Annotated in this window: 75 protein-coding genes, 2 tRNA genes and 2 pseudogenes (1 of these 79 running past the window's edge); 44 read left to right on the top strand and 35 right to left on the bottom strand. The window is 71.4% G+C overall.

Annotation, left to right across the window (positions count from 1 at the left end; genetic code table 11):
* Both ACIQPT_RS24205 and ACIQPT_RS24200 read left to right on the top strand, forming a co-directional pair.
* Positions 1-540, top strand: the final stretch of a protein-coding gene (locus tag ACIQPT_RS24205) for an ATP-binding protein (protein WP_234309067.1). The gene continues 1,653 nt to the left of window position 1, outside the view; only the last 540 of its 2,193 coding nucleotides appear in the window; the start codon falls outside the window, past its left edge; the stop codon is at positions 538-540.
* A complete protein-coding gene (locus tag ACIQPT_RS24200; protein WP_164202410.1) occupies positions 537-1,772 on the top strand; it encodes a hypothetical protein in 1,236 nt (411 codons plus the stop codon). The genes ACIQPT_RS24205 and ACIQPT_RS24200 overlap by 4 nt, the downstream gene beginning before the upstream one ends.
* A 150-nt stretch (positions 1,773-1,922) precedes the next feature.
* Here the strand turns inward: ACIQPT_RS24200 and ACIQPT_RS24195 are convergent, their stop codons facing one another.
* The 4 genes and pseudogenes from ACIQPT_RS24195 to ACIQPT_RS24180 all read right to left on the bottom strand — a co-directional run bounded on the left by ACIQPT_RS24195 (position 1,923) and on the right by ACIQPT_RS24180 (position 4,512).
* A complete protein-coding gene (locus ACIQPT_RS24195; RefSeq protein ID WP_234309068.1) occupies positions 1,923-2,078 on the bottom strand; it encodes a hypothetical protein in 156 nt (51 codons plus the stop codon).
* A 52-nt stretch (positions 2,079-2,130) separates the two neighbouring features.
* Positions 2,131-2,184: pseudogene (locus ACIQPT_RS24190) on the bottom strand (hypothetical protein); the annotation flags it as partial.
* A 58-nt stretch (positions 2,185-2,242) separates the two neighbouring features.
* A complete protein-coding gene (locus ACIQPT_RS24185) occupies positions 2,243-3,199 on the bottom strand; it encodes an NAD-dependent epimerase/dehydratase family protein (RefSeq protein WP_401158357.1) in 957 nt (318 codons plus the stop codon).
* An 11-nt stretch (positions 3,200-3,210) separates the two neighbouring features.
* Positions 3,211-4,512 (bottom strand): nucleotide sugar dehydrogenase, encoded by a 1,302-nt coding sequence (locus tag ACIQPT_RS24180; protein ID WP_401158355.1) that lies wholly within the window; start codon positions 4,510-4,512, stop codon positions 3,211-3,213.
* A 352-nt stretch (positions 4,513-4,864) separates the two neighbouring features.
* On the opposite strand from ACIQPT_RS24180, the gene metG reads away from it, so the two are divergent.
* Entirely contained in the window at positions 4,865-6,586 is a 1,722-nt protein-coding gene (gene metG / locus ACIQPT_RS24175; RefSeq protein WP_401158353.1) for a methionine--tRNA ligase, read from the top strand.
* 32 nt (positions 6,587-6,618) lie between these two features.
* Here the strand turns inward: metG and ACIQPT_RS24170 are convergent, their stop codons facing one another.
* Genes ACIQPT_RS24170 through ACIQPT_RS24145 form a run of 6 tightly spaced genes read right to left on the bottom strand, consistent with a single transcriptional unit; the run spans position 6,619 to position 12,550 of the window.
* A complete protein-coding gene (locus tag ACIQPT_RS24170; RefSeq protein ID WP_401158351.1) occupies positions 6,619-7,257 on the bottom strand; it encodes a histidine phosphatase family protein in 639 nt (212 codons plus the stop codon).
* Between the two features lie 23 nt (positions 7,258-7,280).
* Positions 7,281-7,835 (bottom strand): FkbM family methyltransferase, encoded by a 555-nt coding sequence (locus tag ACIQPT_RS24165; protein ID WP_367443934.1) that lies wholly within the window; start codon positions 7,833-7,835, stop codon positions 7,281-7,283.
* On the bottom strand, positions 7,787-9,382 hold the full coding sequence (locus ACIQPT_RS24160) for a hypothetical protein (protein WP_401158348.1): 1,596 nt from the start codon (positions 9,380-9,382) through the stop codon (positions 7,787-7,789). The genes ACIQPT_RS24165 and ACIQPT_RS24160 overlap by 49 nt, the downstream gene beginning before the upstream one ends.
* Before the next feature lie 6 nt (positions 9,383-9,388).
* On the bottom strand, positions 9,389-10,531 hold the full coding sequence (locus tag ACIQPT_RS24155) for a glycosyltransferase family protein (protein WP_401158346.1): 1,143 nt from the start codon (positions 10,529-10,531) through the stop codon (positions 9,389-9,391).
* A gap of 13 nt (positions 10,532-10,544) precedes the next feature.
* Positions 10,545-11,861 carry a N,N-dimethylformamidase beta subunit family domain-containing protein gene (locus ACIQPT_RS24150; protein ID WP_401158345.1) on the bottom strand — a complete coding sequence of 439 codons (1,317 nt, stop codon included), beginning with the start codon at positions 11,859-11,861 and terminating at the stop codon, positions 10,545-10,547.
* Complete coding sequence (locus ACIQPT_RS24145) at positions 11,858-12,550, bottom strand: class I SAM-dependent methyltransferase (RefSeq protein ID WP_401158499.1); 693 nt, start codon at positions 12,548-12,550, stop codon at positions 11,858-11,860. Before ACIQPT_RS24145 ends, ACIQPT_RS24150 begins: the two co-directional genes overlap by 4 nt.
* 179 nt (positions 12,551-12,729) lie before the next feature.
* On the opposite strand from ACIQPT_RS24145, the gene ACIQPT_RS24140 reads away from it, so the two are divergent.
* Both ACIQPT_RS24140 and ACIQPT_RS24135 read left to right on the top strand, forming a co-directional pair.
* Positions 12,730-13,767 (top strand): AAA family ATPase, encoded by a 1,038-nt coding sequence (locus ACIQPT_RS24140; RefSeq protein WP_179894485.1) that lies wholly within the window; start codon positions 12,730-12,732, stop codon positions 13,765-13,767.
* Entirely contained in the window at positions 13,767-14,318 is a 552-nt protein-coding gene (locus tag ACIQPT_RS24135; RefSeq protein WP_401158341.1) for a guanylate kinase, read from the top strand. The genes ACIQPT_RS24140 and ACIQPT_RS24135 overlap by 1 nt, the downstream gene beginning before the upstream one ends.
* On the opposite strand, the gene ACIQPT_RS24130 is transcribed toward ACIQPT_RS24135, so the two are convergent.
* Positions 14,294-15,166, bottom strand: coding sequence for a DUF1932 domain-containing protein (locus ACIQPT_RS24130; protein ID WP_401158339.1), 873 nt, complete (start codon positions 15,164-15,166; stop codon positions 14,294-14,296). The two genes, ACIQPT_RS24135 and ACIQPT_RS24130, sit on opposite strands and share 25 nt — an antisense overlap.
* Positions 15,163-15,831 carry an HAD family hydrolase gene (locus tag ACIQPT_RS24125; RefSeq protein ID WP_401158337.1) on the bottom strand — a complete coding sequence of 223 codons (669 nt, stop codon included), beginning with the start codon at positions 15,829-15,831 and terminating at the stop codon, positions 15,163-15,165. Before ACIQPT_RS24125 ends, ACIQPT_RS24130 begins: the two co-directional genes overlap by 4 nt.
* A 464-nt stretch (positions 15,832-16,295) precedes the next feature.
* Between ACIQPT_RS24125 and ACIQPT_RS24120 the strand changes: the two genes are divergently transcribed.
* The 3 genes from ACIQPT_RS24120 (at position 16,296) to ACIQPT_RS24110 (ending at position 18,320) form a co-directional block, all read left to right on the top strand.
* Positions 16,296-16,982 (top strand): DUF317 domain-containing protein, encoded by a 687-nt coding sequence (locus ACIQPT_RS24120; RefSeq protein WP_401158498.1) that lies wholly within the window; start codon positions 16,296-16,298, stop codon positions 16,980-16,982.
* A 98-nt stretch (positions 16,983-17,080) separates the two neighbouring features.
* A complete protein-coding gene (locus ACIQPT_RS24115) occupies positions 17,081-17,530 on the top strand; it encodes a hypothetical protein (protein WP_161196385.1) in 450 nt (149 codons plus the stop codon).
* 97 nt (positions 17,531-17,627) lie between these two features.
* On the top strand, positions 17,628-18,320 hold the full coding sequence (locus ACIQPT_RS24110) for a hypothetical protein (protein ID WP_401158334.1): 693 nt from the start codon (positions 17,628-17,630) through the stop codon (positions 18,318-18,320).
* A 149-nt stretch (positions 18,321-18,469) separates the two neighbouring features.
* On the opposite strand, the gene ACIQPT_RS24105 is transcribed toward ACIQPT_RS24110, so the two are convergent.
* The 7 genes from ACIQPT_RS24105 to ACIQPT_RS24075 all read right to left on the bottom strand — a co-directional run bounded on the left by ACIQPT_RS24105 (position 18,470) and on the right by ACIQPT_RS24075 (position 24,801).
* Positions 18,470-18,859 (bottom strand): hypothetical protein, encoded by a 390-nt coding sequence (locus ACIQPT_RS24105; protein WP_401158333.1) that lies wholly within the window; start codon positions 18,857-18,859, stop codon positions 18,470-18,472.
* Positions 18,860-18,958: 99 nt separating this feature from the next.
* Positions 18,959-20,659 (bottom strand): mobilization protein, encoded by a 1,701-nt coding sequence (locus ACIQPT_RS24100; protein WP_401158330.1) that lies wholly within the window; start codon positions 20,657-20,659, stop codon positions 18,959-18,961.
* A 4-nt stretch (positions 20,660-20,663) separates the two neighbouring features.
* Entirely contained in the window at positions 20,664-20,942 is a 279-nt protein-coding gene (gene mobC, locus ACIQPT_RS24095; protein WP_401158329.1) for a plasmid mobilization relaxosome protein MobC, read from the bottom strand.
* Between the two features lie 366 nt (positions 20,943-21,308).
* The gene (locus tag ACIQPT_RS24090; protein ID WP_275536275.1) at positions 21,309-21,755 is read right to left on the bottom strand and encodes a hypothetical protein; all 447 of its coding nucleotides are present in this window, start codon (positions 21,753-21,755) and stop codon (positions 21,309-21,311) included.
* 48 nt (positions 21,756-21,803) lie between these two features.
* Positions 21,804-23,105: a hypothetical protein gene (locus ACIQPT_RS24085; RefSeq protein WP_401158326.1), complete on the bottom strand. Its 1,302-nt coding sequence runs from the start codon at positions 23,103-23,105 to the stop codon at positions 21,804-21,806.
* Between the two features lie 80 nt (positions 23,106-23,185).
* Positions 23,186-23,881: an ATP-binding protein gene (locus tag ACIQPT_RS24080; RefSeq protein ID WP_401158496.1), complete on the bottom strand. Its 696-nt coding sequence runs from the start codon at positions 23,879-23,881 to the stop codon at positions 23,186-23,188.
* Complete coding sequence (locus ACIQPT_RS24075) at positions 23,878-24,801, bottom strand: hypothetical protein (protein ID WP_401158325.1); 924 nt, start codon at positions 24,799-24,801, stop codon at positions 23,878-23,880. Before ACIQPT_RS24075 ends, ACIQPT_RS24080 begins: the two co-directional genes overlap by 4 nt.
* A gap of 482 nt (positions 24,802-25,283) precedes the next feature.
* Between ACIQPT_RS24075 and ACIQPT_RS24070 the strand changes: the two genes are divergently transcribed.
* The 4 genes from ACIQPT_RS24070 to ACIQPT_RS24055 all read left to right on the top strand — a co-directional run bounded on the left by ACIQPT_RS24070 (position 25,284) and on the right by ACIQPT_RS24055 (position 28,569).
* Complete coding sequence (locus tag ACIQPT_RS24070; RefSeq protein WP_401158323.1) at positions 25,284-25,541, top strand: helix-turn-helix domain-containing protein; 258 nt, start codon at positions 25,284-25,286, stop codon at positions 25,539-25,541.
* A 74-nt stretch (positions 25,542-25,615) separates the two neighbouring features.
* Positions 25,616-25,993, top strand: a complete 378-nt coding sequence (locus tag ACIQPT_RS24065) for a helix-turn-helix domain-containing protein (RefSeq protein ID WP_398811329.1) — start codon at positions 25,616-25,618, stop codon at positions 25,991-25,993.
* A 45-nt stretch (positions 25,994-26,038) separates the two neighbouring features.
* Complete coding sequence (locus ACIQPT_RS24060; protein WP_401158321.1) at positions 26,039-27,568, top strand: LacI family DNA-binding transcriptional regulator; 1,530 nt, start codon at positions 26,039-26,041, stop codon at positions 27,566-27,568.
* Positions 27,569-27,726: 158 nt separating this feature from the next.
* Positions 27,727-28,569 carry a PE-PGRS family protein gene (locus tag ACIQPT_RS24055; protein WP_401158319.1) on the top strand — a complete coding sequence of 281 codons (843 nt, stop codon included), beginning with the start codon at positions 27,727-27,729 and terminating at the stop codon, positions 28,567-28,569.
* On the opposite strand, the gene ACIQPT_RS24050 is transcribed toward ACIQPT_RS24055, so the two are convergent.
* The 4 genes from ACIQPT_RS24050 to ACIQPT_RS24035 all read right to left on the bottom strand — a co-directional run bounded on the left by ACIQPT_RS24050 (position 28,499) and on the right by ACIQPT_RS24035 (position 32,265).
* Positions 28,499-30,121, bottom strand: a complete 1,623-nt coding sequence (locus ACIQPT_RS24050; protein ID WP_401158317.1) for a PE-PGRS family protein — start codon at positions 30,119-30,121, stop codon at positions 28,499-28,501. The genes ACIQPT_RS24055 and ACIQPT_RS24050 overlap by 71 nt on opposite strands.
* 257 nt (positions 30,122-30,378) lie before the next feature.
* A tRNA-Pro gene (locus ACIQPT_RS24045) sits at positions 30,379-30,452 on the bottom strand.
* Positions 30,453-30,480: 28 nt separating this feature from the next.
* Positions 30,481-31,212, bottom strand: a complete 732-nt coding sequence (locus ACIQPT_RS24040; protein WP_401158316.1) for a Pr6Pr family membrane protein — start codon at positions 31,210-31,212, stop codon at positions 30,481-30,483.
* A gap of 114 nt (positions 31,213-31,326) precedes the next feature.
* Entirely contained in the window at positions 31,327-32,265 is a 939-nt protein-coding gene (locus ACIQPT_RS24035) for a metallophosphoesterase (protein WP_401158313.1), read from the bottom strand.
* Between the two features lie 79 nt (positions 32,266-32,344).
* Between ACIQPT_RS24035 and ACIQPT_RS24030 the strand changes: the two genes are divergently transcribed.
* Complete coding sequence (locus ACIQPT_RS24030; RefSeq protein ID WP_401158310.1) at positions 32,345-32,809, top strand: GatB/YqeY domain-containing protein; 465 nt, start codon at positions 32,345-32,347, stop codon at positions 32,807-32,809.
* Positions 32,810-32,899: 90 nt separating this feature from the next.
* Here ACIQPT_RS24030 and ACIQPT_RS24025 read toward each other — a convergent pair whose 3' ends face one another.
* Complete coding sequence (locus tag ACIQPT_RS24025; protein WP_401158308.1) at positions 32,900-35,158, bottom strand: transglycosylase domain-containing protein; 2,259 nt, start codon at positions 35,156-35,158, stop codon at positions 32,900-32,902.
* Positions 35,159-35,706: 548 nt separating this feature from the next.
* Between ACIQPT_RS24025 and ACIQPT_RS24020 the strand changes: the two genes are divergently transcribed.
* Complete coding sequence (locus ACIQPT_RS24020; RefSeq protein WP_006126397.1) at positions 35,707-36,057, top strand: WhiB family transcriptional regulator; 351 nt, start codon at positions 35,707-35,709, stop codon at positions 36,055-36,057.
* Between the two features lie 105 nt (positions 36,058-36,162).
* Here ACIQPT_RS24020 and ACIQPT_RS24015 read toward each other — a convergent pair whose 3' ends face one another.
* Together ACIQPT_RS24015 and ACIQPT_RS24010 are read right to left on the bottom strand one after the other, a co-directional pair.
* A complete protein-coding gene (locus ACIQPT_RS24015; RefSeq protein ID WP_401158306.1) occupies positions 36,163-37,683 on the bottom strand; it encodes an ArsA family ATPase in 1,521 nt (506 codons plus the stop codon).
* Entirely contained in the window at positions 37,680-38,657 is a 978-nt protein-coding gene (locus tag ACIQPT_RS24010) for an ArsA family ATPase (protein WP_401158303.1), read from the bottom strand. Before ACIQPT_RS24010 ends, ACIQPT_RS24015 begins: the two co-directional genes overlap by 4 nt.
* A 72-nt stretch (positions 38,658-38,729) precedes the next feature.
* Here ACIQPT_RS24010 and ACIQPT_RS24005 point away from each other — a divergent pair, with 72 nt between their 5' ends.
* The 4 genes from ACIQPT_RS24005 (at position 38,730) to ACIQPT_RS23990 (ending at position 41,294) form a co-directional block, all read left to right on the top strand.
* Entirely contained in the window at positions 38,730-38,888 is a 159-nt protein-coding gene (locus ACIQPT_RS24005; RefSeq protein ID WP_019992579.1) for a DUF4177 domain-containing protein, read from the top strand.
* Entirely contained in the window at positions 38,888-39,361 is a 474-nt protein-coding gene (locus tag ACIQPT_RS24000) for a RidA family protein (RefSeq protein ID WP_401158300.1), read from the top strand. The genes ACIQPT_RS24005 and ACIQPT_RS24000 overlap by 1 nt, the downstream gene beginning before the upstream one ends.
* A gap of 209 nt (positions 39,362-39,570) precedes the next feature.
* Positions 39,571-40,467, top strand: a complete 897-nt coding sequence (locus tag ACIQPT_RS23995) for an NUDIX hydrolase (protein ID WP_401158298.1) — start codon at positions 39,571-39,573, stop codon at positions 40,465-40,467.
* A complete protein-coding gene (locus ACIQPT_RS23990; protein ID WP_401158296.1) occupies positions 40,464-41,294 on the top strand; it encodes an MBL fold metallo-hydrolase in 831 nt (276 codons plus the stop codon). The genes ACIQPT_RS23995 and ACIQPT_RS23990 overlap by 4 nt, the downstream gene beginning before the upstream one ends.
* 120 nt (positions 41,295-41,414) lie before the next feature.
* Here ACIQPT_RS23990 and ACIQPT_RS23985 read toward each other — a convergent pair whose 3' ends face one another.
* Complete coding sequence (locus tag ACIQPT_RS23985; protein WP_003967450.1) at positions 41,415-42,089, bottom strand: Crp/Fnr family transcriptional regulator; 675 nt, start codon at positions 42,087-42,089, stop codon at positions 41,415-41,417.
* A 520-nt stretch (positions 42,090-42,609) separates the two neighbouring features.
* Between ACIQPT_RS23985 and nth the strand changes: the two genes are divergently transcribed.
* The 3 genes from nth to ACIQPT_RS23970 all read left to right on the top strand — a co-directional run bounded on the left by nth (position 42,610) and on the right by ACIQPT_RS23970 (position 45,527).
* Positions 42,610-43,356, top strand: a complete 747-nt coding sequence (nth, locus tag ACIQPT_RS23980) for an endonuclease III (RefSeq protein WP_401158494.1) — start codon at positions 42,610-42,612, stop codon at positions 43,354-43,356.
* 73 nt (positions 43,357-43,429) lie between these two features.
* Complete coding sequence (locus ACIQPT_RS23975) at positions 43,430-44,230, top strand: NUDIX hydrolase (protein WP_401158294.1); 801 nt, start codon at positions 43,430-43,432, stop codon at positions 44,228-44,230.
* A 91-nt stretch (positions 44,231-44,321) separates the two neighbouring features.
* On the top strand, positions 44,322-45,527 hold the full coding sequence (locus ACIQPT_RS23970) for a MarP family serine protease (protein ID WP_401158292.1): 1,206 nt from the start codon (positions 44,322-44,324) through the stop codon (positions 45,525-45,527).
* A gap of 26 nt (positions 45,528-45,553) precedes the next feature.
* Here the strand turns inward: ACIQPT_RS23970 and ACIQPT_RS23965 are convergent, their stop codons facing one another.
* From ACIQPT_RS23965 to acs, 5 genes are all read right to left on the bottom strand, one after another.
* Complete coding sequence (locus tag ACIQPT_RS23965) at positions 45,554-45,757, bottom strand: hypothetical protein (protein ID WP_401158290.1); 204 nt, start codon at positions 45,755-45,757, stop codon at positions 45,554-45,556.
* 115 nt (positions 45,758-45,872) lie between these two features.
* Complete coding sequence (locus ACIQPT_RS23960) at positions 45,873-46,910, bottom strand: alpha/beta fold hydrolase (RefSeq protein WP_401158287.1); 1,038 nt, start codon at positions 46,908-46,910, stop codon at positions 45,873-45,875.
* Positions 46,907-47,482, bottom strand: a complete 576-nt coding sequence (locus tag ACIQPT_RS23955) for a phage holin family protein (RefSeq protein WP_401158285.1) — start codon at positions 47,480-47,482, stop codon at positions 46,907-46,909. The genes ACIQPT_RS23960 and ACIQPT_RS23955 overlap by 4 nt, the downstream gene beginning before the upstream one ends.
* A 40-nt stretch (positions 47,483-47,522) precedes the next feature.
* Positions 47,523-48,935: a Na+/H+ antiporter NhaA gene (gene nhaA / locus ACIQPT_RS23950; RefSeq protein ID WP_401158283.1), complete on the bottom strand. Its 1,413-nt coding sequence runs from the start codon at positions 48,933-48,935 to the stop codon at positions 47,523-47,525.
* A 227-nt stretch (positions 48,936-49,162) separates the two neighbouring features.
* Entirely contained in the window at positions 49,163-51,169 is a 2,007-nt protein-coding gene (acs, locus tag ACIQPT_RS23945; protein ID WP_401158281.1) for an acetate--CoA ligase, read from the bottom strand.
* Between the two features lie 348 nt (positions 51,170-51,517).
* Here acs and ACIQPT_RS23940 point away from each other — a divergent pair, with 348 nt between their 5' ends.
* Positions 51,518-52,834: a hypothetical protein gene (locus tag ACIQPT_RS23940; protein ID WP_401158279.1), complete on the top strand. Its 1,317-nt coding sequence runs from the start codon at positions 51,518-51,520 to the stop codon at positions 52,832-52,834.
* A 136-nt stretch (positions 52,835-52,970) separates the two neighbouring features.
* Here ACIQPT_RS23940 and ACIQPT_RS23935 read toward each other — a convergent pair whose 3' ends face one another.
* Complete coding sequence (locus ACIQPT_RS23935) at positions 52,971-53,966, bottom strand: ATP-binding protein (protein WP_401158277.1); 996 nt, start codon at positions 53,964-53,966, stop codon at positions 52,971-52,973.
* 102 nt (positions 53,967-54,068) lie between these two features.
* Between ACIQPT_RS23935 and ACIQPT_RS23930 the strand changes: the two genes are divergently transcribed.
* Positions 54,069-54,893, top strand: a complete 825-nt coding sequence (locus ACIQPT_RS23930) for an oxidoreductase (RefSeq protein WP_401158275.1) — start codon at positions 54,069-54,071, stop codon at positions 54,891-54,893.
* 499 nt (positions 54,894-55,392) lie between these two features.
* Here ACIQPT_RS23930 and ACIQPT_RS23925 read toward each other — a convergent pair whose 3' ends face one another.
* The gene (locus tag ACIQPT_RS23925) at positions 55,393-56,238 is read right to left on the bottom strand and encodes an HAD family hydrolase (protein ID WP_401158273.1); all 846 of its coding nucleotides are present in this window, start codon (positions 56,236-56,238) and stop codon (positions 55,393-55,395) included.
* A gap of 499 nt (positions 56,239-56,737) precedes the next feature.
* Here ACIQPT_RS23925 and ssd point away from each other — a divergent pair, with 499 nt between their 5' ends.
* The 8 genes and pseudogenes from ssd to ACIQPT_RS23885 all read left to right on the top strand — a co-directional run bounded on the left by ssd (position 56,738) and on the right by ACIQPT_RS23885 (position 63,152).
* The gene (ssd, locus tag ACIQPT_RS23920; RefSeq protein ID WP_401158270.1) at positions 56,738-57,874 is read left to right on the top strand and encodes a septum site-determining protein Ssd; all 1,137 of its coding nucleotides are present in this window, start codon (positions 56,738-56,740) and stop codon (positions 57,872-57,874) included.
* On the top strand, positions 57,871-59,019 hold the full coding sequence (locus ACIQPT_RS23915; protein WP_401158268.1) for a TadA family conjugal transfer-associated ATPase: 1,149 nt from the start codon (positions 57,871-57,873) through the stop codon (positions 59,017-59,019). Before ssd ends, ACIQPT_RS23915 begins: the two co-directional genes overlap by 4 nt.
* Positions 59,016-59,936, top strand: coding sequence for a type II secretion system F family protein (locus tag ACIQPT_RS23910; RefSeq protein WP_401158266.1), 921 nt, complete (start codon positions 59,016-59,018; stop codon positions 59,934-59,936). Before ACIQPT_RS23915 ends, ACIQPT_RS23910 begins: the two co-directional genes overlap by 4 nt.
* The gene (locus ACIQPT_RS23905; RefSeq protein ID WP_401158264.1) at positions 59,933-60,775 is read left to right on the top strand and encodes a type II secretion system F family protein; all 843 of its coding nucleotides are present in this window, start codon (positions 59,933-59,935) and stop codon (positions 60,773-60,775) included. The genes ACIQPT_RS23910 and ACIQPT_RS23905 overlap by 4 nt, the downstream gene beginning before the upstream one ends.
* Positions 60,776-60,893: 118 nt before the next feature.
* Positions 60,894-61,160: a DUF4244 domain-containing protein gene (locus tag ACIQPT_RS23900; protein ID WP_401158262.1), complete on the top strand. Its 267-nt coding sequence runs from the start codon at positions 60,894-60,896 to the stop codon at positions 61,158-61,160.
* A 109-nt stretch (positions 61,161-61,269) separates the two neighbouring features.
* Positions 61,270-61,650, top strand: a complete 381-nt coding sequence (locus ACIQPT_RS23895; protein ID WP_401158492.1) for a TadE family type IV pilus minor pilin — start codon at positions 61,270-61,272, stop codon at positions 61,648-61,650.
* A pseudogene (locus ACIQPT_RS23890) lies at positions 61,634-62,353 on the top strand (Rv3654c family TadE-like protein); the annotation flags it as partial. The gene ACIQPT_RS23895 and the pseudogene ACIQPT_RS23890, both read left to right, overlap by 17 nt.
* Positions 62,354-62,591: 238 nt before the next feature.
* Positions 62,592-63,152 (top strand): TlpA family protein disulfide reductase, encoded by a 561-nt coding sequence (locus tag ACIQPT_RS23885; protein WP_401158260.1) that lies wholly within the window; start codon positions 62,592-62,594, stop codon positions 63,150-63,152.
* A 29-nt stretch (positions 63,153-63,181) separates the two neighbouring features.
* On the opposite strand, the gene ACIQPT_RS23880 is transcribed toward ACIQPT_RS23885, so the two are convergent.
* Entirely contained in the window at positions 63,182-65,683 is a 2,502-nt protein-coding gene (locus ACIQPT_RS23880; protein ID WP_401158258.1) for a DEAD/DEAH box helicase, read from the bottom strand.
* 79 nt (positions 65,684-65,762) lie between these two features.
* Here ACIQPT_RS23880 and ACIQPT_RS23875 point away from each other — a divergent pair, with 79 nt between their 5' ends.
* The 13 genes from ACIQPT_RS23875 to ACIQPT_RS23815 form a co-directional block, all read left to right on the top strand.
* Positions 65,763-66,116, top strand: coding sequence for an STAS domain-containing protein (locus ACIQPT_RS23875; protein ID WP_003967428.1), 354 nt, complete (start codon positions 65,763-65,765; stop codon positions 66,114-66,116).
* A 199-nt stretch (positions 66,117-66,315) separates the two neighbouring features.
* Positions 66,316-66,786, top strand: a complete 471-nt coding sequence (locus ACIQPT_RS23870) for an ATP-binding protein (RefSeq protein WP_401158255.1) — start codon at positions 66,316-66,318, stop codon at positions 66,784-66,786.
* A 309-nt stretch (positions 66,787-67,095) separates the two neighbouring features.
* Complete coding sequence (locus ACIQPT_RS23865) at positions 67,096-69,525, top strand: sodium-translocating pyrophosphatase (protein WP_401158253.1); 2,430 nt, start codon at positions 67,096-67,098, stop codon at positions 69,523-69,525.
* 297 nt (positions 69,526-69,822) lie between these two features.
* Positions 69,823-70,515 (top strand): small secreted protein, encoded by a 693-nt coding sequence (locus ACIQPT_RS23860; protein WP_401158251.1) that lies wholly within the window; start codon positions 69,823-69,825, stop codon positions 70,513-70,515.
* Between the two features lie 78 nt (positions 70,516-70,593).
* Positions 70,594-72,126, top strand: a complete 1,533-nt coding sequence (locus tag ACIQPT_RS23855; RefSeq protein ID WP_401158249.1) for a methyltransferase — start codon at positions 70,594-70,596, stop codon at positions 72,124-72,126.
* 591 nt (positions 72,127-72,717) lie between these two features.
* Complete coding sequence (locus tag ACIQPT_RS23850) at positions 72,718-72,915, top strand: hypothetical protein (RefSeq protein ID WP_401158247.1); 198 nt, start codon at positions 72,718-72,720, stop codon at positions 72,913-72,915.
* 281 nt (positions 72,916-73,196) lie between these two features.
* Complete coding sequence (topA, locus tag ACIQPT_RS23845) at positions 73,197-76,079, top strand: type I DNA topoisomerase (RefSeq protein ID WP_401158245.1); 2,883 nt, start codon at positions 73,197-73,199, stop codon at positions 76,077-76,079.
* A 170-nt stretch (positions 76,080-76,249) separates the two neighbouring features.
* Positions 76,250-79,531: a dTMP kinase gene (gene tmk / locus ACIQPT_RS23840; protein WP_401158243.1), complete on the top strand. Its 3,282-nt coding sequence runs from the start codon at positions 76,250-76,252 to the stop codon at positions 79,529-79,531.
* Positions 79,532-79,689: 158 nt separating this feature from the next.
* Positions 79,690-80,895: a DNA polymerase III subunit delta' gene (locus ACIQPT_RS23835; RefSeq protein ID WP_401158241.1), complete on the top strand. Its 1,206-nt coding sequence runs from the start codon at positions 79,690-79,692 to the stop codon at positions 80,893-80,895.
* An 80-nt stretch (positions 80,896-80,975) separates the two neighbouring features.
* Positions 80,976-82,505 carry an alpha/beta hydrolase gene (locus ACIQPT_RS23830; RefSeq protein WP_401158239.1) on the top strand — a complete coding sequence of 510 codons (1,530 nt, stop codon included), beginning with the start codon at positions 80,976-80,978 and terminating at the stop codon, positions 82,503-82,505.
* 141 nt (positions 82,506-82,646) lie between these two features.
* A tRNA-Thr gene (locus ACIQPT_RS23825) sits at positions 82,647-82,720 on the top strand.
* A gap of 425 nt (positions 82,721-83,145) precedes the next feature.
* The gene (locus ACIQPT_RS23820) at positions 83,146-103,866 is read left to right on the top strand and encodes a non-ribosomal peptide synthase/polyketide synthase (RefSeq protein ID WP_401158237.1); all 20,721 of its coding nucleotides are present in this window, start codon (positions 83,146-83,148) and stop codon (positions 103,864-103,866) included.
* Between the two features lies 1 nt (position 103,867).
* The coding region (locus ACIQPT_RS23815; RefSeq protein WP_401158235.1) for an amino acid adenylation domain-containing protein at positions 103,868-115,343 on the top strand (11,476 nt) is incomplete at its 3' end.

The following is a 115,343-nucleotide window of genomic DNA, read 5'->3' as shown; positions in this document are numbered from 1 at the left end:
CAGGAGAGGGCTATCGACCGGCTCTTCACTCGCATCGAACCTCTCAGCGGTCGGCAGCGTGGGCGGCCACGACAACTCTCGCTTCACCAGAGCATCTCTGCAGCTGTCTCCGTACTGGAATCTGAGATCGCCAAGTACGGTGTGACCGTCACAATCGGCGGAGAGGACGTAACGGTCACGGCCGAGCCGGGTGATATTAGGACACTCGTGCTAAATCTCGTCAATAACGCGGTCTACTGGTTGTCAACGATGCCCAGCGAGGCAGACCGCGAGATCTTGATCGAAACTGAGCGCAACCAAGAGGGCGAAGCCGACGTGGTGGATATCACGGTCAGTGACAGTGGGCCCGGAGTGCGTGTGGAGATCAAAGATCTGATCTTCGACACCTATTTCAGTGACAAGCCGGACGGCATCGGCCTCGGCCTCAGTATCGCAGGCAGCGTCGTGAAGGACTTCTACGATGGTGACCTGTCGCTGGTAAGCCCCGGCGCCCTCTCCGGCGCGAGTTTCCGGGCACGACTGCGAAGGAGAGTTGGATGACGACGGCGGACGCCGCGTATCGCGTGCTCATCGTTGACGACGACGCCAAGATGACCGAGGACCTTCGTGGACTCCTAACGGAAGAGCTCGCGGATCTGGGAGTCATCCAGTTCGAAGTCGAGCAGGACTTTGCCACCGCCGAGGAGCGGCTGAACCAAGAAGACTTCGACTTGGTCATCCTCGATGTCCGGGATGTTACTGAAGGTAGCCCGTCCGCAGACGCCGAGGGGCGCGGACGTGAGTTGTACAAGAAGATCGCCAGCGTCAGGTGGGTGCCAGTGGTCTTCTTCACGGGCGTCCCCCAGCAGGTACGCGGCTTGGAGGAGCCTCCCCTCATTCGAGTGGTGACGAAGAATGCTTTGGACGATATCGCCCCTGCGGTCAGGGAGGGGTTGCTCTCAGGAGTGCCGGCGTTGACACGTCGCATCTCCGGTCTCGTGGAGCGCCAGGTCCGCGACTTTATGCGCGACGTGGTTGCTCCGCACTGGACCGAAATGGCAGCTGCCGACCCGAACGAGATCGCTCCTGTCATCGTCAATCGCCTCGCAGCCTGGCTCAAGGAGAACGGTCTCCATGAGCTGGATCGCGTCGTGGAGGGTGACCTCGTCGCAACAGCACGGCGGTCCGAGGCGGCACGGGTCTATCTGATGCCCCCTGTGACCCATCACCTCACGGCGACAGACCTCCTTATCGACCCGCAAGGCGGCTGGTGGCTGGTCCTTACGCCGGCTTGCGACCTCTACGAGGACCGTCCTGAATCAAGGGTTTCGAAGCCTCGTGTGGCGAAGGTCCAGTACGTGCACCTGGCCAAAGCAGACCGGGTGTTCACCGATGAGGGGAACAGCTCCGAGTCCCCGCCCATCATTTTGTGGCAGTCGAGCGCCAAGAGTAATAGGGACAAGGGCCCAGCGCAGCGCGCGTTCAGAGTCGATGACAATCGGTACCGTGCTCTCCCTCGTTATCTGGATGTTCCGGATCTAGTGATCGATTTCGAGAACGTAAGCTCCGTCGCGCTCGATGAGGCACGGGGTTGGAAGCGGGTTGCCACCCTCGATAGCCCCTTCTCCGAAGCAATGCTGATTGCATATAGCCGATCCGTCGGCCGTATCGGCACGCCGGACCTCAGCTTCGACGAGGTGCAGATGCGGCTGGGGCTCACGAAGCCGAAATCCGGGAGCTTCCCAGAGCAGCTGTCCTCCGCCCCGCAGAACGGTGCGGTGATCAGCCCCTGAGTTCTGCACTGTTGGTGTCGACGGGCCCATACCTGTCGCCGGCCTTCCGCCCGGGCCCGAAGCCGACAGTTCAGTAGTGCTGTGCCTGGGATGGGACCAAACTGCTCACGAGGCATCCCTTCAGGGAGCGTTGGTGTGGGTGCTGGATAGTCAGCGGCAGTCGAGGACGTACGAGGTGTGGGTGGTGATCGCGGCGTAGTCGGCCAGGAGAACGTCGGCGTCGGCTGCGGCGAGGTGCTCCGTGGGGGCATCGACACGCTGGAGGTTCTCCAGAGCGGCAGCATGGGGGTGGGCATCCTCGATCACATGAGGGTCCGTGGGCTTGGACCTTGGCACCCATCTGCGTCAGTAGTTCCGCGAGGCGAGCTGTCGGGGATTTTCTGGCGTCGCCGGTCCTGGCCTTGTAGGCCAAGCCCAGCAGCAGGATGGGCCGAGAGATCCATGCCGTTCTGTCAGAGGTGAGGTGGCCATCATGCGCAGTTCGCGCCCGTTACTCCGATCGCGGAACGGAACCATCCCACCGTTGCCGCGACCCCCTCCTGGATAGGCAGCGGCGTCACCGCGGGGAACAGAGCTCGCATGCGTGCACTGTCCGCCTGCGAGTGAGGGACGTCACCGGTCCGCAGGGCCTTGTGCTCTCGGCCGATGAGCTGCCCGGTCGCGGATTCGATCTCCGTGAGCAGGTCCAGCAGCGAAGTACGGCTCCCGAAAGCCAGGTTCACCGGGCGGGGGTCCACCACGCGGCGGAGGAGAGCGTCGGTGAGGACGCGGCAGACCGTGCCCACGTAGGTGAAGTCCCGCGTCTGGGTGCCGTCGCCGTGGATCGTGACGGGCTCGCCGGCGAGTGTGGCACTGATCCACTTCGGGATGACGGCGGCGTAGGCGTGGTCGGCGCGCTGGCCAGGGCCGTAGACGTTGAAGAAGCGGAAGGGGAGGACCGGCAGGCCGAAGCTGTGGTGGTAGGCGCTCAGGTACGCCTCCGTCGTGAGCTTGGTGACCGCGTACGGGCTCATCGGGGCGGTAGCGAGGTCCTCGTGCTTCGGCAGGTGGGGGTTGGAGCCGTAGACGGAGGACGAGGAGGCGGCGATCACGTGCGGGCCGCCGGCGCGGCGGGCGGCTTCGAGGACCTGGAGGGTGCCGGTCGCGTTGGCGTGGTGGCTGGCCAAGGGGTCCTGTAAGGAGCGCGGCACGGAGGGAAGCGCGGCCAGGTGGACGACTGCGTCGACGCCGTGGAACGCCTGGTCGAGCAGAGCGGCGTCCTGGACGTCTCCCTCGAAGAAGTCGACGTCGAGGCCGGCGAGATTCGCCTTGTCCCCGGTGGAGAGGTTGTCGACGACTCGGAGTCGGGTGACCTGAGGCTGCCCAGTCAGGGCACGGACAAGGTTGCCGCCGATGAACCCGGCACCGCCGGTGATGACGATCTGCATGGGGTTGCCTTTCAGAGAGAGTCGACGTGGGCGCCGGCGCCGGCGAGCCGACGGCGGCAGTCGAGGATGTACGGGGCGCGCGCGCTGATCAGGGGGTAGTCGAAGGCGTCGTGGTCGGCGAGGAGGACGACGGCGTCGGCTGCCGCGAGGCGGGCTGGGGTCACGTCGACCTGCTGGAGGCTCGCCAAGCCGACGGCGCGGGGGTGGGCGTCGTCCAGGACGTGGGGGTCGGCGGCCTGGACCTCGGCGCCCATGCCGGTGAGGAGTTCGGCGATGCGAGTGGCCGGTGTCTCCCGGGCGTCCCCGGTGTTGGCCTTGTATGCCAGGCCGAGCAGCAGGATCCGGGAGCCCTTGAGCGGCTTGCCTCGTTCGTTGAGGCCCGCGACGAGACGCCGAACCACGTAGTCGGGCATGTGGTTGTTGACGTCGTTGGCCAGCTCGACGAAGCGGAAGTTCTGCCCCAGGGTCCGTTCGACCCGCCACGACAGGTACGAGGGATCGACGGGCAGGCAGTGACCTCCGACCCCGGGGCCGGGGGTGAAGCGCATGAACCCGAACGGCTTGGTGGACGCCGCGTCGATGGCCGCCCAGACGTCGATGCCCAGGTCGTGGGCGAAGATCGCCAACTCGTTGGCGAGCGCGATGTTCACGTGCCGGAAGGTGTTCTCAAGGAGCTTGGTCAGCTCCGCCTCCTTGCAACTGGCCACGGGCACGACCGTGTCGACGAGCGACGCGTAGAAGGCGCGGACCGCCTCCATAGAGGACGGGTCGATGCCCGAGACGACCTTCGGGGTGTTCTCCAGCCTCCAGGTGGGATTTCCGGGGTCGATGCGCTCCGGGCTGTAGCCGAGGTGGAAGTCGCGGCCGGCGGTCAGCCCGGAGCCGCCTTCGAGGAGTGGTCGGAACACCTCCTCGGTCGTCCCGGGGTACGTGGTCGACTCCAGGACCACGGTCGCTCCGCGGGTGAGGTGGTGGCCGAGCGTCCGCGCCGCCTCCTCGACGTGCGACAGGTCCGGAGCGCCGTCGCGCAGCGGCGTCGGGACGGTGACGACCGCCACGTCGAACCCGGCGCAGTCGGACGTGTCGACGGTCGGCCGGTAGACGTCGGCGGCGAGAAGGGGCGCCAGCCGCCTGTCCGAGATGTCCTCGACGTACGACTCACCGATCACGAGCCGCTTGATCCGCCCGGCGTCCACGTCGAGGCCGACGACGTGGTGCCCGACCTCGGCGGCTCGCACCGCTAACGGGAGCCCGACGTATCCCTGCCCCACGACGACGACGCGGAGCCCGCGGGGCTTGTGCTTCCTGGTCATGCGATCCACCTCACTGAAATTGGGGGCTGGGGAGCGGGGACGTATACGTGGCGCGGGACCCGCGGTGGGTGGTGGCCGTAAGATGGGGCGCGCCTCGGCCGTACGGGACTCGCTTGGCCGCCTGTCTCGGACGGCCGAGTGCTTTTCGGGTGCGGCATGGGGAGCCGGGAAAACCCGCAGGCTGGCCCAACCCCCGGTTCGATACGATGACGATGGCCTGCAGCCTCGTTCCGTCACCGTGTGTGACGTGTGCGTGCGATCGGAGTGATCGCATCGACTGCGGCCTCCCGACCTGGGCCCGCCGTGGCAGTGGCACCGGCGCCGCAATGCGTACGAAATGGAGCATCCAAGGATGGCTCGACACCTGGTAACCAGCGCGCTTCCCTACATCAACGGGATCAAGCACCTGGGCAACATGGTCGGGTCGATGCTGCCGGCGGATGTGTACTCCCGGTACCTCCGCCAGCGTGGTCACGACGTCCTCTACATCTGTGCCACCGACGAGCACGGCACGCCGGCCGAGTTGGCCGCCAAAGAAGCCGGACTCTCGGTCGCCGAGTTCTGCGCGCAGGCCCACGACGCGCAGAAGGCCGTGTACGACGGGTTCGAGCTGGCCTTCGACTACTTCGGCCGCAGCTCTTCGCAGCAGAACGTCGAGATCACCCAGCACTTCGCGCGCAAGCTGCACGAGAACGGTTTCATCGAGGAGCGTGCGATCCGGCAGGTGTACTCGCCGGTCGACGGCCGTTTCCTTCCGGACCGGTACGTCGAGGGCACCTGCCCGCACTGTGGCTACGACAAGGCTCGCGGCGACCAGTGCGAGAACTGCACCCGCGTCCTCGACCCGACCGACCTGATCGACCCGCGCTCGGCGATCAGCGGTTCCACGGACCTGGAAGTCCGCGAGACCAAGCACCTCTTCCTGCTGCAGTCCAAGCTCCAGCACGAGGTCGAGGAGTGGATCGCGACCGTCAGCGCCGAGTGGCCGCACCTGTCCACGTCCATCGCGCGCAAGTGGCTGACCGAGGGCCTGAACGACCGGGCCATCACGCGGGACCTGGACTGGGGCGTGCCCGTCCCGGCGGACACCTGGCCGGAGCTCGCGGCCGAGGGCAAGGTCTTCTACGTCTGGTTCGACGCCCCGATCGAGTACATCGGCGCGACGAAGGAGTGGGCGGACGCGTCCGCCGACGGCGAGAGCCGCGACTGGAAGTCGTGGTGGTACGAGGCCGACGACACCGTCCGCTACACGCAGTTCATGGCCAAGGACAACGTCCCCTTCCACACGGTGATGTTCCCCGCCACCGAGCTCGGCGTGCGCGAGCCGTGGAAAAAGGTCGACGTCGTCAAGGGCTTCAACTGGCTGACCTTCTACGGCGGTAAGTTCTCCACTTCTCAGAAGCGAGGCGTCTTCACCGACGCGGCCCTGGAGATCCTGCCCGGCGACTACTGGCGCTACTTCCTGATTGCCAACGCCCCCGAGTCGGATGACTCCTCCTTCACTTGGGAGCACTTCACCGCCACGGTCAACAAGGACCTGGCCGACACCCTCGGCAACTTCGTCAACCGCGTGCTGTCCTTCTCCCGCAAGCGGTTCGGCGACGAGGTCCCGGCCGGTCGTGCCGCCGGCGAGGCGGAGGCGAAGCTGGGCGAGGAGATCGCACGGCTGCTCGGCGAGTACGAGGAGCAGATGGAGGCGCTCCAGTTCCGCAAGGCCGCCGCTGCCCTGCGCGCCCTGTGGTCCGCGGGCAACTCCTACCTGGAGGAGAAGGCCCCCTGGCTGGAGATCAAGACCGACACCGACGGCGCCGCACTGACGCTGCGCACGGCGATGAACCTGATCCACCTGTACGCGGTCGTCTCCGAACCCTTCATCCCGGCCTCGGCCGCCGCCATGCGCAGTGCCTTCGCTCTGGAGAACGACACCGCGACCTGGGTGACCGCCGACCAGGCCAAGTCCCTGGATGCTGTCCCGGCCGGTACAGCCTTCACTGTGCCGCCAGTGCTCTTCGCGAAGATCTCGGAGGAGGACCTGGAGTCCTACCGGGCCCGCTTCGGCGGAGCCGACGCCTGACAGTGCCTCTCGTGCCCGTACCGATCCCGGCTTCATCGGGCGGTACGGGCGGCGAGGTGCCCGGCCAGTTCAGCTGGCGGCACGTTCATCAGCCGAATCCGAGGGGCCTCGTCGTCGATCTCGACCCAGGTCACGCATCCGGAGCCGGGCACGTGCTCGAGGTAGTGCTCGAACCCGTGCTGCGTGAGCTTCAGCAGCAGGCAGGCGATTCCGCCGCCGTGGCCGACCAGGACGGTCGTGTCGTGCGGTCCGGTGCAGACCTCGCTCCACAGGCGCATGTAACGGGCCTGGACGTCTTCGGAGGATTCGCCGCCCGGCGTTCGGAGCTGGTGGATGGGGACACCCTGACGGGCCGCCTCCGCCGCCGCGTAGTCTCTGGGCCGGCCGCCGAGATGGCCGCTGTTCTTCGCCGCCAGTCGGGTGTCCACACGGGCGTCGGCCGGTGTGAGCGCGGCCGTCAGGAGTGCGGCCGACTCACGGCATCGGGACATCGGGCTGACGAGCATCTGGTCGACCGCGAGTCCGGCTGCGGCGAGGGTGCGACCAGCAGTGCGGATGTCGTCGCGTCCACGTTTGCTCAGTGTGCCGCCGACGGCCCTGCCTTGGTGGATACCGCGGGCGTTTTCCTGGGTCTCACCGTGCTTGACCAGGTAGATGTGTTTGGTGCTCATGGTGGTCCGTCCCCCTTCTCGGGTCAGTCCCAGTCGCGGACGTCGACGAAAGCGGATACGGCGGCGACGAGTTGGTCGTGGTCGGCTCGGCTCATGGTGGGGAAGCGGTCGTAGTGCCACTCGATGTAGAGGACCGAGATGAGGCCGATCGTCCCGTCGGCGATCAGTTTCGTGAGCACGGGGTATTCGGCACCCTCGATGTCCATCTTCACGACGACGTGATCGTTCGGGGTGACGGTCTGGCGCAGCCAGGCGCTGAAGTCGACGGCAGGTACCGGGACCGGCGATCCGTAGTCGATCTGCTGGTCATACACCGGTGGGACCCGCTTGTCGGGCATCACAGTGGAGCTCTCGTGGTGGCCGAGGAAGAGGTTGATCACCCCGTCGTGCGTCCATACGGCGCTGTGAGAGACCTCGACGCGAGGTGAGTGAGTAGCCTGTTCGACTTCGTAGCGGATGGCCGGCAGCAGCTCCGTGTTGGGCTCGAAGGCATAGAAGTCGTGGTCAGGGAGCTCGTCTATGAAGCGGCTCAGCACGATTCCGAGGTTGGTCCCGCAGTCGATGAAAACTTTGCGCATGAAGGACTCCCGTGGTTGGTCGTTGTGGCGGGTAGGTGGATTTCCTGCACGACCTCGTCGGCGAGCAGGACAAAGTCGCCGGTTTCCGGCCGGTAGCAGCGTTCCTGGTAGCGGATGGTGATGCGGCGCACCGGTTCCTCACCGCGGTAGGGAGGAAGGTCGCCCCACTGGTAGAGCTGGCCGCCGGGGGCCTTGAGCCGGCGCAGCCGCCGGGGCAGCGGGCCCTTCGGCGTACCGGAGTTGAGGCGGACGAACATCGTGGTCAGGAAGGCGATGTGCTCGCGTGCCTGTTCCGCGTTCGTTTGTGCTCGGCCGTAGATCTGCTTGAGGTGGTGGAGCTCGGCCGGGTCACCTGCTGCGCGAACGAGGCGGTCGCGCAGTCCTGGGTCCCAGACGATGCCGAGGTGGCCGTGGAGGATGGGTTCGCTGGTGAGGAAGTAGCCCAGGACTCGGCCGAATTCGCGCTCATACGGGCACATGAAGTCGTTGTAGAGCCCGAGTGTTGCGCCGGAGGCTGTCTCCACCTGCCAGTTGACGCGTGCCGTGAATGGTGAGTCCCACCAGCCGAGGTGCCATGGCTGCCACAGCAGGTCAGCCGTGCTGAGGATGAAGATCAGGAGTGCGATGACGACGGCCGGCCAGCCGAACGCTGCGTCGTACTCCTGATCAGGGAGCAGTGCGACGGTCAGCGCGAGTGCGGCGTTGGTGCAGATGTTCTCCCAGAAGAAGATGCCGGAGGCGAGGACGACGGCGAGGTTGAAGACGGCCGTCGCGACCAAGACAGCGACGAGGAGGCTCCGGTCGTGGAACGCCACAAGGCCGGCGGTTTCGACCAGCACCGTCAGGATGTTGAGGGGGCGGTCCACGGCGCGTGCGCGGCGCAGGATGCCGGTCACGGTTTCAGCGAGCAGGAAGCGTGCCCATCCCCAGGAGTAGGCGGAGGCTGTGAGGTAGTGGGTGCGGTTGTGCCAGGCCCACGACCAGGGGCGCGGCCCGAGCCGGGCTTTGCTCCACGCCGGTTTGACGTAGTGGGAGAGCGAGACGCATCCGAGTACCAGTACGAGCCCGGTTGAGGGTTCTGGCGTGCTGAGAGCCGTCCCCACGAAGAACCAAGCGAGGTACGCCTTGAGCAGCCTCAGCGGCATCATCGCGTGGTGCTTCCACCCGCGCAGCCGACCGCAGTAGACAGCGAGCCACGGCAGCAGGGCCGGTGCCCAGAAGCAGGAGGCCACTGCGAGGAGAAGCAGCGCCACTTTGGCCGAGCGCTGCGGGCCGATGGGTTGGGTCACGTCGTAGTCGCTCGTGGTGCCCTGCCAAGTCAACAGGGCGGTCACGAAGACGATGAACCAGCGGAAGGGGCCGGGGTCGGGCGCGGGGAGGAAGGCGAGCAGGGCGGAGGCAACGGCAGTCGCGAACGTCGCTCGCGAGAACGTCGGCCGAGAGGACAGCGTCCGTACCGTCGGAGAGACGGCGAAGCGGTAGCAGAACACGACGGCCGCCACGATCACGACGGTGGTCACGTACGCGGGCAGTGAAGGCAGCTCCATGGCCGCCTACCGGACGGACGGGGAGGGGACCCGCCCACAGGCTGCGGGCAGGGTCTCCAGGTAGGAGGCGATTCGTTCCCGGGGGTCTTGGACGAGGTGCAGGTCCCGATGGCGTTCGACGTTGGCGCGAAGCTCCCGCGCCCGGTTGAGAAAGTCGAGTACCGCCCCGCGCTCGATCCGTGGAGTGCTGGTGCCGAGTTCCGCCTCGTGGACCACCTTGGCGCACCAGTGCTGGTCATACGTCGGCAGCGGCACAAGGTGGACCGGTTTACCGAGAACGAATGCCTCGCTGATGAGGTTGAAGCCGGCATTGGAGAAGACGGCCTCGGAGCGCGCCAGGTCGGAGATGAATGCCTGGCGGTCGAACGGGCAGATTTCGATGTTGCCGTCGGCGTACGGGCGCAGGTTCTCGATCTCGTCCGAGTGCGCGTAGATCCGCAGAGTTCGATCGGGGACGTACTGGCGGAACACGTCGGCGAGGGCGCGGACGGAGTCCTCAGGGCCGTGATCGAAGTACCGGGAGAAGTAGGCCGTGGACACAGGTTCGCTCGTGACCCGGACGGAGCGGACGAAGTCCGGAACGACAGGGGCGATGAACTCCAGCTTCCGGTCGTCGGCCTCCAAGGGGACGTAGGAGCAGATGAAGGACCGGTCGGCCCGAGGGGCGAAGTAACGCAGGCGCTGTTCGTCGGCGGTGCGTGCGTACCGACCGACCGGCGGCAGGTCGAGGTGCCGGTACTTGCTCTGCTGGTCCACCGAGATGAGGGGCCTGCCGAAGTGGTAGGCCAGGCGGGGTGTGTTGGGCTCGTAGTCCGTGATGAACATGTCCGGGGCGCCGGTTTCCCTGATGGCCCGGCGTAGCCGCAGGTGCCGACTGATGCCGGCGGGAGTCTGCCGGATGTTGGTGCGTAAGGCATCGGCCGCGTGGATGCGGTCGTCACGGGCAAGGAGCGTCGGCATCCACCCGTCCCACGCGGGGAATCCGAGGTCGCGGAAGTACTCGACTCGAGTGCTCCCGTTGGTGATGATCCGTACATGATGGCCGCGGTCGCGAAGGTACTGGGCGATCACGCTCTGCCTGACGGAATGCCCCATGCCGATGCCGTTGACGCCGATGATCACGCTGAGCGGCTGTGTGAGTGTGGACACGACGATCCCTTCGTCAGGCGAGCCGGGTGATGACGTTGTGGGTGATGGCCGCGACCTGGGGGTCGGTGGGGAGTAGCCGGGCCCAGTCAGTGGTGGCAGCGGTGAAGACGGTGCCGGTCGCCGTGTAGAGGCCGAGGGTGGCCGCGCGGGGACTGGGCATCGGCTCTCGAGCTGCGAAGTTCCAGGCGGAGGGAAGTGGGGCGATGCCGAGGATCTCGAAGTCCTTGGGCGTTCCGTCCTGGCCGGTGGGCCGCGGGCGTCGCTGCTCGTCGATCTCGTATGCGGCTCCGTCGCATTCGTAGCCGACGAGCGCTCGGTCGTGGCCGAAGGTGTCACCGGTCCTGAGCCCCGTTCCGGAGAACACCCAGTGGTCCGCGTCGGTGACGGTGAACCCGAGAGGCGTGCGCGGGCCGTCCCAGTGCCCGCCGCCGTTCCGGTAGCTCACGCCCAGAAGGGCGTTTTCGGGGTCCGACTCCCACCAGTGGTCGGGGCAGCCGTACGAGCTGTCAGGGTCCGTTCCAGCGGGGGCGCCGGGAGGGAACTTCGCGCACTCCAGGGCCGAGCGATCCTCGTCGAGACGCACTCGCCACCAGCAGCTGTTGGCACCGAAGTTGGCGATATTGCCACCTGCGTCGCGGAAGGCGGTCGTGTTTCGACGGGTCTGGGCAGTCCAGTACTCGTCGTGCCCGGAAGAGACCAGGAGGCGATACCCGTCGCCAAGGAGCCGGCCTTCGTCGAGGTCGAGGTCCGTGCAGTAGTCGCTCTGGATCCCGTTCTCCTCCATCCAGGAGATGAAGGGAGCATCCCAGTGCGCGAACGTCTGACGAGGCGACGTGGCGTCGTACGGGTCGGGCAGGCCCTTGACCGGACCGCCGACACCTCCTCCCGGTCGGCGCAGCGTCACCCGGGAGGCGCTGTAGAGGCTTCCACCTCCTGCCGTGTTGTACGCGTGGTAGGTGGAAACAGGGACCTTGTAGAGGACCTTGCGGCCCGAGGGAACTGCGGGCGTGACGACCAGCAGGAATCTGGCCTCGCGAGCGTCCATGGCCGGCCGGATCGGACAGTCGTCCGTGCTCAGGACTCCGATGTAGACACCGGACCGCCAGTCTCGCGGTACGAGGAAGTCGTAGCCCGGCCACTGCCAGTCCTGGTCATACCGTCCGAGTGCGGCGTCCCGTCCGGGCCACTCGACGTGCCCCGTGTGCTCGGGTTTCGAGCCCCAGCGGTAGAAGCCGAGCCGGAAGCGATCCGCGGAGGTGGCGATGTGCAGTCGGATGCTGCGGCCGGCACGGACCGTGGGGGACGCCGGGTATCCGTTGATGCCGGTCATGAGTGCGCCTGGGGCCGCGCGACTCCCATGTAGTGATAGCGATCGACCTGCTCGACGTGAGACTCCCAGCCCAGGGCGTCCAGCCGCTTCGCGAGTCCGTCGGCGTCGTACAGCACCTTGACGGTCAGGTGCTGGCTCCCGTCGGAGAGCCTCCGGCGAACCGTAGGTACCGCCCGTCCCTCGATCGTCTCCTCGATCTCCGCCTTCGCGCGGGAGTCGTCGAGGAAGACCACACAGCCACCGGGCTTCAGAGCCCCCCGGAGGGCCTTCCAGAAGGGTTCCAGGTACGCGGGCGGCACGTGGCTGAGCCAGAAAGCGAAGAACACGGTGTCGTACTGGCGATCAGGAACCTGGCTGAAGATGTCCGCCTGGATGAAACGAGTGGTCGAACCCTCCAGGCGGCGTCGCGCGACGGTAAGCATCTCGGGCGCGGCGTCCACCGCGGTCAGGGTCCGGGCGCGCCCGGAGAGCAGATGGGTCCACTGGCCCGTGCCACACGCCAGTTCCAGGACGTCTCCGCTGATGGGCAGCCGATCGAGCGCGTGCGAAAGCTGAGGCATCCCCATGCGCTCCGCGTATGCGGTGTCGTACTCGTCGGCCCTTGCGCGGTAGTAGGCGATCTGCTGCTCGGACCACTCAGCCGATGTGCTGTGCTGCTCTCCGAAGTCGAGCATCCTCAGCTCCTTCATGAACTTGTTGTGTTCGACCGCGAGTTGTGAACTCGGCGGGCTGACAAGGTCCATGACAGCGGGGCGCAGGTCATCCGTGTATCACGGCGAGCTAGTGAGGCCGTTCAACGTCGAGCACCCCGACTTTTCAACATCCGCTTACACACGACTTCGCACAGGGCAGACTTACAGTCCCGATCATGTTGACCGATGGGCAGGCGGTAACTGACGTGGCGAGGAGCCGTGCGGGATGGCGCCCGGACAAGCTCCGTGAGGTGCGCGAGGCACACGGATTGACCCTCGAGCGTGCCGGCGAGCGATTGCGGGAAGTGGCGACGCGGGCTGCCATCGCGGTGCCCGCTGCCAACTTCCAGACACTCTGGCAGCACGAGCAGGGCGAGGTGTACCCGGGGCCGCACTACCGACGTGCGTACTGCCTTCTGTACCGCGGTACGGAACCCGAGCTCGGGTTCCGCCACCCCTTGCCCGACGAGGCCACGCACCTGGACCTCACGCCGTCGGCGGAGTCTCGCAACGGGGCCCACGTCCTCGCTGTCGAGCGGGCACTTTCTCAGATCACGCCAGGAACGGATGTCTCCGGAGAGCTCGACGTTCAGCAGCGGATCATCGACGCGTGGAAGCGTCGGCACACGGGCGGAGATCCTCATCGCCCGTCTCTGTTCATCGTCGGCGGCTTCGCAGGCAGCGGGAAGTCGGAGTTCTCGCGCTTCATCTCCCAGCTCACGGGATGGCCCGTCCTCGACAAGGACCCGATCACGCGTCCCTTGGTCGAGCGACTTCTGGTGGAGATGGGCAGCGAGCCCAACGACCGGCATTCCGAGATCTACCGTGAGCAGGTGCGGCCTCTCGAGTACCAGTGCCTGCTGGAGACCGCCTACGCCAACATCGACTGTTCCATCAGCACGGTGCTGACAGCACCGTTCATCTCAGAGGTGATGGATGCCCGGTGGATCCAGCGGCTGACCAATCGGTGCGAGGCCCGAGGAGTCAGCGTCTCCATAGTCTGGATCAAGTGCGATGTGGAGACGATGCGCGAGTACATCGGCTTCCGGTCTGCCGCCCGCGACAGCTGGAAGCTTCAGCACTGGGACGAGTACGTGAAGACCGTGGACGTCGAACTACGTCCTGTCGTCGATCACTTGGTGGTGGACAACCGCCTCGGTGCGGCGATATCCCTCACTGACCAGGTGCGACAGGTACTGGGGACGGTGTTCTGATGAACCAGGGAATCCTGCTGTACGGACCGCCTGCCGCCGGCAAGGACACCGTGACGGCGGCTCTCGTCCAGCTCGACTCACGCTACGCCCTCTTCAGCCGGCTCAAAATCGGCAGCGGGAAGTCGGAGGGCTACCGAATGGGCACGCCCGCCCAGTTGGCGGAGCTGGACGGACGAGGTGACGTTATCTACCGCAACGACCGTTATGGGAACACCTACGTTGTCGACCGTCCGGGACTCGGGCTGGCCATGGAAGGCGGGCGCATTCCAGTCCTCCATCTCGGCCAGGTCGCGGGCATCGAAGCGGTGACCGCCAACTATCCTGCCGCTTGGTCGACGGTGCTGGTGTCGTGCTCTCGGGAGGCCACGGCTGTCCGCTCGAAGGGGCGAGGTGATCGCGATACGGAGGCTCGACTGGCTGCCTGGGACGCGACGGAGCAGGACCTCGCCATCAATGGTCATCTTCCCTGGGATCTCCGCGTGGACACCGAAGTCTCCTCGCCTGCGGACGGGGCTGCCCTGATTGATCAGCTTGTACGCGCGTCTGTGTGACGATCGTCCGCTGAACACAGCAGTTCGAGAGCACGGGAGACGGTGACGGACCCGTCGTGGACCTCATCCCAACGGTGAAGGACAGCGGCAATCTCCCGCATGAAGTGGTCCGGCAGCCCCGACTCGGCGAGCAGGTCTGCGGCGTCTTCCAGTTCCGGCGCCCACCGCCAGGCGCGGGCGGCAGTCTTGGGGATGTAGTCCGTCTCCGTCAGATAGCTGCCGGTCCGCTTGGCGGCGATCTGCAGGAGTTCGTCCGCGACGCCGTTCGCGTCGGCCACCCCGTACGCCACGGCGGCCAGGACGCGGGACGCCTTCTGGTAGCTGGAGTACGCGAGCTTCAGAGCGGAAGCCTGCCCGATCTCATTCCCCAGGGAGCGTGTTTGCACATCGGTCCCCTCGAAGAGGTCGGCAACCAGCGCGACGTGCCGCGGGGGGCCGGAAAGGTAGAGCGTCGGCTGCTTTCCCCCGACCGGAGGAGACCCGACGACAGAACCGTCGAGAACAGCTGCGTCAGGCAGGCAGGCGGCCACAGCCCGGACCCTCTGCGGAGTGATCGCGTTGGCCTCGACGTACGTCCTGTCGCGGAAACCGTGCTTGGCCACCTCAGCTGCGACCTCCTCGGCCGCTGCCGGCGGGCACAAGGAGATGACCAGGCCGACGCGCCGTAGAAGCTGTCCGAGATCGTCGACTGCTTCCATACCCGCGAGTTCCGCACGCTGCCGGGACGCGTCGCTGCGGCCGACAGGACACCAGAGGACGGTCGTGCCTTGGGCGCGGAGCTGAGCTGCGAAGGCCGCACCCATGCTGCCCGGATGCAGCAGCCCCACCGCAGCGATATCGGACTTCACGTAGTCACACTCCTCGAACAGTCATTGGCCAGCAGCAGCGCGATGGCCGTCTCCGCGTCGGGTACGCAATGATCAGGTGCGGCGAGCCGGCTGGGCCAGGCCCGCCCGTTGGGGATCCAGATCGTGCGTAGGCCCGCTCGACGGCCTCCGTCGATGTCGGTCTCCGGGTTGTCGCCCACCATCCAGCCACCTTGGGAAGTAAGGGAGCCGCACGCTACGGCTGCCGCCTCGAAGACGGCGGGTGCGGGCTTTTGTGCCCCGACGGACTCCGAGACGCAGACGCCATCGATGCGATCGATCAGACCGGTTGCCTGGAGTTTGGCGTTCTGAATGTCGGTGGCTCCGTTGGTGGCGACACCCACTCGCCAGCCGGTGGCTCGTAGGGCATCCAGGCCCGCGAGTACCCTCTTAGGACACCTGACCGCTGCCGCGATGCCGGAGCAGTACTGCCTCCACAGCGTCTTCGCGGAGGGCTGGAGACGGTACTGCGCCCGTATGGTTTCGAAGGTGACTGGGAACGCTCGTTCCTGGACCAACTCGACCAACTGCGTAGCGGCGTCGTCAGCGAGGGAGTGCCGAGCGGCGAACTGAACAGCCCAATCGTGGATGGCGCCGTTCCTGTCGATCAGGGTGTTGTCGAGATCGAAGAGCACCAGCCGCTGCATAGGTGACGACCTTAGCCGGAACGGATGCGCGGCTACTGATGAGGGGACTTCACGGTGGTGATTCTGAGGTTGCGCATCCGGAGGGTCCATTGGTGCGCTTCAGCGCGCGCACCCGCGAAGACCGAACCGCCCGGGGGACACGACTGGGCGTCTTTGTGCGAGACGGTGAGGCCGAGCTGCACGTGCGCGATGCGCAAGCACTCCAACGCGGGCCCGCCGTCCTACGTGGAACCGACACCGACCAGCCCGGGGCGCGGTGGAGGCGGACCACCTAGCGGGGCAAATCTGTTCACTTTTCACCATTTCGCCAGGGGCAGACATGAATTCCACCGAAATGACTGGTGCGCTACGGCAAGGCATGTCAACGTACGACACCCAGCCGAGCATTCTTCCCCGAGTACACGGAGGCGCCCCTGTACCCGCACCACTTCAACGATCTCTTCCGCCCCGGCGCGTCGGACCCGGTGTACTGGGTCACTCCGCGCCACCTGGCCGGTGATGACGGCGCTCTGGCCGAGCAGATCGGCGACACCTTGGTGGGCCTCGGTTGGCGTACGTGGCCGACCTCTCGTAACACCCTGCTGTTTGTGAGCCCGGACGGGCTGTGCGGCGCCGAGTGGATCCTCGCGGCCTACCCGTTCTCCTTGGGCGGACTGCCCGTTGCCTGGCAGTTGTCTGCCCGCCCTCATGCCGCCTCCGCGATGACGGAGTGGAATGCGTACTTCACCGCGGGCGTCCCATACGAGGCGCTCGCCGATCTCCTTGTCGTGATCGACGCCCGCGAGGCGCCTGATGGCGTGGGCGAGGGGCCCGAGACGGTCCTGAACGCACTCGCCGCACGGGGCTGGTACAGGGATGCGGACCGGCCCGGGACTACCGCCATGGCCCCCGGCTTTTCCTGCAGCATGTCCCTGGAGGTGTTGCCGCCGCTCATCGAGGATGCCGACCCGCGCCCCGACCTGGTCGGCTGGCAGGCGTGGGCGGAACCCGCTCCGGGGGAGCCGTATCTGTGGTGCGCCAGTTTCAGCGCCAGCGTCCCCCATGACTTGGTGGCCTCGTTTGCTGCCTCGCTCGCCTCCCAGGTCCCGGTGGCTCGCCGCACTTTTCCCGAGAGCGCCGTGGACCGGCTCAGCGTCATCCGCCACAGCTGACGACCCACGCTCCTGGAGCGGCTGTGGTGCCGCTCGACGCCCATTTCCCAAGTGGCGCCGTTCCCCCTTGCCTGCCAGTTGGCAGAGATGGAGAGTTCATGTTCCGACGCCGTGCTCGCGCCGACCGTGCCTTCCGCGAAGCCCAGCACGCATCCCAGGCGATGCTGGCCATGCCCGCCCAGCAGCCGTGGCCCACCGATCCCGGCCTGGTCGCCGCTGCGGTCCCAGCCACACCGGACACGGCGGTGGAGCTCGACTTCCTGCCGCCGGACTTTCGGGCGCCATCCCGCAAGGACGTCGAGGGGTTCATGATGCGCTGGGACTCCCCGCTCGTCATCGACGGCGAGGTCCGTCAGTGCCCCGCGTGTGGCGCGTACCGCAACTGGATCATCTTCAACCTGCGTGACGACTCGGTATGGCTGCGCTGCCGGGCCGGCCACGAGACGAAGGAGACCGGCCTGGACACCGCCTGGTACAACCGCAACTCCGGTCCGGCCGACCGCTGGCACCCCACCCTGGAGGACGGCCTGCGCCACCTCGGCCACTGACCTCCGCGAAACCCCTCGCCCCACTTCTCCGTATCACCGGTGCCCGGAGGACCGGCCTGGTCAGACCGTCCATTCCGCAGCAACTCTGGGGTATCGCATGCGCCTTCACAACACCACCCTGGGCCTGAGCGCCCTCACCGTCCTGGCCCTGGCCGGCTGTTCCAGCGGCAGCACCTCCGCTGACTCCCCGACCGCTTCCGCCCCTGTGCGCCCAGAGGGCAAGGATGCCTCTGTGCCCAGGCCGCTGTCCTCGGCCGCGCTGAGCAAGCGCCTCCTCGACGAGGGCGACCTGGGCGAGGGCTACATCCGTAAGCCGGAACAGCCCAAGCGGCACGACGCCGTCACGGTGACCGGCTGCCCGGCGCTGGAGAAGCTCGGCGACCAGGCCGCGGTCGGTGGCAGCCTCGACTTCCCACGCAGGGCGAAGGCGTCCTTCACCTACACGGGCGGCAGCGACTCCGAGGTGGCCGAGGAGCTGTACAGCGACACCGAGCAGAGGCTCTCCGACGGCGTGGGCCGGATCTTCGAGGCGATGACTTCGTGCCGCACGTACCAGGTGCGCCTCGGCAGTTCCTCCGTCACGATTACGACCCGGAAGGTGCTTGCCGAGGTCCGGCTGGGCGAGGAGCGGTGGAGTCAGCAGCTCACCTTCACCGCCGGCGGACGGAGCAGCGTCGTCAAGCAGACAGCCGTTCGTGTGGGCAGGGTGGTTGCGGTGGTCTCGGGCTCCTCCGCGCTCGTCGATGCCCACGTGGAGAGGGCGGTGTCGAAAGCCCGCGGGGCTCACTGATTGGGTAGGAAAGCCGCAGGCCCGACCGGAGATTCCGGTCGGGCCTGCGGCGTGTGCGGGGCCGGGGCCCACGTGGATGGGCACGTGGCCCTGAGGGTGCTGTTCAAGCAGACGGAGTCTTGAAGAGCCGCCCCTTGGCCTGTGGCCGGTCAGTCCTGTTCGTGTCCGGCGAGCTCTTCGACGGCATCGCCGGGACTGAGGATTTCGGCCAGGCGCTCGAACTTCGCGTAGTCCTCGTCGGTCATGAGGTCGTAGACGCTGTCCGGGGAGGCGTCGGTGAATTGGTATGCGTACTTCATGTACAGGCCGATAAGGGCCTTCTGGATCGTGTGGCGTTCACTCATCCAGTCGCCCACTGGCTGCATGTGCGCGACCGCGATGTCTATCTCCGCCCGGGTGCAGGTGCAGAGCAGGTCGTACTCGGCGGTGGTGAACGGGCGCCCGTCGTGGTGATACAGGTGACCGGGTTCGTCGCGGCGGGAAGTGTCTACGTCGGTGAGGAGGACGACGGCACGGGGCCGGATGTCGGTCTGGGCCATACAGGGGTTCCTTCCGGAGCGGGAGTTGAGGCATCAAGTCTCCGGACGACCGCCGGTTGGGCTAACCGGCGAATGTCGTCTATGTTGCGCCCGCTTTGGTCAGCGGCGATGCGCTGGCGACCGCTGCTGGAGCGGCACGGCGGCCGCGGGATGCACCGTTACACCGGGTCGCTGTGCGGTGCTGCGGGCCTTGGCCGCCTGGGCTCGGGGTCCGGGGGCGTGGCGCTCTCCAAGGCGACGGACGCGCCAGGTCAGGGCGCGGGCGGGGTTGTTGGCGTCGTCCAGGGTGCGCTGGCCAAGCGCCTGGTCGAGGACGACGGTCGCGTTGTGCCCGGCTGCCTCCGCTTCGGCGAGCACGGCGGCCAGCGCGTCCCAGGCAGGGTCGCCCAGGATGCGCTCGGCGTACTCGGGGACCGCCTGCTGGAGGTGGTAGGCGAAGCGGTGCTTCATCTGGAGGCTCGGAGCGCGTTGCGCGAGTCCCGTCAGGACAGGCTCGGCGACCCGGCCGCACGCGATCTGCAGGTGGACGAGGGCCTGTTCGGCTGCTGCTTCTTGCTGGGCGTGCTGGTGTGTGCGGTGCCAGTGCATGGCGAACGCCACCGCCGTGAGCACGGTGTCCAGGAGCATCGCGAACCCGGCTCCGTCGCCGTCCGAGGGCTGCTCACGCCAGATCGCTTGGACGCTGCGGCGCAGGACGCGGGCGCTGTCGAGGTCGGCTGCGATATGGGAGCGGGTGGCGCGCTCGAAGGCGACGGCGGCCTGTTCGAGTTCGGACCTCAGCGCGGCCGGCGCGGCGATCGGGAGTAGATCCAGCGTGGCGCCGAGCGCGACCAGTTGGCCTTGGGCGGTCGGGTCGTCGCCATGGGTGAGATGGCGGGGGATGCGTTCGGTGGCGGCGGTGGCCTGGTGCCACGGGTTACCTGGCCAGGCAGGGACCGGTTCGGGGCTGGTGGTGGCGAGGCTTTTGCGGATCTTGGGCAGGGACAGGTCGGGGGCGAGGGTGGAGCCCGCGTAGAACACCGGTTGGCCGTGGTCGTTGGTGTCGTTGGGCATGGCGAAGTTACAGCCGAGCGCGTCGCCGGAAGGGCCGAGCTTGAGGCGCACGGTCACGCCGGTGGCTTCCAGCAGGGAGAAGAACTCGGCTTCGTCGGACGCGGCGGCGACCGCGCGGCGCACCCGCAGGCGCAGGGCATCGCGGGTGGTGGCGTCCTGGCCCAGGCGCTTGGCCTTGAAGTGCTCCTTGCTGGTGGGACGTTTGGCGCCGGTGCCGTCGCCCTGCTTCAGCCGCCTGAGCCCGTAGTCGACTTCGATCTTGCGGGCCTCGCGCTGGACGGCGCGCTGGTCGTAGCCGCGCTCGGGACGGCGGCCGTCCTGGCGTACGAGGGTGGCGGCGATGTGGATGTGGTCCTCGGCGTGGCGGACGGCCACCCAGCGGCAGGCTTCATCGTCCCCTTCGGGGGCGATGCCGGCGGCGGCCACCATCCGGCGGGCGATGTCCGCCCACTGCGCGTCGGTGAGGACCGGATCTTCGGGTGCGGCCCGGACGGGGCAGTGCCACACGGTGTCCTTGGGTGCTTTGTCGCCCAGCATTTTCACGGGCTGGTCGAGTTGGGCGACGAGCTGCCGCTCGACCGCTTCGGGGTCGCGGTGAGGGCTGCGGCCGGGGTCGGGGGCGAAGCCGTTCCAGGACGCCACCAGGTGCGGGTCGGTGTGCTCGTTCGCCCGGCCCTTGCCGAAGAGGTAGCCGATCGTGCGGCCTGCGGCTTTCGGGCCCGAGCCAAGGATGATCTTGGGTATCACCCGCTCACCGCCCTTCAGTGACCTGGGCGATGGCGGCGTCCAGCTGGGTGATGGACGCCTCAATATGGTCCAGGAGCTGTTGGACGGCGGCAGGGTGGGGCCAGGCGCCGTCCTTGTTGAGGTGGTGGGTGAGCTGGTTGAGGTTGCTGCCGACCTTTCCGAGTTGCCCGTTGGCGGTCATGAGCACCTTGACCATGGCGCGGTAGTCGGCCACCGCCGCAGTGGGGTCATCGGCGCGGGCGGCAGCGAGCGAGCACTCAGCCACATAGCCACCAGGCGCCATGCCACTCAGGGCAGAGGCGCCCTGGACGAGGGCGAACTCGTCGTCGTTGTAGCGGGGATGGACGCGGCGCTCGCGCAGCTGCTGGTCACGCAGACGGCGACGCGGCGTACGCTGCTGCGGCGCGCTCGGCGACGGTTCGGCACCCCCAGCCTCGGTCGGCCCCCCTGGGCCGACCGACTCCGGTGCCGCCCCGGCGCCGGATGCCTCCGCCCCGGAGGGGGCGGAGGCCGGGTAAGGACTCCTTACCCGACAACTTGCTGCGCGTGTGACGGGAGTGGTGACCATCTGCTCTTGGACGATGGGGAATTCGGGGTAGTGATCGCGCACGACGCGATGTCCTTGTGTCGAGGTTGCGGGGGTGTTGGGTCAGGCGGCGCGCGGTTGTGTGTTGAGCTCGGCGAACTGCTCGGCTGCGAGGTCGAGCAGATCCACCAGGCGCCGCTCCGGGAGGCAAGCCGCGGAGGCTAGGGCGCCATTGATGCGCGGGTCGAGGGTGCTGACGGCATCCAGTCCGGCGGCGCGGGCGACAACCAGGCGCAGCTCGGCCTCAAGCCAGGCCCACTGCTCGATGGCGGGCACCGGGGTGTCTTCATTGATCTGGCCGAGGGGGCCGATCCTGAGTCGGCTCAGGTAGTGGCCGCCGGCAGAGAGGATGTCGGGAAGGGAGATCTCGTCCTGAGCCATCCATCGTCCCTGCTCCAGCAGAGTGAGGATGGCGCAGCGCAGCAGGGTCATCTCGTCGCGCTCAGGCGCGGTGCAGATGGGGCAGGACCAGTTGTGGCAGTCCCAGGCGGGCGTGGTCGAACGGGGCATGGCGGAAGGGCCTTTCAGCGGTGGGTGGTTAGAGGTGCGAGGGAGAGTTCAGTGGGGGTGGCCGGTACGGACTGAGTCCTGTTGCTCGGCCTTGACCGTGTTGACGATGCTCTGGGCCAGGTCCGTGCCGACCTGGTGGCCGTCGGCGCGGACGGCTGCCTTGAGGGAGTCACGCGAGAGGCGCCCCGTCTCGCGGTAGATGCGCTCCGCGTACGCGATGAGGGCATCCCGCGGCAGGTCGGGCTTGCGACCCGGGCGTACCGGCTCCGGCTTCCCGCCAGGCTCGGCACCCGCGTCTCTGCCCGCGCTCACGTCCGTGCCCCCATCAGTAGCGGATTGAGGGCGGACGATGAATTCCGGGCGGTCCGACCGGTGTACGCCTTGGTCGCCCGGATTCGGTACGCCATCCGGGCGCTCGGGCCTTGCCCGCTTCGCCGCGGCAGGGCGGGGCTGGCTGACTCGGTCTCCGGGCGTCTCCCACCGTTCGGGCAGCGGGAGCGAGGCCAACCGTGTGGCCTGCTGTCGGGTCCCGAGTTTTCGCAGCAGCAGTTCGTCCTGGCGGAGATCACCGTCGACGTCGGCCTTCTCCAGCGCTTCGTGCAGGCGCCGAGTCGCACGCCGGCCACGTCCCTTGTTGCGCTTCGCTTCGGGCATCGCTTCGATGCGGAGGATCAATGTGACGGCCCGGCTCAGGGCGCGTTCGCGGATGAGTCGTGCGGCATCGGCGTCTTGGTCGTGGATGCCGAGGCGTGCCAGCAGTCGCTCGCGTGCCTGTCGGCCGAGGATTGCGGGCAGGCTGCGTGAGGCGGCCTCGGGGGTGTGGTGGCGTAGCTCGATTCCCATGGCCAGGTGCCAGAGGACTGCGGCCATGACCGGGCCGATCAGGGCGCGGACCGTGCCGCCTACGGGACCGGACTCGGCGTAGGCGGGGATGATCTGGCCTCCGGTGATCACCCATACCAGGACGCCCGGCGGTCCGGGCGCCTGCCTGGGGCCCTTCAGGTTCTGGCGTGCCATCAATGCCATTGCGAACAAGGCCAGTTCAGCGACTGCGAAAATGGAGGCGCGCTCGACGGTGCTGCCCATGCCGAGGTAGTCGGCGGCGAAGCGCCAGCTGGTGTCCGCGCTGTAGGCGGTGCAGCCGATCGCGGCGACGGCGGCGACCCGGACGGCGGCGCTGCTAGGCCGCCTTCCGCCGCCTAGCTTGCGGGCGCGCGGCCACAGCCATCGAGTGACCAGCGCGAGGGTGATGAGCAGGACCGCGATGGCCGCAGGCGCGGGGATCCAGTGCGGCAGGACGGGGATGCCGGTGCTTTCGGCGCTGATGAGGGTGGTGGTGCCAGGGGGCATGCAGAGGCTCTCCAAAGGGGCCTGCGCGTTTGAGGGCAGGCGGAAGCGAGGGCGGGCAGGGCGGTGGGGGCGAGTACATGTCAGGTGGCGGGCGCGGTGCGGCGTCGGTCGGGGCCGGTGAGGATGACCCGCTCGGTCATCTCGGCGAGACGGGAGGTGACGCGGTCGCCGAGCGCGATGCGCAACTCGGCGGTCAGGAGGTTGGTGGTGATGAGGGTGGGGAGCATGTGCTCGTACCGGTGGTTGATCAGCCGATAGGTCAGCTCCTCGGTCCACTCGCTGGTCTTGGCCGCACCGAGGTCGTCCAGGAGCAGCAGCGGGCTGCGGGACAGCGTCTGGAGCTCCCGTTCGCCGTCGTGGCCGACACGGGGACGGAGCCGCGCGTGCAGGTCGGCGGAGGTGGTGGCCTCCCAGCGCAGGCGGACGCCTCGGGTGAGTAGGGCGCGTACGGCGCCGTATGCCTGGTGGGTCTTGCCAGTGCCGGTGGGGCCGGCGATCAGCAGCGACGGGCCCTCGGCGATGCCTGGTCCGCTCGGGCCGGGGCGCCCGGCGCGGGCGATCTGGTCGGCCCACGTGGCGATCTCGGGGTGGTCAGCCAGGGCGCGGCGGTAGCGGGCGGGGATGCGGGCGTCGGCGAGTTCCAGGGCGGTGACGGTCTCGGGCGCCGGCTCCTGGGCGGCAGCGGCGGGGTCGATGCCGCGGTTGGCGAGGATCGTGTTGAGCCGGTTGGCGAGCGGGCCGACGCGCTGGGGTGCGCGGGCGAGGGTAGCGGTCAGAGTTCATCTCCGTAGGCGGCGACGACGTCCGTGGGGTTCGTCCATGCCCGGTGGGCGGCGGGTGTGGCGGGGGAGGCGGCGTTCATGACCTCGTGGACGAGGCTGGGCAGGACGCTCGGGGACAGCCCCTTGGCCCGGTGGCGTTCGAGGGCGGCCCGGAGGTGGGCGGGGGCGATGCCCTCGTCGAGCAGCTTGCGCACCTGTCCGCCCAGATGGTTCAGGAAGGCGTCCGGCGGGCGGTGGTTGCACGCCGCGATGTACTCGCCGAGGAGCTGCTTGGCCGAGACGGTGTCGGGCGCGTGGGCGCTTGCGCCCCCCGAAGGGGTATCTCCTAGATCCATGGTCCTAGGTCCTAGATCCGGGCAGTGAGGGTTCACCGACGGCTCCGGGAGGGCTCCATGAGTCCTCATGGAGCCCTCCACAAATCCGTCCTGACCTGTGGTTTCGCAAGCGGTACCCGGATTCGCTGCGGGCTCGCGCATTCCCCTTGTGCCCTCGCGGAGGGCTCCGTGAGACGGCAGTGAGGGCTCCCTGAATCCGGTCTCGGCTGGGCTCGGTGTGACTCCGGCCGGAACCTCGTGATGCGGGCATGCAGGGAGGCGGCTCTTGCTGGGCCGGTTGATCTTCTGATGGAGGCCCCAGGTGACGATGTGCAGGTACCGCTTGTGATCCGGCGCCTTGTAGCGGCAGATCAGCCCGGCGTCGGCGAGCTGGGCGAGGTCCGTCTCGACTTCGGACGGGGTGTGCTCCGGGCGCAGGACCCACAACTGTCCGGCGATGATCGCGGCGTGGTCGCGGTGTCGGCCCTGGTCGTCGGCCTGGGTGAGCAGGCCGAGGAATGTGCGCTCGGCGGTCAGGGAGACGGCGGCCAAGGACTCGGAGACGAAGGCTTCGGGCTTGATGGTGCGGATTCGTGCCAAGTGCGGGGACGTCCTTACTCGGTGGCCTGTGCGTGGACAGCACGGCTCACCGTCGGTCGGGCGGGATTCGAGGGGGTATTGGCGCGGACGCGCGCAGAGAAGCGATTGCTTTTCCGGGGGTGTCGTCAACATAGCCACACCCCCGTTGCGCAAGTCCAGTCCTATCCGGCCCTATCTCTCACGGCAGAAAGGCTGTGGAAATGGGGCTGTGTGGCGGGCGGGAGCAAAACCTTAAGGCGCGATCCGCTGTTGACCAAATAGTTGCCCGGACCGCAGAGCCAGAAGCATCACATCGGCAAGCCGTTGACTCGCCGCCGACGAGGAAGCTACAACACAACATCCCACGTCAGATCCCTGACCGACACCCCGCTCCAAGCCGCTTCCGGTCCCTTGCGACCCACTTCGCGGCGAACCGCGCGAGCGCAACATAGCCGACGATCGCCGGTTACCAAAACCGGCGATCGGACCTTTCAATTGGAGTCATGCCCGCACGCTCATTGGAAGTCGGATCCGCTGACATGCAGGCGGCCCGCACCATCGGAATCCTCCGCGCAGAACAAAGCTTTTCACAATGGCAGTTGGCTGGCCGGGTGACCGCCCACGGCCACCCGATTTCCTACACCATGCTGTCCCGCATCGAACGCGCCCAACGGGGATGTGATGCCGACGGCCTCGTCGTGATCGCCGAAGCCCTTCCCGTCTCGCCTCCCATGCTGCCGCAGAGGCCGACCGCCACGTGACGAGGACCGCTCAACACCGCTGACCGAGCACGCCCCCACCCAGTAAGGACCCGCCCTTCTTGCGCCACTCCGACATACCCCCTGCCCTCGTACGACACCTTCCCGGCACGGAGGGCGGAGCCCCCTTGCCTCGTCTCTACCGCCCCGAAGAAGTCGCCGAAGTCCTCGGCTGCTCCGCCTGGTGGGTCAAGGACCGGGCCCGACGCGGACTCATCCCGCACACCCGAGTCGGCCGCGCCTACCGGTTCACCGGCGCGCACCTTGCCGAGATCGTCTGCCTCCACGAAGAGCGCCCGAAGCGATCCGTAAGCAGCGCGCCGACGAGTCGGGCAGCGACAAGCCCTCCCTCGCGAACTCGTGCCGCCCGGCCTCCTGAGTCGACTACGGCCCCGACGCCAGGGCGTCTGCGGGCCCGACCGCCGCGCCGCACCCAGTACGAGACCGTCGCGTAGTGCGCCCGCGCCCAGTCACAAGCCGAGAGCAGAGGAAGAAGGAACTTGGGTTTCGCGGAGAAACGCGGAAACTACTGGCGCGGCCGGTACAAAACCGCGCCCGGCAAGCACCTCACGGTCGTCGACGACACCGGCAAGGCGATCCGGTTCGCCACCAAGGGCGAGGCCCAGCGCGCCGCGAGCGAGGCCGAAAACAAGTACCGGCGCGGCGACTGGCGCGACCCGGCACTCGGCCAGGAGACCTTCGGCGAGTACGCGAACCGCTGGTACGAGGCCCAGGACCTGGCCGCCTCGACCATGCAGAACTACAAGCGCCACATCGAGGAGCACCTCCTCCCAGACTTCGAGGACAAGGCGCTCGCCGGCATCCTGCGCACGGACGTCGACCTGTGGGAGAAGAAGGAGAAGGCCGTCTACGCGGCCTCCAGCGTCAAGACCTGGCGCTCGACGCTCCATCTGATCTTCGAGGACGCGATCGACGAGGGCTTGATCACGTCCAACCCGGCCGCCCGACGCCGCGGGCGCGGCAAGCGCGCCGGCCGTTCCCGCGACCGCGGCCCGGAGAAGGTCGTCACCGATCCGCTCGGCATCCTGCTGACCGCCGAGCGCGCCGCCCTGCTCTCTGGCCGCGACGACGAGTTCGTCGCCGTCGTCCTCAAGGGCTACACCGGCATGCGCTGGGGTGAAATCGTCGGCCTGGAAACGGAGTTCGTACGCCCAGGCGCCTTCCGCGTCGAGTGGCAGCTGTACGAGCTGGACACCGGCGAGCTGGTGCGCTGCCCGCCCAAGGACGACAGCTACCGCACCATCGACGCGATGGACTGGCTTTCGGCCCTGGTCGCCAACCACGTCGCCCGCACGAAGCCGAAACCCTGCCCGTGCCACGGCAGGACCTACGTCTTCCGGGGCCAGGGCACGGCCCGCACCGGTGGCCACCACGGTGCGAAGCTCGTCGACGTCGCGCGCCGCGCCGAGGTTTCCACAGGCACCGTCTCCAACGTCCTCAACCACTCCGACCGCGTGACCGAAGCCAAGCGGGCGAAGGTGGAGCAGGCCATCGCGGACCTGGGCTTCGTGCGGGGCGGCGCGGTGGCGCAGCACGCAGCCCACTGGCGCCGAAACGGATTCGGGACGTGGCTGTTCACGCCGGCTGTCTCCGGCTGGTACCCGAAGAAGGCACCGCAGCTACCTCGCCCCGTACCGCTGCTCAGCGAGCCGTGGCCCGGAGTCCCTGCCCGAGGGCGCGGCGCCAGCGACCGGGCCGACGCCTGCTGGCTACCGATCGCCAAGGGCCTCACACCCCACGGCCTCCGCCACACCCACCGTACGGTGATGGAGGATCTCGGTACCGAGAAGGTCCTCATGGACGACCGCATGGGCCACATCGACGGATCCGTTTCGGCGCGCTATGCCCACGTCACCCCCGGGATGCGCATGCGCCTCATGCTCGGACTGACCGAGCAGTGGGAGACGGCACTCGACGCTCGCTTGGCGATGAGCCCCACGTCACCAGTGCGCGTACTCGGCGATGTCCTACGTGCGCGCAGGGAATCACGTCAGCCCGTGGAGTCCTAGCGGTGAATACGGCTGTGCCTCCGGCGGTCACCGCCGGAGGCACAGCCGTCTCTGGCACCGCCTTGCGGGAGCAGCGTCAACCTTCTGGAGGTCACCTCGCTCCGGAGGTTATGGCAAACGCCCGGTGAGAGGGCCAGCAGACCTGGCTCAATAGGCACATGGAGATTGACGAGCACTGGGCGTACCGCGCGAGGCCGAAGGACCTGGCCAGCGAGGTCCTCCATGTGGAGGTTGTTCGCGTGGGCGGCCCCGGCAGGTCTGGCTGGGTCCACGTGCGGTTCCTCGAAGGTGATGCTGCTGGCCTGCAGGAGTGGGTCAGTTCCGGCTCTCTCGTAGCACCGTGGGCAGATGTTGATACGTTCCGCGCGGACGACGCAGCGGAGTTGGCGCTGGCGGAGTCCTCGCGCCACGTCCGGGGCAGCACGGATTTCGAGGCCGCCCGCATGATCCTCGGATTCGTCCGTCCGAAGAACAGGCTGCGCCTGCGCCGAACCGTGGCTGACGCCGGGGTACTGGAGCTGAGCCGCCTCGATGAGACAGCACTGCTCATCGGCTTGGACGCCGCTGAACTCCGCGGCGACGCCATGGTCTATGAGAACCGCCACGGCTTGTGCCTGGCCGGGTGGCCGGTCACCGAGCGCGTCGTCCGTCAGGTCGCCGGCCGCCTCGCCGACGAGATCCTTCCGGAGGTGGACCGCAAGCAGCGGGGCATCGAGCAGGAGCGTGCCCAGTCCTCCTGGTATTCCTACAGCCGACGGGACGACCGGAAGCTGGACGCGGAGTCGGCCGTCCTGCGAACCGTCCGGGCCTGGTGCGGAGAAGACAAGGCTGACCGCTACGACGAGCTGGTCGCCCTGCGTGCCGAGGTCATCCGGCTCGGAGAACTCGTCGAGAAGGCGGCAAAGGCCCTACGCGACCGAGGTCACGGCGTCATCGCCTCCACCATTGAGCGCGACCTTGGCGCCCATATCGCCACCCTTGATCCTGATGTGCGTCGATGACGCCGCGCCACGGGTCTGGCTCCGGCTTCGGAGGCGTTGGCTGAGCCTGGGGCTTCTCCTTCTCAGGCCGGTCCGGGTGCCAGCCGTCGAGGAACGGTCGCAGCTGCTTCTTCGTCGGCTCCGCGTTGAAGTCGCGGGCGCCCAGACCCTTGCCGTTCGTCGTGGGGTCGAGCTGATCCGCCTCCGCGTTCCCCCACGCTGACCACTCACGCAGCCTCTCAGCTTCGAGGACATCTTCCGACGCGGCGGCGATTTCATCCAGCGCGCCGCAGAACGCCCGGATCTCACCCGCGGCCCGCCACTGTTCAAGGGCCGTGCCGAATTGCTCGGCCCGTACCGCGTGAACCGCCTTGACCGAAGCCGCACTGATCGTGGCCTCCCATTCCCGCAGCTCACGCTCCTCACGCTCCGCCGCCAGCCGCCGACGCTCGGCCTCCTGGCGCTCACGCTCCTCTCGCAGACGCCGCTGCTCCGCCTCTCGCTCCAACCGGGCCCGCTCCTGCTCCTCCGCGCGCGCCTTCAACGCCCGGAAGATTGAGGCGATCTGCTCCTCCAACGGCTTCTTGGCCGTGTCGGCCCACTCCTTCTTCCAGCCGTAGCTGTAGCTGTACCCCGAGTTCTCGCTGACCAGCAGCTCCAGTTCGCCGGACGGCTCGAACTTGTGTGCCGGCGTGACCCGCTGCCAGTCGTACGTCCGTCGGCCCGGCTGCTTGGGGACGTACCGGACCTGCTTCTGCCGCTCACGGAAGCCGATCTCGTACGTCCTGCCGTGGACGGTGAGCAGTGGTCTGGGTTGCCTGCGCTTTTTGGACACCGCGATCTCGCCGTACCGCGCGAGTGCCTGATCGGCGAGGAGCCGGATCAGTGCGAGCGCCCTCGGCAATACCTCCTCGGAGATCTCGAAGGCGCTGTGGTCCTTGGTGACCGCAGCGAGCACGTCCTCGATGTCGGTGATCACACGGCTGCGCGCCAGACGGATCCGGTTCCACTCGGTGTCGTCCTCGCCTGACACCCGGAGCAGGCCAAGGAAGAAGTCACCCTTCGCCCGCCCGCTGTACTTCAGGTGGTACCCCTCCGGAGCGCACTGCCGCGCCGCGTCGAACGCTCGGCGATACCGAGCCCGTTCCGCCTCGCTGGGGTTCGGGATCCGAAGGAATCGTCCGGCTTCCTGCACTTGCGCGATGAGCGCCGGCCCGACAGCCGCCGGCGACGGACGCGGAGGTTTCACAGCCCGTTTCGGAGCAGGCTTCTTCTCGGTCGGGAGATCGGCACCCTGCGACGGACCAGAGGCCGTCGACACCTCGGCTTCAGACCCCGCTGCGCGAGCCTTGCGTGGAGCCAGCTCCGGACGATCGGGATGATGCCCGTGCTCCAGGTAGAAGCGCCCCGCGTCAGTGATCTCCGCCTGCCACCTCCCCTTCTTCCTGGGCATGGTCACCAAGCCCCGGTCCCTGAGTGCGCGAGCCGTGACGGCGAGCTCGGGGCTGTCCGACGTGACGGGGTCGGTGCCGCCCCCGATGCGGGTGAGGAGTGCGAGCTGCCGGTCATTCAACGGAGACCAAGGGTGCATGGCAATCGTCGTACCGTCTTGGGTCTGCTCGGCACAAGCCGTGGGGTGAATGATCCGGGGCGCGATGCGTACGCCCGCGCCGAGTGGAGGCAGAAGGCCGCTCCTCGGGGAGCCACCGGGAGCCGGATCTCCAAGATCACACCCAGTTGGCTCCCAAACGGCTCCCAAAACCGGGTCGCAAAGCAAATCGGGCCCGGCTCTGATCTCTCAGAACCGGGCCTGACCTGCTGTTTCAGCTGTCGGGGTGGCGGGATTTGAACCCACGACCTCTTCGTCCCGAACGAAGCGCGCTGCCAAGCTGCGCTACACCCCGATGTCCACCGGACTCCCGGCGACATCGATTACTTTAGCCCACCGGCGGCCGGAGGCGAAATCCGGTTTCTCCGGTGCTGGAACCACCCCGCCACGTTCGGCCGGAGGTGGTCCACGGCGGTGATCAGGACGCCCAGGGCGGCGAAGAGCAGGCCGAGGGCGAGGGACTGGGTGAGGGCGCCGGCGTAGCCGTACGTGTCGACGTCGAGGAACGGGTACGGGTAGCGGGCCGGGGTGCCGGGGGAGAGCAGGGCTCCGCGGGTCAGGGTGAGGCCCAGGTAGGCCAGGGGAGCCAGGAGCCAGAGCGGGATGTGGGCCAGGCGCAGGGTCCGGGGTGCGGTCAGCAGGAGCCAGTCCGCGGCGACGGCCAGGGGGGTGACCGTGTGGAGCAGGAGGGTCGCGGCGGGTGTGGGGGAGCCGGAGCCGTAGTTCACCAGCACCAGGTGGTGCATCAGCCCGGTGATCGCGGCGAGCAGCAGCACCCCGCCCGACAGGCGCGGCGACAGCGGCGGACCGCCTCGCCAGGAGCGTACGGCCGACCAGCCGAAGGCTCCCGCGACCAGGAGGTTCGCCAGGACCGTGAAGTGGATCAGCGTCGGTGGCGCGTACCCGGTCGCCAGGGCGACGGCCGGGCCCGCGGCCGCTGCCCCGCAGGCCGGGGCGCGCAGGGCCGCGGCCCAGGGGCGGCGGGGCCCGGTGGGGTCCGGGAGCACCTCTGCCGCCCGGGGGCGGGGGAGCAGGGCGGCCCGGGGCGCGGTCATGATTCGTACCGTAAGCGGGTGGGAAGACCCCCGCGATTCGTCGTCCGCCGCACTCGGGGCCTCAACCCCGCCGCGTCCGCCTGTGCCCGCCGCGCGGAAGGGGCCCCGCCCCGGTCAGGCCTTCGGGGTCAGCGTCAGCAGCGTGACCTCGGGCGGGCACGCGAAGCGGACCGGGGTGTAGCGGTTGGTGCCGCAGCCGGCGGAGACGTGGAGGTAGGAGCGGTGGGCTCCTGCCGTGTGGGTGGACAGGCCCTTGACCCGGTCGGTGTCCAGGTCGCAGTTGGTGACTAGTGCCCCGTAGAACGGGATGCAGAGCTGGCCGCCGTGCGTGTGACCGGCCAGGATCAGCGGGTAGCCGTCGGCCGTGAAGGCGTCCAGGGAGCGCAGGTACGGGGCGTGGACCACGCCGATGGAGAGGTCGGCGCCGGTTTCCGGGCCGCCCTGGACCTCGGCGTACCGGTCCCGCTTGATGTGCGGGTCGTCCAGGCCGGTGAACGCCAGCTCCATGCCGTCGAGCTTGAGGCGGCCCCGCGCGTTCGACAGGTCCAGCCAGCCCGCCTCGTCGAAGGCGTCGCGCATCGGCTCCCACGGGTTGTGGACGACGCCGACCGCGGGCTCGTTGCCGTTGAGGCCGTGCTTGCCCTGGACCTTCTCCAGGAGGTAGCGGGCCGGGTTGCGCAGCTTGGGGCCGTAGTAGTCGTTGGAGCCGAAGACGTACACCCCCGGGAACTCCATCAGCGGGCCGAGCGCGTCGAGCACCTCGGGCACGGCCTCCGGGTCGGAGAGGTTGTCGCCCGTGTTGACCACGAAGTCCGGGCGCAGGCCCGCCAGTGACTGGAGCCAGGCGCGCTTCTTGCGCTGACCGCTCACCATGTGGATGTCGGAGACCTGGAGCACGCGCAACGGGCGTGCCCCGTGCGGGAGTACGGGAACGGTGACCCGTCGCAGTCGGAACGAGCGGGCCTCGAATCCGGCGGCGTAGGCGAGTCCGGCGGCGCCGACGGCCGCGCCGACTGCCGTGACTTTCAGGGGTACTCCGTAGCGTGCGCGCATGTGCCCATCGTCGCAGAAGCGGCACCGTGAGCGGAAAACCGGTGGGCGGCCCGGGCCCCGCACCTGTCACAATCGCGGCATGACCACGCTCAAGTCCAAGCTCAAGGAAGACCTCCACACGGCCATGAAGGCGCGTGACGAGCTGACCTCGTCCACCCTTCGGCTCACCCTCACCGCGATCACCAAGGAAGAGGTCAGCGGCAAGTCGGCGCGCGAGCTCTCCGACGACGAGGTGCAGAAGGTGATCGCCAAGGAGGCGAAGAAGCGCCGTGAGGCGGCCGAGGCCTTCGCCCAGGGCGGCCGGACCGAGCAGGCCGAGCGGGAGAAGGCGGAGGGCGAGCTGCTCGACGGCTATCTGCCCAAGCAGCTCTCCGACGACGAGCTGAACGCGATCGTGGCGTCCGCCGTCGAGGAGGCGAAGGCCGCCGGGGCCGAGGGGCCGCGTGCGATGGGCGCCGTCATGAAGATCGTCAACCCGAAGGTCGCCGGGCTCGCCGAGGGCGGCCGGGTCGCCGCCGCGGTGAAGAAGATCCTCGCCGGCTGAGGCACGCGGGGAGCAGAACAGAAGGGTGGGCGCCCCGGTCGATCGATGACCGGGGCGCCCACCCTTTTCCACTATCTGTACGGGTACGGGTCAGGGGCCGTTCTGGCCTCGCCCGCCGCCACCGCCCGCTCCGCCGATCACGCCGTCCGGGAGCGGGATGTCGGGGAACCGGTTGCCGTCGCCGCCGGGCTTGCCGTCCTCGCGGTCCTCGTCGCCGCGGTCGCGGTCCCGGTCGCGGTCGCCCTTCTCCTTGTCCTTGTCCTTGTCCTTCTTCTCCTTGCCCCGGGGGACGGCGACCGGGTTGAACCCGGGGGTCTCGGCCGCGTCCAGCGCTCCGGTCATCGCGATGCGCCAGATCGGGCCGGGCAGGCAGCCGCCGCAGACCTTGTCGTAGTACTGGCCGCCGATGGTGACGTTGAACATCGAGCTCTTCTCGCCGATGTCGTCACCGACCCACACCGCGGTGGAGAGGTTCGGCGTGTACCCGACGAACCAGGCGTCCTTGCGGTCGTTGGTCGTGCCGGTCTTGCCCGCGTTGTCCCGGTCGCTGAGTCCGGCCTGCGTACCGGTGCCGTCCTCCACGACGCCCTTGAGCATCTGGTTGATCGTGTCCGCGGTCTTCTCGCTCATCGCCCGCGAACAGGACGTCTTCGGCACGGGGATCTGCTTGCCCTGCGGGTCCTTGATGGACTCGATGGCGATCGGCGTGCAGTACGTTCCCCGGTTGGCGAACGTGGCGTAGGCGCTGGCCATGGAGAGCGGGGTGCTCACCTCACTGCCCAGGGTGATCGACGGGTTCTCGACGACCTTCTTGCCGTCGCCGCGCTCGTAGCCGACCTTCTTGGCCATCTCCACGGTCTCGCAGAGGCCGGCCTTCTGCTCCAGCAGTGCGAAGTAGGTGTTGATGGACTTGCCGAGCGCGCTCGTCATGTCCCAGGTGCCCTTTTCGGACTCCAGCTCGTTCTGCAGGGGCCAGTCCGCGTAACCGGCGGGGGAGCCGGTGCAGTTCCGGAAGTCCCGCTCCTTGAGCGTCATCTTCCAGTCCGTCGAGAACGTCGTCGCCGGGCTGATGCCCTTCTCCAGCGCCGCCGCCGCGGTGAACGGCTTGAACGTCGAGCCGACCTGGAAGCCGTACGTGGAGCCGCCCATCTTGTTGCTGACGGACAGGTTGAGCACGGTCTCGTTCTGCTTCTGGTCCAGGCCGTACGGGCGGGACTGGCCCATGGAGAGGATCTTGCCGCTGCCCGGCCGGACCTGCACCACGGACGCCGCGAACTTGTCGTCCTTGTTGACCTTCGCGGTGGCGGCCTCGTTGGCCGCCTTCTGCGCGCGCGGGTCCAGCGTCGTCCGGATGGTCAGACCGCCGAGGTTCCAGAGCTTGGCCCGGTCCTCGTCGGTCTTGCCGAAGGCGGGGTCGGTGAGGATCGTCTTGCGGACGTAGTCGCAGAAGAAGCCGGAGCCGCTGACGGCGGTGATGCAGCCGTTCTTCGGCCGGGAGACCTTCAGCTCGATGGGCGCCTTCATGGCCTTGTCGGCCTCGGCCTGCGAGATGGTCTTGACCGCGGCCATCCGCGCCAGCACGGTGTTGCGGCGCTTGGTCGCTTCCTCCGTGTCGTTGACCGGGTCGTAGCGGCTCGGCGACTGGACGATGCCGGCGAGCAGCGCGGCCTCCTCCAGCTTGAGGTCCTTGGCGCGCTTGGAGAAGTAGCGCTGGGACGCGGCCTCGATGCCGTACGCCTGCTGCCCGAAGAACGTGATGTTGAGGTAGTTCTCCAGGATCTTCTTCTTGCCGAGCTCCTCCTCGACCTGGATCGCGTACTTCAGCTCGCGGACCTTGCGGCCGAGCGTCTGCTGCGTGGCCTCGGCGACCTTCTCCGGGTCGTCGCCCGCCTCCTCGACGAAGACGTTCTTCACGTACTGCTGGGTGAGGGTCGACGCGCCCTGCGCGGCCCCGCCCGCCTGTACGTTGCGGTTCATCGCGCGCAGGATGCCCTTGAGGTCGACCGCGCCGTGCTCGTAGAAGCGGGAGTCCTCGATCGCGATGATCGCGTCCTGCATGTACGGCGAGATGTCCTTGAGCGGGACGACCGTGCGGTCGCGGGAGTACACGGTGGCGATGGTTCCGCCGTCGCGGTCCTGGATCGTGGTCCGCTGACTGAGCGGTGGAGTCTTGAGGTTGGAGGGGATCTCGTCGAATCCTTCGACCGTCCCCTTGGCGGCGAGCCCCAGCGCTCCGGCTGCGGGCAGCGCGATGCCTGCCAGGACAGCTCCGGAGAGCGCGGCGACACCGAGGAACTTGGCGGCCTGCTGGGTCGTGGTGAGACCCCCGCCCGAGCGCTTCTTTGGCATAGGGGGCAGCCTAATCCGTAGTGATGAACGTGTCGCAGGAGCGGGGGTCTCCCGGAGCGTTCGCGTACCGGACCGTGACATCCGGCGACATCCGGGCGGGCGCGCGGGCGCATGCGGCTACGTTCCCATTCGCCGGACAGACGGACAGGCCTTGGCCTAAGCTGCTCCCAACTGTCACAGCAGTCCGGTTCCGTATCAAGCCCCCTGCCGTCCCATGCGCGTCTTCTGGTCATTCTTCACCCGGCCGACGCGCAACCGCATGGCCCTTCACGCACACAGCGAGGCGCTCCCGAAATCGCCCCGTATGTCGCGAGAAGTCCCCTGCAACTTGAGTGCACTGTCCTCTTTTCGTGGGGATGGTCGCGTATGTCCTCGGCTCACTCCCCTGGGTGATCTGCCGCATACGCATAGTCCGTTCGGACCATTCAAGATTGGGCCCGAAGGGGGTGTTGTGCTGTCCCCACCTTCCGTAACGTCCTCAACTGGCAGCGGTGAATATGCCGCTACCGCCGTGGGGGAGCCTCGATTCGGGAGAGGACGGCGCCGGCATGGGCTGGGTAACCGACTGGAGTGCGCAGGCAGCCTGCCGCACTACCGATCCGGATGAACTGTTCGTACAAGGGGCAGCGCAGAACAGAGCCAAGGCGGTGTGCACCGGATGCCCGGTGCGGACCGAGTGCCTGGCCGATGCGCTGGACAATCGCGTCGAATTCGGCGTGTGGGGCGGAATGACGGAGCGGGAGCGCCGCGCACTGCTGCGCCGCCGGCCGACCGTCACGTCCTGGCGCCGACTGCTGGAGACCGCGCGCAGCGAGTACGAGCGGTCCACCGGCATTCTGCCCGGAGTCATCGGGCTGGAGGACGAGGAGCTGCACGAGACGTACGCTGCCGTGGGGTAAGCGCGGGCACCATGAGGCCGGCCCGGCGTCACGAGGCCGGCGTCACGAGGTCGACGGCACGAGGCCGGTCACCGCGAGGTCAGGCCCCGCCGCTCGGGACGGTGTCTACGCCGCTCCGGCCGGAGCCGGGGCGGAACCGCCCGCCAGGCGGTCGCCGATGGCCCGGAGGCCGTCCAGGTCGTGTACGTCGCCGGGCAGCGCCGCCACGGCCGTCACCGGCACCTCGGGGTGCAGAGCGGTGAAGCGGTCGCGGGTGCGGTGCTCGCGGGCGACGACCTGCATGCGCTCGGCGTGCAGGCGCAGCAGACCCGCCGTCAGTTCCTCGATGCTGATGACGTCGGTGGCGTCGGCGGTGTCGATCGCGTCGGCGGTGTCGCCCTCGGGGGCGGTCGCGATGTTCTTGGTGTTCGCGGTGTTGTCGTTGTTCGCCTGGGGCGGTTCGTTCTCCGTCGTGTCCTGGTGCTCGGCTGCGGGCTCGGTGCCGGACGCCTGCCCGGCCTCGGGGGAGAGGGGCGGCTCGGTCGTTCCGGAAGCGGTGACCGCCGGGTCGGGGGCTTCCTGGTCACCAAGGCCAGCTTTCCCGGCCCTCTGATCCACAATGCGGGCGTCGTCAAGATTTTCTGCGGCGGTCAGCGCCTGCTCGGCGGAGAGCCGCGAAGCCTCGCTGCCGTGCACGCGGTTGAGGACCAGACCGGCCAGCGGCATGTCCTCGGCGGCCAGCCGTTCCACGAAGTAGGCGGCCTCGCGCAGCGCGTCCTGTTCCGGGGTCGCGACCACGAGAAAGGCCGTGCCGGGCGCCTGGAGCAGCTTGTACGTGGCGTCCGCCCGGCTGCGGAAGCCGCCGAACATGGTGTCCATGGCGGCGACGAACGTCTGGACGTCCCGCAGGAACTGGCCCCCGAGCAGCTTGCCCAGCGTTCCGCTCATCATCGACATACCGACATTGAGGAACTTCATCCCGGCCCGGCCGCCCACCTTCGCGGGCGCCATCAGCAGCCGGATGAACTTCCCGTCGAGGAACGACCCGAGCCGTTTCGGGGCGTCGAGGAAGTCCAGCGCGGAGCGCGAGGGAGGGGTGTCGACGATGATCAGGTCCCAGTCGTCGCGGGCCCGCAGCTGCCCGAGCTTCTCCATCGCCATGTACTCCTGCGTACCGGCGAACCCGGCCGACAGGGACTGGTAGAAGGGGTTCTCCAGGATCGCCCGGGCCCGCTCGGCGTCCGCGTGCGCCTCGACCGTCTCGTCGAAGGTCCGCTTCATGTCGAGCATCATGGCGTGCAGTTCGCCCTCGCCGTCGATGCCGTCGACCCGCCGGGGCACGTTGTCCAGCCGGTCGATGCCCATGGACTGGGCGAGCCGGCGGGCCGGGTCGATGGTGAGGACGACGGCCTTCCGGCCGCGCTCGGCCGCCCGTACGCCGAGGGCGGCGGCGGTCGTGGTCTTGCCGACCCCGCCGGAGCCGCAGCACACGATGATCCGGATGCCCGCGTCGTCTAGCAACGCGTCCGTGTCCAGGCCACCGTCGGTGCTCGGACCGCCGTCGGTGGCCGGCCCGCCGTCCGTGGCCGGACCGCCGTCCGCCGCCGTCGGCAGCGCCTGATCCGTACCGGATGTGTCCGCCGTCATGCCGCGTCCCCCTCTTCGCCCGCGCCCTGCTTACGGAGCTCCGTGGCCAGGTCGTGCAGCGCGGTGAGGTCCACCCCGTCGCCGATCAGCGGGAGCTCCGCCGTCGGCAGGCCGAGCCCGGCCAGCACCGCGCGCTGCTCCCGCTCCAGGCCGACCCGCTCGGCGTGCTGGGCCGCCTGCTCGACCAGGGGGCGTACGAGGGCCGCGGAACCGGTCACTCCGGACCGGGTCAGCGCCTTGGCGATCTCCTTGCGGCGGCCGCCCGCCGCGGTGCGCAGGGCGTCCTCGTCCAGCAGATGCGGGCGGACCATGTTCACGAAGACGCTGCCCACGGGCAGTTCGGCGGCGCGCAGCTCGGCGATGCCGTCCGCGGTCTCCTGGACCGGCATCTCCTCCAGGAGGGTCACCAGATGGACCGCGGTCTGCGGGGACTTCAGGACCCGCATCACGGCCTGGGCCTGGTTGTGTATCGGGCCGATCCGGGCCAGCCCGGCGACCTCGTCGTTGACGTTCAGGAAGCGGGTGATCCGGCCGGTCGGCGGTGCGTCCATGATCACGTGGTCGTAGACGAACCGGCCCTGCTTGTCCTTGCGGCGTACGGCTTCGCACGCCTTGCCGGTCAGCAGGACGTCCCGCACGCCGGGCGCGATGGTGGTGGCGAAGTCGATCGCGCCGAGCTTCTTCAGGGCCCGGCCGGCGCTGCCGAGCTTGTAGAACATCTGGAGGTAGTCGAGGAGCGCGCGTTCGGCGTCGATGGCCAGCGCGTACACCTCGCCGCCGCCCGGCGCGACGGCGATCTTGCGCTCCTCGTAGGGGAGCGCGTCGGAATCGAAGAGCTGGGCGATGCCCTGCCTGCCCTCGACCTCGACGAGGAGGGTGCGCCTGCCCTCGGTCGCGAGGGCGAGCGCGAGGGCGGCGGCGACCGTGGTCTTACCGGTACCGCCCTTGCCGCTGACGACCTGGAACCTGCTCACGTATTCGAGCCTAACCAGTCCGGCCCCGGGCTACGCACGGGACCGTACGTGCCAGGCGTTACAGTCGGGCCCATGACCAAGTGGGAATACGCGACCGTGCCCCTTCTCGTGCACGCGACCAAGCAGATTCTGGACACCTGGGGCGAGGACGGCTGGGAGCTGGTCCAGGTCGTTCCCGGCCCGAACAACCCCGAGCAGCTCGTGGCCTACCTGAAGCGGGAGAAGCCGTAGTGGCGGGCGCCGTCGAGGCGCGGCTCGCCGAGCTCGGCCTGACCCTGCCCGCCGTCGTGCCGCCGCTGGCCTCGTACCAGCCGGCCGTGCGGTCCGGGGTGTACGTGTACACCTCCGGCCAGCTGCCGATGGTGGACGGCAAGCTCGCCGTCACCGGCAAGGTCGGCGCCGAGGTCACGCCGGACGAGGCGAAGGAGCTCGCGAAGACCTGCGCGCTCAACGCCCTGGCCGCCGTGAAGTCGGTCGCCGGCGATCTGGACCGGATCAAGCGCGTCGTGAAGGTCGTGGGCTTCGTCGCCTCGGCCTCCGACTTCACCGGGCAGCCCGCTGTGATCAACGGCGCCAGCGAGCTGCTGGGCGCGGTCCTCGGCGACAAGGGTGTGCATGCCCGCAGCGCCGTGGGCGTCGCCGTGCTGCCGCTGGACGCACCGGTCGAGGTCGAGGTCCAGGTGGAGCTCGACGACGAGGCCTGAGCCGTAAGCCGTACCGACCCCTTTTCGATGTTCCTCCCGATCCCGTCCGGTCCCGCGACCGGGCGGGATCGCGTGTGTATCGGGACCGCGTGTGTACGGGGCATGCCGGGCGTGTACGGAGTATGGCGGGCGTGTACGGGGCATGGCGGGCCCCTGTGACGATCACGGAGCCCCTCGAACATCGGCGCGGTTCCGGATAGCCTCCGGCCATGTCCCAAGGTCAGTGGTACCCCCCGGAATGGCCCGACCGGATCCGGGCCCTCGCCGCCGGTGAGCTGACGGCCGTGACACCCCGGCGGGCCGCCACCGTGATGTTGCTCCGCGACCCGGGCGGGCGGGGCGATGCGTCCGGCCCCGTCGTGCACATGCTCCGCCGCCGCACCTCGATGGCGTTCGCCGGAGGCGCGTACGCCTATCCGGGTGGCGGAGTCGATCCGCGCGACGACGACCGGCTGATCGGGTGGGCCGGGCCTCCGTTGGAGCAGTGGGCCGCCCGGCTCGGCGTGGCGACGGTCACCGAGGCGCAGGCCGTCGTCTGCGCGGCGGTGCGCGAGACGTTCGAGGAGGCGGGCGTCCTGCTCGCGGGGCCGACCGCCACGACCGTGGTCGGCGACACGACCGGGGAGGACTGGGAGGCCGACCGGGAGGCGCTGGTCGCCCGGGACCTGTCCTTCGCGGAGTTCCTGGACCGGCGCGGACTGGTGCTGCGCTCGGACCTGCTGGGCGCCTGGGCGCGCTGGATCACCCCGGAGTTCGAGCCGCGCCGGTACGACACCTGGTTCTTCGTCGCCGCGCTTCCCGAGGGGCAGCGCACCCGGGACGTCTCCACCGAGGCCGACCGCACGGTGTGGATCGCCCCCGCCGAGGCGGCCCGCCGCTACGACGCGGGCGAGCTGCTGATGATGCCGCCCACCGTGACCACGCTGCGGGCCCTCACGCCGTACAGGACGGCCGCCGAGGCGCTCGGGGCGGCCGACGGGCAGGACCTGACCCCGGTGCTCGCGCAGGCCCGCCTGGAGGGCGGTGAGCTGGTGCTGAGCTGGCCGGGGCACGACGAGTTCACCAAACACGTGCCCGCGGCGGGATCCGGGGGTGGTGGCGCGTGAGCGACGCGGCCTCCCTGCCCGGACAGCCGCGCGGAACCGTGGTCTCCGGGCCCGCGACCGCCCGTACGGTCAACGTCCTCGCGCCCAACCCGTCCGCGATGACGCTCGACGGGACGAACACCTGGATCGTGGCCGAGCCCGATTCCGATCTCGCGGTCGTCATCGATCCCGGGCCGCTCGACGACGTACACCTGCGGGCCGTGATCGGGGCGGTGGAGCGGTCCGGGCGGCGCGTGGGCCTCACGCTGCTGACCCATGGGCACCCCGACCACGCGGAGGGCGCGGGCCGGTTCGCGGAGCTGACGGGGACGAAGGTGCGGGCCCTGGACGCGGCGCTGCGGCTGGGCGACGAGGGCCTCGGGGCGGGCGACGTGATCACCACCGGCGGCCTGGAGCTGCGCGTGGTGCCGACGCCGGGGCACACCGCGGACTCGCTCTCGTTCCATCTGCCCGCCGACCGGGCGGTGCTGACGGGCGACACGATCCTCGGCCGCGGTACGACGGTGGTCGCGCACCCGGACGGGCGGCTCGGCGACTACCTGGACTCGCTCAGGCGGCTGCGGTCGCTGACGGTCGACGACGGCGTCCACACGGTGCTGCCGGGCCACGGGCCGGTGCTGGACGACGCGCAGGGGGCGGTGGAGTTCTACCTGGCCCACCGCGCGCACCGGCTCGCCCAGGTGGAGACGGCGGTGGAGGCCGGGCACCGTACGCCGTCGGAGGTGGTGGCGCAGGTGTACGCCGATGTGGACCGCTCCCTGTGGCCGGCCGCCGAGCTGTCGGTGCGGGCGCAGCTGGAGTACCTCGCCGGGCACGGGCTCATCTAGGGCATGTCCGGCGCCGCGTGAACGGGAAGGCCCCGCCGACCGGTGCGTACTCCGGTCGGCGGGGCCCTTCGCGTCACGTCACACGGGACATCGGTCCCGTACGGGGGTACGGGGGCGGGCTCAGCGCGAACGCTTCGCCAGCCGCTCCACGTCCAGCAGGATGACCGCACGGGCCTCCAGGCGCAGCCAGCCGCGGCCCGCGAAGTCCGCGAGCGCCTTGTTGACCGTCTCGCGGGAGGCGCCGACCAGCTGGGCCAGCTCCTCCTGGGTGAGGTCGTGCACGACGTGGATGCCTTCCTCGGACTGGACGCCGAAGCGGCGCGACAGGTCCAGGAGGGCACGGGCGACACGGCCCGGCACATCGGAGAAGACCAGGTCGGACATCTGGTCGTTGGTCTTGCGCAGCCGTCGGGCGACCGCGCGCAGCAGCGCGGTGGCCACCTCGGGCCGGGCGTTCAGCCAGGGCTGCAGGTCGCCGTGGCCGAGGCCGAGGAGCTTGACCTCGGTCAGCGCGGAGGCGGTCGCCGTACGCGGGCCGGGGTCGAAGAGCGAGAGCTCACCGATCAGCTCGCCGGGGCCGAGCACGGCCAGCATGTTCTCGCGCCCGTCGGGCGAGGTGCGGTGGAGCTTCACCTTGCCCTCGGTGACCACGTACAGGCGGTCACCCTGGTCGCCCTCGTGGAACAGCGCGTCTCCGCGCGCGAGGGTCACCTCACTCATCGAGGCGCGGAGCTCCGCGGCCTGCTCATCATCGAGCGCCGCGAAAAGCGGGGCGCGCCGCAGAACGTCGTCCACGAATTCTCTCCTTGTCGGCCTGTTCAGGGAACCGTGGTCCCCATCATGCCGGACGGTAAAACAGTGCGATCAATCACAAACCAGTTTGACGCACGGGCGTGCCGGACCCTACGGCAGGGGGCCGATCGGGGGTGGATCCGCCGTGACAGCGGTGGTTGTCGGTGCCTGGCTCTAGGCTGGCCGGGTGTCCAGAACGCCGGGGAGAGCGCAGGCCAAGGGGGCTGACGGGGTGCTGAAGGGCGACGATTCCGCTGTGGGCGAACAGCCTCGGTCGCGCCCCGGGATTGCCGCGAATGGCTCCCTCGGAGAGGTGCACGGCTCCCCCGGAGAGCCGGGGAAGCCGCTCCGGAAGTCGGCCAGGAGGTCCGCAGTGTCATCGTCAACGCCCGCCGAACCAGCGAAAGCATCGAAAACGTCGAAAACGTCGAAAACGTCGAAAGCCGCCAAACCGGCCAAGGTGCCCCAACCGGCCAAGGTGTCCAAGGCCCTCAAGGCCCCCAAGGCGGAGTCGCATCTCGCGATGGTCCGCCGGGCGCGCCGGATCAACCGCGAGCTCGCCGAGGTCTATCCGTACGCCCATCCCGAGCTGGACTTCCGTAACCCCTTCGAGCTCCTCGTGGCCACGGTCCTCTCCGCCCAGACCACCGACCTGAGGGTCAACCAGACCACCCCCGCGCTCTTCGCCGCCTACCCCACCCCCGAGGACATGGCGGCGGCCGTGCCGGAGGAGATGGAGGAGATCATCCGGCCGACCGGGTTCTTCCGGGCGAAGACCAAGTCGCTGATAGGCCTCTCGGCCGCCCTCCGGGACCGGTTCGGCGGCGAGGTGCCGGGACGGCTGGAGGACCTCGTCACGCTGCCCGGCGTCGGCCGCAAGACCGCCAACGTCGTCCTGGGCAACGCGTTCGGGGTCCCCGGCATCACCGTCGACACGCACTTCGGCCGTCTGGTGCGGCGCTGGAAGTGGACCGACGAGGAGGACCCGGTGAAGGTCGAGGCGGTGGTCGCCGAGATCTTCCCGAAGAGCGAGTGGACGATGCTCTCGCACCGCGTGGTGTTCCACGGCCGCCGGATCTGCCACGCCCGCAAGCCCGCCTGCGGGGCCTGCCCCATCGCCCCGCTCTGCCCGTCGTACGGGGAGGGCGAGACCGATCCGGAGAAGGCCAGGAAGCTCCTGAAGTACGAGATGGGCGGCCATCCGGGCCAGCGGCTCAGCCCGCCCGCCGACTACCCGGGCAAGCCCGCGCCCGCGCTGGGGGCCGGGTGAGGGCACCCCTGGGCAGGGAAGGGCTCGGAACGAAATGGCCGACGACAGGCGTTGTGAAACGACGGGGGTGCCTATGACGCACACACACGGCACGACGCACGCGCACACACAGGGCACGGCCCAGGCGCACGGCACGGCGCACGTCAGGAGCGACGCCGCCGAGGGGCCGTCGCACACCGGCGGTGATGGCGGCCGCGCTCCCGATCCTGCCGTCTCCGTCACCACCGACGGCCTGCCCGCCTGGCTCGACCCCGTCGCCCGCGCCGCGCGCAGCGTCCGGCCGCAGCAGCTCAGCCGCTTCCTGCCGCCCGAGAGCGGGGCGGGCCGGCAGTCCGCCGTCCTGGTCCTGTTCGGCGAGGGGGAGCGCGGACCCGAACTGCTCCTCATGGAGCGCTCCGGAACGCTGCGCTCCCATGCCGGGCAGCCGTCCTTCCCCGGCGGCGCGCTGGACCCCGAGGACGGCGACCAGGCCACCACAGGGCCCCTGCGGGCGGCGCTGCGCGAGGCGGAGGAGGAGACCGGGCTCGACCCCCGGGGCGTACAGATCTTCGGCGTGCTGCCCCGGCTCTACATCCCGGTCAGCAGCTTCGTCGTGACGCCCGTGCTCGGCTGGTGGCGCGCGCCCAGCCCGGTCGGGGTGGTCGATCCGGCCGAGACGGCCCGCGTCTTCACGGTCCCCGTGGCGGATCTCACGGATCCCGCGAACCGGGCCACGGCCGTCCACCCGAGCGGCCACAGCGGCCCGGCATTCCTGGTCGAATCGGCTCTGGTCTGGGGATTCACGGCCGGAGTGATCGACCGGATTGTGCACTACGCGGGATGGGAACGCCCCTGGGACAGGGCCAGGCAGGTGCCGCTCGACTGGCGCGCATGACACGCTGGCTCTCCTGCTGCGCTGATCCGGGCCCGGCCCGGACCCCGTCACCACCGACGGGCCAGGTGACGAAAGTGCGAGGCTACAGACGGTGAACGTGCTCGACATCCTCCTGCTGCTCGCCGCCGTGTGGTTCGCGGTCATCGGCTACCGCCAGGGTTTCGTCGTCGGCATCCTGTCGGTGATCGGCTTCCTCGGGGGCGGGCTCATCGCCGTCTATCTGCTGCCGGTCATCTGGGGCCGGGTGACCGAGGACGCCGAGGTGTCCACCGCGGTCGCCATCGGCGCGGTCGTCATTGTGATCGTCTGCGCCTCGATCGGCCAGGCCTTCACCACCCACCTGGGCAACAAACTCCGCCGGTACATCACGTGGTCGCCCGCGCGCGCCCTGGACGCCACCGGCGGCGCCCTGGTCAATGTGGTGGCCATGCTGCTGGTGGCCTGGATGATCGGCCTGCTGCTGGCGGGCACCTCGCTGCCGACGCTCGGCAAGGAGGTCCGCAACTCCTCGGTCCTGCTCGGCGTCGACCGGGTGATGCCCAACCAGGCGCCCAGCTGGTTCCAGGACTTCTCCTCCGTCCTCGCGCAGAACGGCTTCCCGCAGGTCTTCAGCCCGTTCGCCAACGAACCGATCACCGAGGTCAAGGCCCCGGATCCGACCCTCGTGGGCAGCCCGGTCGCCGCCCGCGCCAAGAAGTCGATCGTCAAGGTCGTGGGGACGGCCCCGAGCTGCGGGAAGGTCCTCGAAGGGACCGGCTTCGTTTTCTCCGAGCGCCGGGTGATGACCAACGCCCATGTGGTCGGCGGCGTGGACGAGCCCACCGTCCAGATCGGCGGCGAGGGCCGGCTGTACGACGCGAAGGTCGTCCTCTACGACTGGCAGCGCGACATCGCGGTCCTGGACGTCCCCGACCTCCGGGCCAGGCCCCTGCAGTTCACCGGCACCGACGACGACGCGGAGACCGGCGACAGCGCGATCGTCGCGGGCTTCCCCGAGAACGGCGCGTACGACGTGCGCTCCGCCCGCGTCCGCGCCCGTATCGACGCCGACGGCCCGGACATCTACCACCGGGGCACGGTGCGCCGCGATGTGTACTCGCTCTACGCGACGGTGCGTCAGGGCAACTCGGGCGGCCCGCTGCTCACTCCGGACGGAAAGGTGTACGGAGTGGTGTTCGCCAAGTCGCTCGACGACCCGGACACCGGCTACGCGCTGACGGCCGACGAGATCCGCGAGGACATCGAGATCGGCCGCACGGCCAACCAGCAGGTCGACAGCCAGGGCTGTGCCCTCTGAGGCGTGTCCTGGCCGGGCCGGTGGGGTCAGTTACGGGGGTGGCGGAGCCGCGCCGAGACCCAGCGGGCCCGACGGCGGAGGATGCGCGGAATCCCGAGACGGGAACGGTGAAGGTCATGCACGTCGTGCACCCGGCCGCGGAGGCCGCCCCCCTCATGAGTGCTCACACCGGCTGACGCGGTGGAGCGGCGGTTGCGTGCTTCGTCAGTGAAGTCGTGCGTCCAGCCCATACCCCGACGTCTGCCCGTGTCCCAAGGTCGGTAATCGTGTGCGAGTCAGCCAATTGGCCTATGCGGCAGGCAATTGGCTGTTCGTCGGACACGCGTGCCCACGCCGGGCGGGCGGCTACCGATCGGGCTCGGGGTCCTTGAGCCAGTTGATGAGTTCGGTGGAGAAGCCGATCGGATCCTCCTCGTGGGGGAAGTGACCGACACCGTCGAAAAGTCGCCACCGGTAGGGCGCCTCGACGTACTGGCCGGACCCCGCGGAACTACGGGTGCGGACCGCCGGATCGAGCGACCCGTGCAGGTGCAGCGTGGGCACCCGGACCGGACGCTTCATCCGCCGGTTGAACTGGATACCGTCCGGACGCGCCATCGACCGGACCATCCAGCGGTACGGCTCGATCGAGCAGTGGGCGGTGGAGGGGATCCGCATGGCCCGCCGGTAGACGTCCAGGGTCTCCTCGTCGGGGAACTCCGGGGTGCGGGGGCCCGCCCAGTCCTGGATGAGGCCTCCCACCAGGGCGGCGTCGTCCGCGAGGAGCTGACGCTCCGGCAGCCAGGGGCGCTGGAAGCCCCAGACGTACGAACCGGCCCGCGACTGGGCGAAGTCGGACAGCATCGAGGAGCGCCAGCGGCGCGGGTGCGGCATGGAGGAGACGGCGAGCCGGCGGACCAGCTTGGGCCGCATCACGGCGGCCGTCCAGGCGAGGTAGCCGCCGAGGTCGTGGCCGACCAGGGCCGCGTCGGGCTCGCCGAGGGAGCGGATCACCCCGGTGACGTCGAGGGCCAGGTTGGCGGGGTCGTAACCGCGCGGGGTGCGGTCGCTGCCGCCCACCCCGCGCAGGTCCATCGCGACCGCCCGGAAGCCCGCGTCGGCGAGTGCGGTCAGCTGGTGACGCCAGGTCCACCAGAACTGCGGGAAGCCGTGCAGCAGGAGCACCAGGGGCCCCTCGCCCATCTCCGCGATGTGGAACCGGGCACCGTTGGCCGCCACGTCGCGGTGGGCCCAGGGGCCGTCGAGGCGCACCGGACCCCCGGTGGGGGCGGCCCGGCCCGCGGGGCTCGTGGCGGCCTGGTCTGCCGGGGCCGACGGGCCGGCCGAACCCACCGGGTCCACCGGACCCGTCGGGCCGAACGCACTGGAATCGGGAACCGTCATGTGGACGAGCGTGCCACAGCGGCGGCCTCGTCCTTACCGGTCCCGACACCGGTCCCGACACCGGAGCCGACAGCGGAGCCGCTCCCGTCGCTCTTCTTCGCCAGGGTGCTGCCGGAGCCGCCGGAGCGCTCGATGATCGCGGCGGCCTCGATGGACGCGCGCGGATGCGGCTTGGCGTTCTGCAGGACGGCCGCGGTCTGCTTGGCGGAGGCGATGGACTTCTCCGGCGGCTTGATCTTCTTGAACTTCCGCAGGCCGATGAACCCGATCAGGGCGGCCAGCAGAATGAAGGCGCCGGCCACGATCAGGAAGCACCACGCCAGACCCAGGCCCGAGCTGTGGATCCAGTACGCGGCCGCGAAGCTCAGCATCGGCATGGTGAACAGCAGCAGCACGCCCGCGGCGATGAACGCCGCGCTGCCGATCGCCCCGCGCTTGACGTCCTGCCGCACCTCCGCCTTGGCCAGGGCGATCTCGTCGTGCACCAGCGCGGACATCTCGGCCGTCGCCGAGGCGACCAGCTGCCCGATGCTGCGGTCCGCACTGCCCACGTAGTTGCCGGGGTCGCTCATCCCTGACTCCCTCTCCGTCTTCGACACATCCGATGTCAGATCATGCCGGACTGTTCGGCTTGTTGCCCGCTGCCCCCGCCCGCTCTTCGGCGAGACGGCGGTGTTCGGCCGCCTTGCGCTCAAGGATGGCGGCCATCCGCAGGTGATACTCCGGATCATCCTGCTCGTAGACGTCGGGTACCCCGGATCCGTCCTCGTCCCGCTCCTCGGCCTCGACCAGCACACGGTACTTGCGTACCCGGATCTTGAGCAGCACACAGGCGAGCGTGGCCGCGATCAGCGAACCGATCAGCACGGCGGCCTTGATGTCGTTGACCATGTCCGGGTCGCCCTCGAAGGCGAGCTCGCCGATGAGCAGCGAGACGGTGAACCCGATGCCGGCGAGCGTGGCCACCGCGAAGACATCGGGCCACGCCAGGTCCTTGTTCAGCTCCGCCTTGGTGAAGCGGGCGGTGAGGTAGGTGCCGCCGAAGATGCCGACGGTCTTGCCGACGACGAGACCGAGGACGACGCCGAGCGTCTCGGGCCGGGTGAAGACGCCCGCCAGCGCCTCGCCGTTCAGCGCGACCCCGGCCGAGAACAGGGCGAACAGCGGGACGGCGACCCCGGCCGACAGCGGGCGGACCAGGTGCTCGATGTGCTCGCCGGGGGAGTGCTTCTCGCCCTCGCGCCGGGTGCAGCGCAGCATCAGGCCCATCGCGACACCGGCGATGGTGGCGTGGACGCCGCTGTTGTACATGAGGCCCCAGATGACCAGGGCGAGCGGTACGTAGACGTACCAGCCCCGGACGTCGAAGCGGAGGAGGAGGTAGAAGACGGCCAGGCCCAGGACGGCCCCGCCGAGCGCCGGGAAGTTCAGGTCCGAGGTGAAGAACACCGCGATGATCAGGATCGCGAAGAGGTCGTCGACGACGGCGAGGGTGAGCAGGAAGGCCCGGAGCGCGGACGGCAGTGAGGTGCCGATCACCGCGAGGACGGCGAGCGCGAAGGCGATGTCGGTGGCCGTCGGGACCGCCCAGCCGTCCGTCGAACCGCCGCCGACGACCGCGGTGAGGGTGTAGACGAGGGCGGGCACGGCCATGCCGCACAGGGCCGCCACCACGGGGAGGGCCGCGGCCTTCGGATCGCGGAGTTCGCCCGCGACCAGTTCGCGCTTGAGCTCGACACCGGCGACGAAGAAGAAGACGGCGAGCAGACCGTCCGCCGCCCAGTGCGCCACGGAGAGGTCCAGGCCGAGGGCGCCGAGGCCGAAGTGGAAGTCGCTGATCGACCGGTACGAGCCGCCGAAGGTGTTCGCCCAGACGAGCGCGGCGACCGCCGCCACGAGCAGCAGCACACCGCCGACCGTCTCGGTGCGGAGCGCCTCCGCCACGTAGTTCCGCTCGGGGAGGGAGAGCTTGTCGAGCAACGGGCGTCGGGGCGGTGTGGGGGTGGCCGGGTTGGGCGGTGCCACGAGAGAGACCTCCAGGTCGGGCGGCGGGTGGGCATGACGGGTCGATGTGCCGACCAGACTTCCCGGCGCCCCTGTGGAGATGTTCTCTGGAGTTGTGGGTGAAGCGCCCACTCTACCGGGGCCGTACGAGGCGATCCCCGGGCCGTACGCCCGATGGGCACCCGGCGCGTTGCCGGATGCCCATCGGAGCCGTACTCATGCGTCACTCATGCGTCTGTTCTGTGCTGTCAGTCCTCGGACGAGTCGGACGAGGAGGACGGCAGCTGAGTGGTGATCAGGTCCATCACCGAGGAGTCGGTCAGCGTGGTGACGTCGCCCAGCTCGCGGTTCTCGGCGACATCGCGCAGCAGCCGGCGCATGATCTTGCCGGAGCGGGTCTTCGGCAGCTCGGCGACCGGCAGGACCCGCTTGGGCTTGGCGATCGGGCCGAGGGTGGTGCCGACGTGGTTGCGCAGGTCGGCGAGGAGTTCGTCGGAGGCGGTCGCGGTGGAGCGCAGGATGACGAAGGCGACGATGGCCTGGCCGGTGGTCTCGTCGGCGGCGCCGACCACGGCGGCCTCGGCGACCGAGGGGTGGGAGACGAGGGCGGATTCGACCTCGGTGGTGGAGATGTTGTGGCCGGAGACGAGCATGACGTCGTCGACCCGGCCGAGGAGCCAGATGTCGCCGTCCTCGTCCTTCTTGGCGCCGTCGCCCGCGAAGTACTTGCCCTCGAAGCGCGACCAGTAGGTGTCGATGAAGCGCTGGTCGTCGCCCCAGATGGTGCGGAGCATGGAGGGCCACGGCTCGGTGAGGACGAGGTAGCCGCCCCCGCCGTTCGGCACCTCGTTGGCCTCGTCGTCCACGACGGTGGCGGAGATGCCCGGCAGCGCGCGCTGGGCGCTTCCCGGCTTCGTGTCCGTCACACCGGGCAGCGGCGAGATCATCATCGCGCCGGTCTCGGTCTGCCACCAGGTGTCCACGATCGGGCACGTGTCGGCGCCGATGTGCTTGCGGTACCACATCCACGCCTCGGGGTTGATCGGCTCACCGACCGAACCCAGGACCCGGAGACTGCTCAGGTCGAACTTCGCGGGGATGTCGTCGCCCCACTTCATGAACGTACGGATCGCCGTGGGGGCGGTGTAGAGGATCGTGACGCCGTACTTCTGCACGATCTCCCAGAACCGGCCCTGGTGCGGGGTGTCGGGGGTGCCCTCGTACATGACCTGCGTCGCGCCGTTGGCCAGCGGCCCGTACACGATGTAGGAGTGCCCGGTGACCCAGCCGATGTCGGCGGTGCACCAGTAGACGTCGGACTCCGGCTTGAGGTCGAAGACCGCGCTGTGCGTGTACGAGGCCTGGGTGAGGTAGCCGCCGGAGGTGTGCAGGATGCCCTTCGGCTTACCCGTGGTGCCCGAGGTGTAGAGGATGAACAGCGGTTGCTCGGCCTCGAAGGCCTCGGGGGTGTGCTCGGCGGACTGCCGGGCGGTGATCTCGTGCCACCAGACGTCGCGGCCCTCGGTCCACGCGGTGTCCTGGCCGGTGCGCCGGACGACCAGGACGTGCTCGACGTTCTCGAAGCGGGAGACGGCGTCGTCGACGGCGGGCTTGAGCGCGGAGGGCTTGCCGCGGCGGTAGCCGCCGTCGGCGGTGATGACGACCTTGGCGTCCGCGTCCTTGATCCGGGCGGCGATGGCGTCGGCCGAGAAGCCGCCGAAGACCACGGAGTGCGCTGCGCCGATGCGGGCGCAGGCCAGCATCGCGATCGCGGCCTCGGGGATCATCGGCAGGTAGACGGCGACCCGGTCGCCCTTGCCGACACCGAGCTCGGTCAGCGCGTTGGCGGCCCGGGAGACCTCGTCCTTCAGCTCGGCGTAGGTGATGGCCCGGCTGTCGCCCGGCTCGCCCTCGAAGTGGATGGCGACCCGGTCGCCGTTGCCGGCCTCGACGTGGCGGTCCACGCAGTTGTACGCGACGTTCAGCTTGCCGTCCGCGAACCACTTCGCGAAGGGCGGGTTGCTCCAGTCGAGGGTCTCGGTCGGCTCGGTGGCCCACGTCAGGCGGCGGGCCTGCTCGGCCCAGAAGCCCAGCCGGTCCGCCTCGGCCTGCTCGTACGCCTCTGCGGTGACGTTGGCGTTGGCGGCCAGCTCGGCAGGCGGAGCGAATTTCCGCTCTTCCCGAAGCAGGTTGGCCAGGCTCTCGTTGCTCACGACTTCTCCCAGTCCCAGGGTGTCCGTTGTGTCCCGGGGCATAGCTCATCAGGCGCGGGGCCAGGTGACAAGGGCCTGCCGGGAATTGGTTTAGACCTGTGTCTTCGTGTATGGAGCCATGATCCCGCTCCGCGGTCGAGGGCCGCCGTACGACGCGTGGCGCACGGCAGTTCCGTCCCCCGCGTGGTGCGGAACGGGGGCATCTGGTTGCACGGGTCCGGAGCTCGCCCGGTTCAGGCCGGAGGCGTTCGGGCTAGTCGATAACCCTTATTGGTGAATAAGAAGCTTTTCATTCGGTATGTCGCTCTTTCTGTAGGGGGCTGCGTGCGAATTTGGCCGCGCCGTGTCGGCACTTCAACGCAAATAACCTGCAAGGAAGAGGGTGGGCGGATGATGGCCGCCACGAAGAGGATCGCCTTGGGCGTCATGACCACGGCCTTGGTCGCCGTTCTCGCGGGCTGCTCCGGGGCCGGATCCGGAGGGCCCGCGTCCGGGGGCTCGGGGGCCGACGCGGAGAAGGGCGCCCACGGCGCCAAGGAGAACCCTCCGGCCGCCGCCCCGAAGAACGCGGTCAAGCTCATCGGGGACGGATCCACCGCCTTCACCGGGGTCCAGCCGAAGATGCCGGCCGTCGAACGCCTGGCGCCCGGCGAGAAGCCTCCGCAGTTCGTGGTGTTCTCCTGGGACGGCGCCGGAGAGGACAGCCAGAAGCTCTTCTCGCACTTCCGCGGCGTCGCCAAGAAGTACAACGCCAACATGACGTACTTCCTCAGCGGCGTGTACCTGCTGCCGGAGGAGAAGAAGGACCTCTACAACCCGCCCCAGCACGCGCCGGGCCGTTCCGACATCGGCTTCAACGACACCGAGGGCATCCGCAACACCCTCGCCGAGGTTCGTGCCGCCTGGCAGGAGGGCAACGAGATCGGCACCCACTTCAACGGCCACTTCTGCGGCAAGGACGGCGGCGTCGGAACCTGGTCCGTCGATGAGTGGAAGAGCGAAATCAGCCAGGCGAAAGCCTTCGTCAAGAGCTGGAAGACCAACACTCCGGAGCTGAAGGGCGAGGCCCCGCTCCCCTTCGACTACGACAAGGAACTGGTCGGCGCCCGCACCCCCTGCCTCGAAGGCCAGAAGAACATGATCGCCGCCGCCCGGACCATGGGCTTCCGCTACGACTCCAGCGGCGTCGGCAACCAGGTCTGGCCCAAGAAGAAGGACGGGGTCTGGGACATCCCGCTCCAGCTCGTCCCGATGCCCGGCCGCGCCTTCGAGACGCTCTCGATGGACTACAACTTCATGGTCAACCAGTCCGGCACGGCCACCCAGGGGGACCCCTCCCAGCACGAGTACTGGGGGAACCAGATGCGGGACGGGCTGCTTCAGGCCTTCGACCGCTCGTACAACGGCAACCGGGCGCCCTTGATCATCGGCAACCACTTCGAATCCTGGAACGGCGGCACCTACATGCGCGCCATCGAGGAGACCATCGCGAAGGTGTGCCCCAAGGAGGGTGTGCGCTGTGTGTCCTTCCGGCAGCTCGCCGACTGGCTGGACGCGCAGGACCCGAAGACGCTGGCCAAGCTGACCACGCTCGGCGTCGGCGAAGCGCCCAAGACGGGCTGGTCATCCTACCTCGGCACCCAGCCGGCTGCCGCCGGTCCCGCGGACAAGGGTGAGGCGGGTTCGTCCGCCCGCGACGCCCGCTGATCGCACCGCATCGTCATCGTTCGTCGGCCACCTTCCAGTGGCCGACGAACACGGGGGCGAACACGGGGGCGAACACGGGGGTGAACTTGGGCGTGGTGAGCAGGCCCGGCGGCCGTGGCGGCTCCCGCGTGACGCGTCAGACGGGTGAGGTCACGGCTGCTCCGGCGTGCCGTTCGTCGAGCACGAAGGCGGGGTCGACCTGGGCGGCCAGGTCGGCACCGGTCTTCTCGTTGCCCCAGCTCTCGGCGTTCTTCAGGTGGAAGTGCACCATCTGGCGCGTGTAGCGCTCCCAGTCGCGCAGCCCGTACGAGTCTTCGGCGGCGTCCTGCAGTGCTTGCAGGGCCATCCGGTTGTCGGCCTCCAGCAGCTCGAACCTGGACGGCCGACCCTTCTCCATCGACCGTACCCAGTCGGAGTGGCCGACCCCGATCAGCAGGTCGTCCCCGACCTCCGCGCGCAGGAACTCCAGGTCGTCCGGGCCCTGCACCTTGTTCCCGACAACCTTCAGGGCGACGCCGAAGTCGCGCGCGTACTCCTTGTACTGGCGGTACACCGACACCCCCTTACGGGTCGGCTCCGCGACCAGGAACGTCATGTCGAAGCGTGTGAACATGCCCGACGCGAACGAGTCCGAGCCCGCCGTCATATCGACCACGACGTACTCGTCGGGACCGTCGACCAGGTGGTTGAGGCAGAGCTCCACGGCCCCGACCTTGGAGTGGTAGCAGGCCACCCCGAGATCGGACTCGGTGAAGGGGCCCGTCGCCATCAGCCGGACGTCCCCGTCGTCGAGCCGCACCGTACGCGCGCAGGCCTCGAAGATCGGGTTGTCCTCGCGGACCCGCAGCAGCCGGGAGCCCTCGCCGGGCGGAGTCGTCTTGATCATCGTCTCGGCGGAAGCGATACGGGGATTGGCGCCCCGCAGATAGTCCTTGATGAGGGGGAGGTACGCGCCCATGGCGGGCAGTGCGGCGGCCTCCGCATCGTCCAGACCGAGAGCGGCCCCCAGGTGCTGGTTGATATCGGCGTCCACGGCGATGACGTGGGCTTCGTTGGCGGCGAGGTGGCGGATGAAGAGCGAGGACAGCGTGGTCTTTCCGCTGCCGCCCTTCCCGACGAAAGCGATCTTCATGTTCACCTAGGGTAGCGGCTTCATTGCGGTGTGCTGTCATCGTTCGTGAAGAAGGCCACTTGGGGGTGGTCCGGGTGGGGCGGGCGCGTAGCCTCGCTACTTATGAGTACGACTGCCTCAGACCCGCTTGCCGCGCTCGGCTCCCTGCCCGGAGTGCCCGATGCCGTGGACTCCGTACGCAAGGCCGTCGACCGGGTCTACGGTCATCGCGTCATGCGCCGCCGCAGCAATGAGGTCACGGCCGAAGCCGCACTGCGGGGTTCTCGTGGTTCGGCCGCACTGGCCGGTGCCGACTGGAACCTCGAAGAGGTGCGTCGGCGCACCGACTTCAGTGGTGAGGACGAGGCGCGCATGGTCGGTGCCGCGCTGCGACTCACCGCGGAGGCGGGTCAACTCCTCTCCATCTGGCGGCAGTCGCCGCTGCGGGTGCTGGCTCGTCTGCATCTGGTGGCGGCCGGCGGGGCGAGCCCCGACGATGCGGTGGGGCGTCCTCGGCTGGCGGGCGAGTCCGTCGACGAGCCGCTGATCGAGGCGCCGCTGCCCGGGGCCGAGGAGGTCGCCGGACGGCTCGAAGGGCTCTCGCAGTTGATCATCGCGGGCGGCAGCGCCCCCGCCCTGGTCACGGCCGCCGTGGTGCACGGCGAACTGCTGGCGCTGCGCCCGTTCGGCTCGCACAACGGTCTGGTGGCCCGGACGGCCGAGCGCATCGTGCTGATCGGCAGCGGACTGGACCCGAAGTCGATCTGCCCGGCCGAGGTGGGGCACGCGGAACAGGGCCGGGCGGCCTATGTCGCGGCGTTCGAGGGCTACACGGCCGGAACCCCGGAGGGCATGGCCGCCTGGATCGCTCACTGCGGGCGCTCGATCGAGCTGGGTGTGCGCGAGTCGACCGCGGTGTGCGAGGCACTTCAGCGCGGCGCCGCCTGAGGGTCCGACGTGACCCGAGGGTGAGGGTGACCTGAGGGGGTGGGTGTCCTGAGGAGGCGGCGCGGCGGGCGGCGGAGGGCGACGGCTCGGGCAAGGGTTGCGGCGGTACCGAAGTGCGGTACCGCCGCTGGCACGTCCGCCCAGTTACCAAGCGTCCTCGTAAATTGCCCATCAGGTCGGGTACTTTGCCCGTCACCTGGTGCGGCTGGCCCGTAATCGACGGGTCGACGTCGCGTGGGTGCTCGGCCTTCGTGCGCGGTCCGTGGGGCCGTGCTGCGTTACAGGTCATCCTCACGGATGTCCTTGGTCTCGCGGGCCGTTAAATCCTTTGTACTCCAGGACCAGGGGAAGGGAAACCCCTGGCCCTGCTTCTTTACTTTTAGGTTCAATCAGGGGCGAATCGGGCGAGGGGTGCCCCGGCGAAGCACTTCACCCCGAATCACTCCACCCCGGCCCGCTCCGCCCCGGCTCGGCTTGCTCCGCCCCGGCCCGCTCCGTCTCATCCCGGCAGAGTGGCGCAGGCGGTACGCCGACGACTGGCGTACCAGACCAGTCCCGCGGTGACGGCTGCCGCGCCGACCGCGGCCGCCGCCACCAGGGCGGGGCGGGGCGGCATCGAGAAGGCGGGCAGACGCTGCTTGAGCCGGACCGGGCGATCGAAGACGAGAATCGGCCACTCGCGAAGGGTCGCTTCGCGGCGCAGCGCGCGGTCGGGGTTGACCGCGTGCGGGTGGCCGACCGACTCCAGCATCGGCACATCGGTCGCCGAGTCGCTGTAGGCGTAACAGCGCGAAAGGTCGTACCCCTCCGAGACCGCGAGCGCCTTCACGGCCTCGGCCTTGGTCGGTCCGTAGGCGTAGTACTCGACCTCGCCCGTGAAGCAGCCGTCGTCGCCGACGACCATGCGTGTGGCGACGACACGGTCGGCTCCGAGCAATTCGCCGATGGGTTCGACGACTTCGGCGCCCGAGGTCGAAACGATGACGACATCGCGTCCTGCTGTGTGGTGTTCCTCGATGAGGGTGGCGGCCTCGTCGTAGATGATCGGGTCGATCAGGTCGTGCAGGGTCTCGGCGACGATCTCCTTGACCTGCTGGACGTTCCACCCCTTGCAGAGGGCGGAGAGGTATTCACGCATCCGCTCCATCTGGTCGTGATCGGCGCCCCCGGCGAGGAACACGAACTGTGCGTACGCAGTGCGCAGTACAGCGCGGCGGTTGATCAGTCCGCCTTGGTAGAAGGACTTGCTGAAGGTCAGCGTCGAAGACTTCGCAATGACCGTCTTGTCCAGGTCAAAGAAGGCTGCTGTGCGCGGCGAGAAGCAGTTTTCCACAACGCTGAGCATAGGGGCCCGCCATTCGGCGTAAACTCCGGCGCGTGGGTTTGCCTGAGAAGGCCCTCGGGTACACCATGGAAGTCACGGATCGTTCGCGACCGTGCTAACCCGGTCCGACTCCTCCCCCCCCGAGTCGGCCGTGGGGACGACCCCCGCTCTCCCCCCCGGCGGGGGTCGTCGCATGTCCGGACGCGTTTTTGGGGTGGGAACCACCTGGGCCTCCCGTCTGGCCGTCATCGGCCCGATCGTGCGAGCCGGGCGTAGTGCGACTCGTCTCGTCACAGTGTGTAGCCAAAGGGCTGCACTCCGGAAGTCGCTGGTATGGGTGACGAAGTTATTCACAACCTCGGGGTTGTCCACAGTTTTCCATCAAGATCCACATGTTTTTCCGTGGTGCTGCACGTTGATTCCACCCGCGAAGTCCGCGGGTGTCGGAATCGCGCATCTCGGAAACGTTCGAGAACGCCGCGAACCGCACTGAAGGGGCAGTGAGAAGGGGGCGGAGATCGTGGCTGGATCCCTGGCAGGAGAAGGGGCGGCGGTCGCCGACGGGCGCCGCGGAGGTCCGCTGATCGTGACGGAGGACGTGGAGCTGCTCGACGACCTGCTGCGGCTGTGCGCGGCGGCCGGAGCCGAGCCCGAGGTTCATCACGGGCCGCCCGGACGTCGTGGCGGGTGGGAACGGGCCCCGATGGTGCTGGTGGGCGATGACGCCGCCGAGCGGTGCCGGGGCGCCGGCCGCCGGAAGGGGGTGATGCTGGTCGGCCGGGACCAGGACGACCCGGACGTGTGGCGGCGGGCGGTGGAGATCGGGGCCGAATATGTGCTGCGACTGCCCGATTCCGAGGGCTGGCTCGTCGACCAGATCGCCAACGCCGCCGAAGGCGTGGGGCGGCCCGCGCTCACCGTCGGCGTGATGGGCGGCCGGGGCGGCTCCGGCGCATCGACGCTGGCCTGCGCGCTTGCCGTGAGTGCGGCGAGGTCCGGTCGGCGGACGATGCTGATCGACGCCGACCCACTGGGAGGCGGGATCGACGTCCTGCTCGGCGGCGAACGTGCCGAAGGCATGCGGTGGCCGGATTTCGCGCAATCGAAGGGGCGTCTCGGCGGTGGAGCCCTTGAGGACTCGCTGCCCGCGCTCCACGGGCTGAGGGTGCTGAGCTGGGGGCGCGACGACGAGGTGATGATCCCGCCGCAGGCGATGCGGGCCGTGCTCGCCGCCGCGCGCCGGCTCGGCGGGGTGGTGGTCGTGGACCTCCCGCGCCGGGTCGACGAGGGCGTCGCGGAGGCCTTGGCCCAACTCGATCTCGGCCTGCTCGTGGTGCCGGGCGAGCTGCGCGCGGTCGCGGCGGCCAAACGCGTGGCGGCCACGGCCGGAATGGTGCTGGACGACCTGCGGGTGGTGCCCCGGGGCCCGTATGCGTCAGGTCTGGACGGGCCGTGGGTCGCCCGGGCCACCGGCCTCCCGCTCGTCGGTGAACTTCCTCTGGAGTCGGGCCTTCTGGCCTCCCAGGACGAGGGAACCCCACCTGGCGGCAGTGCCCGGGGCCCGCTGGCCCGGTTCTGTTCGGCCTTCTGGGAACAGGTGGCGGCGGCCGGCGACACCAGCCCCGTGTCCCGCCCGCCCGAGGGAGGGACGGCATGACGGACGACATGCTCGACGCCGTACGCCAGCGGCTGGCACGCAGCGGCGCCGCTCCCACCCCGGCCGGTGTGGCGGCCGCTCTACGGGCCCAGGGCCGGTTGTTGGGGGACGCCGAGGTGCTCGGAGCCGCGGCGGAGCTGCGGGGAGAACTCGTCGGCACGGGAGTGCTGGAGCCGCTGCTCGCGGACCCGGAGGTGACGGATGTGCTGGTGTCCGCACCGGACCGGGTGTGGGTGGACCGGGGAGGCGGACTTCAGCTGACGGGCATCACCTTCCCGGACGCGGCGGCGGTCCGGAGGCTGGCCCAGCGACTCGCGGCGGCGGCCGGCAGGAGGCTGGACGACGCACGGCCGTGGGTGGACGCACGACTGCCCGACGGCACCCGGATGCATGCCGTGCTGCCCCCGGTGTCCGTCGGCTCGACCTGTCTCTCCCTGCGCGTGGTGCGGCCGCGGGCCTTCTCGCTGGCGGAGCTGGTGGCCGCGGGCACGGTGCCGCCGGGCGGCGACCGGATCCTGCGGGCCCTCGTGGAAGCGCGGATCTCCTACGTGATCAGCGGCGGAACGGGAGCGGGCAAGACGACCCTCCTCGCCAGTCTGCTGGGCGCGGTCGGCGTGAACGAGCGGATCGTGCTCGCCGAGGACTCCGCCGAACTGCGGCCGGACCATCCGCATGTGGTCCGCCTCGAGTCCCGCCCGGCCAATCAGGAGGGCGCGGGCCGGGTGACGCTGCGGGATCTGGTGCGGCAGGCGCTGCGCATGCGGCCCGACCGGCTGGTGGTCGGAGAGGTACGGGGCGCCGAAGTCACCCAGCTGTTGGCCGCCTTGAACACCGGGCACGAAGGAGGCTGCGGCACCGTCCACGCGAACGCCGCCGAACATGTCCCCGCCCGGCTGGAGGCGCTGGGCACCGCGGCCGGCCTCGACCGGTTCGCCCTGCACAGCCAGTTGGCGGCCGCGCTCTCGGTGGTCGTGCACCTCGTGCGGGACCGCGTGGGGCAACGGCGGGTCGCCGAGGTGCACGTCCTGGAGCGGGACGCGGCGGGTCTGGTCCTCACGGTTCCGGCCCTGAGCTGGGGCGTCGGTGGATTTGTTCCGGAGCGGGGATGGGAACGGCTGCGGTCGCTGATCGGAGGTGCGCTGTGACAGGGGGAGCGTCCGTGTACGAGGCCCACGCGGTGGCTCTCTGCGCCGGTTCGGCGGTGTGGCTCGCGATGGTGCGGGAGCCGGGGGTGCGCCGGGCGCGGGTGCTGTTCGTGGACGCTCCGCCCGAGTCGCGTCGGACGTGGGACCGATGGCCACGTCTGCTCAAGGCCCGGGGGCGCGTGCAGGAGGCGGCCCGGGAGCGTCGGGAGTGGTGGTGCGTTCCGGTCGCCGTGCTGCTTGCGGTGCTGGGGGGTTCGGTGCTGCCGCTGGTCGCGGGAGCCGTGGCGGTCCCGTTGTTACGCCGGTGGCTGCGGAGGCGGGCGGGAGCGAGGGAGGCGGAGAAGGCGGCGACCGCGGTGGCGGCGTTGTGCGGAGCCGTGGTCGGGGAGCTGCGGGCCGGCCGTGAGCCGGGGCAGGCGTTGCTGGTCGCGCTGCGCGAAGGCCTCGTGGCGGACGGCCCTTCGGCGGTGACCGCTTCCGTAAGCCCGCTGGGGGAGGCGGAGACCGCGGTGCTGGCGGCGGCGCGGTTCGGCGGCGACGTGCCGGCAGCACTGCGGCAGGCGGCGGAGGGCCCGGGGCTGGGGGGCCTGTCCGGGATGGCCGCGTGCTGGCGGGTGGCGGTGGACGGCGGGGCCGGGCTGGCGACCGGGCTGGAGCGCCTGGAGACCGCGCTGAGGGACGACCGGCGCAGACGGGAGGAGTTGCGCGCCCAACTGGCGGGGGCGTGGTCGACGGTCGTGGTTCTGGCACTGCTCCCGGTCGCGGGCCTGGGGCTGGGCGCGGCCCTCGGAGCCGAACCCTTGCGCGTACTGCTGCACACCCCGGGCGGCCTGGCCTGTCTGGCGGCGGGCGCGTTCCTGGAGGCGGCCGGGCTGTTCTGGGCCTGCCGGATCGTGCGCGGAGGGGAGGCGGCGTGAACGCGGCGGACGGAGAAGTTCTCCACAGGCTGGGGATGTGGGCGGCGTTCCTGGGCGTGGCGGCGCAACTGGCAGCGGTGGCTGCCGCCAGGTATCGGAAGGGAGCGGTTCGCGGGCGGGGCGCACTGCTGTTGGGCACGGTCACGGTGGCACGGCCCGGCAGGTGGAGCCGGGCGGTCGCACGGTTCCGGCCGAGCGGTGGTTCGGGCTTCTCCGAGGCGTCCCGGCGGTGGGCGGCTCCGGCCGGTGCCTGGCTGACCGGATGGATTCTGGTCGGCGGTGTGATGGGCTGCGCCGTCGGTTCGGCCGCGGCGTACGGGACATGGCGGTGGCAGCGAGCCCGGCCCCGCTCTCGTCCCGGCGGCATCCATCCGGAGCGGGCCGTGATCGCCGGGCAGCTTCCGCTGGCCGCGGATCTGCTGGCGGCCTGTATCGCGGTCGGGGCAGGCCCCCGGGAGGCAGCCGAGGAGGTGGGCGAATCCATCGGCGGCCCGGTCGGCGACCGGCTCGCCCGAACCGCGGCCGAGATCCGCCTCGGCGGCGAACCGGCCGAGGCGTGGGGCCGGTTCGCGGAGATACCGGGCGCAGGCCCGCTGGCCCGCTGCCTGCACCGGGCAGGCTCGACAGGAGCTCCGGCCGCGGAGCCGATTGCCAGGCTGGCGGATTCGATGCGCGCCGAGCGAGCCGCTGCGGCGGTGGCGCGGGCACACCGGGCCGGGGTGCTGATCACCGCACCGGTCGGCCTCTGCTTCCTCCCCGCCTTCCTGGCGGTCGGGGTGGCCCCGGTGATCATCGGCCTGGCCGGTGACCTGCTCGCGACCGGCCGCCCGGGCCGGTGAGGCTGCGCGGGGTTCGCGGCCGGAGGTGACCTGCCTGCCATTCATTTCCGCTGTCACTCACGGGTGTTCCGTTCGGGCACCCGCTCGTCATCGATATCGATGCTCATCGGGGGATGAAATGAACACGAAGTTCTGGGACCGGACCGTCGGCGCTCTGCGCGTGGGGCGGCTGTCCACGAGGGTGCCTGTCGGGCCGGCGAAGTGGTCCGCTCGGTGGGCGGGGCGGCTCGGCCGGTCCGATCGAGGGATGACCACGTCCGAGTACGCGGTGGGAACCATCGCCGCGTGTGCCTTCGCGGCGGTGCTCTACAAGGTGGTGAACAGCGGGCCGGTGCTGTCGGCGCTGCAGTCGCTGGTCGAGGACGCGCTCGATGCGAAGTTCTGAGATTCCGTCAGCGTGCCGTCCGGGTAGGGGGAGGGCTCCCGTGGCGCCGGACTGCGACGGTCCCCCGGGCTGGCACCGGGGCCGTGACTGGTACCGGTACCGGGACCGGGTGCCCGGCGGCGATGGGTGTGGCGACCGGGGTGCGGTGACCGCGGAGGCGGCCGTGGTGATCCCGGTGCTGGTGGCCTTCGCCATGGCGTTGCTGTGGGCGCTGATGGCGGCCTCGGATCAGATTCGTTGCGTGGACGCGGCGCGGGCGGGGGCTCGGGCCGCGGCCCGTTCGGAGCCGGAGGCGGCGGTGTTGGAGGCCGCGCGTGAGGCGGCACCCCAGGGCGCCCGGGTCGAGGTGGGGCGGGCCGGGGACCTGTGGCGCGTCCGGGTGGAGGCACCGACCCCGGGGCCGGGCGTGCTGGCCCTGACGCTGAGCGCCGAGGCGGCTGCCCTGGCGGAGGACACGGTGGGGGTGCCTGGCCATGAAGGCGTGGGCTAGGGCTAGGGAGATCGTCGGCCGGGAGCCGGACGGGTGCCGTCGCCGCGGCACGCTTCGGCGGTGGGCCCAGGGCCGCGATCGGGGCGCGGGCAAGGGCAACGGTCAGGGCAAGGGCAACGGCTTGGGCATGGGCAAGGGCATGAAGAGGGGCCAGGGCGTGGACCAAGGCGTCGGCCGGGGTACGGGCCAGGGCAGGGCCCGGATCGCGGACCGGGCTATCGCGGACCGGGTTTCGGGCCGAGGCATGGGCCGGATTGCAGGCTGGTTCGCGGGTTGGGTCTCGGGCGGTGGGTTGGAACGGGGATCGGGCCGTGGCTTGGGCCGGCGGTCGGGCGGTGGCTCGGAGCGGGGGTCGGGCCGTGGCTTGGTCCTGGTCTCGGGCGGTGGCCCGGAACGGGGATCGGACCTGGGCTTGGGCCGGCGGTCGGGTTGGGGATCGGAGCGGGGATCGGACCGGGGTGTGGCGACGGTGTGGGTGGCTGTGACCGCGGCCGGGCTGTGCACCGTGTTCGCCGTGGTGCTTGCGCTGGGGCAGGCAGTGGCTGCCCGTCACCGGGCGGGCGGGGCCGCGGATCTGGCGGCCCTCGCGGCTGCGGACCGGGCGCTGGAAGGGGCGGTCGTCGCGTGTGGGGCGGCCCGGCGCGTAGCTCTGGCACAGGGCGCCGTGCTCGTTCGCTGCGCGGTGCACGGGGATATCGCCGATGTGACCGCCCGTTCCGGGTTCGGGCCCTATGAACCCGCCGTCAGGGCCCGGGCCGGCCCTCCGGTCGATTCCCCGGGCGGCTCCCCGGCCGCTCCCCGCGCCACGGTGCCCGACAGGGGTGCCGAGGTCCGGCGGGCCGCCGAGGGAACGATCGCTGGGCCCGGCCGTTCGACCGGCCCGAATCCTCCGCGGTGGGCACGTGCACCTGCCCTTGGCCCCGGTGACATCATCGACGAACGTGAAGACGCTACGGACCTCGACCGCGGTGGCCGTCCTGCTGGCCGCGCTGGTGGGATGCTCGACATCACCTCTGCCCGAGGACGACGCCGGCGGGCCCGCGCCGCTGAAGTCGTACGCCCGCGCGGACCGGGTGGCGATGCCGGAGCTGGCGGGCGAACGCGTGGACGGCGACGGCCGGTTCGGCCTGAAGGCGCTGCGGGGCAAGGTCGTCGTGGTCAACGCCTGGGCATCGTGGTGCGGCCCGTGCCGTGCGGAGGCCCCCGGGCTCTCCCGGGTGCACGAGGAACTGCGGGGCAAGGGCCTGCGGGTGGTGGGGGTCAACGCGGACGTCTCGGTCTCGAAGGCACGCGCCTTCGAGAAGGACGCGGAGCTCGTGTACCCGAGCCTGCACGACCCGCAGGGCCGGCAGCTACTCCGGCTCCCGAAGGGCGTGGTGAACACCGCCGGATATCCGTTCACGATCATCGTCGACCCGGAGGGGCGGATCGCCGCGACACGGATCGGAGCGATCGGCGAGACGGAGCTGAAGCGGCTGGTCGTGCCGCTGCTGCCGGCCTGACAGCGCCTCCTGGTTCAGCGCCTCCTGGTTCAGTCCTCCGACGTGGTCGCTCCGGCCTCCGGGGTGGTCGCTCCGGGCGGTTCCGGGGGCGCGGCCCTGAGGAGCTCGGTGAGCAGGCGTACGGCTCCGCGCTTGTGCAGGGGCTCGTTGCCGTTGCCGCACTTGGGGGACTGGATGCAGGAGGGGCAGCCCGCCTCGCACTCGCAGGACGCGATGGCCTCCCGGGTGGCCGTCAGCCACGTACGGGCGGTGTGAAAGGCCCGCTCGGCGAATCCGGCTCCTCCCGGGTGGCCGTCGTACACGAAGACCGTCGGCAGCAGGGTGTCCGGATGCAGCGGTACGGACACGCCGCCGATGTCCCAGCGGTCGCAGGTGGCGAAGAGCGGCAGCAGCCCGATCGACGCGTGCTCGGCGGCGTGGAGTGCGCCGCCGAGGATCTCCGGGTTGATCCGGGCCGCGTCGAGCTGGTCCTCGGTGACCGTCCACCAGACGGCGCGGGTGCGCAGGGTGCGGGGCGGCAGGTCGAGCTTCGTCTCGCCCAGGACCTCCCCGGTGATCAGTTTCCGGCGGAGGAACGAGACGACCTGGTTGGTGACCTCGACGGAGCCGTAGCAGAGCCGTCCCTGCCCCCAGGGGATCTCGGTGTCGGTCTCCAGGACGGTGATGGCGGTGGTGTCGCGGGCGACCGTCGAATACGGCGGGTCGGCCTGCTCGACCAGGGCCACGGAGTCCTCCAGGTCCAGTTTCCGGACCAGGTGGGTGCGGCCCTGGTGGAGATGGACGGCCCCCTCGTGGACGGACGTGTGGGCGGCGGCCGCGTCGACGGTGCCCAGCAGGCGGCCGGTGCCTTCCTCGACGATCTGGACGGGACGGCCGCCCCCGCCCCGGATGTCGGCGAGGTCGGCGGCCCGTTCGCGTCGGGTCCAGTGCCAGCCCGAGGCCCGTTTGCGCAGCAGTTTCGCCGCCTCCAGCTGCGGCAGCAGCTCGGGCACGGCCGGGCCGAAGAGCGCGATGTCGGGCTCGGTGAGGGGCAGCTCGGCGGCCGCGGCGCAGAGGTGGGGGGCCAGGACGTAGGGGTTGTCCGGGTCCAGCACGGTCGACTCGACGGGCTGCCGGAACAGCGCCTCGGGGTGGTGCACCAGATAGGTGTCCAGCGGGTCGTCCCGGGCCACGAGAACGGCCAGGGCGCCCTGCCCCGATCGGCCGGCGCGGCCCGCCTGCTGCCAGAGCGACGCCCGTGTGCCCGGGTAGCCGCAGATGACGACCGAGTCGAGGCCGGAGACGTCGATGCCGAGTTCCAGGGCGGTGGTGGCCGCCAGACCGAGCAGCTCGCCGGAGTGCAGCGCCCGCTCCAGGGCCCGGCGTTCCTCCGGGAGGTAGCCCCCGCGATAGGCGGCGACCCGCTTGGGCAGCGAGCGGTCGACCTCCGCGAGGCGTTCCTTGGCGATCACCGAGATCAGTTCCGCGCCGCGCCGGGAGCGTACGAAGGCGACCGAGCGGACGCCCTGGAGGGTCAGATCGGTGAGCAGGTCGGCGGTCTCGGCCGTCGCGGTACGGCGTACGGGGGCGCCCTTCTCGCCGTGCAGGTCGGTCAGCGGGGGCTCCCACAGGGCGAAGACGAGCTCGCCGCGCGGGGAGGCGTCGTCGGACACCTCATGGACCGGCAGGCCCGTCAGACGCCCGGCTGCGACCGCGGGATCCGCCGCCGTGGCCGAGGCCAGCAGGAAGACCGGATCGGCCCCGTAGCGGGCGCACAGGCGCCGCAGACGGCGCAGCACCTGGGCGACGTGGGAGCCGAAGACGCCCCGGTAGGTGTGGCACTCGTCGATCACGACGAACCGCAGGGCGCGCAGGAAGGACGCCCAGCGGGGGTGGGAGGGCAGTATTCCGCGGTGCAGCATGTCGGGGTTGGTCAGGACGTAGTTCGCGTACTGGCGCACCCATTCGCGTTCCTCGACCGGGGTGTCGCCGTCGTAGACCGCGGGCCTGACGGCGTTGCCGAGCGGGGCCGCGAGCGCCTTCACCGAGCGCCGCTGGTCGGCTGCCAGAGCCTTGGTGGGGGCGAGGTACAGGGCGGTGGCCCCGCGGCCGTTCGGGGCCTCGGAGCCGTCCAGGAGGGTGCTGAGGACCGGCGCGAGATACGCGAGGGACTTCCCGGAGGCCGTGCCGGTGGCGATCACGACCGATTCGCCGTCCAGCGCGTGCTCGGCCGCGGCCGCCTGATGCGCCCACGGATGGCCGATCCCGGCTTTTTCGATCGCCGAGATCACTTCTGGCCGGATGCGATCCGGCCAGATGGCATGGGTTCCCGATCGCGGGGGCAAGTGCTCCGTATGAGTGATGCGCGCGGCCCGGCCCGCCCCTGCGGCGAGCCGGTCGAGGATCATGGCGGGAGAGGGGCGCGAGTCCCCACTCTCGGGTGGTCGTCCGGGACGGTGATTCTTGGCCATCGGCACCGAGTGTGTCACTGGCGTGACGGACAATGGTCCCAAGGCGTCGTGCATGGCTGCTGGTAAGTGATTGAATGCCATCGCGGCTGGCGATCCGTCCCCTGGCCTCCGTCGGGGAGACCGAGGGGCGACCGCTCGATAGCAAGGTGCTGGAGGATCCGTGGACCTGTCCCTGTCGACTCGCAATGTGTCCGGGCCTGGTGGCGACCGTACGGTCGTCGAGGTCGGTGGCGAGATTGATGTGTATACCGCGCCCAAGCTGCGCGAGCAGTTGGTCGAGTTGGTGAATGACGGCAGCTACCACCTGGTTGTCGACATGGAAGGCGTCGACTTCCTCGACTCCACCGGCCTCGGCGTGCTCGTGGGCGGCTTGAAGCGTGTCCGGGCCCATGAGGGCTCGTTGCGCCTGGTCTGCAACCAGGAGCGCATTCTCAAGATCTTCCGGATCACAGGTCTGACCAAGGTGTTCCCGATTCACACCACGGTCGACGAGGCTGTCGCCGCCACCGACTGAGGTCGGAGCAGGCAGGCCTCCGGGCCGGCCGGCAGGCAGTGAACAGGCCGGCAGCGGCAGCGCATGGGCCGTGACGGGCAGGCGGTCGACCCTCGGGTCGGCTGTCGGCTTTGTCGGCTTCCGGAAGAGGAGAGCAGGGGTGCCGGGCAACACGCCCGGGGCCCCTGAGGCGTACGCCCGAACGTTCGAGGGGGATGGCATGGCCACCGTTGAACTCCGCTTCAGCGCCCAGCCTGAACATGTCAGGACGGCCCGCCTGGTGGCGGCCGCCGTGGCGCGCCGGGCCGGCGTGGACGAGGCGGTGCTCGACGAGGTCAGGCTCGCTGTCGGCGAGGCGTGCAGCCGCGCGGTCGGGCTGCACCGCAGTCACGGCATCACCGCGCCGGTCAGCGTCGCGTTGACCGAGGAGGAGAAGGCGTTCTCCATCGAGGTCGGGGACAGCGTTCCCGGCCCCGGCGGCGATCCTGCCGAGTCCGGGGCGCGCAACGGCGCCGGTGCTTCCGGCGGGGGCCCGGACCGGCCCGACCCCGAGATGGACGGCGAGGGCGAGGACGAGATGGGCCTCGCGGTCATCAGCGGCCTCGTCGACGACGTGGAGGTCCGTTCCGGTGCGGGCGGCGGAGTGATCCGCATGAGCTGGCCGACGGCTGTCGCCGCGGTACAGCCCTGAGGCCCGCGGTACAGCTTTGAGACCCGCCGTACAGCCCTGAGATCCGCCGTACGACCCTGAGCCTCGTTCCCGTGGCCTCAAGGCGCTGAGGTGATGTTTTGTTTTTCCAGGCCCTGCTGAGCAGGGCCTTTTTTCTTGTTCTCCGCTGTGTAATGCATCTGCCCCCTTACTGCATTCGAGCAGAATCTCTCCGCTGATCTTTCGGCGTTGGGGGGAGAGCGATCAATTCTCTTCCCGCCCACTGTTTTGATCAGGTTCCGCTCCCTACAATCCGTCCACGACTTGAGCGCTGAGCGTCAAGGAGGACGTATGGCGGAGTTCTTCACCACCCCAATGGCAGCACTGACGCAAGAATCCGCATTTTCCGACCGGCCCGTCTCCCTCGCGGCGGCGGTACTCACCGACGGCAACCGGCTGATCGTCATCATGGTGGCGGTCGTCGCCGTCGCCGCGCTGATCGTCGCCCGGCTGCTCGTACGCCAGGTCCTGGCGGCCGGCGAGGGCACCGAACGGATGAAGGAGATCGCCGCGGCGGTCCAGGAGGGCGCGAACGCCTATCTGGCCCGGCAACTGCGCACGGTCGGGGTTTTCTCCGTCGTCGTGTTCTTCCTGTTGTTCCTGTTGCCGGCCGACAACTGGTCGCAGCGCGCGGGACGTTCCCTCTTCTTCCTGGTGGGCGCGCTTTTCTCGGCGGCGACCGGATACATCGGCATGCGGCTCGCCGTACGGGCGAATGTGCGGGTGGCCGCGGCCGCGCGTGAGGCGACTCCGACGGAGGGTGAACCGGAAAAGGATCTCACCGCCGTCTCGCACAAAGCGATGAAGATCGCTTTCCGCACCGGTGGCGTGGTCGGGATGATCACGGTGGGACTCGGACTGCTCGGGGCGTCCTGTGTGGTGCTCGTCTATGCCGCCGACGCGCCCAAGGTGCTGGAGGGGTTCGGCCTCGGCGCGGCGCTGATCGCCATGTTCATGAGGGTCGGCGGTGGGATCTTCACCAAGGCCGCCGATGTGGGCGCCGACCTGGTGGGCAAGGTGGAGCAGGGCATTCCGGAGGACGATCCGCGTAACGCCGCCACCATCGCCGACAACGTGGGCGACAACGTCGGTGACTGCGCGGGCATGGCCGCCGACCTCTTCGAGTCGTACGCGGTGACGCTCGTCGCCGCGCTCATCCTCGGCACGGCCGCGTTCGGCGACTCCGGTCTCGCCTTCCCCCTGATGGTCCCGGCGATCGGTGTCGTCACCGCGATGATCGGGATCTTCGCGGTCGCCCCGCGCCGCGCCGACCGCAGTGGGATGACCGCGATCAACCGGGGCTTCTTCATCTCCGCGGTGATCTCGCTCGCCCTGGTGGCCGTGGCCGCCTTCGCCTATCTGCCGTCCTCGTACGCGGAGCTGTCCGGGGTCACCGACGGGGCGATCGCCGAGCACGGCGGCGACCCGCGGATCTTCGCCCTGGTCGCGGTGGCCATCGGCATCGTCCTTGCCGCGCTCATCCAGCAGCTCACCGGCTACTTCACCGAGACCAACCGCCGCCCGGTCCGGGACATCGGGAAGTCCTCACTCACCGGTCCGGCCACCGTGGTGCTCGCGGGCATCTCCATCGGCCTGGAATCGGCGGTCTACACCGCGCTGCTGATCAGCCTCGGCGTCTACGGGGCGTTCCTGCTGGGTGGTACGTCGATCATGCTGGCGCTCTTCGCGGTCGCGCTCGCCGGGACGGGGCTCCTCACCACGGTGGGCGTCATCGTGGCCATGGACACCTTCGGGCCGGTCTCCGACAACGCCCAGGGCATCGCCGAGATGTCCGGTGACGTCACAGGCGCGGGCGCTCAGGTGCTCACCGACCTGGACGCGGTCGGCAACACGACCAAGGCCATCACCAAGGGCATCGCCATCGCCACCGCCGTCCTGGCGGCGGCGGCCCTCTTCGGGTCCTACCGCGACGCCATCGCCACGGCGGTCGACGAGGTCGGGGCCGGGGCGGGCGAGCTCGGGCTGAGCCTGGACATCTCGCAGCCCAACAACCTCGTCGGCCTGATCCTGGGCGCCGCGGTCGTCTTCCTGTTCTCCGGGCTCGCCATCAACGCGGTGTCCCGGTCCGCCGGGGCCGTGGTCTACGAGGTCAGGCGGCAGTTCCGCGAGCACCCCGGGATCATGGACTACTCGGAGAAGCCGGAGTACGGGCGCGTCGTCGACATCTGCACCCGCGACGCCCTGCGCGAACTGGCCACGCCGGGCCTGCTCGCGGTCCTGGCGCCGATCGCGGTCGGCTTCACCCTCGGCGTCGGCGCGCTCGGCTCGTACCTGGCCGGTGCGATCGGCACCGGGACGCTGATGGCGGTGTTCCTCGCCAACTCCGGCGGCGCCTGGGACAACGCCAAGAAGCTCGTCGAGGACGGTCATCACGGCGGCAAGGGCAGCGAGGCCCATGCCGCGACGGTCATCGGCGACACGGTCGGCGACCCGTTCAAGGACACGGCGGGCCCGGCGATCAACCCGCTCCTCAAGGTGATGAACCTGGTCGCCCTGCTCATCGCTCCGGCGATCGTGCAGTTCAGCTACGGAGCGGACGCGAATCCCTGGGTGCGGGCGCTGGTGTCCGTCATCGCCATCGGGATCATCGTCGTCGCGGTCTACGTCTCCAAGCGGCGGGGCATCGCCGTGGGCGACGACGACGCATCGGAGGGCGGCGGGCCCTCGGTCCCGGCGCCGGATCCCGCGGCGGCCCCGTGATCCGTACGTACGGGAGCGGCACCGGACCAGGTTTCGGGTGACGTGTGATCAGAGGGGAGGCGGACGGCGCGTGCTGACGTGCCGTCCGCCTTCGCCCGTCCGCCGTCGCCCCACTCAGGGGCAGCCTTTCGGGTGAGTTACCGCTCGTGCGTCCGAATTTTCTGCGCGAGTGGCATCTCCCTCATTTCCCTTGGTGCAAATGGCTTCAAAAGGGTGCACACCGGATGACCGGCACCCGGCTGTCACCCCCTCGGCGTGTAAGTTCCGGGGCCGAGAGCCTTGGAAGGGACCCATCCGGTGAACAAGAAGCTTGCAGCCGCACTGTCCGGCGGTGCGGTACTCGTACTGACGCTGTCGGGCTGCAGCGACGACAGCGACAACAAGGTCAACGACTGGGCCAAGAAGGTCTGCGACCAGGTTCAGCCGCAACTCCAGAAGATCACCAACGCCAATGCCTCCATCCGGCAGAAGACCGGGGACAACAGCAAGCCCGCCGACGTCCAGAAGGCCGACTCGGTCGCCTTCCAGCAGATGTCCGAGGCGTACAAGGCGCTGGGCACGGCCGTGGACTCGGCCGGCCCGCCGCCGGTCGACGACGGCGAGGCCACGCAGAAGGCGGCGGTCAAGGAGCTCAACGCCTCTTCCAAGGCGTACGCCGACCTCAAGGTCAAGGTCGACGCGCTCGACACCAAGGACCAGAGGGAGTTCGCCGACGGACTGAACGGCGTCGCCGACGAGCTGCACAAGATCAGCACCAGTGGTGACAAGGCGCTGAGGAAGCTCCAGTCCGGCGAGGTCGGCGTCGCGATGTCGAAGCAGGAGGGCTGCCAGCAGCCGAAGACCTCCACCGGCCCCTCCGGCTCCGGGGCGGCCGACGCCGACGCGGACGCGTCCCCGGAGGCCTCGGCGCCCGGGAAGAAGGACTCCTCGGACAAGGAGTCGACGGAGAAGGACTCCTCGGACAAGGAGACGGCGGAGAAGAAGTCCTGAGCCTCGTTCTCCCGGCCCGGACACCCGGTGGGTGTCCGGGCCGCTGCCGTTGTCGGTGGGACCGGACACAATGGGTGGGTGAGTAAGAGCAGCCTTCCCGCACCCGACCACGCCGCCGCCCTCCGCGAGGCCCTGCTCGCCGCGGACTTCACCGCGGACGGGCTCCTCGACCGCCTCGGCGCGCCCGCCTATGCCGCCCTCGCCCGCAGCGAGACCGTCCCCGCCCTGCGGGCCACCCGGGGCGACTCCCCGCTCGACACGCTGGTGCGGTTGTTCCTTCTGCAGCGCCCCGTCGCAGAGGAGCGGGCCCGCGCCGCCCTGCCGCTGGACGAGTGCGTCGCGGACGGCTGGGTGACCCGGGCGGCGGACGACGGCACGGTCCGCGCGAGCGTCGACGTACGGCCGTACGGGGGCCCGGACGGCGAGGACTGGTTCATCGTGTCCGACCTCGGCTGCGCGGTCGGCGGTGCGGGCGGGATCGGCTCGCGCGAGGAGGGCGTCGTCCTCGGGGTCGGCGGTGCCTCCACCACGCTCGCCGGCATCACCGTCCGTACGCCGGTGGCCTCGGCCCTCGACCTCGGTACGGGCTCCGGCATCCAGGCGCTGCACGCCGCCCAGCACGCGACCCGGGTCACCGCCACCGACCTCAACCCCCGTGCCCTGGAGTTCACCGGGCTCACCCTCGCCCTGTCCGGCGTCGCCCCCGCCGACCTGCGCGAGGGCTCCCTCTTCGAGCCGGTGGGCTCCGACACGTTCGACCTGATCGTCTCCAACCCGCCCTTCGTCATCTCGCCCGGCGCCCGCCTCACCTACCGGGACGGCGGCATGGCCGGCGACGACCTGTGCCGGGCGCTGGTGCAGCAGTCGGGCGACCATCTGAACGACGGGGGATACGCCCAGTTCCTCGCCAACTGGCAGCACGTGGAGGGCGAGGAGTGGCAGGACCGGCTGCGCTCCTGGGTGCCGTACGGCTGCGACGCCTGGATCGTCCAGCGCGAGGTCCAGGACGTCACGCAGTACGCCGAGCTGTGGCTGCGGGACAGCGGCGACCACCGCGGCGACCCCGCCGAGTACGACGAGCTGTACGAGGCGTGGCTCGACGAGTTCGAGGCGCGGGGCGCCACGGCCGTCGGGTTCGGCTGGATCACCCTGCGCAAATCCGCCGCGGCGGCGGCCGGGAACCCCTCGATCGTCGTCGAGGAATGGCCGCACGCGGTGCAGCAGCCGCTCGGACAGGCCGTCCAGGAGCATTTCGCCCGGCAGGACTACCTCCGCGACCAGGACGACGCGGCGCTGCTCGCCGGGCACTTCGCCCTCGCCGCCGAGGTCGTGCAGGAGCAGGTCGGCCTGCCGGGCGCGGAGGACCCCGAGCACGTGGTGCTGCGTCAGCACCGCGGCATGATGCGGGCGACCAAGGTCGACGCGGTGGCCGCCGGGTTCGCGGGCGTGTCCGACGGCTCGCTGCCCGCCGGCCGGATCCTGGACGCCATCGCGCAGTTGATGGCGGAGGACCCGGTGCTCCTGCGCGACCGCACCCCGCAGGCGATCCGGCTGCTGATCGAGGAGGGCTTCCTGGAGCCGGTGCCCGGCTCGGGACCTCGGGGCGCGTAGGGCGGGCAGGACGCGTAGGGCGCGCAAAGCACGCAGGGGCGGGCAGGGCGCGTAGGGCGAGCCAGGCGCGCAGGGCGGGCCAGGCACGCAGGGCACGGAGGCCCGGCAGCGGGCGACCGGTCGGCAGCGGTTGGCCGGACGGCCGGGGAGACGGGACGGTGGAGGGCGACCGGTCGGTCAGGGGGCCGGTCGGCAGCAGGCGACCGGACGGCCGGGGGACGGGACTGCGGAGGGCGTCCGGTCGGCCGGGGGCGACCGGTCGGTCGGGAGACCGTGCCCGCACAGCCGTCTTCCGGTACGGACCGGGGCTGCTCCCCGCTCGGGGCGGCGGTGTCCTTGTCACCAGCGTGTTCGTGCCCGGTGTTCTCTCCGGCGCGCCCGGACCGCATATTCCGGTCGCGATATTCCGGTCGTGATCGGAACATGCGGCCGATGGTGTTCCGCCGGTCGGCGGGGGAGTGCTGTTCACCCGGGGTTCGTGTGGGCGATGCCCCGGGGTGACAACCTCCCCGTGCCGGACCGCCGAGGTCCGGCTCCGGGACCGGTCGGCCCGTCCCGGGCGGTTCCGCCACGACGGGCTAGGGGTACGACATGGAGAGCGTCGCAGCAGTCTTCGCCGGTACGGCCCTGGCGCTGTTCGGCGCCGCCCTCCTGGTCTGGACAGGGGCGCGAGCCCTGCACCGCGCGCCGGTGGCGCACGGTGTGAGCCCCGTCGCCTCCACCGCACTCACGACGCTCTTCGGCGTAGTTTTCCTCGGCCTCGGCGTGTGGTGCTTCACGCTCGTCTGATCCCCGCCTCCGGCCGGGCGGCGCCCGGGACGACAGGTCTTCCGAAGGTCACCACGACCCCCTCCGAAAAGCCGCAGGCCGAGGCCCCGCGCGGCGCGGACCCGGCGGTCCGGGCGGCAGGAATGGCGGAAGTCGGGTTACCGTTCGAGTGGCCGTTGCGGGCTTTTGCCGTTTGACACGGGGGCGGGTTGTACCGTCACACTCCGCAGCGACAGCACCGCGGGCAGCGTCATGACGCTGCCCGGATGCCCATCGAGTGTCGACCGGAGAGAAGAGCGAAGTTGTCCCCGACCAGCGAGACCGCACAGGGCGGCCGCCGACTCGTCATCGTCGAGTCGCCTGCCAAGGCGAAGACGATCAAGGGCTATCTCGGCCCCGGATACGTCGTCGAAGCGAGCGTCGGGCACATCCGCGACCTCCCGAACGGCGCGGCCGAGGTCCCGGACGAGTACACCGGCGAGGTACGCCGCCTCGGGGTGGATGTCGAGAACGACTTCCAGCCCATCTATGTGGTCAATGCCGACAAGAAGGCCCAGGTCAGGAAGCTCAAGCAGCTGCTGGCCGAGTCCGATGAACTCTTCCTCGCCACCGATGAGGACCGCGAGGGCGAAGCCATCGCGTGGCACCTGCAGGAAGTACTGAGGCCCAAGGTCCCGGTCCACCGGATGGTCTTCCACGAGATCACCAAGGACGCGATCCGGGCCGCCGTCGCCAACCCGCGCGAGCTCAACCAGCGCATGGTCGACGCCCAGGAGACCCGCCGTATCCTCGACCGCCTCTACGGCTACGAGGTCTCGCCGGTCCTGTGGAAGAAGGTCATGCCGAAGCTCTCGGCGGGCCGCGTCCAGTCCGTCGCCACCCGCCTCGTCGTCGAGCGGGAGCGCGAGCGCATCGCCTTCCGTTCCGCCGAGTACTGGGACCTGACCGGGAAGTTCGCCACCGGCCGCACCGGTGACGCCTCCGACCCGTCGACCCTGACCGCCCGCCTCAGCGCGGTCGACGGCCGCCGCATCGCCCAGGGCCGCGACTTCGGCCCCGACGGGCAGCTCAAGGCCGGCTCCGCCCAGACCCTGCACCTGGACGAGACGAACGCCCGCGCCCTCGCCGCCGCGCTCGCCGACTCCTCCTTCGCGGTCCGGTCCGTCGAGTCGAAGCCGTACCGCCGCTCCCCGTACGCCCCCTTCCGGACCACGACCCTCCAGCAGGAGGCGAGCCGCAAGCTGGGCTTCGGGGCCAAGGCGACCATGCAGGTGGCACAGAAGCTGTACGAGAACGGCTTCATCACCTATATGCGTACGGACTCCACGACCCTCTCGGACACCGCGATCTCCGCGGCCCGGGCGCAGGTCACGCAGCTGTACGGGGCGAACTACCTCCCCGAGAAGCCGCGTACGTACGCCGGGAAGGTCAAGAACGCGCAGGAGGCGCACGAGGCGATCCGCCCCTCCGGCGACCGCTTCCGCACCCCCGCCGAGACCGGGCTCACCGGCGACCAGTTCCGGCTCTACGAGCTGATCTGGAAGCGGACCGTCGCCTCCCAGATGAAGGACGCGGTCGGCAACTCCGTCACCGTCAAGATCGGCGGCCGGGCGAGCGACGGCCGCGACGCCGAGTTCTCCGCCTCCGGCAAGACGATCACCTTCCACGGCTTCATGAAGGCGTACGTCGAAGGCGCCGACGACCCGAACGCCGAGCTGGACGACCGCGAGCGCCGGCTGCCGCAGGTCGCCGAGGGCGACGCGCTCTCCGCCGAAGAGGTCACGGTCGACGGGCACGCCACCAAGCCCCCGGCCCGCTACACCGAGGCCTCGCTGGTCAAGGAGCTCGAAGAGCGCGAGATCGGCCGCCCCTCCACGTACGCCTCGATCATCGGGACCATCCTGGATCGCGGTTACGTCTTCAAGAAGGGCACGGCACTCGTCCCGTCCTTCCTGTCCTTCGCCGTGGTCAACCTGCTGGAGAAGCACTTCGGCCGGCTCGTCGACTACGACTTCACCGCCCGCATGGAGGACGACCTCGACCGCATCTCGCGGGGCGAGGCCCAGTCCGTGCCGTGGCTCAAGCGCTTCTACTTCGGCGCCAAGCCCGGTGACGACACCGCCGGAGCCGGTGCGGCCTCCGACGCGGGCAACGGCGACGGCGACCACCTCGGTGGTCTGAAGGCCCTGGTCACCGACCTCGGCGCGATCGACGCCCGGGAGATCTCCTCCTTCCCCGTCGGCAACGACATCAAGCTCCGTGTCGGCCGCTACGGCCCGTACATCGAGCGGGGCGAGAAGGACGCCGAGGGCCACCAGCGCGCCGACGTGCCCGAGGACCTGGCGCCCGACGAGCTGACCGTCGAGCTCGCCGAGGAGCTGCTGGCCAAGCCCAGCGGCGACTTCGAGCTGGGGGCCGACCCGGTCACCGGCAACCAGATCATCGCCAAGGACGGGCGCTACGGCCCGTACGTCACCGAGGTGCTGCCCGAGGGGACGCCGAAGACCGGCAAGAACGCGGTGAAGCCGCGGACCGCCTCCCTCTTCAAGTCCATGTCCCTGGACACGGTCACCCTCGCCGACGCCCTCAAGCTGATGTCGCTGCCGCGCGTCGTCGGCGAGGACGCCGAGGGCGTCGAGATCACCGCGCAGAACGGCCGCTACGGCCCGTATCTGAAGAAGGGCACCGACTCCCGGTCGCTGACCTCCGAGGACCAGCTCTTCGACATCACCCTCGAAGAGGCCCTCGCGATCTACGCCCAGCCCAAGCAGCGCGGCCGGGCCGCGGCCAAGCCGCCGCTGAAGGAGCTGGGCACCGACCCGGTCAGCGGTGCGCCGGTCGTGGTGAAGGACGGCCGCTTCGGCGCGTACGTCACCGACGGCGAGACCAACGCGACCCTGCGGACCGACGACAGCGTCGAGGACATCACGCCCGAGCGTGGTTACGAGCTGCTCGCCGAGAAGCGCGCCAAGGGGCCCGCGAAGAAGAAGACGGCCAAGAAGGCGCCCGCGAAGAAGGCGACGGCCAAGAAGACGGCCGCGAAGAAGACGACGGCCACCAAGACCACGGCCGCCAAGAAGACCGCGGCGAAGAAGACGACGACGGCCAAGAAGGCGACGACCGCCAAGAAGACGACGGCGACGGCGAAGAAGACGGCTTCGGCCTCCGCCCCGTCGGACGACTGACGGCCGCACCGCGCAGAACCCGACCCCGCCGCCCGGCGCCTCGATCCTCGTGATTCTGGCGCCGGGCGGCGGTGCGTCAGGAGCGGGCGAGCGGCGTGGCCGGAAGCTGTCTGCGTCCATATGTTCGGACGGGCCGACAGTGACCGCACCGCTGCCGATAGGCTGGGCGGATGACGCGAGCCGAGCAGCCAACGGTCGTGAGCCCCACCTCCGACACACTTGCCGCAGACTCACGCGAGCGCGCCGTACGGGCCCTGTTGCGTATTCCCCCGCTGAAGCGGTTGTGGAGTGCCCAGCTCGTCGGCGGTATCGGCGATGCACTCGCCCTTCTCGTGCTGATGCTGCTGTCGCTGCAAGCGGCGGTCCTTGAGGGCTCATTCGGCACCGGATACCGCGGGGCGGCCTTCGCCGTCGCCGCCGTCCTCGGTGCCCGGATCCTTTCCACCCTGTTCTTCGGAGCCGTACTCCTGGGGCCCCTGACGTCCCTCACGGGGCCCGGCGGAAAGCTGGACCGGCGATGGCTGATGATCGGGGTGGACGGGCTGCGCCTGGCGCTGCTGGTCGTCGCCCCGCTGTGGATCGACTGGACGCCCGACAAGGCGCTCATGATGATCCTCATCACCGTCTTCGTGGCCGGCGCCGGTGAGCGCCTGTGGGCCGTGGCCAAGGACAGCGCCGCCCCGGCGCTGCTGCCCGCCCCGCCCCTCGAAGGCGCCGCGGTACGCCCGCTGCCCGACCACCACGACGCCCTGCGCCGACTCTCGCTCCGGACCAACTTCCTCGCCGTGCCCGCCGCCGCGGCGGTCCTGCTGGTCGCCACGCTGGTCGGCAACCTCCTCGGCTCCGGCCTGGAATGGTTCACCTTCCACCAGGCGGCCCTGGGGTCCTACGTCGCGGCCGGGCTCTTCTCCGCCTCCATCTCCACCCTGTACTTCCTTCAGTTCCCGGCCACCCAGACGCCCCGGCCGCGCTCCCCGCTGGAGGGCCTGCGCCGCCCCGCCACCGGCACCGGCCCCGACAAGGGCCGCACCGGCGCCGTCCCGCTGCTCGTCGCGGTCTGCGCGGCCGTCGCCGGAGCCGTCGCCGCGGCCGCGGCCGTCTCCGTCCTGCACGCCTACGACCTGGGCGGCGGACCGGCCACCTTCGCGCTGCTGATCCTCGGACTGACCGGCGGCACCGCCCTCGGCATCCGCACCGCACGCCACGTACTGCCCACCCTGTCGCGCCGCCGCCTGCTGGCGCTGGCCACCGCCGTCACGGGCCTCGCGCTCCTCGCGCTCGGCCTGGTGCCGGACACCGCGACCGGGCTCGCCGTCGCGCTGCTCGCCGGTTACGCCGCCGGGGTCGCCGCGAACACCGGGCACACCCTGATCGACCAGGAGACCGAGGCGTTCCGGCAGGCCAGGACCACCGAGCACCTCCAGGCCGTCGTCCGGGTGCTCGTCGCGCTCGGCGCGGTCGCCGGTCCGCTGCTGGCCGCCGCGATCGGGCAGCACCGCCTGGTCGCCGGCGACTTCGTCTTCGCCCACGGCGGGGCCGCCTTCACCCTGATGCTGCTCGGCGCGCTGCTGCTGCCCGTCGCCGCCCTCGTCCTCGCCAAGACGGACGACCGGGCGGGCGTGCCGCTGCGCCGGGACCTGCGCGAGGCGCTGCGCGGCGGCGACCCGGCGGTCGCGCCGGCCGCCACCGGCTTCTTCCTCGCCCTGGAGGGCGGCGACGGAGCGGGCAAGTCCACCCAGGTCGAAGCGCTCGCCGAATGGATCCGGGCCAAGGGCCACGAGGTCGTCGTGACCCGGGAGCCCGGGGCCACCCCGGTCGGCAAGCGGCTGCGGTCGATCCTGCTGGACGTGTCCTCCGCCGGTCTCTCCAACCGGGCCGAGGCCCTGCTGTACGCCGCCGACCGCGCCGAGCACGTCGACTCCGTCGTCCGCCCGGCGCTGGAGCGCGGCGCGATCGTCATCTCCGACCGCTACATCGACTCGTCCGTCGCCTACCAGGGCGCGGGCCGCGACCTGGCCCCGACCGAGATCGCGCGCATCTCGCGGTGGGCGACGAGTGGCCTCGTACCGCATCTGACGGTGCTGCTGGACGTCGACCCGGCGACCGCGCGGGAACGCTTCACGGAGGCGCCGGACCGGCTGGAGTCGGAGCCGGCCGAGTTCCACGAGCGGGTCCGGTCCGGGTTCCTGACCCTGGCCGCGGCCGACCCGACGCGTTATCTGGTGGTGGACGCCGGCCAGGAGCCGGAGTCGATCACCACGGTCGTACGCCACCGGCTCGACCAGCTCCTGCCGCTCTCCGAGGCCGAGATCGAGGCCATCGAGGAGGCCCGCCGCCAGGCCGAGGAAGAGGCCCGGCGCAAGGCGGAGGAAGAGGCCGCCCGCAAGGCCGAGGAGGAGCGCCTGGAGAAGGAGCGCCAGGAACAGCTCGCCCGGCTGCGCGCCGAGGAGGAGGAGCGCAAGCAGCGCGAGCTGGAGGAGGCCCGCCGCCGCGAGGCCGAACGCCAGGCGGAGGAGGCCCGGCAGCGCGCAGAGGAGGCCCGCCGCCGCGCCGAGGAGGACCGGCTCCGGCTGGAGGCCGAGGAGCGGGTCCGCGAGGCCGAGCAGGAACGGCTGCGCAAGCAGGCCGAGGAGGAGGCCCGGCTCCGGAAGGAGGCCGAGGCCCAGCGGCTGGAGAAGCAGCGCAAGGCCGAGGAGGCCCTGGTGCGCGCCGAGGAGGCCCGGCGCCGGGCCGAGGCCGAGGCGGCCGCGCGTACGGAGGCGGCGCGGGCGGAGGCCGAGCGGGCGGAGGCCGAGCGGGCCTCCCGTACGTCGCGTACGGAGACGTCTTCGCGTTCGGAGGGATCGTCGGGCTCGTCGGGCTCGTCGGGGTCGTCCGTCCCGGAGAACGAGCTCACGGTGCCCACGCCGATCGTGAACCCGAACGAGATCACGCAGCCGGTCCCGACCGCACGACCGGAAGACGATCGTCCGTCCGGCTCGGGCTCCGGCTCCGGTTCCGGCTCTGGATCCGGTACGGGTACGGGCACGGGTCCCGGCTCCCGTTTCGGGGAGGACGAGACGGCGATGCTGCCGCGCGTCACGGACCAGGGTCCGGCGGACCGGCGTTCGGCCGGGGACGCCCGGGAGGCCAGGGAGGCGGACGAGACGGCTGTGCTGCCGCCCGTGCCCGCCGATCAGCCCTCCGACCGGGTGCCCCAGGGCTTCTTCCGGGACGAGAGCCCGGCGGCCCGGCCCGCGGAGAACGAGAACGAGCGCACCCGCGAACTGCCGCAGGTCGAGGACCCGAACGCCGGGGAGACGCCCGGCCGGCAGCAGAGCCGCCGCAAGCGCCCCCGCCCGGACTGGGCGGAGGAGACCCCGCTGGACGATCTGCCGACCCTGGCGGACGAGCTGCTCGGGGGCCAGGACGACGAGGGCTCCGGGGGCCGGGGACGCCGCCCGCGCGGCTGACGTTTTGTTTGACTCGCGACAGTGACAGCGACATCCCGGCCCGTCCGTCCCTCCGGGGGCGGGCGGGCCGGACTGTCAGTGGCGTCCCCCACAATGGGAAGCGACGACGCACCGCGGTTCCGCGACACCGCACGACACCACCGGAAGGGCGGTGACCCATGACCGTATGGGACGACCTGGTCGGCCAGGACCGAGTGCGGGAACAGCTCGCCGCTGCCGCCAAGGACGCCGATGCGCTGGTCACCTCCGTGTCCGACGGAAAGCCGCTGGACCAGGGCTCGAAGATGACGCACGCCTGGCTGTTCACCGGACCGCCCGGTTCCGGCCGGTCCACGGCGGCGCGGGCCTTCGCCGCCGCGCTCCAGTGCACGAGTCCGGACCGGGCGCTGGGCGGCGCCCCCGGCTGCGGCTTCTGCGACGGCTGCCACACGAGCCTGATCGGCACGCACGCCGACGTCCAGGTCATCCGCACGGACCTGCTCTCCATCGGTGTGAAGGAGACCCGTGACCTGGTCCGGCGCGCCCAGCTCTCCCCGGCGGTTGGGCGGTGGCAGGTCATCGTCATGGAGGACGCCGACCGCCTCACCGAGGGCGCGGGCAATGTCCTGCTGAAGGCCGTCGAGGAGCCCGCGCCGCGCACGGTCTGGATGCTGTGCGCGCCCTCGCTCGAAGACGTCCTGCCCACGATCCGTTCCCGCTGCCGGCACCTGACCCTGAGCACCCCGCCGGTGGAGGCCGTGGCCGACGTCCTGATCCGCCGCGACGGCGTCGACCCCGAGCGGGCGCACTCCGCGGCGCGCGCCACCCAGGGGCACATCGGCCGGGCCCGCCGGCTCGCCACGGACGAGCGGGCGCGGGCGCGGCGGGCGGCGGTGCTGAAGGTTCCGCTGCGGATCGCCGACGTCGGCGGCTGCCTCAAGGCGGCCCAGGAGCTGATCGACACGGCCACCGACGACGCCAAGCAGATGGCGGAGGAGGTCGACGTCAAGGAGACCGAGGACCTCAAGGCGGCGCTCGGCGGCGTGGCCGGGGGCCGGATGCCGCGCGGTACGGCGGGGGCGATGAAGGAGCTGGAGGACAAGCAGAAGCGCCGCAAGACGCGTACGCAGCGCGACAGCCTGGACCTGGCGCTGACGGAGCTCACCGGGTTCTACCGCGATGTGCTGGCACTCCAGCTCGGTTCGAAGCTGGCCATCGCCAATGCCGATGTGCAGGACTCCCTCGACCGGATCGCGGAGTCCTCGACGCCCGCGCAGACCCTGCGCAGGATCGAGTCGGTGATCGCCTGCCGGGAGGCGATGGACCGCAATGTGGCGCCGCTGCTCGCGGTGGAGGCGATGACGATGGCGCTGCGGGCGGGCTGAGGGCTCCGGCACGGCTGCCCCTGTTCACCCGAATGAGCAGGGAATCGGACGACTCGTCACCCGCCGGATACGCTCCCTGAATGACTACCAGGCGGCTGCTCCGCACCTTCGCCATCGGGATCGGCACTGCCGGCCTCCTCATCTCCGGCTGCAGCGGCAGCGGCTCGTCGCCGAACGCCTCGGCCACCGGCACCGCGGCTCCCGAGGGGCTGTCGTCGTACTACGCGCAGAAGCTGAGCTGGCGCGACTGCGGGGTGGAGGGGTTCGCGTGCACGACGATGAAGGCGCCGAAGGACTACGACAAGCCGGATGACGGCGACATCGAGCTCGCCGTCTCCCGCAAGAAGGCCACCGGACCCGGCAAGCGGATCGGTTCCCTCCTGGTGAATCCGGGCGGCCCGGGCGGCTCCGCGATCGGCTATCTCCAGGGGTACGCGGCACTCGGCTATCCGGCCCAGGTGCGGGCCCGCTACGACATGGTGGCCATCGACCCGCGCGGCGTCGCCCGCAGCGAGCCCGTCGACTGCCTCACGGGACCGGAGATGGACGTCTACACCCAGGTCGACCAGACGCCCGACGACGAGGCGGAGGTCCGGAAGCTGAGCGCGTCCTTCGAGAAGTTCGCGACGGGCTGCGAGAAGCGGAGCGGTGAGATCCTCCCGTACGTCTCCACCGTCGACACGGCCCGCGACATGGACGTCCTGCGGGCGCTGCTCGGCGACGAGAAGCTGCACTACGTCGGAGCGTCGTACGGGACCTTCCTGGGCGCCACGTACGCGGACCTCTTCCCCGAGCGGGCCGGACGCCTGGTCCTGGACGGCGCGATGGACCCCTCCCTCAAGGCCATCGACATGAACCGCGACCAGACGGCGGGCTTCGAGGGAGCCTTCCAGTCCTTCGCCGCCGACTGCGTGAAGCAGCCGGACTGCCCGCTCGGCACCACGTCCACCGCCGACGCGGCGACCGCGCTGAAGCAGCTCTTCAAGGACCTGGACGCGAAGCCGATCCCGACCGGCGACGACCGCGAGCTGGGCGAGTCCCTGGCCACCACCGGGGTGATCGCCGCCATGTACGACGAGGCGGCCTGGCCGCAGCTCCGCGAGGCGCTGACGGGCGCGCAGCGCAGCGACGGCTCCGGCCTCCTGTCCCTGGCCGACAGCTACTACGAGCGCGAGCCGGACGGGAAGTACGCGAACCTGATGTTCGCCAACGCCGCCGTGAACTGCCTCGACCTGCCGCCCGCCTTCGACGCCCCCGACGCGGTCGAGAAGGCGGTCCCGGACTTCGAGAAGGCCTCCCCGGTCTTCGGCCGCGGCTTCGCCTGGGCCTCCCTGAACTGCGCCTACTGGCCCACCGAGGCCACGGGCACCCCGCACCGCACGGAGGCGAAGGGCGCCGACCCGATCGTCGTCGTCGGCACGACCCGCGACCCGGCCACCCCGTACAAGTGGTCCGAGTCCCTCGCCGAGCAGCTCTCCTCCGGCACCCTGCTCACGTACGACGGCGACGGTCACACCGCGTATGGCCGGGGCAGTGACTGCATCGACACGGCGATCAACACGTACCTCCTGGAGGGCACCCCGCCCACCGACGGCAAGAAGTGCACCTGACCACCCGGCCCGGCCCGCCCTGACCGGCCCTGACCCGTCCTGACCTGTGCGAACGCCTCCGGGGGTGCCCTGCGCGGAGCACCCCCGGAAACTGTGTAGACTTGGCTCCGCTGCTGACCGCACCATAGTGCGACAGGGCGTGCCGCCTTAGCTCAGTTGGCCAGAGCAACGCACTCGTAATGCGTAGGTCTCGGGTTCGAATCCCGAAGGCGGCTCAGTGAAGGCCCAGGTCAGACATAGTCTGACCTGGGCCTTTGTGGTTCTCTCGAAGAGTCCGTGCGTGCTCGCGGTGCCGTTCCGGGCCTCGTAGTAGCCGCCTGTGGCCGGTGACTGTTCTGCCTCTGCAAGGCGTGGCTCTGTCCGATGCCTGCCCGAGAGGTGAAGAAGGCGAACACCTCACCGAAGGCGAGTCGCCCCCGAGCGCCCGCGACCTCACGCGTTTGCGTGGTATCGGCCGCTCGGCGCTCGACGATGACATCAGGCAAAGGGTCAAGGGCCTCGGCGACAGCCGCGACGCGCCGCAGCACTACGGTCCGACGCACACCGCATACGCCATCGAGGCCCGTGCGCTGGTCCCGGGCGTTCCTATAGGGCCGAGATAGGCCGTGACGAGAGCCTCCGCTCGGAGCGTCGCGCCGTCATGCGGTGTGTGTGCTCCCTGAGGTCCGCATCGGTACACCCTTCTGGGAGCGTGAGTCGGTTGGCACTTTCCGAGGTTCGCAACGAGGTCCGCCTGCCGGTCACCGCCGCCCAACTCGGTGTGTGGGTGGCTCAGCGGCTGGCGCCGGAGAGTCCCCTCTACCAGTGCGCCGTCCACTTCGACTCGGCTCCGCTCGACATCGAGGTGCTGCGCCGGTCCGTCACCCTGGCCGCGGCCGAGACGGAGGCGCTGCGCGCCCGGTTCGGTGACGACGGCGAGGTCTTCCAGGCCGTCGCCGACACGGTCGACGCCCCGGTGGACGTCGTGGACCTCAGGGCCGCCGCCGACCCGGAGGCCGCCGCCCGTGACTGGATGGACCGGGACCTGGCCACCGTCCCCGACCTGGAGGCGGGACCGCTGTCCCGGCACGCGCTCCTGGTCCTGTCCGACCAGCGGCACTTCTTCTACCTGCGGTACCACCACATCGTCCTGGACGGCTTCGGCCAGACCCGCTATCTGGACCGGCTGGCCCGGATCTACACGGCGTTGAGCGCCGGGCGGCAGCCCGAGCCGGCGCGCCCCCGCGGGCTCGACGTGCTCCTGGCCGAGGAGAGCGCCTACCAGGGCTCGACGCACCACGAGACGGACCGTGCCCTCGTGCTGGAGCGGCTGGCCGGAGCCGAGGAACGCCAGAGCCTCTCCGAGGGCGTGGCCGGAGCGTCGCCGCGCGCCCTGCGACTGCGCACCGACCTGCCGGCCGGCCTCACCGGTGCGCTCACCGCGGCCGGACACTGGCCTGCCGTCATCGCCGCGGCCACCGCCGTCTACCACAGCCGGATGCTCTCCGTCGGCGACGTGGTCCTCGGGATACCGGTGGCCGCGCGCCGCACTCCGGCAGCGCTCGCCACCCCGGCCATGCTCGCCAACGACCTGCCGCTGCGGCTCACCGTCGGTCCCGACACGACTTTCGCGGAGCTCGTCCGCGCCGTCCGCGCCGAACTCGGCACCCTGTTGCGCGCCCAGCGCCTGCGCCGTGAGGAACTGCACGAGGCCCGTGAGCTCACCGGCACGGACGCCGCCCTGTTCGGTACGGCCGTCAACGCCATGTCCTTCGACGCCAGGGTCCGCTTCGGCGACGCGCTCCTCACCCCGCGGCAGCTCTCCAACGGGCCGGTGGCCGACTTGGCGATGGCCACGTACGGGGACCCCGCCTCCGGCGAGGTCGTACTCGAACTCGCGGCCAACCCCGCGCTGTACACCGAGGACGAACTCCGCTCCCACCAGGAGCGGTTCCTGCGGCTGCTCGGTTCGCTCGCGGACGCTCCCGACGCCCCCGTCGGCCGCGCCGCGCTCCTCGACGCCGAGGCCTCCGAGCTCTTGCTGCACGCCCCCAACGGTACGGCAGGCGATGTTCCGGGCCCTCTGGTCGACCTCTTCGAGCGGCGGGCCGCCACGATGCCCGACGCCGTTGCTCTGCGCGCCGACGAGACCCTCACCTACGCGGAACTCGACGCCCGCGCCAACCGGCTCGCCCGCCTGCTCGCCGATCGCGGCACGGGCCCCGAGTGCCTGGTCGGGGTGGCGCTGCCGCGTACCGCCGGTCTGATCGTGACGCTGCTCGCGGTCCTGAAGACCGGCGGCGCCTACCTGCCCATCGACCCCGAACACCCCGCCGACCGGCGCGCGATGATCCTGGCGGACGCCGCTCCCGGCCTGCTGGTCACCACCACCGGTACCGAGGTGCCCGACGGGGTGCCCGCGCTGCTGCTGGACACGGTGGACCTGCGCACGGGTGAGGCGGGCCCGCTCGGCCGCCCGCAGGACCCGCGCGCCACCGCGTACGTCATCTACACCTCAGGTTCCACAGGCCGTCCCAAGGGCGTCGCCCTGGAACGGTCCGCGATGGACAACTTCCTTCAGGCGATGGCTCTCGCGGTGCCCGTCGGTCCCGCCGACCGGCTGCTCGCCGTGACCACCGTGAGCTTCGACATCGCCGTCCTGGAGATCTTCCAGCCCCTGCTCGCCGGGGGCCGCGTGGTGCTCGCGAGCCGCGACGAGGTGCTCGACCCGGACGCGCTGCGGGCGGTCGTCGAGCGCGAGGGCATCACCGTCATGCAGGCCACGCCCAGCCTGTGGCAGCCGCTGATCGAGACGCGGCCGGAGGTCTTCGCCGGTGTGCGCGTGCTGACCGGCGGCGAGGCCCTGCCATGGTCGCTGGCCGGCCCGCTGGCCGAGCACGCCGCGAACGTCACCAACATGTACGGCCCCACCGAGACCACCGTCTGGTCGATGACCGCCCCCGTCACGGAGGGCGACGGCCGGGTCTCGCTCGGCGCGCCGATCCTCAACACCCAGGTGTACGTGCTCGACACGGCCCTGCGACCGGTGCCGGCCGGGTACAGCGGCGAGCTGTACATCGCCGGAGACGGCGTGGCCCGCGGCTACCGGGGACGGCCCGGCCTGACCGCCGAGCGCTTCGTCGCCAACCCCTACGGCTCCGGGCGCCTCTACCGCACCGGAGACCTGGTGCGGCGCGAGCACGACGGGTCGTTCACCTTCCTGTCCCGCCTCGACCACCAGGTCAAGGTGCGGGGCTTCCGCATCGAACTCGGCGACATCGAGGCCGCGCTGCTCGCGCACGCGCCGGTCGAGCGGGCCGCGGTGCTGATGCGCGAGGACCGCCCGGGCGACAAGCGGCTCGTTGCGTACATCGTATCGCCGGAGGGCGACTCGCCGGGACTGCGCGGCCACCTCGCCGACACACTGCCCGAATACATGGTGCCCGGCGTCGTCGTGGCCCTCGACGCGCTGCCGCTGACCCCCAACGGCAAGCTGGACCGCCGGGCGCTGCCCGCCCCCGTACGCGTCGCGCTCTCCGACGGCCGTGCTCCGCGCACCGACCTGGAAGCGCGCCTGTGCGCTCTGTACGCCCAGGTGCTGGGCGTCGAGTCCGTCACCATCGACGACGACTTCTTCACCATCGGCGGCACCTCCCTCTCGGCCACCCGCATCGTCAGCCAGGCCGCCGGCGAAGGCCTCACCGTGGCCATCCGCGACCTGTTCCGGGCCCGGACCGTCGCCCGGCTCGCGCCGGCCTGCGCGGTGGGCGGCCCGGCCGGTGCGCCGCCGGCGCGGAACCTGCCCGACCCGCTGCCGCAGGCCGAACTGGCCGAGCTGCTCGCCGACTCCGGTGTGGAGGAGGTCCTGCCGCTGACGCCGCTGCAGGACGGGATCGTCGTGCACAGCCTCACCACCGACGAGGACCGCGACGTGTACAGCGTGTGCGTCAGCCTCGACCTGGCCGGTGACGTGGACGCCGAGCGGCTGCGCGCCGCGCTCGGCACCGTCGTCTCCCGGCACCCCGTGCTGCGCTCCGCGATAGCCCACGAGGGCGTGAGCCGCCCGGTGCTCGTGGTGCGGGGACGGGTCACTGTGCCCTGGCGCCTCCACGATCTGCGCGGCCGCGCGGACCGGCTCGACGCGGTGCTGCGCGCCGAGACCGCAGTGCGCTTCGGCCTCGCCGAGGCGCCGCTGCTGCGCGCCGCCCTGCTGCGGCTCGACGACGGCTGGCGGCTCCTCGTCACGGGCCACCACGCCGTCCTGGACGGCTGGTCGGTTCCGGTGCTGCTCGGCGAAGTGCTGCGGGCCTACGCGGGGGACGACCTGGGCGCCCCGCCCCGCCCCTACCGCGGCCACCTCGCCTGGCTGGCCGCTCAGGACCACGAGAAGTCCGCCGCCGCGTGGGGCGAGGCTCTCGCCGGTGTCCGGCCCACCCTGGTGGCCACGGCACACGGGCCCGCCGAGGCGGCCGTACGCCTTGAGGGCGTGCTGGACGCCGCGACCACCGAGCGTCTGACGGACGCCGCCCGTGACCTGGGCGTCACCGTCAACTCCCTGGTACAGGCGGCCTGGTCCGTCACTCTGCGCGAGCTGACCGGCCGGGACGACGTGGTGTTCGGCGTCACCGTGGCGGGCCGTCCCGCCGAGGTGCCGGGCGTGGACGAGATGATCGGACTGTTCGTCAACACTGTCGCCCTGCGTGCCCGTCCGGGCGCCGCCCGCACCCTGGCCGAGCTGGCCCGGTCCGTCCAGGACGACCAGGCCGACCTGCTCGCGCACCAGTACCTGCCACTGGTCGACGTGCAGCGGGCGGCCGGTGTCTCCTCGCTCTTCGACACCGTGGTCGCCTTCCAGAACTACCCGGTGGACCGGGCGGCGCTGGACGCGACGGGCCGCGAGAGCGGTCTGGTGGTGGGCGACGCCGACGTCGACGACGTCAATCACTACCCGCTCACGCTCACCGCCGTTCCCGGCGAGCGGCTCACGGCCCGGCTCGTGTGCCGCCCGCACCTGTTCGACCCGGCCGCCGCACAGACTCTCCTCGACCGGTTCACCGGCACCCTCGCCACGTTCGCCGACGCCCCCGCCTCGCTCGTCGGCGAGCTGGTCCCCGACCGCGGGGCCGCGGTCGGGGAGCACCGGCGTGACCTCACCGAGCTGCGCGGCTTCCGTTTCGATACGGCCGAGGTGGAGGCCGTCCTCGCGGCGCACGCCGATGTGCTGCGCGCCGCCGTCATGGTCCGTGAGGACGCCCCCGGCGAGCGCAGGCTTGTCGGCTACCTGGTGCCCCGCCGCGGCGCCACGGTCGACGTCCCGGCCCTGCGCGGCGCGGTGGCCGCCGAGCTGCCGGACTACATGGTCCCCTCGGTCCTCGTCACCCTGGATACTCTGCCGCCCGCGCCCGGCGGCGGGATCGACCGGCGCGCGCTGCCCGTTCCGATGATCACCGGTGCCGCCCCGCGCGTCCCGCGCACCCCCGAGCAGGCCCTGTTGTCCGAGCTGTACGCGGAGGTGCTCGGCCTCGGCACGGTCGGTATCGATGAGGACTTCTTCGCGCTCGGCGGCGACAGCATCCTCGGCTTCCGGCTGCTGAGCCGCGCCCGCGCCCGCGGTGTGTCGTTCGGCTTCCGCGACCTGTTCGAGCTGCGCACCGCGGCCGCGCTCGCCGAGGCCTGCTCGGCGTTCGAGCCGGGCGCCGCGCCCGCCGGGATCACCCTGCCCGTCTCCACGGACGAGGCCGCGCGCCTGGTTGCCGAACCCGGCGTCGAGTCCGTGCTCCCGCTCTCGCCCAACCAGCAGGGCCTGCTGTTCCACCACGCCTTCGACGACTCCGGCGCCGACCCGTACACCCTGCAGATCGTCCTCGACTTCGCCGAGCCCCTGGACGCCGTACGGCTGTCGGCGGCACTCGACCGCGTCCTGCTGCGCCACGAGGCGCTGCGCGTCTCCTTCCGCAGCTCCGAGGAGCAGCGGGCTGTGCAGCTCGTGCACGAGGCGCCCGGCGTGCCGGTCCGCGAGGCGGACGCGGCGGACGACGCCGCGTTCGACGCGCTGCTCGACGAGGACCGTGCCACCCGGTTCGACCTGAGCCGTCCGCCGCTGGTGCGGGCGATCACGGTGCGACGTGCCGACGGCAGAGGCTCCCTCGTCCTGACTATGCATCACATCGTGGTGGACGGATGGTCGTTGCCGATCGTCGCCCAGGACCTCTTCGCCGCGTACGCGGATCCGGACGCCGTATCCGGGACGGCGGGGCCGGCGCGCTACCGCGACCACCTCGCGTGGCTCGACGGCTCCGACCGCGAGGCGTCGCTCGACGTATGGCGGACGCTGCTCGCCGAGGTCACCGAGCCGTCGCGGATCGCCACCGGGCACGGTGACCGCGTCCTGGAGCCGGTGCGCCAGGAGCACCTGCTCGGCGCTGCGGAGACGGCCGCCCTCGGCGCGGTCGCCCGCCGGTACGGCGTCACCGTCAACACCCTGGTGCAGGCCGCCTGGGCCATCGTGCTGCGCGGGCTGACCGGCCGCGACGAGGCGCTGTTCGGCGTCACCGTGGCAGGCCGCCCGGCCGAACTGGAGGGAGCCGGGGACCTGGTGGGCCTGTTCATCAACACGGTGCCGCTGTCGGTGCGTCTCGATGCGGGCGAGCAGCTCGGCGATCTCGCCGTACGTCTCGGTCGCGAGCAGTCCGCGCTGCTCGACCACCACCACGTGGCGCTCGGCGACATCCAGCGCGCCGTGGGCATGGGCGAGCTGTTCGACACCCTGCTGAGCTTCGAGAACTACCCGCTGGACCCGGCCGGGATCACCGCCCGTGCGCAGGGTGCGGGGCTCGAACTGGCCGATGCCCGCGTCCGCGACGGCAGTCACTTCGCCATCAGCGTCGTCGTCGAACCCGGCGAGCGGATGCGGCTGCGGGTGCGCCACCAGCCGCAACTGGTCGACGAGGTCACCGCGCGGACCGCCGGGGCCGAACTGCTGGCGACGCTCCGGGCCTTCGTCGCCGCCCCCGACCTGCCGCTGGGCCGGCTCGCCAGGACGGAGGAGGACGCGCCCGCGGCCACGTCCGCGACGCCTCCTTCGGACGCGACCCTCCCCTCGCTGTTCGCCGCGCAGGCGGCACGGACCCCGGACGCGCAGGCCGTCGTCGCCGCCGACGGGGCCCTCACCTACCGGCAGCTCGACCGGCGCTCCAACGCGCTGGCCGCCGAACTCGTCGCCCGCGGCGCCGGTCCCGGCAGTCTGGTCGCGGTGCTGCTGCCCCGCTCGGCGGAGCTGATGGTCGCGCTGCTCGGCGTGCTCAAGTCCGGCGCCGCCTATGTGCCGGTGGACCCCGCCTATCCGGCCGACCGCATCGCGGTGATCCTGGAGGACAGCGCACCCGCGCTGGCCGTCACCGCCGACCCCGGCCTCGTGCCCGTGGGCCTGGCCACCGTGGGTCCCACCACGGCCGAGGCCGACGCCATCGTCCGTACGCCACGGGCCGAGGACGCCGCGTACGTCATCTTCACCTCCGGCTCCACCGGACGCCCCAAGGGCGTCGTCGTCGAGCACCGCGCCCTGGGCGCCTACGTGGCGCGCGCGGCCACGGCCTACCCGGACGCGGCGGGCACCGCCCTCGCGCACACCTCGGTCTCCTTCGACCTCACCATCACCTGCCTCTACACCCCGCTGGTCGCGGGCGGCCGGGTGCACCTCGCCGAGCTGCCGGACGCGATCGGCGCCGCACGGCCCACCTTCCTCAAGGGGACGCCCAGTCATCTGCGGCTGCTCGACACGCTGCCCGACGAGGTGTCGCCGACCGGCACACTGGTGCTCGGGGGCGAGGCACTGCGCGGCGAGATGCTGGCCGGCTGGCGGGCCGCGAATCCGGACGCGACCGTCATCAACGCGTACGGGCCGACCGAGGCGACCGTCAACGTCATGGAGTTCCGCGTCGAGCCGGGCGAGCCGCTCGCCGACGGCCCGGTGCCGATCGGCCGTGCGTTCCCCTACGCCCGGGTGCACCTCCTCGACAGCGGCCTGCGGCCGGTACGCCCCGGCGCGCGGGGCGAGTTGTACCTCGCGGGTGAGGGGCTGGCGCGGGGCTACCTGGGACTGCCGGGCCAGACCTCGCACCGTTTCGTGGCCGATCCGTTCGGTCCGGCGGGCAGCCGGATGTACCGCTCGGGCGACCTGGCGAGGCTGCGCCCCGACGGCATGATCGAGTACCTCGGCCGGGTCGACGACCAGGTCAAGGTACGCGGCTTCCGCATCGAACTCGGCGAGGTCGAGGCCGCCGCCGAGGCGGTGCCCGGCGTCCGCCGCGCCGTCGCGGCCGTCCGCGGTACCGTCGGCGAACCCCGCCTGATCGGCTACCTGGTGGTGTCCGACGGCGTGCGGCCGGCCGAGGTCGAGGCGCGGATGCGCGCGGTGCTGCCCGAGTACCTGGTGCCCGCCGCGTTCGTCGTCCTGGACGAGCTGCCGCTGACCCCGAACGGCAAGGTGGACCGGGGGGCCCTGCCCGAGCCCACCACCACCGCGGGTGCCGCCGGCCGCACGGCCTCCGAGGGCCTGGAGGAGCGGCTGCTGGGTCTGTTCCGGCAGGTGCTGGGGCGTGCGGATGTGGGTGTGGAGGATGACTTCTTCGCGCTGGGCGGTGATTCGATCATGTCGATCCAGCTGGTCGGGCGTGCGCGTGCGGCGGGTCTGCGGTTCTCGGCGCGGCACGTGTTCGAGCACCGCACTCCCGCCGGGCTCGCGGCGGCGCTCGGCGGTGAGGTGTCCCGCGATCCGCTGGAGGAGCGGCTGCTGGGTCTGTTCCGGCAGGTGCTGGGGCGTGCGGATGTGGGTGTGGAGGATGACTTCTTCGCGCTGGGCGGTGATTCGATCATGTCGATCCAGCTGGTCGGGCGTGCGCGTGCGGCGGGAGTGCGGTTCTCGGCGCGGCACGTGTTCGAGCACCGCACTCCGGCCCGGCTCGCGGCGGCGCTCGGTGAGCAGCGGCAGGATGCGCCCGCCGCGGACGCCGCAGCGGGCCCGCGGAGCGCGCCGCTGCTGCCTCTGATGCGTCGGCTCGTCACCCGCGGCCGGTTCGACCAGTACCACCAGTCCGTCACCCTGACCCTGCCCCCGACCACCCGCGAGCACCTGGTCGCCGCGCTCGGCGCGCTCGTCGAGCGGCACGAGGCGCTGCGGATGCGCGTCGAGGACGCCGAGCGGTTCACCGTCGCGCCGCCGGCCGACGGCGCCGCGCTCGCGGACGCGCTCCTCACCCGTATCGCTGCCTCCCCGGACGCGACCGACGAGGAGGCCACCGCTCTCGCCGCCGCGCACACCGGCGCCGCCCGCGATGCCCTCGACCCGGCCGCGGGCCGGATGCTGCGGGCCGTTTGGATCGACCGCGGCGGCGAGCTTCCTGGCCGGCTGCTGCTCGTCGTGCACCACCTGGCCGTCGACGGCGTGTCCTGGCGCATCGTCGTGCCCGACCTCGCCGAGGCGTGGACGGCGGTCACCAACGGTGGCCGGCCCGCGCTCGCCCCGGTGGGGACCTCGTTCGCGGCATGGGCGGACGCGTTCACCGCGCTGCCCGCCGACGACGACGCGCACTGGCGGGAGCTGCTCACCGCAGGCGACCCGCTGCTCGGCGAGCGGCCGCTCGACCCGGCCCGTGACCTGCGCGGGGACGCCGGACGGCTGACCGTCCGGGTGCCCGCCGACGTCACCGGTGTGCTCCTGGACGCGCTGCCCGCGGCCTACCACGCCGGGCCGGACGACGTCCTGCTCACCGCTCTCGCCGCCGCCGTACCGCTGTGGCGCGGCGACCGCGGCGGACTGCTCGTGGACGTGGAGAGCCACGGCCGTCACGAGGACCTGATTCCGGGCAGCGAACTCGCCCGCACCGTCGGCTGGTTCACCGTCTCCCACCCCGTACGCCTGGACACCGCGACGGCCGGCCCGGGTGCCGTCCTGGCGGGTACGGATGCCGTGGGTCACGCCCTGCGTGCCGTCAAGGAGCAGTTGCGCACCACCCCGCGCCACGGCATCGGCCACGGCCTCGCGCGCCACACCGACCCGGCCACCGCGCGGGAGTTCGCGGAGCTGCCCGAGGCACAGATCGGCTTCAACTACCTGGGTCGCGTCAGCTTCGCCGGCGCGCTCGCGCCCGGCTGGGAACTGGCCGAGGTCGGCGCTGACGACGCCCCCGACGTCCCGCTCTCGCACACCGTCGAGGTCAACGTCGCCGCCCACGAAGGCCCCGGGGGAACGGAGCTCGTCGCCACCTGGAGCTGGGCCCGGGCCCTGGTCCCCGACGCCGACGTGGCCCGCCTCGCCGACCTGTGGGACAGCGCGCTGCGCGCCCTCGCCGCGCACGGCGAGCGCCCGGACGTGGGTGGCCGCACCCCGTCCGATCTGCTCGTCACCCTCACCCAGGAGGAGATCCGCGAGCTGGAGGCCGATCCGGACGTGGCCGAGCTGCTGCCGCTCGCCCCGCTCCAGGAGGGACTGCTCTTCCACCATCAGTACGGTGACGGCGCCGACGACCCGTACATCTCACAGCTCCGCGTGGAGCTCGACGGCGCACTCGACCGCCCCCGGCTGCGGGCCGCCGCCGCGGCGGTACAGCGCCGCCACCCCGCGCTGCGGGCCGCCTTCCGCCGTACCGCACAGGGCACACCCGTCCAGGTCGTCCTCGCCGAGCCCGAACTCGACTTCACCGAAGTCGACATGACCGACCACGCGGAGCTCGACGCGGTCTGCGTGGCGGACCGCCGACGCGGCTTCGACATCACCGCGGCGCCCCTGATCCGCTGGACCGTCGCCTCCCTCGGCGAGCACCACACCCTCGTGGTCACCGCCCACCACAGCGTCCGCGACGGCTGGTCCATGCCGATCGTGATGGGTGACCTGATGGCCCACTACCTGGGCGACACCCTGCCGCAGGCCCGCCCGCACCGCGCCTACCTGGCATGGCTGGCCGGCCAGGACCGCACGGCGGCCGAGGCCGCGTGGGGCGAGGCGCTCGCCGGGCTCGACGGCGGCACCCTGCTGTCCTCCGGACCGGCTCCGGCCGCACAGGAGCCCGGTCTGCTCGACCTGACCGTCGACGGACTGGATGTGCGGGCCGCCGCCCGCCGGCTCGGTGTCACTGTCAACACCCTGGTCCAGAGCGCCTGGCTGCTGCTCGTCGCCCGGCTCACCGGACGGGACGACGTCGTCACCGGCACCACCGTCAGCGGCCGGCCCGCCGACCTGCCCGGCGCGGCCGACATGGTCGGCCTCTTCGTCAACACGGTGCCGCTGCGGGCGACCCTGCGCGCCGACGAGCCGGTCGGCGACTTCGCCCGCCGCCTCCAGCTGGAGCAGGCCCGGCTGACCGACCACCACCACCTCGGCCTGGTGGACATCCGGAACCGGGCGGGACACGGCGAACTCTTCGACACCTCCATGGTGTTCGAGAACTACCCGCTGGACGTCGACGCGCTGGCCGCCGTGGCCCGCCGCGCCGGTCTGGAGGCCGGAGAGGTCACCCACCACGCCGTCACCCACTACGCACTCGCCATGGAGGCGACCCCGAGCGCCGACGGACTGCGGCTGCGCCTGCACCACCGCCCCGACGTCCTCGACGCGGAACAGGTCTCTCTGGTCGCCGAGTTGCTGCCTCGGCTGCTGCGCACGGTCGCCACCGAGCCCACCACCCCGACCGGCCGGATCCCCGGGTGCGGCTCCGACGCCCTCCTCGCGCTCGGCCAGGGGCCCGAGGACACCGCCGCCCCGCGCACCTGGCCCGAGCTCTTCCTCGACCAGGTCCGCCGCACACCCGGCGCGCCCGCCGTCGTCTCCGGCACGAGGACGCTCACCTTCCGCGAACTCGCCGACCGGGCAGGTGCGCTGGCCCGGCTGCTGGCCGAGGCGGGCGTCGGCGCCGAGCGGCGGGTGGGCATCGTCCTGCCCCGCTCCGTCGACCTGGTCGTCGCCCTGCACGCGGTCGCCCTCGCGGGCGGCGCCTTCGTCCCCGTCGACCCGGCCCACCCGGCCGAGCGCATCGCGCAGACCCTCGCCGACGCCGCGCCCCTCGTCGTCCTCACCACCACCGGCACCGCCCTGCCCGGGACCGGGGTGCGCCGCCTCGACGTGGACGCGCTGGACCTGACCGGCGAAGGGCTCGTCCGTCCGGTGCGCGCCGAGCAGGCCGCGTACGTCATCTACACGTCGGGCTCCACCGGCCGCCCCAAGGGCGTCGTCGTCACCCACGGCGGCATCCCCGGCCTGGCCCGCGCCCAGAGGGCCGCCTTCGACGTCGACGGGAGCGCCCGCGTCCTGCAGTTCGCCTCGCCCAGCTTCGACGCCTCCGTCTCCGAGGTGGCCGTCACCCTGCTGGCCGGAGCCTGCCTGGTCGTCGCCCCCCGTGAGGAGCTGCTGCCCGGCGCCCCCCTGGTCCGCACCATCGCCACGCACGGAGTCACCCACGCCACGCTGCCGCCCGCCGCGTTGCGCGAACTGCGCCCCGACGACCTGCCGACCCTGCGCAGCCTCGCCGTCGCCGGTGAACAGTGCCCGCCGCAGCTCGCCGAGGTCTGGTCCGCGGACCGTCGCCTGATCAACGCCTACGGGCCGACCGAGACGACCGTGTGCGCCACCATGAGCGCCCCGCTGGCCGGATTCGGCGTACCGCCCATCGGCACCGCCCTGCCGGGCCTCGCGGTCCGTGTCCTCGACGCCCACCTCCAGCCCGTCCCGGCAGGCGTGGTGGGGGAGCTGTACGTGTCCGGCGCCGGTCTCGCCCGCGGCTACCTGGACCGCCCCGGACTGTCCGCCGAACGCTTCGTCGCCGACCCCTTCGGCGCCCCGGGCACCCGCATGTACCGCACCGGCGACCAGGTCTCCTGGCGCGGGGACGGACAGCTGGTCTACGTCGGCCGCGCCGACCGGCAGATCAAGCTGCGCGGCTTCCGCATCGAACCGGGTGAGATCGAGGCGGCCGTCGCCCTGGCCCCCGAGGTCGCCGCGAGCGCCGTCGTCGTCCGCGAGGACCGGCCGGGCGACCGCCGCGTGGTCGCCTACGCGGTGCCCGCCCCCGGCGCCACCGTCGTCCCCGGGACACTGCGCGCCCGGCTGCGCGCAGTGCTGCCCGACCACATGGTCCCGGCCGCCGTCGTCGTCCTCGACCGGATCCCGGTCACCGTGAACGGCAAGCTCGACCAGGCCGCCCTGCCTGCCCCGCGCTACGACGCCACCGTCGGCCGCGCCGGCGGCGACCCCGTCGAGGAGCTGCTGGCCGGGGTCTTCGCCGAGGTGCTCGGCGTGGACCGGGTCGGCGTGGACGACTCCTTCTTCGACCTGGGCGGCCACTCGCTGCTCGCGATGCGCCTGGTCGCCCGGACGAGCGCCGTGCTCGGTACCGAACTGGCCGTGCGCGACATCTTCGAGACGCCCACCGTGCGGGAACTCGCCCGGATCGCCGCGAGCGGCCCGCGCACCACCGGTGCCGCCCCCGGCGAACTGCCGCGTCCCGACCGGCTGCCGCTGTCGCACGCCCAGCAACGGCAGTGGTTCCTCGATCGCTTCGACGGTACGAACTCCGCCTACCACATCCCGATGGCGCTCCGGCTGACCGGCGAACTCGACGAGGCGGCACTCTCCGCCGCCCTCGACTCCCTGGTGAACCGGCACGAGAGCCTGCGCACCCTGATCGCGGAGGACGAGGACGGCCCCTACCAGCGGATCGTGACCACCGCACCGCGCTGCGAGCGGAGTTCGGTCACCGCGGACCTGCTGGACGCGGCGCTGCGCGAGGCCGTCGCCCGGCCCTTCGACCTGACCGGCGAGGCGCCCTTGCGCGTGCACCTGTTCGCGGTGGAACCCGACGAGCACGTCCTGCTCGTCGTCGTCCACCACATCGCCGGGGACGGCGCCTCCGTACCGGTGCTGGCCCGGGACCTCGTCGCCGGCTACCGCGCCCACCTCGACGGCGGCACACCCGAAGACGCGGGCTCCGCACCGCAGTACGCCGACTTCGTGCTGTGGCAGCGCGCCGGGCTCGGAACCGAGGACGACCCCGATTCCCCGCTGAGCCGCCAGCTCGACCACTGGACGGCCGCGCTCGACGGCCTGCCCGAGGAGCTGGCGCTGCCCACCGACCGGCCCCGCCCGGCGGCCGGACCGCACCGCGCGGGCCGCCACCGCCTGGAGATCCCGGTCGACCTGCATGCGGAACTGGCACGGTGCGCGAAGGAGTCGCAGGCCACTCCCTTCATGGTGGTGCAGGCCGCCCTGGCGGCCCTGCTGTCCCGGCTCGGCGCGGGCACCGACATCCCGCTCGGCTCACCGGTCGCCGGACGCTCCCACGCGTCGCTGACGGACGTGGTGGGCCTGTTCGCCAACACCCTGGTGCTGCGCACCGACGTCTCGGGCGACCCGAGCTTCACCGAACTGGTGCGGCGGGTGCGGGAGACCGACCTGGCCGCGTTCGCGCACCAGGACGTGCCGTTCGAGCGGCTCGTCGAGGCGCTGCGGCCCGAGCGGTCCGCTGCCCGCCACCCGCTGTTCCAGGTGGTCCTGGAATGGGGCGACGACGACACCCGCGCCCTGGACTCCCTGCGCCGACTGCCTTCTCTCGCCGTCGAACCGCTGCATCTGACGGTCGACGCCGCCAAGTTCGACCTGGTGTGGCACCTGCGCCCGCGGCTCACGCCGGAGGGGGCCCCGGCGGGCATCGCGGTGGATCTGGAGTACAGCGCCGACCTGTTCGACGCCGCGACCGCCGAAGCCTTCGGCGACCGGCTGGTCCGGCTGCTCGGCGCCGCGCTCGCCGAGCCCGGCCGCCCGGTCACCGACCTGGACGTCCTGTCCGCCGACGAGCGGGCTCTGCTGCTCACCGACCGGGCGCACACCCCCGTCGGCCCGGTCGGCCCGCTCGGCACCCACGACACGATCGTGCGCCGCTTCGAGGCGGCCGTCGCCGCCCGGCCGGCCGCCGTCGCCGTCACCGGCGAGGACGCACAGGGCCGGCCGAGCTCCCTGACGTACGCGGAGCTCAACGCCCGGGTGAACCGGCTCGCCGCACTTCTGCGGGAGCGGGGCGCCGGCCCGGAGCGGTTCGTCGCCCTGGCCCTGCCCCGGGCGACCGACCTGGTCACGGCCGTGCTCGCGGTCCTCAAGTCGGGCGCGGGCTACCTGCCGGTCGACCCGGCCTACCCCGCCGAGCGCGTCGCCCTGCTCCTCGGCGACAGCCGGCCCGTCGTCACCGTCTCCACCCGCGCCACCGCGGCCGCACTCGGGGGCGATCCCTCCTGGATCGCCCTCGACGACGGAGACGTGCTCGCGGACCTCGCCGCACGGAGCGCGGCCGATCCGGAGCCCGTCGGGGCCGCCGACCACGCCGCGTACGCCATCTACACCTCCGGTTCCACCGGCACCCCCAAGGGCGTGGTGGTCACCCACCGCAACGTGCTGCGGCTCTTCGACGCCACCGACCACTGGTTCGGCTTCGGCGCCGACGACGTGTGGACCCTTTTCCACTCCTACGCCTTCGACTTCTCGGTGTGGGAGCTGTGGGGCCCGCTGCTGCACGGCGGCCGGCTCGTGGTGGTGCCGCACGCCGTCAGCCGCGAGCCGCGCGCGTTCCTCTCCCTCCTGGAGCGCGAGCGCGTCACGGTCCTCAACCAGACCCCGTCCGCGTTCCACGAGCTGATCCGCGCCGACGAGGCCGTGGGCGGCGCCGACCTCGCGCTGCGCTACGTCGTCTTCGGCGGCGAGGCCCTGGACCCGGCCCGGCTCCTGCCCTGGTACGAGCGGCACGCCGACGACAGCCCGGTGCTGGTCAACATGTACGGCATCACCGAGACCACGGTGCACGTCACCCACCGGGCGCTCACCGCGCGACAGGTGCGGGAGGGAGTGGCCGGCGCCATCGGTGTGGGCATCCCCGACCTCGGGGTGCACGTCCTCGACGAGCGGCTGCGGCCCGTCCCGCCCGGCGTCGTGGGGGAGATGTACGTCTCCGGCGCGGGCGTCGCCCGCGGCTACGCCCACCGCCCGGGCCTGACCTCCGGCCGCTTCGTCGCCGACCCGTTCGGCGCGCCCGGTACCCGCATGTACCGCTCCGGCGACCTGGCCAGGCGCCGCCCCGACGGCTCGCTCGACCACCTAGGCCGGGCCGACTCACAGGTCAAGGTGCGCGGCTTCCGCATCGAACCCGGCGAGATCGAGGCGGTGCTGCTCGCCCAGGACCGGGTGGCCCAGGCCGCCGTCGTGGTCCGCGAGGACACCCCCGGTGACCAGCGGCTCGTGGCGTACGTGGTCACCGTGGACGGTACGGTTCCGGCGCCGGCCGCCACCGAGCTGCGTGAGGCGGTGGCCGGGGCGCTGCCCGCCCACATGGTGCCCTCCGCCGTGGTCGCGCTCGACCGGCTCCCGCTGACCGTCAACGGCAAGCTCGACCGGAAGGCGCTGCCCGCCCCGCAGGCACCCGCCCGCCCGGCGGGCCGCACCCCCGCCGACCCGGCCGAACACCTCGTCGTGGACGCCTTCGCCGAGGTGCTCGGCGTGGACCGGGTCGGCGTGGACGACTCCTTCTTCGACCTGGGCGGCCACTCGCTGCTCGCGATGCGCCTGGTCACCCGGGTGCGCGCCGCGCTGGGCGCCGATCTCGGCGTGCGCGACCTGTTCGAGTCGCCGACCCCCGCCGCCCTCGCGCGCCGCGCCGCCGACGCCCGGGGAGCGACCCGGCCCGCACCGGCCGCGCGGCCGCGCACCGAGCGCGTCCCGCTCTCGTACGCCCAGCAGCGTCTGTGGGTACTCGACCGGCTCGGCGGCCACGAGGGCGCGTACAACATCCCGATCGCGCTCCGGCTGACCGGCACCCTCGACGCGGACCGGCTGCGCGAGGCGCTCGGTGACGTGGTGGCCCGGCACGAGAGCCTGCGCACCCTCGTCGACGACCGCGGCGGCGACGGCGCCGATGCCTGGCTGCGGGTGCTGCCCGAGGCCCGGGCCGATCTGCCGGTCGTGCCGGTGAGCCCCGAGGACCTCGACGAGCGCGTCGAGGCGGTCGCCACGGCAGGCTTCGACCTGACGGCCGAAGCGCCGATCAGGGCCCGCCTGTTCGCAGTGGGACCCGACGAGCACGTCCTGCTCGTCGTGGTCCACCACATCGCGGGCGACGGCACCTCCATGCCGGTCCTCGCCAAGGACCTGGCGACCGCCTACGCGGCCCGCCTGGACGGCGCGGCCCCCGACTGGCAGCCGCTGTCCGTGCAGTACGCCGACTACGCGCAGTGGCAGCGCGAGTTCCTCGGCGACGGCGACGGCACCGAGATGGCACGGCAACTCGGCTTCTGGGAAGCCGCTCTGAGCGGGCTCCCCGAGGAGCTGACGCTGCCGGCCGACCGGCCGCGCCCGGCGGTCGGACCGCACCGCGCGGGCCGGGAGACCTTCGAGGTGCCCGAGGAGCTGTACCAGCGGGTGGGCCGCGTGGCCCGGGAGCTGCGGGCCACCCCCTTCATGGTGGTGCAGGCCGCCCTCGCGGCCCTGCTGTCCCGGCTCGGCGCGGGCACCGACATTCCGCTCGGCTCCCCGGTGGTCTCGCGCGCCGACGAGTCCCTGGCCGACGTGGTCGGATTCTTCGTCAACACGCTGGTGCTGCGCACCGACGTCTCCGGCGACCCGAGCTTCACCGAACTGGTGCGGCGGGTGCGGGAGAGCGATCTGGCCGCGTTCGCGCACCAGGACGTGCCGTTCGAGCGGCTCGTCGAGGCACTGCGGCCGGAACGCTCCGCCGCCCGCCACCCGCTGTTCCAGGTGGCACTCAGCCTGGACGGCGCGGGCGGCACCGCGCTCGCCGAGGCCGGCCGGATGCCCGGACTGGCCGTCGAGCCCCGCCCGGTGGCGCCCTCCGTCGCCAAGTTCGACCTCACCTTCACCCTCACCGAGCGGCTCGGCGCCGACGGCGCACCGCTCGGTTGGAGCGGCGGCGTCGAGTACAGCGCCGACATGTTCGACGCGGAGACGGTGGGGCGGCTGGCCCGCCGCCTGGTGCGGTTCCTGGACGTGCTCACCGGACGGCCCGGGGCACCCGTCTCGGCCCATGACGTCCTGGTGGACGGAGAACGCGAGCGGGTCCTCGGCAGCTGGCTGGAGACCACCGCCCCGGTCTCCCCGGCAAGCCTGCCCGACGCCATCGCACGCCACACGGCCGAGCGGCCGGACGCCCCCGCCGTCACCTTCCGCGACACCACGCTCTCGTACGCCGAACTGGACGCGCGCGCCAACCGGTTCGCGCATGCCCTGCTGGCCCGCGGGGTCGCCCCCGAGTCGCGCGTCGGCGTCCTGATGGAGCGCTCGGACACCCTGGCCGTCGTCCTGCTCGGCATCGTCAAGGCCGGCTGCGCCTACGTCCCGCTCGCCCCCGCCAACCCGGACGAGCGCCTGGAGTGGATGCTCGACCAGGTGCGGGCACCGCTGCTCGTCGTGGACGAGGCGTGCCGCGAGCGGGCCGGGAGGCTGGACACCAGGGCCGATCTGGTGGACGCCGGGGCCGACGTCTCGCACCTGCCGGCCACCGCGCCGACCGCCCCGGTGGACCCGGGCCGGCTCGCCTACCTGATGTTCACCTCCGGCTCCAGCGGGCTGCCCAAGGGCGTCGCGATCTGTCACGGCGACATCGTCCAGCTCGCCGCCGACCGCTGCTGGGACGGAGTCACCGACCGGGTGCCGCTGCACTCCCCGCACGCCTGGGACGCCTCGATCCTGGAGTTCTGGGTGCCGCTCGTGCGCGGCGGCGAGGTGCTGGTCGCGCCGCCCGGCGACCTGGACGTGAGCGACCTGCGGACGCTGATCGCGGACTCCGGGATCACGTCCCTGTTCCTGACCGCGGGCCTGTTCCGGGTGCTCGGCCAGGAGATTCCCGAGGCGTTCGCCGCCCTCCGGCAGGTCGCCACCGGCGGCGACGTGGTCTCCGGCACGGCCGTGCGCCGGATCCTGGACCACGCCCCGCACCTCAGGGTCGTCAACGCCTACGGCCCGACCGAGGTCACCGTGATGGCGCTGTCCCACCGCGTCGACCCGGCCGCACTCGACGGGCGCTCGCACAGCGTGCCCATCGGCCGCTCCCTGGACGCCATGCGGCACTACGTCCTCGACGACGCGCTGCGGCCCGTGCCGCCGGGCGTCACCGGCGAGCTGTACGCGGCGGGCCCGGGCCTGGCCCGCTGCTACTGGAACCGCCCGGATCTCACCTCCGGCCGCTTCGTCGCCGACCCGTACGGCCCGCCCGGCACCCGGATGTACCGCACCGGCGACCTCGCACGCTGGACGGCCGCGGGGCTCGTCGAGTTCGCCGGCCGCGCCGACGACCAGGTCAAGTTGCGCGGCTTCCGGATCGAGCTCGGCGAGATCGAGGCCGCGCTGGCCGCGGACCCCGGCGTCACCGCCTGCGCGGTGATCGTCCGCGAGGACCGGCCCGGCGACAAGCGCCTGGTCGCCTACACGGTGGCCGGTCCCGGCTACGACCGGGCGGAGCTCGGTGCCCGCCTGGGCCGCGCCCTGCCCGACTACATGGTGCCCGCGGCGATCGTCGAGCTGACCGAGCTGCCGCTCACCGCGATCGGCAAGCTGGACCGCAAGGCGCTGCCGGCGCCCGAGTTCGGCAGCGCGGGCGGCCGGGCCGCCGAGAGCACCGAGGAGGAGATCCTCGTCCGGCTGTTCGCCCGCGTGCTCGGCCTGCCCGCGGAGTCCGTCGACGCCCACAGCGCCTTCTTCGACCTCGGCGGCGACTCCATCATGGCCATCCAACTGGTCAGCGCCGCCCGTCGCGAAGGCCTCACCGTCACCGGCGCCGACGTCTTCACCCACCGCACCGTCGCCGAACTGGCCCGCAGGGCCGCCGCGGCCGGGGTCCCCGAGCAGGGCGAACCGGACGAGCCCGTCGGCGAGCTGCCCGCCTGGCCGATGCTGCACTGGCTGGCCGAACGGCAGGTCCCGGTGGACCGGTTCAACCAGACCACCGTGCTCAACGCCCCCGCCGAGCTCGACCTGGACCGGCTGCACACACTGGTCGGCGCGCTGCTCGCCCGGCACGACAGCCTGCGTCTGAGGGTGGACGTCGACGACCCGGCGGACGCCGCCACCTGGCAGGTCGAGGTTCCCGGCCCGGACACCGTCCGCGCCGCGGACCGGGTGACGCGGGTGGACGCGGCCGCACTGTCCCCGGCCGCACTCGACGACGCCGTACGGGACCACGGCACGGCGGCCGTCGAGCGGCTCGACCCCGCCGCGGGCGCCATGGTGGAGGTCGTCTGGTTCGACCGGGGCGAGCGGCCCGGCCTGCTCCTGGTCGCCGTCAACCACCTGGCGATCGACGGAGTGTCCTGGCGCATCCTGCTGCCTGACCTCTTCCACGCCTGGGACGACATCCGGGCCGGGCGGGAGCCCGCCTCCGACGCCGGCGGAACGTCGCTGCGCCGGTGGGCGCAGCAGAACACCGAACGCGCCCGGTCACCGCGGACCCTGGCCGAACTCGACCACTGGACCGGCGCGCTGCGCGGCGGCCCCGTCGTCGGCGCGCGCCCCCTCGACCCGGCGGTCGACGTGCTTGCCGCCGCGCGGCGGCTGCGCCGCACCCTGCCGGCCGAGGTCACCGGGCATCTGCTCACCACCGCACCGGCCGTGGTCGGCGCGGGGGTGGACGACGTGCTGCTCGCGGGCCTCGTCCTGGCCGAGGCCCGCAGGCGCCGCGACCCGCACGCCACCGTCCTGATCGACGTGGAGAGCCACGGCCGTGAGCGCGACGGAGCGCTGGACCTGTCCCGTACCACGGGCTGGTTCACCGCCCTGTACCCGGTGCTCCTGGACACCGGGGGCGTCGATGTCGACGAGGCGCTCGCGGGCGGCCACGCCGCCGGAACCGTACTCAAGCACGTCAAGGAGCAGCTGCGGGCCGTGCCGTCGGAGGGCCTGGGCTACGGCCTGCTGCGCCACCTCAACCCGGAGACCGCCGCCGCCTTCGAGGGGCTGCGCCCCGCGGGGATCGGCTTCAACTACCTGGGCCGTTTCGTGGCCGGGGAGACCGGCGACTGGTCGGTCGCCGCGGGGGCCCCGCGCCCCGAGGGCGAGGACCCGGCGACCCCGCTGGCCCACGCCGTCGAGATCAACGCCTACGTCGAGGAGAGCGCGGAGGGGCCGCGCCTCGGGGCGACGTGGACGTACGCCCCCGGTGTCCTCACCGAGGACGAGGCCGCCGCGCTCGCCGACGGCTGGTTCGCGGCGCTGACCGCCCTCGCGGAGCACGCCCAGCGGCCCGATGCCGGCGGTCTGACCCCCACTGACGTGGGGCTTATAGAGATCACACAGAGCGAGATTGAAGAGTTCGAGGACGAACTGGCCTCGGACTGGGAGATTTGAAGTGGCGAGAAGCACCCGCACCGTCGATGACATCCTGCCGCTCTCCCCGCTCCAGAGCGGTCTGCTGTTCCACAGCGTCTTCGACGAGGACACCGCGGACATCTACACCGTCCAGTCGACCTTCCACCTGGCCGGCCCGCTCGACGCGGGCCGCGCCAGGGAGGCCGCCGAGGCGCTGCTGCGCCGCCACGCGAGCCTGCGGGTCGCCTTCCGCCAGCGCAAGGACGGGGAGTGGGTGCAGATCGTCGCGGCCCGGTACAAGCTGCCGTGGACCGAGATCGACCTCTCCCACCTCCCCGCGGAGCAGGCGGACACCGAGGCCCGCGAGGCGACGCTCGCCGACCGCGAGCGGCGCTTCGACACCGGCAGGCCTCCGCTGATCCGTTTCGCGCTGATCCGGCTCGGCGCCGAGAACCACCGCCTGGTCCTCACCATCCACCACACGGTGCTCGACGGCTGGTCCCTGCCGACGCTCCTGAAGGAGTACCACGCGCTGTACCTGTCGGGCGGCGACGCCCGCGGGCTCCCGGTCGTGGCCCCCTACCGGGACTACCTGGCCTGGCTCTCCCGCCAGGACGCCGACGCGTCGCGGGCCGCCTGGGACGCCATGCTCGACGGCCTGGCGGCGCCCAGCCTGGTGGCGGGCGCCACCGAGCACACCCCGCAGGACCCCGGGCGCCACGAGTTCGGGCTCACCGAGGAGCAGACCCGGGCCCTGTCGGCCCGGGCCCGCTCCGCCGGCGTCACCGTCAACACCGTGGTGCAGGCGGCCTGGGCGCTGGTGCTCGCGGGCCTGACCGGCACCGACGACGTGGTCTTCGGCGTCACCGTCAACGGCCGTCCGGCGGAGCTGCCCGGCATCGAGTCCATGGTCGGCCTGTTCATCAACACCCTGCCGCTGCGCGTCCGGCTGCGCCCGGAGCAGGGCGCCGGTGAACTCCTCACCGCGGTGCACCACGCGCAGGCCGAGCTGATCGCCCACCAGTACCTGGGGCTGTCCGAGGTGCAGCACCGCACCGGTCTCGGCCCGCTCTTCGACACGTCCGTCGTCTTCGAGAACTTCCCGTTCGACTCCGCTCCCGCCGTCTCGGGGGAGAGCGACCCGCTGCGGGTGGTGGGGGCCGAGAGCCACTCCGCCAACCATTTCCCGCTCAGCCTCGTCGGCATGCCGCAGGACGCCCTGCGCTTCAAGCTCTTCCACCAGCGCGACCTGTTCGACGACACGGCCGCGGCCGGCGTCGCCGAGCGCTTCCTCGTGCTGCTGGACACCCTCGTACGGGATCCCGGGCGGCCGCTCGGCCGCATCGACGTGATCGGCGCGGACGAGACCGCCCGCGCGCTCGCCGCCGCGGGCGGATCCGCGGGCGCCGCGGCCGACGGCGCGCGACTGCCCACCCTGCCCGAGCTGTTCACCGCCCAGGCCGACGCCACTCCCGACTCTCCCGCCGTGCGCGCGGGCGGCCACGTGCTCACCTACCGCGAGCTCGACGCGCGGGCCAGCCATGTGGCCCGCACGCTCGTCGAGCGCGGTGTCCGGGCCGGACGCACGGTGGCGGTGCTGCTGCCGCCCGGCATCGACCTGGTGGTGGCCCTGCTCGGCGTCGCCAAGTCCGGTGGCGCGTACGTGCCGGTGGACCCCGAGCACCCGGCCGAGCGCATCGCCGCGGTGCTCGCCGACGCCGACCCGGTGCTCGCCCTGGCCGCGCCCGGTCTCGCCCTGCCGGACACCGAGACGCTGGCGGTCACCGGCGAGGAGGCCACCTCCTTCACCGCGACCCCGCACCCGCACGACCCGGCCTACCTGATCTTCACCTCCGGCTCCACCGGCCGCCCCAAGGGCGTCGTCGTCGAGCACCGCTCCCTGGCCGCCTACCTCGTACGCGCCCGCGACGCCTACCCGGACGCCGCAGGCCTCACCCTGGTGCACTCCTCGGTCACCTTCGACCTCACCGTCACCGGCCTGTTCACGCCGCTGGTCTCCGGCGGCTGCGCCCACCTCGCCGAACTCCCGGACGCCGTGGGCGGCCCGCGCCCCACGTTCCTCAAGGGCACCCCCAGCCATCTGGAGCTCCTCGACACCCTGCCCGGCGAGGTCTCGCCGTCCGGCACCCTCGTCCTCGGCGGCGAGGCCCTGCGCGGCGAAGCCGTACGCGGCTGGCGCGCCGCCCACCCCGACGCCACCGTGATCAACGCCTACGGGCCCACCGAGGCGACCGTCAACTGCCTGGAGTTCCGGATCGAACCCGGCACCCCAACGGCCGACGGCCCCGTCCCGATCGGCCGTCCCTTCGCCGACACCCGCGCCTACGTCCTGGACGCCGCCCTGCGCCCGGTCGCCCCCGGCGTCGCCGGTGAGCTGTACGTCTCCGGCGTGGTCCTCGCCCGCGGCTACCTCGGGCGCCCCGGCCTCACCGCCGAGCGGTTCCTCGCCGACCCGTACGGCCCGCCCGGCACCCGGATGTACCGCACCGGCGACCTCGCCCGGCGCCTGGCCGACGGCACCTTCGTGCACGCGGGGCGCGCCGACGACCAGATCAAACTGCGCGGCTTCCGCATCGAACCCGGCGAGATCGAGGCGGCGGCCGCCGCCCACGCCGACGTCACCCGGGCGGTGGTCCTCGCCCGCGAGGAGGAGGCGGGCGACGCCCGGCTGATCGCCTGGGTGACCCCCGGGACCGTGGACACCGACGCGCTGCGCGCCCATCTCGCCGCCGTTCTGCCGCCCTACATGGTCCCGGCCGCGATCGTCGCCCTGCCCGCGATGCCGCTGACCCCCAACGGCAAGATCGACCGCAGGGCGCTGCCCGTTCCCGAGGCGACCGCGGGCGCGCTGCCCGTGCAGCGCTCCCAGCGCGACCCGCGCGAGGACCTCGTGGCCGAGCTGTTCGCCGGGGTGCTCAAAGTCGCCGCCGTCGGCCCCGACGACGACTTCTTCGAGCGGGGCGGCCACTCCCTGCTCGCCATCCGGCTGGTGAGCCGGCTGCGCGCGAGCCTGGGCGTCGAGCTCTCCGTCAAGCACCTGTTCCAGAACCCCACCCCGGCCGGCCTGGTCCGCTCCCTCGGCGAGAGCGAGGAGGCGCGCCCGGCGCTCGTGCGCGGCGACCGCCCCGAGCGGCTGCCGCTCTCCTACGGTCAGCAGCGCCTCTGGTTCCTGCATCGCATGGAGGGGCCGAACCCGGTCTACAACCTGGCCTCCGCGCTGCGGCTGACCGGCCCGCTGGACCACACCGCGCTGCGCGCCGCGTACGCCGACGTGGTGGCCCGCCACGAGAGTCTGCGCACGATCATCGCCGAGGACGAGCAGGGCCCCCACCAGGTCGTCCTCGCGGACGTCCACCCCGAGCCCGTCCATGTGCGCTGCACGGAGGAGGAACTGGCGGACCTGCTCGCCGAGCATGCCCGCCACCCCTTCGACCTCGCCGCCGACCTGCCGCTCAAGCTGTTCCTGTACGAACTCGCCGAGGACCGGCACGAACTGCTCGTCCTGCTGCACCATGTGGCCGGGGACGGCTGGTCCACCCCGCTGCTCACCCGCGACCTGACCCGCGCCTACGCCGCACGGGCCGGGGGAACCGCGCCGCAGTGGCGGGAACTACCCGTCCAGTACGCCGACTTCGCCCTGTGGCAGCACCATCTGATGGGCTCGGAGGACGACCCGGACAGCCGTGTCTCGCGCCAGCTCGCCTTCTGGCGCGAGACCCTCGCGGAGCTCCCCGAGGAACTCTCCCTGCCCACCGACCGGCCGCGCCCGGCCGTCGCCTCCTACCGCGGCGACAACGTCGTCATCAGCCTGCCCGCCGCCCTGCACCGGGCCGTCGCCGAGCGTGCCCGCGCGGCCGACGCCACCGTCTTCATGGTCGTCCAGGCCGCGCTCGCCGTGACCCTGTCGCGGCTCGGCGCCGGGGACGACATCCCGCTCGGCTCCCCCGTCGCGGGCCGCCTCGACGAGGCGCTCGACGACCTCGTCGGCGACTTCATCAACACCCTGGTGCTGCGTACCGACGTCAGCGGCGACCCCTCCTTCACCGAGCTCCTCGCCCGGGTGCGGGAGACGGATCTCGCGGCCTGGTCGCACCAGGACCTGCCGTTCGAGCGGCTGGTAGAGGTGCTCAATCCGGCCCGCTCGCTGGCCCGCTCGCCGCTGTTCCAGACGCTGCTCGCCTTCAACAACACCGGCGGCCCGGCCGGTTCGGGTCCGGCCGAGGCCCGGCTCGGCGCGCTCACCGTGACCGCCCGCGGCGGGATCGGCAGCGGGGTCGCCAAGTTCGACCTCGCCTTCAACCTGCGCGAGCGGCACACCCAGGACGGCGCCCCGGACGGCATGACGGGCATCCTGGAGTACGCCGCCGACCTGTTCGACCACAGCACGGCCGAGCGCCTGGTGGAGCGCTTCACCACCGTCCTGGCCCGCCTCGTCGCGGAGCCGGACCGGCCCGTCGGCACCGTGGACGTCCTCCTCGAAGGGGAGCGCACGGCCGCGCTCACCGCCCCCGGCGACACCGCCCGCCCGGCCGAGGACCGCTGGTTCCTGGACCGTTTCGAGCGGCAGGCCGCCCGGCACCCGGACGCCCCGGCCGTCACCGCGGGCGAGGTCACCCTCTCGTACGGGGAACTGAACCGCCGTGCCAACGCGATGGCCCGCCTGCTGACCGAGCGGGGCGCCGCCCCGGAGCGCTTCGTCGCCGTCGCCCTGCCCCGCACCGTGGACCTGCTCGTCACCCTGCTCGCCGTACAGAAGTCGGGCGCCGCCTATCTGCCCCTCGACACCGGCTTCCCCGCCGGCCGCATCCACCGCATGATCACGGACGCGGACCCGGCCGTCCTCGTCAGCACGGGCGAGCTGCTGCCCGGACTGCCCGACGTGCCCGTCCACACCGTCCTGGCCGACGAGGCGGACCTGTCCGGATACGCCGACGGCGACCTCGCCGCGCGCGCCGAGGCCACCAACGCCGCGTACGTGCTGCACACCTCCGGCTCCACCGGCACCCCCAAGGGGGTCGTGGTGCCGCGCGGCGCGCTCGACAACTTCCTGCGGGCGATGGCCGACCGCTGCGCGGTCGCCGCCGAGGACCGCCTCCTGGCCGTCACCACCATCGGCTTCGACATCGCCGGACTGGAGCTGTACCTGCCGCTGGCACGCGGGGCCTGTGTCGTGCTCGCCGGGCCCGACACCGTGCGCGACCCCGAGGCGCTGCGCGCCGCCGTCACCCGGCACGGCATCACCCTCATGCAGGCCACCCCCACCCTGTGGCGGGCCGCGGTCGGACGGGACGCCTCGTTCCTGTCGGGCGTCCGCGTCCTGGTCGGTGGCGAGGCCCTGCCCGCCGACCTGGCCGCGACCCTCACCGCCGGGGCGCGCTCGGTGCTCAATGTGTACGGGCCCACGGAGACCACCATCTGGTCCACCGGGGCCACCGTCACCGACCCCGCCGCCGTCCACCTCGGGCGGCCCATCGACAACACCGGCGTGTACGTGCTCGACGAGCTGCTGCGCCCGGTCGCCCCCGGCGTCCCCGGCGAGCTCCATCTGTCCGGCGCCGGACTCGCCCGCGGCTACCTCGGGCAGGCGGCCCGCACGGCCGAGCGCTTCGTCGCCGACCCGTTCGGCACGGGCGGCACGCTGATGTACCGCACGGGCGACGTCGTACGCCGCACCACCGCCGGGCGCCTGGAGTACGTCGGCCGCGGTGACCAGCAGGTCAAGCTGCGTGGCTTCCGCATCGAGACCGGCGAGGTCGAGGCCGTGCTCACCGCCCACGCGGACGTGGCGGCCGCGGCCGTCGGCGTGCGCCTCGACGCGGCAGGCGAACCCCGCCTGGTCGCCTGGGCCGTCACCGACCTGGACGCGACGGCCCTGCGCGCCCATGTCGCGGCCGCCGTCCCCGAGTACATGGTCCCCGGCGCCTTCGTGACCCTGCCCGAGCTGCCCCTGACCGCCAACGGCAAGCTGAACCGGGCCGCGCTGCCCGACCCCGCCGAGACACGGGACACCGCCGGCCGTCCTCCACGCTCACCGCAGGAGGAGATCCTGTGCGGCCTGTTCGCGGAGATCCTCAGCCGCCCCCGGGTCTCCATCGACGACGACTTCTTCGCCGTCGGCGGCCATTCGCTCGCCGCGATGCGCCTGGTCGGCCGGATCCGCTCGATGCTCGACGTGGACCTGCCGATCAGCGTCCTCTTCGAGGCGCCCACCGTCGCCGCGCTCGCCGCCCGGCTCACCGGCGCCGGCACCGCGCGCACCCCGCTGACCGCGGGCGAGCGCCCCGAGCGGCTGCCCGCCTCCCCGGCCCAGCAGCGCCTCTGGTTCCTCGGCCGGTTCGAGGAGGCCGGGAGCCCCACGTACAACGTGCCGGTGGTCCTGCGGCTCAGCGGCACCCTCGACGAGCAGGCGCTGACCGCCGCGCTCGCCGACGTCGTCACCCGCCACGAGACCCTGCGCACCGTCTTCGCCGAGGATGCCGAAGGCCCGTACCAGATCGTGCTCGCACCGTGCCAGGTCCCGGCCACCACACGCTCCGCCACCGAGGAGGAGCTGCCCGCGCTGCTCACCGAGGCCGCCCGTGCCGGCTTCGACCTCGCCGCGGACATCCCGCTGCGTGCCCACCTGTTCGCCCTCGCACGGGACGAGCACGCCCTGCTGCTCGTCATGCACCACATCGCCGGTGACGGCGGCTGGTCGGTCCCGCTGCTCGTCAAGGACCTCGCCACCGCCTACGCGGCCCGGCGCGGCGGGCGGGAGCCCGGCTGGCCGCCGCTGGCCGTGCAGTACGCCGACTACACCCTGTGGCAGCGCGAGGTGCTCGGCTCGGCCGACGACCCGGACAGCGAGCTCAGCCGTCAACTCGTGCACTGGAGCGAGGCGCTCGCGGACCTGCCCGAGGAACTCACCCTGCCCGCCGACCGGCCGCGGCCCCTCACCGGCACCGGGCGGGGCGCCGACCTGCGGTACCACGTACCGGCCGAGCTGCACGCCGGCCTGGAGGCCATCGCCCAGAAGCACCGGGCGAGCCTGTTCATGGTGGTCCAGGCCGCGGTCGCGGTGACGCTGTCCCGGCTCGGCGCCGGTGAGGACATCCCGCTCGGCACGCCCAGCGCGGGCCGCGTCAACGAGGCGCTCGACGGCCTCATAGGCTTCTTCGTCAACACCCTGGTGCTGCGCACCGACCTGTCCGGCGACCCCACGTTCGCCGAGGTGCTCGACCGGGTCCGTGCCACCTCCCTCAACGCCTACGCCCGCCAGGACGTCCCCTTCGAGCGCCTCGTCGAGACCCTCAATCCGGACCGTTCCCTCGGCCGCCACCCGTTGTTCCAGACGATGGTCACCTGGAACAACGCGGCCCAGGACGCCTCCAACAGGCTCGCCGAGGACCTGCCCGACCTGCGGATGCGGCTCGGCGAGGTCGACGCGCAGGTCGCCACCTTCGACCTGCTGTTCGCCTTCTCCGACCTGCGCACCGAGCGGGGCGCCCCGGACGGTCTCGCCGTCCGCCTCGAATACGCCACCGATCTGTACGACCCGGCCACGGCGGAGCTGTTCATGTCCACCCTGGCGGCGGTGCTCGGCGCGGTCACCACCGACGCCGGACGTCCCGTGCACCGCATCGACGTCCTGCCCGACGCCACCCGGGCCCGGCTCCTCGAAGCCTCGGACGGCCCCGCCCCGCGCCCCGGCGCACCCCTGGCCCGGCAGCTCGCCGCGCAGGCCGGACGGACCCCGGACACCGTCGCCGTCAGCGACGCGCACGGCACCCTCACCTACCGCGCGCTGCACGAGCGGGCCCGCGCCCTGGCCGTCGAACTCCGCGGCCTCGGGATCGGTCCCGAGAGCCGCGTAGCCGTCGCCCTGCCGCGGGGCACCGACCTCGCGGTCGCCCTCGTCGCGACGCTCACGGCCGGTGCGGCCTATGTCCCTCTGGACCCGGAACTCCCTTCCGAGCGCATTGCGTTGATGCTCGCGGACACCGCGCCGGGCGCGCTGATCACCACGGCCGCCAGCGCCGCGGCCCTGCCCGCCTCGGATGTGCCGCGGCTCTTCGTGGAGGCGCCCCGGCCCGCCGCCGAGCCCGCGCCGGCCTTCCCCGATGCGCTGCCCGACCACCCGGCGTACGTGATCCACACCTCCGGATCGACCGGCCGCCCCAAGGGCGTCGTCATGCCGTACGGCGCGCTGGCCACCCTGCTCGCCTGGCACGAGCGGGCACTGCCCGCGGCGCCCGGCACCGTGGTGGCCCAGTTCACCGCCGTCGGCTTCGACGTGTCCGTGCAGGAGATCCTGTCGGCGCTGCTGACCGGCAAGACCCTCGCCGTCGTCCCCGAGGACACCCGGCGCGACCCGCGCGAACTGGCCCACTGGCTCGCGGAGCAGCGGGTCGCCGAGTTGTACGCGCCGAACCTGGTGATCGACGGCGTCCTGGAGGCGGCCCGCGAGTGCGGCGCCGACCTGTCGGGCCTGCGCCACCTCGTCCAGGCCGGCGAGGCGCTGACCCTGCGCGAGCCGGTGCGCGCCCACCACGCCACCACGCCGACCCGCCTGCACAACCACTACGGGCCCGCCGAGACGCACGTGGTGACCGCGTGGACGCTGCCCGCCGACGTCGGGTCCTGGCCCGGCACCCCGCCGATCGGCCGCCCGGTCGACGGCGCCGGCGTGCGGCTCCTGGACGCCGGACTGCTGCCCGTGCCGCCCGGCGTCGTCGGCGAACTCCACCTGTCCGGAACGGCGTTGGCGCGCGGCTACCTCAACCGCCCCGACCTCACCGCCGAGCGCTTCGTCGCCGACCCCTACGGCCCGCCCGGCACCCGGATGTACCGCACCGGCGACCTGGCCCGCACCACAGTGGACGGTGAACTGCACTACGTGGGACGCGCCGACCACCAGGTCAAGATCCGCGGCTTCCGCATCGAGCCCGGCGAGATCGAGGCCGTGCTCACCGCACACGAGGACGTGGTGCGCTGCGCCGTCGTGGTCCGCGAGGACACCCCCGGCGACAAGCGGCTCGTCGCCTACGCGGTGACCCGGCCGGGCACCGCGCCCGCCGCGTCCGCGCTCCGCGCCCACCTCGGCGCCCTCCTGCCCTCCCACATGGTGCCCGCCGCGTACGTGCTGCTCGACGAGCTGCCGCTGACCCGTACGGGCAAGCTGGACCGGGCCGCGCTGCCCGCCCCCGCGCAGGAGGCAGCGGCGGTCCGCAAGCCGCGCACCGCCCGCGAGGAGGCGCTGTGCGGTCTGTTCGCCGAGGTGCTGGGCCGCCCCGCGGTCGGGGTCGACCAGGACTTCTTCGACCTGGGCGGCCACTCGTTGCTCGCCACCCGTCTGGTGGCCCGCGTCCGTACCGTCCTCGGGGCCGAGCTCGCCGTCCGCGGCCTGTTCGAACAGCCCACGCCCGCCGGTCTCGCGGCTCTGCTCGACGAGGCCGACGGTGCCCGCCCGGCGGTGACCCGCCGCGAGCGGCCCGATCGGATCCCGCTCTCGCCCGCCCAGCGCCGGCTGTGGTTCCTGCACCGCATGGAGGGGCCCGGCGCGACCTGGAACATGCCCACCGCCCTGAAGCTGTCCGGCACCCTCGACGTGGACGCCCTCGGCGCGGCCCTCGGGGACGTCGTCACCCGGCACGAGTCGCTGCGCACGGTCTTCGCCGAGGAGGGGGGCAGCGGCTACCAGGTGATCCGAACGCCCGAGGAGGCCTTCACCGCGCTCGGCCTTCTCGCCGCCACCGAGGTGGCCCCCGAAGCCCTCGCCGGCCGGCTGGCCGAGGAGGCCGCCCGCCCCTTCGATCTCGCTGCCGAGCCGCCGCTGCGGGCGGTACTGCTGCGCACCGGTCCTCAGGAACACGTCCTGCTGCTCGTCCTGCACCACATCGCCACCGACGGCTGGTCGGCGCCGGTCCTCGCCCGCGACCTCATCGAGGCGTACGCCGCACGCCGGGCCGGGGAGCGCCCCGGCTGGGCGGAACTCCCCGTCCAGTACGCCGACTACACGCTGTGGCAGCGCGAGGTGCTCGGCTCCGAGGACGATCCGGACAGCGTGGCCGCACGCCAGCTCGGCTACTGGAAGCGGACGCTGGCCGAGCTGCCCGAGGAGCTGGCGCTGCCCGCCGACCGGCCGCGTCCCGCCGTGGCCTCGCACCGGGGCGACGCCGTGCCCTTCCACCTGCCCGCCGATCTGCACGCGGGCCTCGCACGGCTCGCGGGCGAGCACCGGGCCAGCCTCTTCATGGTGGTCCAGGCCGCCTGGGCGACGCTGCTGTCCCGGCTCGGCGCCGGCGACGACATCCCGGTCGGCACCCCGATCGCGGGCCGCACCGACGAGGCCCTGGACGACCTGGTCGGCTTCTTCGTGAACACCCTGGTGCTACGCGCCGACCTGTCCGGCAACCCCACCTTCACGCAGCTCGTGGACCGGGTGCGCGAGACCTCGCTCGGCGCCTATGCCCACCAGGACGTGCCGTTCGAGCGGCTGGTGGAGGTGGTCAACCCGGCGCGCTCGATGGCCCGCCACCCGCTGTTCCAGACCATGCTGATGTGGAACAACAACGACGACCGGCTCGCGGCCGGTCCCGGCGTCGGCCTGGACGACCTGACCGCCGGGACGCTGCCGCTGGGCAGCAGGGTCGCCAAGTACGACCTGACACTGGCCCTCAAGGAGGCTCGCGCCGACGACAGCGCCGCCGCCGGGCTGCACGGCCATCTGGAGTTCGCGACGGACCTGTTCGACCGGTCCACCGCGGAGCGCCTCGTGGAACGGTTCACCCGTGTCCTGCGCACGGTCGTGGAACGCCCGGAGACCGCCGTGGCGGCCGTGGACGTGATGGCCCCTGGAGAACGGGAGAGGGTACTCGGTGAGTGGAACGACAACGGCCGCGAGGTCCCGGACGTCACCCTCACGCGGCTTCTCGCGGACCGTGTGGCGGTGTCGCCTGAGGCGTGCGCTCTGGTCTTCGGTGATCTGGCCCTGTCCTACCGGGAGTTGAATGCCCGGGCGAATCGGCTTGCGCACTGGTTGATCGGGCAGGGTGCGGGGCCGGAGCGTCTGGTGGCTGTGGCGTTGCGCAGGTCGCCGGATCTGGTGGTGGCGTTGCTGGCTGTTCTGAAGTCGGGTGCTGGTTATGTGCCGGTGGATCCGGACTTTCCGGAGGAGCGTGTTGCGCACATCCTGCGGGATGCGGCGCCGGTTCTGTGTCTGACCGAGGATGTGCTGGCGGAGGTGGATCTGTCGGCGTACGGCTACCAGGATCCGGTGGTGCACGGGGTCTCGGGGGAGAGCACGGCGTATGTGATCTATACGTCGGGTTCGACGGGGCGTCCGAAGGGTGTCGGTGTTTCGCACGGGGCTCTGGTGAATTTCCTGGTCGCGATGCAGGACCGGTTCGCGTTGGATGAGTGCGACCGGTTGGTGGCGGTGACGACGGTCGGGTTCGATATCGCGGGTCTGGAGCTGTTTCTGCCTCTGTTGCACGGTGCGCAGGTCGTTCTGGCTC

Origin of the sequence: Streptomyces sp. NPDC091289, from assembly GCF_044757365.1 — a bacterium.
Lineage (GTDB): Bacteria > Actinomycetota > Actinomycetes > Streptomycetales > Streptomycetaceae > Streptomyces.
Note: the sequence above shows the minus strand (reverse complement) of the source record. Positions and strands in the feature narration are given on the sequence as shown.

What these genes read in the sequence shown, in the direction of transcription:
- ACIQPT_RS24200 (WP_164202410.1), top strand. Translation starts at nt 537, where the DNA reads ATGACGACGGCGGACGCCGCGTATCGCGTGCTCATCGTTGACGACGAC.
- ACIQPT_RS24185 (WP_401158357.1), bottom strand. Translation starts at nt 3,199, where the DNA reads ATGCAGATCGTCATCACCGGCGGTGCCGGGTTCATCGGCGGCAACCTT.
- ACIQPT_RS24180 (WP_401158355.1), bottom strand. Translation starts at nt 4,512, where the DNA reads ATGACCAGGAAGCACAAGCCCCGCGGGCTCCGCGTCGTCGTCGTGGGG.
- metG (WP_401158353.1), top strand. Translation starts at nt 4,865, where the DNA reads ATGGCTCGACACCTGGTAACCAGCGCGCTTCCCTACATCAACGGGATC.
- ACIQPT_RS24170 (WP_401158351.1), bottom strand. Translation starts at nt 7,257, where the DNA reads ATGAGCACCAAACACATCTACCTGGTCAAGCACGGTGAGACCCAGGAA.
- ACIQPT_RS24165 (WP_367443934.1), bottom strand. Translation starts at nt 7,835, where the DNA reads ATGCGCAAAGTTTTCATCGACTGCGGGACCAACCTCGGAATCGTGCTG.
- ACIQPT_RS24160 (WP_401158348.1), bottom strand. Translation starts at nt 9,382, where the DNA reads ATGGAGCTGCCTTCACTGCCCGCGTACGTGACCACCGTCGTGATCGTG.
- ACIQPT_RS24150 (WP_401158345.1), bottom strand. Translation starts at nt 11,861, where the DNA reads ATGACCGGCATCAACGGATACCCGGCGTCCCCCACGGTCCGTGCCGGC.
- ACIQPT_RS24145 (WP_401158499.1), bottom strand. Translation starts at nt 12,550, where the DNA reads ATGAAGGAGCTGAGGATGCTCGACTTCGGAGAGCAGCACAGCACATCG.
- ACIQPT_RS24140 (WP_179894485.1), top strand. Translation starts at nt 12,730, where the DNA reads ATGTTGACCGATGGGCAGGCGGTAACTGACGTGGCGAGGAGCCGTGCG.
- ACIQPT_RS24135 (WP_401158341.1), top strand. Translation starts at nt 13,767, where the DNA reads ATGAACCAGGGAATCCTGCTGTACGGACCGCCTGCCGCCGGCAAGGAC.
- ACIQPT_RS24125 (WP_401158337.1), bottom strand. Translation starts at nt 15,831, where the DNA reads ATGCAGCGGCTGGTGCTCTTCGATCTCGACAACACCCTGATCGACAGG.
- ACIQPT_RS24115 (WP_161196385.1), top strand. Translation starts at nt 17,081, where the DNA reads ATGTTCCGACGCCGTGCTCGCGCCGACCGTGCCTTCCGCGAAGCCCAG.
- ACIQPT_RS24110 (WP_401158334.1), top strand. Translation starts at nt 17,628, where the DNA reads ATGCGCCTTCACAACACCACCCTGGGCCTGAGCGCCCTCACCGTCCTG.
- ACIQPT_RS24105 (WP_401158333.1), bottom strand. Translation starts at nt 18,859, where the DNA reads ATGGCCCAGACCGACATCCGGCCCCGTGCCGTCGTCCTCCTCACCGAC.
- mobC (WP_401158329.1), bottom strand. Translation starts at nt 20,942, where the DNA reads ATGGCGCCTGGTGGCTATGTGGCTGAGTGCTCGCTCGCTGCCGCCCGC.
- ACIQPT_RS24090 (WP_275536275.1), bottom strand. Translation starts at nt 21,755, where the DNA reads ATGCCCCGTTCGACCACGCCCGCCTGGGACTGCCACAACTGGTCCTGC.
- ACIQPT_RS24085 (WP_401158326.1), bottom strand. Translation starts at nt 23,105, where the DNA reads ATGCCCCCTGGCACCACCACCCTCATCAGCGCCGAAAGCACCGGCATC.
- ACIQPT_RS24070 (WP_401158323.1), top strand. Translation starts at nt 25,284, where the DNA reads ATGCCCGCACGCTCATTGGAAGTCGGATCCGCTGACATGCAGGCGGCC.
- ACIQPT_RS24055 (WP_401158319.1), top strand. Translation starts at nt 27,727, where the DNA reads ATGGAGATTGACGAGCACTGGGCGTACCGCGCGAGGCCGAAGGACCTG.
- ACIQPT_RS24040 (WP_401158316.1), bottom strand. Translation starts at nt 31,212, where the DNA reads ATGACCGCGCCCCGGGCCGCCCTGCTCCCCCGCCCCCGGGCGGCAGAG.
- ACIQPT_RS24035 (WP_401158313.1), bottom strand. Translation starts at nt 32,265, where the DNA reads ATGCGCGCACGCTACGGAGTACCCCTGAAAGTCACGGCAGTCGGCGCG.
- ACIQPT_RS24030 (WP_401158310.1), top strand. Translation starts at nt 32,345, where the DNA reads ATGACCACGCTCAAGTCCAAGCTCAAGGAAGACCTCCACACGGCCATG.
- ACIQPT_RS24025 (WP_401158308.1), bottom strand. Translation starts at nt 35,158, where the DNA reads ATGCCAAAGAAGCGCTCGGGCGGGGGTCTCACCACGACCCAGCAGGCC.
- ACIQPT_RS24020 (WP_006126397.1), top strand. Translation starts at nt 35,707, where the DNA reads ATGGGCTGGGTAACCGACTGGAGTGCGCAGGCAGCCTGCCGCACTACC.
- ACIQPT_RS24015 (WP_401158306.1), bottom strand. Translation starts at nt 37,683, where the DNA reads ATGACGGCGGACACATCCGGTACGGATCAGGCGCTGCCGACGGCGGCG.
- ACIQPT_RS24005 (WP_019992579.1), top strand. Translation starts at nt 38,730, where the DNA reads ATGACCAAGTGGGAATACGCGACCGTGCCCCTTCTCGTGCACGCGACC.
- ACIQPT_RS23995 (WP_401158298.1), top strand. Translation starts at nt 39,571, where the DNA reads ATGTCCCAAGGTCAGTGGTACCCCCCGGAATGGCCCGACCGGATCCGG.
- nth (WP_401158494.1), top strand. Translation starts at nt 42,610, where the DNA reads ATGGTCCGCCGGGCGCGCCGGATCAACCGCGAGCTCGCCGAGGTCTAT.
- ACIQPT_RS23975 (WP_401158294.1), top strand. Translation starts at nt 43,430, where the DNA reads ATGACGCACACACACGGCACGACGCACGCGCACACACAGGGCACGGCC.
- ACIQPT_RS23965 (WP_401158290.1), bottom strand. Translation starts at nt 45,757, where the DNA reads ATGGGCTGGACGCACGACTTCACTGACGAAGCACGCAACCGCCGCTCC.
- ACIQPT_RS23960 (WP_401158287.1), bottom strand. Translation starts at nt 46,910, where the DNA reads ATGACGGTTCCCGATTCCAGTGCGTTCGGCCCGACGGGTCCGGTGGAC.
- ACIQPT_RS23955 (WP_401158285.1), bottom strand. Translation starts at nt 47,482, where the DNA reads ATGAGCGACCCCGGCAACTACGTGGGCAGTGCGGACCGCAGCATCGGG.
- acs (WP_401158281.1), bottom strand. Translation starts at nt 51,169, where the DNA reads ATGCCCCGGGACACAACGGACACCCTGGGACTGGGAGAAGTCGTGAGC.
- ACIQPT_RS23940 (WP_401158279.1), top strand. Translation starts at nt 51,518, where the DNA reads ATGATGGCCGCCACGAAGAGGATCGCCTTGGGCGTCATGACCACGGCC.
- ACIQPT_RS23935 (WP_401158277.1), bottom strand. Translation starts at nt 53,966, where the DNA reads ATGAAGATCGCTTTCGTCGGGAAGGGCGGCAGCGGAAAGACCACGCTG.
- ACIQPT_RS23930 (WP_401158275.1), top strand. Translation starts at nt 54,069, where the DNA reads ATGAGTACGACTGCCTCAGACCCGCTTGCCGCGCTCGGCTCCCTGCCC.
- ACIQPT_RS23925 (WP_401158273.1), bottom strand. Translation starts at nt 56,238, where the DNA reads ATGCTCAGCGTTGTGGAAAACTGCTTCTCGCCGCGCACAGCAGCCTTC.
- ACIQPT_RS23915 (WP_401158268.1), top strand. Translation starts at nt 57,871, where the DNA reads ATGACGGACGACATGCTCGACGCCGTACGCCAGCGGCTGGCACGCAGC.
- ACIQPT_RS23900 (WP_401158262.1), top strand. Translation starts at nt 60,894, where the DNA reads ATGAACACGAAGTTCTGGGACCGGACCGTCGGCGCTCTGCGCGTGGGG.
- ACIQPT_RS23880 (WP_401158258.1), bottom strand. Translation starts at nt 65,683, where the DNA reads ATGGCATTCAATCACTTACCAGCAGCCATGCACGACGCCTTGGGACCA.
- ACIQPT_RS23870 (WP_401158255.1), top strand. Translation starts at nt 66,316, where the DNA reads ATGGCCACCGTTGAACTCCGCTTCAGCGCCCAGCCTGAACATGTCAGG.
- ACIQPT_RS23865 (WP_401158253.1), top strand. Translation starts at nt 67,096, where the DNA reads ATGGCGGAGTTCTTCACCACCCCAATGGCAGCACTGACGCAAGAATCC.
- ACIQPT_RS23850 (WP_401158247.1), top strand. Translation starts at nt 72,718, where the DNA reads ATGGAGAGCGTCGCAGCAGTCTTCGCCGGTACGGCCCTGGCGCTGTTC.
- tmk (WP_401158243.1), top strand. Translation starts at nt 76,250, where the DNA reads ATGACGCGAGCCGAGCAGCCAACGGTCGTGAGCCCCACCTCCGACACA.
- ACIQPT_RS23835 (WP_401158241.1), top strand. Translation starts at nt 79,690, where the DNA reads ATGACCGTATGGGACGACCTGGTCGGCCAGGACCGAGTGCGGGAACAG.
- ACIQPT_RS23830 (WP_401158239.1), top strand. Translation starts at nt 80,976, where the DNA reads ATGACTACCAGGCGGCTGCTCCGCACCTTCGCCATCGGGATCGGCACT.
- ACIQPT_RS23820 (WP_401158237.1), top strand. Translation starts at nt 83,146, where the DNA reads ATGCGGTGTGTGTGCTCCCTGAGGTCCGCATCGGTACACCCTTCTGGG.